We start from the raw sequence: 115,343 nt of genomic DNA, 5'->3' as shown, positions 1-115,343 counted from the left end.
TCTGATTCCAACACGTAAAAGTTTTTCAGGTTCTATGATCGGTGGGATAGCCGAAACACAGGAGATGCTTGATTTTTGTGGTAAACATAATATTATCTCCGATATAGAGCTGATTAAAATGCAGGATATCAATCATGCCTATGATAGACTATTGAAAAGCGATGTTAAATACAGGTTTGTTATTGACATGGCGAGTTTGAAAAACTAGCACAATAAAATTATTCAATGCTGAACCATCAAGGGGAATTTCGAGTACCTTTGATGGTTCAGTTTTTTTATACAGGTATTTCACCTAATTATTGAGCTAACCTTTTACCCTTTAAAATTGTTAACATGGGGTAGAGAAGTCAACTATTAGTCGTTTTTATGGAAAAAAATAAAATTATTGTGTTTTGGTTTCGTCGGGACTTACGTCTGGATGATAATGCCGGGCTTACTCGCGCACTGGCCTTGGGCTATCCCGTATTACCTATATTCATATTTGACGAAGAAATTTTGAAGCAATTGGAGGATAGGAGGGATCGACGTCTTCATTACATCCATCAGGCTTTAACCCGTATCAATACCCTACTCGGGGAAAGTGGTGCAACTTTGAATACGTTCTATGGTAAACCTATCGCTATCTACAGGGAGTTGATTGAAAAATTCGATGTGCAGGGAATCTATTGTAATCGGGATTATGAACCGAAAGCAATTCGTCGGGACAAAGAAATTTTCGAGCTTTGTACAGCTAGGGGAATTCCTTTCAAAGCTGTGAAAGATCAGGTTATTTTCGATAAAGGAGATATTTTAAAGAATGATGGAACACCCTATACGGTTTATACGCCTTATGCAAAGAAATGGCGGGAAAAATTACGTCCAGAGGACCATCTTTCCTCTACCTGCACAACGGGATCTTTCTTTCAACAAAACCATCAGCAGATTATTTCTTTGGCGAATTTAGGATTTCTGAAGACTGACCTTATTTTTGAAGAACCAGAGCTGAATGCGACGATTATTGACCATTATGATACCACCCGCGATTATCCGGCATTAATGGGCACAACTAAATTGGGGATTGCACTTCGTTTTGGAACAATCAGTGTTCGTCAATGTGTTACTTTTGCTTTAAAACACAATGCGACCTGGTTGTCTGAATTGATCTGGCGTGAATTTTTTATGCAGATACTCTACCACTATCCGCATGTTGTTACGGAGTCCTTTAGAAAGCAATACGATGCCATACAATGGCGCAACGACGAAGTAGAATTCCAGCAATGGTGCAACGGAGAGACCGGATATCCTATGGTCGATGCGGGTATGCGCCAATTGAACAGTTCGGGTTATATGCACAATCGCGTACGAATGGTTGTAGCCAGTTTTCTTTGTAAGCACCTTTTGATTGATTGGAGATGGGGGGAGGCCTACTTTGCACAAAAATTAAATGATTATGATCTGTCGGCCAACAATGGTAACTGGCAATGGGCCGCCGGCAGTGGTTGTGATGCAGCTCCATATTTTAGGGTTTTTAATCCAACGCTCCAGGCTGAGAAATTCGATAAAAATCAGGAATATATAAAACAATGGGTTCCTGAATTAGACACTTTAGACTATTGTAAGCCTATTGTTGACCATCAGTTTGCCCGTGATCGTGCGATAAAGACCTACGCAAAGGCGTTGAAATAATGGTATTGAATGTCTTCTCCTTACGAGCGGTTTTAAGGACCAACAAGTAGGAGCGGACATTCAATGTATCTAATTTTATTGATCTAAAAACTCGGCTACAAATGCGTCAAATGCCTGCGGATTTTCGGCTTGAACCCAGTGACCAGCATTAGGAATTGTTTTAAACACGGCATTTGGAAATTGTTCCCTGATCTTAATTTTATCTTCAGGTAATATATATCTTGATTTCTCTCCAGGTAGAAATAATGTGGGACCGTTGAATATTCCCGATTTTACCCCGACAGTGATGAACTCCGTATATTTATTTTTTAAAACATCCAGATTAAAGCGCCAATCTAATTTCCGATCTTCTCTGATATATACATTTTTTAATAAAAATTGGATAACTCCCGGATCACTCAAATAGTGTTCAATCTTTACTTGTACATCTTTCCTGTTATCCAGTGTTGTGATATCCACAGCAGATAGCGCATCGAAGATATCCTCGTGATGTGGCGGATAAGCTTTTGGGGCTATATCAGCGATGATCAGTTTTTCAATTTTTCCGGGATGATCAATAGCAAATTGCATCGCTACTTTTCCGCCCAAAGAATGGCCCAATAGGAGTACTTTATCTGCTCCAATGGATGTTATATAGGCCAGCAGATCTTCTACCATAACTTCCACCGACATATCTTCACTATGGAAACTTCGTCCGTGATTACGAAGATCGAGTAAATGTACCTGTCTTTTCTCTCCGAAACTACGACCAAAGGATCCCCAGTTGTCTGCCATACCAAAAAGCCCATGCAGAACAATTAATGGAGTGCCACCGTTATCTGCGCCATATATTTTGCTGTGTTGTAATTCTTTCAATGCCATGCTATCTATTATTGCAATTATCACCTCTCTGTGATCTGTATATGCAGCGAAGTTAGCTTTTGTTGGTGATTTTTTGATCGAAATTATGTAAAACATTTACATCACTTCCTAGTTGATCCCATCTTGTCGCTCTTATCAAAATGGTAGTATTTGGTGATTTATTGGTAGTTCATCGCTGCTATATCCACCTTAATTTTGTGTAAACTTAATTCATAAAATAGATGAGCAATAGCGCGTTAATAGTCATTGATATTCAAAATGAGTATTTTGAAGATGGCGGAATGGAACTTGTCGATCCGTTGAAGGCAGGTAAAAATGCAAGAAGAGTGATCGACCAATTTAGGCGAAGAAAATTGCCTGTGGTTCATATTCAACATATTTCTTCAGATCCCGAAGCAATGCCATTCTTTATTGATGGCACAAGAGCTGCCGAAATTCATGAAAGCGTAAGTCCAATGCCAAACGAGCTTGTCATACGTAAACATTTTCCCAACAGCTTTAGAGAGACAGAATTATTGGATTACCTTCGCAGAAATAAGATCGAGGAACTTGTTGTCGTGGGCATGATGACCCATATGTGTATTGACGCCACGGTACGTGCTGCTGTCGATTTGGGCTTTCCATGTACGGTAATTGATGATGCCTGTGCGACGCGCGATCTCGAGATCAATGGCTCCGTAGTTGGTGCACTGGAGGTTCAGCATGCCTTTCTCGCTGCATTGGCATTCTTTTATGCGCAGGTTCAAGATACTGAGACGTACTTGGAACTCCATTGATTTCAATGGAAGTTGGGCCATGTGGTTGCCGATCTGCATGGCCCGATTTTCATAACGTCAATTTGTATACGTAATTCAATATTTATTTGAATTCCTGAATAAATGCACCAATGGTTTTTCCAGTTTGAGTTTTGAAAAACCGCATTAAATGATTGGGTTCTGAAAAGTTAAGGTCAAAAGCAATTTGATTAACGGAATGGTCAGAATGGATAAGAAGGTCCTGAATCTCGAATAGCAAACGCTGCCGAAGCAGGTGTGTCGCTGTGGTATTAAACTGTGCTTTAACGGCCTGATTTAACGTAATCCTACTTATTCCCATGAGTGTCGCATATTCGTTTACCCGTTGTTTCTCCCGAATGAACTGTTCCATAAGTTCTTTAAATTGATAGGCGAAATTATTTTCCGCTTTTTGGTTCGGCAGCTTATTCAGGCGGGCATATTTTCGGTTTAAAGTCTGCAATAGGTAATAAAGTAAAGAACGAATAATATGGGCGCTATCTGCTTGGCTTTCGATAAGTTCAAGTTTAATTTCGGCGAGAAGACCACAGAATTTTGACATATGTGTGTCATCTGCTATAATTTGGGGCACATAACTAAGTTGGTAGAAATATAATAGTTTGTATGTGAATAGTTTATCTGAAAAAAAATCATGCAAAAAGTCTTCCTGAAAAATCAATGTTGTAAATTCAAGGTGTTCTGGATCCAGTTCCCAGGTATGTTTTTGAAAAGCCGAAATAAAGATGATTGAATTGTCGGACAAGGAGAGAATCTCTTGCCCCATTATCAATCTGCCTTTGGCTTTTTTGAAAAATAGAATTTCAAAAAAATCTTTATGGTAAGTATCTTGATGTGTATAATCCGTTTCTTTTTCATTGAGGACATTCAACAAAAACTCAACACCGCATTCACCCTTATGGAATTTTATTGTTCTCAATCTAGATTACTTTAATGAACCAAAAATACTAAACTTTATACGTTACACCAGCCTAAATACAAATATTATCGTACCGCTTTAGCCCTTATGTTTATTGCCGCAACTAAGCAAGGAGTAAGGATTGGAGGCGAAGTGTTTGGATGGTAAAAAGGCTTTCTATTATTTGGTGGTTTTCAAAATAGTTATCAAAACAGTAGTCAAAACAGTTAACGGAGAATAGATGAGTTGGAGAGCACGTTAAGAAGGAAGCTGAATTTTGAAAATGGGAATAAAATTTTTGGTAAAAGTGATTTTCATCACTTTTTTGTTGGGAAGAATACGCTACATTTACTGGTGTAGCCATTTATCCAGTAAGATTAGTATTTGGTATTGACAAAAATTATTTAGCCATAAAAATATATTATTTGGGGGTTTTCTCGTTATGAGAGGCCCCTTAATTTTTTAAGCAACCTCTAGTTCTGAGATGAAGAAATTATGCACGCCACCGCAAGCTTGAGGTCTTGTTTTAAAGAAAATAGGTCTTTTCGATAGCTTTCAATAACTTGTTCGAAAAGACCTATAGGTGTCTTCTTATTACTGCTTAGTAAATTGCATTCTGTGCCGTTAATATAACAGGAGCGCCATCGGTAATGAGAATTGTATGTTCATGTTGCGCCATGAATCCACCTTTGTCCCCAACCATTGTCCAGCCGTCGTTGAGTTCGGTCGCGTATGTGGAGGTTGTTGAAATAAAGGTTTCAATAGCAACAACAGTATTTTTTCGAAATCTTCGTTGGTCAAAGCGATTTTTATAGTTAAGCAATTCATCGGGTTCCTCATGCAGACTTTTTCCTACACCATGTCCGCCAAGATTCTTGATGACTTTATAGCCTCTTTTTTTCGCTTCAGTTTCTATTAGATGCCCAATATCGGCTATTTTCACGCCACCACGAATATTATTTATTGCTTTTTGAAGAATTTCTTTTGATGCTTTTACTAACTTTTCGTGTTGAAATATGTCCTTTCCTATAACAAAGGAACAACCATTATCAGCCCAATAGCCATCCAGTTCGGCAGATACATCGATATTGATCAAATCACCTTCTTGCAATAGTCTTTCCGCAGTAGGTATTCCGTGGCAAAACTCGTTGTTTATACTGATACAGGTGTAGCCTGGGAAACCATAGGTAAGAGCGGGAGCAGAATTCGCACCCATGCTTTTTAATATTTCGGCTCCATATTCGTCAAGCTCTTTCGTGGACATACCCACTTGAGCATGTGTTATCATAGCTTTTAAGGTGATGGCAACGGCATCGCTCGCTTTTTGTATGCCTGTTAGCTCTGTTTCATTCGTTATAGACATCGCTGATGTTTTTATTGTGAGCAGGTGAGCTCTGTTTTTTATTTTGTTATTTATAACTACCGGGAACAAATGATTAAAGGTCATTTTGTTTTAATCGGATATAAACCAGTACAAAGGTCTTAATAAAATTGAATAAAATAGACATTTGCTTGCGATTACAAGTAAATATACTGTGTTTGGGCGTTAAAAGTCTAGTAACAAATGCTGAAAAGCAATGTGTTTTTGTCCTAGTTTTTATTGTTTTAGTCCTTTGTTTTAATGTTTAGACATTTATTTTTTTATGTATCTTTACATAACTTTATGATGTTGCTATTGATCATTTAAATTAGAATAAAATGGCTTTATTAGATACCCTAGAATGGCGTTATGCCACAAAAAAATACGACCCTACAAAAAAGGTCGCTCAGGAAGATTTGGATAAGATTTTGGAGGCAGCACGTATGGCTCCGAGCTCGTCTGGACTTCAACAGTTCCGTGTGATTGTGATTACGAATCAGGAATTAAAAGAAAAAATTGTACCTGTGGCTTGGGGGCAACAAATTGTTGCTGATAGCTCACATTTATTGGTCTTCGCAGGATGGGATAGCTATACGGACGAACGTATTGATAATACCTTCGACAAGATGAATGCGTTGAGAGGTTTACCTTTAGACACCACTGACGAGTATAAAAATAGATTGAAAGCACAGTTATCGAGCCTATCCGGTGAGCAACAAGCAGCCCATGCGGCTAAACAAGCCTATATTGCTTTTGGTCTGGCAATTGCTCAGGCTGCAGAATTAGGCGTTGATGCAACTCCTATGGAGGGTTTTTCAAATGCCGAATTGGATGAACTTCTTGGTTTAGATAAACTGGGATTGAAGAGTGCAGTTATGCTTCCTTTAGGCTATCGGATGGAAGAACAAGATTGGTTGCTGAAGCTGAAAAAATTTAGACTTCCGAAAGAGGAATTTTTGATTGAACTCGCATAAATTGCAGAACAGTATTAAAAAAAGCGTTTCAACACTTGGTTGAAACGCTTTTTTTATAGTTACCTCCAACTTACACAGGGACCGCCTTTATAGACTACATAAGTTTACTGTTTGCCCCTTTTTTAGTTTCACATATTGTATGGTGTTATCTTTCTGTAAGGTCTTTTTCGTACTGACATGCATGAGCGTCTTGGGTTCAAAAATTCGAAAGGTACCATCTTCGGTCGCAGTTATTTTCAGCATAACGATTTTATCTCCTCTTTTTTCAGCGTTTACGATAAATCCGCCCATCGTTCTTAAATTTTTGAAAGATGCTGTTGCCCATTCAGCAGGTAAGGCTGGAAAGATTTCTACATAGTTATTCTTGCTCTGAATGAGCAATTCGTGTATTCCTTGCGCAAATGCAAAGTTACCTTCTAACGTAAATGGTCGATACGTAAAGTCTGAATATTGCCCCCCTTTCTGGTCACCATTCAGATGAAAGGAATTGGTGGAACAAAAGTTCTGTGCAAATTTTTGAAGATTGATTACGGCTTCCTTTCCTTGTTTAGCTCGCGCGTGTAAACAAGCCATCCATGCAAAGGAATAACCGACCCACGCACGGGTACCCAGTTTTTCAATATGATCTAGGGAACTTTCGATGAGCTCTTTTTCCTGCGGATTATTGATGTCTAATAAATCCAATGGATAAATTGCCATATAGGGAGACATATGCCGATGGGAATGTTTCATTGGAAGATTTACAGCAACTTGTAGTCCGGTTTCATCCGTTGCATAATGAGGTAGTTGGGCCTTACATTTTAACCAATTCTTCGCTTCTTGCGGTTTTCCCATTGCTGTGCTCACCTCACTTGCAGCCTGGAAAAGAAAATGCGCTAAACTAAGATCGAAATTGGTCCAATTGTCAAACCATGCTGATACACTGTTGTCATTGTATTCGGGACTGCTGCTCAAAGGCAGGTAACGGAGTCCATTTTTTAATGTGGTTATATTTTTAAGGTAAGTCGCAGACTCAACGATATAGGGATAGGCTTGTTCTCTTAGAAAGGTTTTATCCATGCTATATTTCCATTGCCAATAAAAATGTTGGGCCGCCCATGCACCAATAGTTGGAGAAAGAGAATACTGAATCCATCCACCCATAGGATCTCCATTTAAAGTAAGGACACCGGGTACATTCAGCCCATCGACACCAAAATATTGCTTGGTAAAATCACTATTTTTTTTGCGGATCTTCCAGAGCCAATCTGTATAGCTTTTGGCTTCGGCCAATCTATTCCCCGAATAGGCTGGCCAATAGCTCAATTGGGTGTTAAGGTCATTGTGAAAGTCTCCTTTCCAAGGGGGGAGACCACCATTATCTGCCGTCCAGACGGCCTGAAGCGTAATTGCTGGAGCACCTTCTCTTGCGACAGCACCGAGCTTGTACATATCAAGATAATATTGCTTTTCAAGATTTTTTTCTGGAATAGTTATACTTGATTTGGACCAATAGTTTGACCACCAATGCAAATGGCTTGCTTTTTCTTCGGTGTATTTTTTGAGGGAAAGTTCAGAAGGGGCTACCTTTTGATCGTTGACGATTGTCCAATAACCAATCAGTTTTTTAGCTGATATCTTTTCCCATCTCAATACAACTTCAAAAAAATGATTGTCATAAGTTTTTTGGTGCAGCACTTCGTAATTGCTGGTTCGGGTTATATTCCCTTGCTTATATCCTAATCTTGCTAAATTTTGACCTTCAACAACGCTTTTGTTTTCATCTTTGTTTGCGCTATTTTCATATTGATGGGGAATTAATTGAGGTACAAGGTCACTCACATTGTTTCCTGTAATTTCAAAATAGCCAAAGGGTTTATAGGCGTGTATGAATGTTCTTAATATCCGACCATCTTTGAATTTAAGAATATTGGTGGCCTGTTCCAGGTCAAGTACGTTCGAAACGACAGTGCCAAATTTCGCTAAGTCAAAGAACAGCGACGCTGCTGGAAGCTTGGTGGGATAGGGGGATCTATCGTAAGGAGCGTCTCCCCACTCTTGTACAATACCATAGCTGTTGTTTTTTATTTGTTGTTGGACCCAATTGAATTTGTGGTTTTCTATTGCAAAGGCCTTTCTTTCATCCCATAGATCTGCGCGATCAAGTGAAAATCGAATCATATTATCTTTTTTCCAAATCAGTGCACCCAATTGACCATTTCCCAACGGAATGGCTTCATCCCACCGCGAAGCCAACTGATCGAAATGGAGGTTGTTGTCCGATGTCGGTTGACCGAAAGAGAACACTGTGAACGAACAGAATAGTATTAAATAAAGATATTTCATAATTGAAAGGGTTAGCTTGTAAATTTAAAACTCTGGAAGGGGAGATACTGACACTATTGTTACTTTTTTGCATACTATTTTATCTATGTGAGGGCCTTGAACCTGTTAAAACCACTTTAACAGCAGATTTAGCGGTGATTGTATGCAGTACAGAAAACTAAATAAGTTAATTCGTATCGAAATTGTTATACTTTTTGATACGTAGGAATATGTCGCAAAAGTGTTGTTTTATTGTCTGCAGTTTAACCAAAGAAAGTACGTTATGCTGTTTTAAATCAATCTTTTGAGCAGGTGGGACTATAGTATCCAGAAAAACTTGCAAGGGTAAGGGGTAATATTGTTTATGTTTCTGTTAATCTAGTTTTAGTATAATCCAGTGTTGTTCTCTAATTTTATCCTACTCGAAACTAGCACATTTATGGAATAGTTTCGGCTCCACTTAACGAAGAAAACAATCATTATTCATTTCGTTTAGTGCATAAACCTAAAATAATACAGAATAGATATATCCCAATGCTATGAGAAAAAAGATTTTGGTGCTAATATTATTGGCGCTTGTGCTTATTGGTACAAGCATTTTGACTTTTGGAAAAAAAGAGCCAGTTGATTTTAGCGCTGATGTTAAACCGATATTGAATAAACATTGTATCACATGCCATGGTGGGGTTAAAAAAAATGGTGGCTTAAGCTTTCTTTTTGAAAATGAGGCCTTCGCCAAAGCCGAGTCAGGCAAATCGGCAATTATTCGTGGCGATGGCGAACACAGTGAACTTATAAAGAGACTGATTTCTGATGACCCTGAATTGCGTATGCCTTACAATGCCCCTAAACTGAATGACGATGAAATTGATATACTCAAAAGATGGATCGATGAAGGAGCTAAGTGGGGAGAGCATTGGGCCTATACAACACCTAAGGAAACGGAGGTCCCTAAACCTTTTTCGTTGCTCAGTATATTTGGTGTTAAGCCCAAAGGGGTGAACAATACGATTGATTTTTTTGTTTTGGATAAGATGAAGGAGAAGAAATTGTCCTTTGCAGATGAAGCCGATAAAGCATCGTTGCTCCGAAGAGTTTATTTGGATCTAATTGGTATCCCACCCTCGTTGGCAGAGATTCAAGCCTTTGAAGCAGACCATCGTGATGATGCTTATACCCGGCGGGTAGACAGTCTACTGGCTTCTCAGAAATATGGCGAAAAGTGGGCGAGTTGGTGGTTGGATATGGCGCGATATGCCGATACGAAGGGCTACGAGAAGGATGGTTCGCGCACGATATGGACTTATCGGGATTGGGTCATCAAGGCCTTAAACAAGGATATGCCTTATGATGAATTTACGATTGAACAGCTCGCTGGGGATTTGCTTCCGGAACCAACCAAGGATCAACTTATCGCAACAGCATTCCATCGCAATACCATGAATAATGATGAAGGCGGGACCGATAGCGAGGAATTTCGGATGGCTGCGGTTTTGGATCGTTTAAATACAACTTATCAAGTATGGTTGAGTACGACCTTTGAATGCGTGCAATGCCATAGTCATACTTATGATCCGTTTAAATTTGAAGAGTATTATAAATCGTTAGCTTTTTTTAACAACACCAGAGATGAAGATACCCAAGGTGATCATCCTAAACTGCGTTTTTACACCGCACAGGATGAAAAGCGAATTGACAGTATAAAGAGGTGGTTGTCGACGACAGGAAATGCCAGCTTGGTAAAATCAACAGATCTATTCCTTCACACCCTTGAGCCCAAAGTCCATGCGCATTACAGCGACCAAATAGTAGATGGTGCGCTTTATGATACGAAATGGTTGGGGGTTAGAACTGGAGGATCGGCTCGATTAAGGGCAATAAACCTGGATAATAAACAGCAATTCTTCATGAATTTCTGGACAGGTGCGGTAGGTGGAAAATTGGAAATTCATTTGGATAAACCTAGCGGACCAATACTTGCCGTCATTGATTTGCCGAGTACGAATGGAAGACAGGTTATTCAGTCTCCCATAAGTGCGACTCGTGGTGTACATGACTTATATCTGGTTTTCAAGAATCCATCTGTCGCTCATGGACAGCCGATCTGCATGATTGAATGGTTTGCATTTCGCGAGAACTTTCCACATGAAAAGTCACTGGATAATATGAATTTTCAAAAGACTTTTCTCCAGTTGGTCAACATGCAACCTGAGGGGGTACCAATCATGATTGAAAATCCCAAGGACATGCATCGTAAAACCAATGTATTTATACGCGGTAACCGCCTGTCGCTAGGTGCGGAAGTGCAGCCTACAGTTCCGGCATCACTGAATAGTTTCCCTAAGGGGGCTCAACGCAATCGTTTGGGTTTTGCGCAGTGGATTGTCAGTAAGGAAAACCCGTTGACAGCGCGAACTTTAGTTAATCGCGTATGGGCTCAACTATTTGGTCGGGGGCTTGTTGAACCATTGGGAGATATGGGCACACAGAGTATTCCGCCGATTCACCGAGAATTATTAGATTATCTTGCCCTAGATCTGATGAATACCAAAAAGTGGAGCGTTAAAAAATTGATCCGCGAGATGGTATTATCCGGAACTTATAAGCAATCCTCTAGCTTGAACAATTCCAATTTTGAAAAGGATCCACAGAATTATTATTTGGCAAGGGGACCTCGCTTTAGATTATCTGCCGAACAGATTCGCGATCAGGCTTTAGCCGTAAGTGGATTGCTCAGCAATAAAATGTATGGACCAAGTGTAATGCCATACCAACCGGATGGGGTATGGATGACTGTATACAGCGGTGAGTCCTGGGTGAAAAGTGCTGGAGAAGATCAATACCGAAGAGGCATCTATACGTTTTTAAAGCGTACGAGTCCTTATCCTTCTTTTGTTTCTTTTGATGCTTCGAGTAGGGAGGTTTGTTTGGTCGACCGTATCCGTACCAATACACCGCTGCAAGCGCTTGCCACATTAAACGATCCTGTTTATCTCGAAGCGGCTAAACATCTGGGTGCTATTATGGAAAAGGAGGGAAATGGAAACCTCAGAGATGGTATCCGTGTCGGTTATAGACATGCAATGTTGAAGGATGCCGATGAAAAGAAACTCAAAGAGCTGGAACAGCTTTATCAAAAAGCGTTGATTGATTTCAGCAAAAAGCCTGATTCGGCAGCCAAATTTTTGAATGAAGATTTAGCGAAAAGCAATGTAAAGGTCCTGCCTTCAAAAGCTGCCTACATGCTTGTTGCCAATGCAGTGTTGAATTTGGACGAGTTTTTAACGAAATCATAAATAATGAAATGATAAATATGGAATGATACTTCTGAATAAGGGCTTTCGTGTGAAAACGAAGTCTTTTGTTAAGAAGGGTAAGGCCTATGAAATAATAAGAATATAAACCGAAATGAGCTAAAGCTGCGGACTAAAAATTTAGCGACACAGCCCGTTCATACGTAATGATAGTCAGATGAAAGATCTAAATAAGCTAATAGAAGAAGCGCAACAATTTGAATTGCAGGCTGTCACAAGAAGACATTTTCTAAAGGATTGTGTGGCAGGTATCGGAGGTATTGCTTTGGGGAGTTTGTTGACGAGTTGTAATGGATGGGGACAGTCAAAATCAGCAGAAAAGTTGGATCTGAATGCACTCAATCCACTGGTACCCAAGCCTCCTCATTTCCCAGGTAAGGCTAAAAGTGTAATTTATCTGCATATGGCCGGCGCTCCGTCGCAATTGGAGTTATTTGATTACAAGCCTGCATTACAGAAATTACATAATCAACCTTGCCCAGAGTCCTTACTCGCGGGAAAGAAATTTGCCTTTATTCGTGGGATTCCAAAAATGTTGGGGCCACAAGCTACTTTTAAACAGTATGGAGCAAGTGGGGCTTGGGTATCAGATCATTTGCCTCACTTTAGTAAAGTTGTTGATGAAGTGAGTTTTCTGAAGGCCGTGCATACCGATCAGTTCAATCACGGTCCAGCGCAATTGTTTATGCATACGGGAAGTGCCCGTCTCGGCCGGCCAAGCATTGGTTCATGGGTAACTTATGGTCTGGGATCTGAAAATAGCAATTTACCCGGATTTGTTGTGTTAACATCGGGAGGTAAAACACCGGATGCAGGAAAAAGTGTCTGGGGAAGTGGATTTTTACCATCGGTATACCAAGGCGTTCAATGTCGTTCAAAGGGTGACCCCGTATTGTATATTGCCGATCCTGAAGGAATGGGAAGGGATATGAAGCGTGATTTGATTGATGCCATAAATAACGTCAACAAAACAGAATACGATACCTTTAAAGACCCAGAAACCTTGTCGCGGATTGCACAATATGAGATGGCTTATAAAATGCAGGTTGCAGTTCCTGAAGTGATGGACATCAATAATGAACCTGCTTATATTCACGAATTGTATGGAACTGAGCCGGGTAAAGAATCGTTTGCCAATAATTGCCTCTTGGCTCGGAAACTCGTAGAACAGGGGGTACGATTCGTTCAGTTATTTGATTGGGGTTGGGATAGTCACGGTACAAATCCCGCAGATTCGATTGATCTTGGCTTTAAAAATAAATGCCGGGAGATTGATCGACCAATGACCGCATTGATTATGGATCTAAAACAACGTGGTTTGCTGGAAGAAACACTAGTCGTGTGGGGAGGGGAATTTGGACGTACACCGATGCAAGAAAATAGGGACAACAGCGATATGCCATTCCTGGGACGCGATCATCATACAGACGCCTATACCATCTGGATGGCAGGTGGGGGAGTTCGTAATGGTATAAGTTACGGTCAAACCGATGATATTGGGTTCGCTGGGGTAGAAGGGCGTAGTTCTGTACACGATGTCCATGCGACCATGCTCCACTTTTTGGGTTTTGATCATGAGAAATTTACGTACGATTTTCAAGGAAGGCCATTCCGATTGACAGATGTGGAGGGTGAACTTATTCAAGCTATAATTTAAAAATATGAAACAACTTCTAGTATTAATTTTATTTATGAGCAGTTTTCTATCTATGACTGCCCAGCAGTTACACATCAAATATTATTGCACCAATTGGGGAAATAGCGATTCCTGGGATACGTTCTGTCTCCGGGTGAAAAATGCTGGTTACGATGGTGTTGAATCCTGGTTACCTGGTAGTCCAAATGAGCGCAAGGAGATGATCGATGCATTACATAAATATGGATTGAGTTTAGGATTGCTTTCAGGCGGATCGGGCGGAACTTATGAGGAATATAAACAAAATTTTAAGCGTAATTTGGATGAAGCAGCACAGCTGAAACCCGATTATATCAATTGCCATACAGGTAAAGATTATTACTCGTTTGAGCAGAATAAAACATTAATTGAGCTTGCAGATGCGGCTAAAAATAAGTACCACATCCCCGTTTATCATGAGACCCATCGCGGAAGATTTAGTTTTGCAGCTCATGTGACAATAGAATATTTAGAGAAGATTCCGACCTTACAACTTGCGTTGGATATCTCGCATTGGTGCAATGTACACGAATCAATGCTTTCTGATCAGACCGAGGCTGTAACAAAGGCACTTTCCAGAACGGAGCACATTCACGCACGAATTGGGCATCCTGAAGGACCACAAGTCAATGACCCTGCGGCTCCTGAATGGAAGAGTATTGTTGCGCAACATTTGACCTGGTGGGATAAAGTTGTTGCTAAACACAAGGAAAATGGGATGAAGTTATTAACCATAACGACCGAGTTTGGTCCAGCAGGTTATTTACCCACATTACCGTTTACACAACAACCGGTGGCCGATCAATGGTCAATCAATGTTTATATGTTGCATTTACTCAAAGACAGATATAAAGAATGATAGTTTTCTTTGATGAATTATTGGGCTTTTTGGGACGATTTCACCCGCTTTTGGTCCATCTACCGATCGGCATATTATTGTTGGCTTTTGTTATGGCAATTAGGATTCAGTTTAAAGGCGGGGATATGTATTTGCCTGCTATTAAGCTCTCCTTATTCCTAGGGACAATCGCTGCTATAGTAGCTGCTTTGTCGGGTTATCTGCTTTCACGAAATGGAGGTTATGAGGAGGATGTACTGAGCTATCACAAGTGGCTGGGAATTGCCGTGGCTATCAGTAGTTTGTTGCTTTGGTTTCTTTATCGTAAAGAATCTCCTGGTGCATTTCGCTTTTGGCTTTTTTTCATCCTGGTGCTCTTGATTGGGGTGACCGGACACTACGGTGGAACACTGACACATGGAAAGGGTTACTTTGTGGAAGCTATGCCAGTAGCACTTAAAAAGCTGTTTAAAGCGGAAGAAGATAAAGAGGAGGTTCTTATCGTTCAAAATGCGCAGGAAGCAGAAGCCTATATGGGAATTATTCAACCTATTCTAAAACAGCGTTGTCAAAGCTGCCACGGGCAAAGAAAGCAGGAAGGGGGGCTGGCATTGGATACAAAAGAGAATTTGTTAAAAGGAGGAGAGAACGGCACAGTACTAAATGCAAATGATTCGAAAAAGAGTGAATTATATGCCCGGTTGGTGTTGCCCGAGGGACATAAGAAACGTATGCCACCTAAAGGTCGTACACCGATAACCGCTGATCAGATAAAACTGATTGCCTGGTGGATTGATCAAGGAGCCAATTTTGATAAAAAAGTGCATGAAATACCACAAACGGAGGAAATAGCTCATTTGTTGAAAAAATTGGAAAGAGGGGAAAAAGAGGTGTCTGCTGTATTGTATGCTGATCTACCAGCAGCACCAGCTTTGCCAAAAGATAAAGTTGATGCTTGGCAGGCTAAGGGTATTAAGATCATCCAAGTTGCAAGAGATAATAACTTCGTGTTGGTTAATGCGATTAATTATCCTCAATTTAATGATAAGGACCTACAGGAATTGTTAGCCATTAAGGATAATATTGTACAGCTGAAATTAGGAAATACGGCTGTTACGGATCTTGCTTTTTCAACATTTTCGGCAATGCCAATTCTTTCCCGTCTATATCTGGAAAATACAAAAATTTCCGATGCTGGATTGAGCCAGCTGAAAGGCCTGTCAAAATTAACGTATTTGAATCTGACAGGAACAAAAGTTACATCAAAAGGGTTATCAAAACTGAACGAGCTTCCAAACTTAAAGAACGTATATCTGTATAAGATCGTAAATCGGGAAGTCGCTGCGATAAAGCAGTTGAATGCTAAGATTAAGGTAGATACTGGTAATTATAGTTTGCCTTTTATTGAAACCGATACAATCAGGTTTTAAGCTGTTATTGGACCTGTTGACTACACGATGAAAATCCGCGATCCAAATAATACTCTTGTCCAATTTAACAACTTGGCGACATAGGCAAGTAATTTAAGGGAAATAAACAGGATATTTTGGCGGATAGGAAGCGAGTATACAAAGGAGAATGCGGAAAAGGCTTTAGCGTAATATAAAATAGGAATGCTAAGGTGAGGATTTCAAATAAAACCTTCATGACTTCGTAGACACCAACAGCAATGAAAGCAAACTGAAGGTTCTTTTTGGCCAATAAGATTAGACACTTTCAGAAAAAATGCCCCCAGAAAGTGTCTAACTTTTTGGGGGCACTGCAAATTTCCTGCTGCTCTTTTTACATCGCGATAAGCTGTTTTTATTTAGTTCCAGCATGTTCTAGTAATTCGATCGCATCGTAAAGCACACCTGCTTCACCTCTAAAAGTTCCTGAACCCTCTGGTTTGTTATCTTTTGTGTACCATTCATAAAAACCTTTATTTTTGATAACACGGGCAAGCATCGGCTGTATTTGCTCATAAGCTTCCTGTTGAAAACCATTTTTAACGAGCTGCTGAATCATACGCCCACCGAACCAGGTCCAGTCCCCACCATTTTGATAACCATACGGATACATGCCTTTGTTTTTAAATGAACCTGCAGGATAAGTTGGGTACACGGTAAGTCCAATTGTTGCCGCACCAGCGTCTTTTACATTTTTAATCATTTTATCCAATGAAACTTTTATTTGCTCTTTGCTGAGTAAATTCGCCTCAATAGCGATAGCTGTTCCACCATGATAATAGATTTGATTTTCATCAAAATCAGCCGAAAATGGAGAGCCTTTGATATAAATATGGGGAATAAACTTTTGGTTCTTTTCATCCCAAAGGTGTTTCATGGTATTACTTGCTATGGAAGCTCTGATTTTTCCCCATTTTTCTTTTTTCTCAGGAAGTAGATCCATGTAGTTGTCAAGGGCGATCAAAAACATCGCATTGTCGTAGATGTCCAAAGCAATATGCGAATTTTCATCTAGATGGACACCCCAGTCATGCTCGGGTTGAACGTCGCCCCAATCAACCGTGGTTGCACCCCAAAGTAAACCATAAGTATCATTATAACGTTTGTCCAATAAAAATTGCAAAGCACGTTCCATGCGATCCTTTACAGTTGCATCACCAATTTTTTCATTGAGAAAAGCCTTATCTTTAGTAGCAACGAAATATTTGTGTACCGCTTGAATTAAAGAGGATTCCTGGTCTGTTTCAACGGTGTTTTTATGTGCAGCATAATCAGGAGCCAAGGTACTGGTGATTGTGTAATAGTCCGATACGCCATTTTTTAAGCTGGACTTTTTGACAAAACCATCGGCAATATTACCATCAGGGCCTTGTAGTTTAAAGAACAAAGCCAATTGATCTTTGATCTGTTCATGGGGATGTACTTTTGTTGCTAAGGTGATAAATGTATTGTAGTCTCTAATCCATACCTCACTGTATCCATCCCCCGCATTGAATCCGCTTTTGATGATGTTCGTAGCCATATCTTTGACAATATGGAAGCTGCTATCTTTTTGGATGCTGTCTTGTAAATTGTTCGTAGATGCTTTACTGCCCGGGTTTTGGCAGGACAGTAATAGGAGCGATGAAGATAATGCAAAAAATATAGTTCTCATTGTGCTGTTTGTTTATAATAAATGGTTTGATTAACATTTGGATTCTTTGACAAAAGATTGGATAACCTTTGCCTTACCGTTTCCTAAATTACGCAATGTATAGGACCCAGCAGCAGCAGGAACGGCAAAAGTCTCGGCATAATGGAAGACCCTCTTCATGCCATTTGCTGTCGTCAGCTCAATTGCCTCACCCTCGACAAGCATCATGATATGGCATTGTCCCTGCGTTTCAATCGAAACATCCTGATCGAATTCGTATCTAAAAACATCGTAGAAATGATCTTCATGCGTTGGCAAATGTATTCTTGTTGTTTGCGCATCAAGGACTTTTTCACTGGGCTGAGCTAGCAGTGTGTTTTTTACGACATCACCTTTCCGGCTAAAATTGAGGTTAGCGAATGCTCTATCAATATTTAATGGACGTGGTTTCCCATCTAAATCGGGACGCACCCAGTCGTACATTTTAAAGGTATAATTATAAGGTGTTGCACTGATTTCGAGCACGAGATTGTTCACGCCGGAAGAATGTACGGTACCATGTGGAATCAAATATAACTGGTGTTTCTTGGATTCGAATTTTTGAACGTATTGCTCGATATCCATAGCTATTCCGCTGTGGAAGCTCTCTTCTAAAGCGGAGCGAAATTTGTCTGCATCAATTGTTTGCTGAAAGCCCAGATACACTTGCGCGTCCTCTTTTCTATCAACGATATAATATGATTCGTCCTGTGTGAAGTTTTCTCCAAATTCTGCTTTTGCATAAGCTGGACTGGGGTGACATTGAATGGATAGGTTGCCACCATCAAAGGTGTCCAGAAAATTGAAGCGTATTGGGAATTCGACATCGAAACGTTGCTGTGCATGACCGAGTACATTGGCACTTTCTTGAAACATCAATTGATCGAATGAAATTTCGAGTATATGTCCATCTGCTTCGAGCAAAATACCATTTTCGGGGACAATCATTTCGAAGGACCACGCATAGTTTTTGACATCCTGATCGATGCCTGTAAGGTGCTCTTTCATCCACTGTCCACCCCATACTCCGGGTTCAAAAGTTGGTCGTACGCGGAAGTAATTTTGGGACATGGTTTGCAATGTATCGCGTAGATCCTTCCCCGTAATCCATGGTAAGCTGTGGGACGATTGTTGATCCGCAAGAATTTCGACACGGGACAAGATGGATCTTTTATGTCGGTTCAATATTTCCCAGTCGACAAAATAGTAACGCTTATAGGTTTCCTTTTGATTGGTTTGTGTTGAACAGCCTAAATTTAAAGCTTTGCCCGCACGCATGCGTTGAATAAGCACATTTTTGGGCAAATCAATATACATCAGCTGACTAGACGTATCGACTAATGATGCTCCAGGACCGTAAAAGATGGTATACTTACCTTGTTTTGAATCGGAGTTCGCTAGTATTGATTGAAAATCCGCTAGTTTTTCGGTATCAAAGTATTCAATGAGCTGAATCCCGGCCTTTTTTCCGAACAATGGGTCATTGCCGCCTAGGTAGGGAGAGACAATATCCTGGATGGCTGATTCCGATTTTAAAGCAGAATCCATCGCAATAAATCGTGCGGCTACGCCCTGTCTTTCAAATTCTTGCTTCAGGTTGGGGATGATTGTGCCCCAGTTAACACCTACAAAACCATCAATGCTATGTATATTATGTGTAATGAGATGTGCGACAAGATTCGGGTAGGAATTTGATAATGTTCCTTGAACTGGAAACGTCGGAGCGATTTCGTACTGAAAAGGTTTTGTTTGAGTATTAGAATACATATTGATGTAATTTATTGCAAATGAATGATGTTGGAGTAAATAGCTTTTGCTTACTTGTTTGTTGATTTTTTGTTGTGTTTTTCAATCCAGAATTTTTCGATCTCCTCCAAAGGTTTGCCCTTCGTTTCTGGCAGGAATCCAAGTACAACAAGGAATGCGATGGCACAGAAAAATGCAAACAACCAGAACGTATAGCGGGCGCCCCAGGAAGCGAGAAGAATGGGAGTTAGCTGTCCCACGATAGCATCGGAAATCCACATCACCATAATACTGATACCCATGGCGCGAGCCCGGATGGCATTTGGGAAGATTTCGGCTGCGACGACAAATTTTAGTGGGCCAATGGAAAAAGCAAAGAAAAATAAGAAGGAAAGTATAGCGATAATCAATGCGATATTATTGACTTGACCTTGATTAAAAAGATAACCAGTAACCAGCAAACTCAGGGTAGCACCTACAGTTCCCAAAAGATATAAGGGACGTCTACCCCAATTATCAACCTTCCAGATTGCGAAGAAAGTAAATAGCACATTGGCAGCTCCAAAGAATAACTGGGCATGATAGGAGTTGTTTAATGAAATACCTGATTCAAGCAATATGCTCGGACCATAATAAACAATTGCGTTGATTCCACTGAGTTGTGAAAATAAAGGGAGGAAGAGGCCCAATAGAAAGGCCTTGCGATAAATAGGAGAGAACAGATCACGTAGATTTCCTTTCGAGGAAACATTGCTAACCTCTTGTATATCCGATAGTCCTAAGGTGGCACTGATCGCTGCAACTTCAGTGTTTCGTCCATTTTTAGAAAGCCAACGCGGACTTTCAGGAATAAAGTAAACTCCAATGCATAACAATAAAGCCGGTATTGCGCCAACTAAAAACATAGTTCGCCACAGTTCATTTTGCTGGGTGGAGGTATATTCAAGAATCAAGTAATTGCTGATATAGGCAAATAGGATACCGAATGTAATAGCGAGTTGATAACAGGTGACTGATCTTCCTCTAAATTTGCTTGGCGATATTTCCGCAAGATATAAGGGCACAACAATTGAGGCTATTCCAACACCAAGGCCCCCAATGCTTCTACTTGCAATCAATATGCTGTAAGAAGGACTGAATCCACAGCCAATTGCTGAGAATAAAAAAAGTAGGGCCGCAGTAATAAAGGCGGGTTTTCGGCCGTATTTATCTGTTAATGGTCCTGTGAAAAATACACCAACAATACAGCCTAGCAAGGCTGAACTGACGAAAACGCCCTCTTGAGCAGGAGATAGTCCGAAAAATTGCTTCACCAATGGCAAAGCACCTGCAATTACAGCCATATCGAAACCGAAAAGGAGTCCTCCAATTGAAACGATACATAAAATGATGATAAATTTCTTTGACATCTGCGGTTTATATTAATATGTATATACATACAAACATATATCTATTTTTTTAATTATGCAAAAAATCTTATTTTAGCACAAGCAATCCAAATGATGAATTTAAAAATAGATCATAAAAGTCCTGTTCCGCTGCATATACAAGCTGAGAATTTGTTACGCGAATTAATTAAGCAGCCTGAATATATAGAGGGTAAGTTATTACCCAATGAAATTGAATTAGCAAAAAGATTGGCAATTTCCCGTTCTACTTTGCGTTTAGCGATCAATAAACTTGTATATGAGGAGCTGCTAATTAGAAAGAAGGGGATAGGAACGAAGGTGACTAGTTCTAAATTCAGTTCAAAATCCAAAAATTGGTTGAGTTTCTCACAAGAGATGAAAAATCGTGGGATTGAGGTGAAGAATTTTGAGCTTCACGTCAGCTGGGTTGTTCCGGATAAAGCTGTTTCGAAGTTTTTTAATGTAGATGAGGACCAGAAGCTATTAAAACTAGAACGTTTGAGAGGAAAGAAAGATGACCCATTTGTTTACTTTATCTCTTATTTCCATCCGCGTATAGGTTTAAACGGCGATGAAGATTTTAAGAGACCTTTATATGAGATCTTAGAATCAGATTATCATGTCGTTGCAGATCTTTCTCAGGAAGAGTTGGATGCAATGGCTGCAAATAAATTTATAGCGGATAAATTGGAGATTAATATCGGTGATCCTATTTTGTCCCGCAAGCGCTTTGTATTTGACCAATCTGGAAAGCCAATTGAATATAATTTAGGGTTCTACCGTGCGGAAAGTTTTACCTATACAGTTGAAAGTAGAAGAGATTATTAAGTAAATTCACTCATCCTTTTTGAACTGATCAAGTGGATGAGTGAATAGCTAATTTATTTATTCTTTTAATGATTCTTTTCTACGGTAGTTTCTGCCCAGCTTTCTAGGAGCGCTATTGCTTTACTAAGTACTCCTGCAGAACCTTTGAATTTCCCTGATCCGCTAGGGACGTTATTTTGACCATACCATTCGTAAAATCCTTTGTTTTTCACAACCCGATCGATCATCGGTTGAAGTTCTGCATAGGCTTCTTGATAAAAGCCGTTTAAAACGAGTTGCTGGATCATCCGTCCGCCAAACCAGGTCCAATCACCACCATTTTGGTATTGGTAAGGCTGAGCCATTCCTCCGATGAAAAATCCAACTGGATAGGTTGGGTATAAGGTCAATCCAATACTCGGCATGCCCGATAACCGGACGTTTTCCAGCATTTGCGTATTGACTGTTTTTATTTCTGAAGCGGAAAGTAACCCGGCTTCTATAGCGATGGCGGTGCCCCCATGATAATGGATCGTATTTTCATCAAATCCTTTTGGGATAGGAGATGTCTTAGGGTAGATATGAGGGATGAATTTTTGTTTTTTCTTATCCCATAAATGACGTCTACTGTTTGTTTCGAGACTCTTTTTTAATCCCTTCCATTCTGTCACCTTCGGAGAGTTGGGCTGGATATCAATCAATGTCTGCAATGCAATAATAAACATCGCGTTGTCATAAATATCGATCGCCTCATTGGAGAGCTCATTCCAGTCACAACCAAAGCTATCGTTGGGTTGTACATCTCCCCAATCTGCTGTCATCGCACCCCAAAGCAATTGATACTTGTGGTTGAACCGTTCTCTTTTCAAATAATCCAACATGAGTTGGATACGATCTTTTACAGAAATTCCACCGATAGACTCCTCCAGGATACTGTAATCCTTTGTTTTCCGGATATATTTACCAAGCAGTTGGATGAGTGACGTTTCCTGGTCTGTTTCTACTGTATTTTTAAATCCAACATGGCCTGGCGCATTTTCTGAATAATAAGGTGTATCATCGTGCCAGGTAAAATCCTTCTTAAGGACATAGCCGTCTACCATTTCACCATTAGGCTGTTGCATCTGAAAGAATACTAAAATGGCTCCTCTAATGTCCGCTTGGGACCGCTCTTCCAATGCGGTTTCAATAAATGTATTGAGATCCCTAGCCCAAATTTGTGAGTAGCCACTTCCCGCATTGAAACCTTCTTTGATGACCTCTCGGGAAAGGCTGTCCACATATTTTAGGTTTTGATCCGCTAGAATGCTTTTTGCCAACTTAAGTTGAGCGATACGGTCAGGTTTTGTTTGTTGTGCTGATAGTTGGGTTCCGAGTAACAGAAGTATTAGACTAAAAAATGTGCTGTTTTTTTTCATTGTGGTTTTATTGTAATTTTCATCTACTTCAGGGCTTTTGATCGAAGATCAGCCGTCTGATGCGTATTTTTTTTGAATTTATTTACTGGTTATATTTTAGTATGTATGTACAATCAAAGTTATGGAAAAATGTCAGTATTTAAGCTTTAATAACGTTTTATTTGGTTAGTATTTAAAATTTTACAAATTTGCGCATTATGGTGAGGCCTTTTCCGTAGTTAAATTGAGTAAGAAAACAGAACTCATGTTTATACATACTCTATTTTTTTGTAAGTTTGCTGTAGAACCTAATTGAGAACAATGGTAAAGCGTATCATTTATTATTTTTGTAGTTTATTTGTTAGTACGGCAGCTGTTTTTGCACAGCAGAAAACAGATTTGACCGTTTTTGTAAAACCTAATATTGGATCCGTTCATAGCCGGTATTTCTTTTATACACCAGCAGCAGTTCCTTTTGGAATGGCTAAGCTCGCTCCGAGCACAAATGGAAGCTATGGGAACAAGTCAGGCTGGGAAGCTGTGGGGTACGATGATAGGCATGGGTCAATAGAAGGATTCGCTAATTTTCACGAATTCCAGGTAGGCGGAGTGGTATTTGCACCGTCCGTTGGAAAATTGAAGACAACTCCTGGTCACCTTGATCGTCCACAAAGCGGCTATCGTTCTGCTTTCGATAAGAAAGATGAGTTTGCTACTTCTGGCTATTACCGCGTCAAGTTAAAAGATTATAATATACTTGCGGAGCTCACTGCAACCAAGCGCGTCGGTTTTCATCGGTATACTTTTCCAAAAACTGAAGAAGCCAACCTTATTTTCGATATTGGTCATGTTATGGGGGAAAGTGGCCCAGTCGTTGATGCTGAAGTGAATTATGACAAACAGCACGTCTGGGGATATGTGGTTACCAATCCTGTATACGTACAAAAATATCAGCAGGGTGCTCATGTTAAGATGTTTTTCTTCGCGGAGATAAACAAACAGCCTAAATCTTTTGGAACATTTAGAGATTCCACGACTTTCGATCAACATAGCCGTATAAAAGGAAAGGGGGCAGGCTTGTTCCTGAAATTTGATACCCAAGTAGGGGAATCTATCGAAGTCAAGACCGGTTTGTCTTATACATCTGTGGAAAATGCACAACTGAATTTGCTTAAAGAAGCAAAGGATATGTCGTTTGATACTGCAAAGAGAAATGCCTTGAAAACCTGGAATAGTGAACTGGGAAGAATTTTGGTAGAAGGGGGCAAAGTGGACGACCGCATTAAATTTTACACTGGATTGTATCATGCTTTACTTGGTCGTGGGCTTGCAAGCGACGTCAATGGTGCTTACCCCAAAAATGATGGCTCGGTAGGGCAGATTGCCTTAAATAAACAAGGGCAACCTATTCATCATCATTATAATACCGATGCGATCTGGGGTGCATTTTGGAATTTGACACAGTTGTGGTCCATTGCTTATCCGGACTATTACAACGACTGGATTCAGAGTCAATTGTTGGTCTATCGCGATGCAGGTTGGTTAGGAGACGGTATTGCCAACAGTAAATACGTATCGGGTGTAGGGACTAATTTTACAGGTTTGGCAATTGCAGCGGCGTATAATGTGGGTATTCGTGACTATGATGTGAATCTTGCCTATGCTGCGGTGCGTAAAAATGAATTGGAAGCGAAGGACCGCCTGCCTGGAGCAGGAAAGTTAGATGTAGGAGTTTTCGTTCGCAAGGGCTATTCACCCTATATAAAAGATGATAATGGTAGTCCCGAATTAATGACCAATGGATCTCCTTTTGGTGCTTCGCATACCTTGGAATATGCTTTTTCTGCCGGCGCAGCCGCACAATTTGCAAAATCATTGGGGCACCAAAAAGACTACATTAAATTTCAGGGATTATCCGATGGATGGCGCAATCTGTACGATACCACGACGAAGTTTATGCGACCAAAGGATAGTACTGGGCGATTTATTTCAAACTTTAACCCTTATGAACCATGGCGTGGATTTCAGGAGGGAAATGCTTGGCAGTATACCTTCTATGTGCCGCATGTCCCACAACAATTGGTTAAACTGGTTGGAAAGGATCTATTTAATCAGCGGTTGGATAGTATTTTTACGGTGTCGCAGAAGAATGTGTTTGGAGGTGGTACACAAATTGACGCTTTCGCAGGGATTGAAAGTCTTTATAATCATGGTAATCAACCAAACCTGCATATCTCTTGGCTATTCTATTTTTCTGGTAGACCTGATTTAAGTCAGAAATGGGTACGGGCAATTTGCAATGAATTTTATGGTAATGATGCAATACATGGCTATGGCTACGGACAAGACGAAGACCAAGGACAGCTTGGAGCGTGGTATGTCTTGTCGAGTATCGGTCTATTCGATGTCCGAAGTCTCACCACCGAGAAACCCGCACTTCAGATTGGCGCGCCACTTTTCGATCGGGTAACGATACAATTACCGGAGAAATTAAGAAAAAATAAATTTATCATTCAGGTGAAGAAAGAGCAGCCCAATAGTTATATTGTTGATCAGGTTCGGTTGAATAACCGCCTGTGGAAAGGTTGGCAGCTTCCTTTTGAACGCCTGGTAGAAGGTGGGATTTTAGACCTCAAGTTGAAAGGCAACTAAATTTAAGCAATAAAAAAATAGCCCCATTCGGGGCTATTTTCAAGGTAGGTTGGTTTGTTGATTGCCTACGCGATTTCAGCAATAAAATTGCCCTCTTGATCCAAATCAGCTTTGTGAGCTGCGATTTGTTGAAGATTAATATGTCCTATGACATATTTGAAATCTGGTGCGTAATATCGTTCTGTGATTTCACTGAAATTTAACTTTTCAATCAGTGTATCATCTGTGTATCTCAAATAAACCTTAATTAAATAATCTTGGCTATAATTTAATGTGCTGGATTCTAAATGTTTTTTATATTCATAACGGTATCCATAGCGAAGGGCAGCGATATCCGATAGCACAGCAGAGCCCGTCGGGTGTCCACCTGCTCCTTTACCATAGAAAAATTGCTCGTCTGCAAAGGCAGCTTTTACCAATACACCATTGTTCTCATTTTCTACATTATAGAGCATGCTCTCTTTGCCTACTAGGCGTGGTAATACATAAAGTACAACTTTGTTGCCATCGATCTCTTTTGCTGTTGGTATCAATTTGATCTTGAGGTTCTTTTCTTTAGCAAAACGAATATCTTGCTGTCCCAATTTGTCAATACCAATATTAAAGACATCGTCTGGTTTGACATAGATTCCGTACGCATGGGAAGCAACAATACATACTTTAAATTTTGGGTCAAATCCACCTACATCCAGGGTTGGATCTGTTTCTGCAAAACCAAGTTCTTGCGCTTTCTTTAAAGCGTCTGTATATTGCTGGTTTTCATTGAAAACTTTAGATAAAATATAGTTGGAAGATCCATTAAAAATACCGCTGACAGAATGAAGTAATTCATTGTCATAGTACTCTTCTAAATTCCGTATAATGGGAATACTTCCGCAAACGGCACCTTCATACAATAAACTGGTGCCATATTCATGTTGGATATCAACCAGTTCTTCCAGGTGGCTGGCAATCATTTTTTTATTGGCAGATACCACATTTTTTCCCGATTTCAAGGCACGAACAGTTAGTTGATAGGCTGCTTCGGCATCATCTATTAGTTCGACAACAGTATTAATTTCTGGGTCACCTAAAATTGTTTCGGCATCGGTAGAAAATAAATCTGCTGGTAGCGAGCGCTTTTTATCTCCGTTTTTAATGACAAATTTCTTGATCTCCAGATTAAGATTTTTGGTTTTGATGATATCGTAAAGACCTTGGCCTACTACACCAAACCCAAACATCCCTATTGTTAATTTATTACTCATATCTCTTCTTAAATTCTCTTATATATATTATTTATTCTCTTATACTAATTCGTTTAGGTATTCTTTTTGTTTCCGCAGAAAGTTGCTGATGATTTTAGTGAGTTTTTTTGTTTCGATCAAAAATCCATCGTGGCCATAGGTAGATTCAATCTCCTGATAGTGGGCATTCGGAACATGTTGAGCGATGAATTGTTGCTCTTGTGGAGGAAACAACAAATCTGTATTGACGCTCAGTACTAAAGTTGGACAGTCAATGCTCGCTAAAGCGGATTCGATAGATCGTCTTCCCCGACCTAAATTATGGCTGTCCATTGCTTTGGTTAGGAAGTAATAGCTGTACGCATTATAGCGTTTCACCAATTTTTCACCCTGATAGTTTTGATAGGAGGATGCTTTATAATGATCGAGTTTTTCGTTATCATCCTCCTTTTGTGTGTTGGCATACGTTGTATAGTTGCGGTAAGACAACAGTGCCATAGCGCGTGCAACTTTTAAACCCTTAGCTCCGCCATCGGGATGATTGGCGTAAAAGGTTCGATCAGTTGTAATGGCAAGACGTTGACTTTCATTGAATGCAATACCCCATGGTGAATGGACGGCATTTGTTCCAACGACGATTAGATGGTTGATGGCTATACTGTGCGATACGGCCCATTCCAATGCTTGTTGACCGCCCAATGAGCCGCCAATAAGGATCTCTATTTGTTTGATATCCAGGTGGTCTGCAAGAAATTGATGTGCATTGACCAAATCCCTTACTGTAAATTCAGGAAAAGATAGGTAGTAAGGCTGTCCAGTAGCTGGGTTTACAGATAGCGGATTACTGCTATTATATGCTGATCCTATGACATTGGCGCAGATAATATAATAATCGTTTGAATCAAATAATTCACCTGTTCCAAAAAGACCGGACCACCAATCCAGTACATCTGCATTAGCCGTAAGTGCATGGCAAACCCAGATCACATTACTGCGATCTGCGTTGGGTTTGCCAAATGTTTCATAACTGATTTGTAAATCAGTAAGCTCTCTTCCATTTTCAAATACAAAAGGCTCCGGGTGCAGATAAATATGCTTACTCATTTTACGTTTAAGTTTAAGCCGAAAAAATCTGATTATTTAATTTTATCAAAAGCTTGTTGTAAATCAGCTTTGATGTCATCAATATGTTCTATTCCTACAGAAAGGCGTAATAAACCTTTGAACACTCCAGCATTGGCTTGATCTTCATCACTCAATTGTTGGTGAGTAGTCGCTGCTGGATGGATAATCAATGACTTCGTATCACCGACATTGGCCAAGTGACTGATCAATTCTAAGCTGTCGATAAAGCTATTGGCCTTCTGTGCTGCGTCACCCTTGAGCTGGAAAGAAAGCACCGCACCATAGCCATTTTTAAGGTATTTTTGTGCGTTAGCGAAGCTCGGAGAGCTTTTTAAGCCCGGATAGTTTACTTTTTCTACCTGTGGATGCGCCTCAAGCCATTTAGCTACCTCTAAAGTGTTATCTACATGGCGTTGCACCCGTAAAGACAGCGTTTCAAGCCCTTGTAATAATAAGAATGAATTGAAAGGGGAGAGTGCTGGCCCGAAATCCCGAAGCCCTTCCACACGTGCCCGAATGGCAAATTGAATATTTCCAAACGGTCCGCCTTCACCGAAAACTTCGGAAAAAACTAAGCCATGATAGCCTTCAGATGGTTCGGAAAATTGAGGGTATTTTCCATTGCCCCAATTGTAGTTTCCGCCGTCGACGATGACACCGCCAATGCTTGTGCCATGTCCACCGATCCATTTAGTAGCCGATTCAACAACCACATTCGCACCGTACTCCAAAGGTTTAAATAAATAACCCCCAGCTCCAAAAGTATTATCGACGATTAATGGTAAGTCATATTTTTTTGCTACGGCAGCAATTTTCTCAAAGTCTGGAATATTGAAACTTGGGTTTCCAATTGTTTCAACATAGATGGCCTTTGTTTTATCATCAATGAGGGCTTCAATTTTATCTGCCTCGGCGTCCGTTGCAAATCGAGCTTCGATGCCCAGGCGTTTAAAAGAAACTTTAAACTGGTTAAATGTACCGCCGTATAAGTTGGATCCGGCAACAAAATTGTCACCACTTTCCAAGATATTATTTAAAGCTATAAACTGTGCTGCCTGGCCAGATGCAACAGCAACAGCTGCGACTCCACCTTCCAGTGCCGCAATACGTTGTTCGAAAACATCCGTAGTAGGATTCATAATCCGTGTATAGATATTGCCGAACTGCTTTAATGCAAATAAGTTTGCGCCGTGTTCGGCATTTTCAAATACAAAAGATGTTGTTTGATATATAGGAACTGCTCTAGATCCCGTAGTAGGATCAGCGACTTGGCCAGCGTGAACCTGAAGAGTTTCGAATTTTAAATTTTTGTTTGAAGACATAATATATCAGATTTTAAGGGTTCAAAAAGAAATTGCTAAGTAAAAAGAGAAGCATACACACCTCGTTGAAGGGTCTGTTAAATCTTTATCCAAGAAAAAGGAAATGATTTTTAACAAGCATGGAAGTGCATATGCATACGCATTCGCATCAATACAGTTGTACGATGACTTACACTTTCGCTTATCGTGTGGTTCACTTGTGTTGAACCTGAATTTTTAATGGACTTCAGTAGTTTAATAATCATTGTCTTATGTCATTTATATGCTCCAAAACGATATTGTTTTGGACAGGAATTGGCACCTTTTCAAACAAATTGAAGGTTGCCAGTGGGTCATTGAGCCAGTCTCTCGCCACTTCTTTATAAATCAAGACCTACTGATTAAGGGAGGTGTTGATTAGAAATCTTCTTTCGAAGACGACACAAATATAAACTCTTTTTTTATTAAAGCAAAAGAAAAGCTATTTTTTAGTTAAAGGAATTTTGAATAACATACCGATCGGGATCGCATATCGTCGGATGAAACCGGATAAATAACTGTCAATCGGGTATTATGATTTCTTTAAGTTGATCCGTTCCGCAATTTGATTTAAATCTGTTAAAAGAGGTTTAAGTGCATCAATTCTACTATGGATATCATACGCTAGGTGGCGATTCGTCTTTTTGCTTAACGATAACGAAAGCCCCACCAAATGGGAGTTGACCTGATAAGAGAGTGCCTGAAAATGGTGGATATGCGACCAATCTATCCATTTATGCTCGGGTTCTTTTTTCATTTGATTGATAGCGTCTGAAAACAGGGCCATGGCAGTCTGCGCTTTTTTGCGAGCCAGTCGTATATCAAAAGAACTTTGTTTCTCGTCCGACAGACGGTTATTGATGGTTTGGAAATAATGCTCGTTGTAAAGGGATACCTCTTTTGCCAGCTGAACCATGCCTGTGCTTTGGCGTACAGGTATCAAGAAATAACCTGCTATAGCCAAGAATGCTCCAATGAGTGTGAAAAGTATTCGGCTGCCTAAAATGAGATTGATATTGCCTTCGAACAAATTGAGCGCAATCACAATTCCCAAGGTAATAAAGATGACACTGACCATATAATTAGATCGGTTGAACAAAAAGAATCCGAAAAGACCTAATGCAGCTATGGTAAGGAGAGCTGGGAGAAAATGAATAGAAATTAAGCAGAATATACCAACTATTATACCCGAGAATGTGCCTACAATACGCTCTATATTACGCTTTTTTGTCATTGAAAATGCTGGTCTGGCAACAATAGCGATCGTCAGTAAGATCCAATAGGTATATTTAAAATCCAAAAATAAAATACCGATCAATGCGCCTGTTCCAAAAAGAAGAGCCATCCGAACGGCAAATCGAAAAAGCGGGTTATTCAGATGGAGTTTACTTTTTAGATCAGCAAGATTGCGCAAAGGTCGATTGATAAATTGCTGGTACTCACTGCTGTCAATCTTATCCTGAATTTCCTGATTTTGATAAAAAGCTACCTGAATTCGGTTGAGTACTTCAATAATTGCTTCGATGTTGCTTATGATCGAACATAATATACTTTTTGCTTGACCGGTCTGCTGTTCTTGAATTTCTTTTAAATCCTGTAAGAGGGCATTAATTTTAAAGTTATTGTGATATAATTGATGCGCATACCGAAACCTCTTGTTAGGTTGTGAAAAGCTATCAATTTCTAAAGCTAATAATTTGATTGTGTGACGAATTAAAGGGAGGCTGCCCGTGTCTGCAAGATTTTTGCGAATCGCATCATAGTCGTGATCAAGTGCAATAATTAACTCATGAAGGTCAATTAACCCATAAACCTGACTGAGCCAATAATTGCTTTTATGCCACTGTTGACTTATGATTTTTTTTTCTCGAAAAAGAAGAGACCTGATTTGTTCCTGTTGTTCGCTGATCAGGCCATGAATTTTGCCTACGCGACTGTACGTTATATTCAAAGGAATATTGGGATCGTAAGACTGTGATCGTATCAATAGAAATTGGGACAATCCATGAAAACCATTGGCCATCGCATGTTTTAGCGAGCGATAAGGTTGTATATAGGCTTGTAAAAGGCTAAAAAAGTAGTATATAATGGAACCTGTTGTAATCTGTAAACTAACCGCAAAAGGGTGTTGCGGGGCCATTCCGATCACAAAACTCATGAGAATCAATGTCATGTTTCCAATTGCAGCATAGCGAGCCCCAAAAATACCGTATAACGTACATATAAAACCGGCCGCTGCTAGCAATATAACCAAGGGCCAATGATAGGGAAATACAATCGCTGTAAACAATGATGCAACAAAGAAGGTGGGAATACATACGAGAGCAGAAGAAAGTTTATCTTTTCTGTTTCCAGGAGGATCTGTGAGTGTTGTTAACAACGATCCGACACCGATTCCAATAGCCGTGCTCGCTTGCGCTCCCAATAAATAGATCGCCAAACTTGGCAAGATGCTGATGGAAACATTACGTAATGCGTCTCCAGAATGCTCGCCATGCATAAATCGTATCATAAGGATATAAATACGGTAGAATCTTTTCTTCAATGATACAGTGCTCATTAATCAGTTTACTAATTTTCTGTGCAAAAATACAAATATTATGCTTAATATTTTTTGTATACAATTTATTTGTTTTGATTTTAGTTTATTTTTTGAATTTTTATTTTGATTCGATGTGCTTTTCTTGCGCTGTGCTTTTTGGAGATTCAAGATTAGCTGGGATGATTTTACCGGCTTTAGCATCGATCAGTGAAGGATATGGTTTACCGATGTTATTTGGTTGTCTACCGAGTGAATCGGACGATCTATCTATTTCTACTGGTCAACGTGTAATGAATACACGAGGTTTGTTGTCATTATTATGAAGTTGACTATCTAATCGATAGCCTAAAGAAATTACATTATGAAACCACAAAAAATTAAATTGCTCTTATTTTCTCTTATTTTATTCCTGTTTTCTATTGCCGGACCCGTTTCAGCACAGTCTGACGGAGGGGAATTACGTACAGTCGTTGTTGGACAAGACAATCAGCCTATTGTAGCTGCAAATATTTCACTGTTTCGTAAGCCCAATGATATCTTGTTAAAAGGAACTTTATCCAACGAAAATGGAGAAATTGTGTTGTCTGCGATCCCCGAGGGCAAGTATAGCTTACAGGTGTCCACGGTAGGGTATGCTGTTTATCGTTCTGCTGAAATGGTCCTAAGTGTGGGAGATCTCAAGGTGCTGGATACGATTCGTTTACAGGTGGAAAGTAAAGTGCTGAGTGAGGCACAGGTGATCGGTAAGAAACCATTGATTGAAAGTCATCTTGATAAAGTTGTCCTCAATGTTGAAAACAGTATTTTGGCAACAGGGAATAACGCATTGGAACTCCTGCAAAAGGTTCCAGGGGTAACTTTAGACAATAAAAAGATCAATCTACGTGGAAAAAGTAATGTGATTATCATGATTGATGGTAAGCCTACTTATCTTTCTGCAGATGAAGTATCGCGATTATTGGAAAATACAGCTTCCAATGCAATAGCTTCGATCGAGGTGCTCACCAATCCACCCGCAAAATACGATGCAGCAGGGAATGCAGGAATTATTAATATTAAGACAAAGAAAAATACGCAATTTGGAAGTAATGTTAGTTTAAACCTCAATTTAGGGCAGGGTAAATATACAAAGGCGGATGGTGGCTTTCTAGTAAACCATCGTAACAGTTGGGTGAACTTATTTTCTTCTTATAACTACGCAAATGCCTTAGGCTTTAATGATTTAAATATCGATAGGGCTGTAGATACCAAAACCGGGACGACTTTTTTCAATTCGGATTCTTATTCGAAATTCCGCTATCGAGGCCATAATTTCAAATTTGCGGCAGATTTTAACCTAGGGAAACAGGAGGTCATTGGATTTGTGGTTAACGGTAACGTAAGTAATGGCCATTCAACACGCGAGGGAAGCAATCTGATCGCCTCTCAAAAAGGAAAGCTTGATTCGATTGTAGTAGGAAGCAATTTGTCAGATTTTAAATACCATTACCTCACTTATAATCTTAACTACAAAAAAACATTTGATACCTTAGGGACTGAATTGGCCGTTAATGGGGATTATTCATATTCGAAAAATAATGACAATAGCACTGTTGGAAACCGTTTTTTTGACGCAAATTGGGAAGAATTTAAATCACCGAATATTTTCCGGAATGATATGCTTTCTAAGACCAAAATTTTGATTTTTAAAACCGATTTTGTGCATCCTTTTAATAAAACGACAAAATTTGAGGCGGGCTTAAAATATAGCCGTGTAAAAACAGATAATAATTTGTTATACGAAGATCAGGATCAGCAAGGCGAGTTTGTGCAAAATAATGGTCAAAGTAATCAGTTTTTGTATAATGAAAATATAGCTGCAGCTTATTTCAGCCTAAATAAATCATTCGGAAAGTTTTCGGTACAAACTGGACTGCGTGTTGAAAATACAAGCTCCCTAGGAAACTCGGTGACGCTTGGGCAACAAACAAAACGTACCTATACCGATTTTTTCCCATCAATATTTGTACAGCAACAGATTAATGATGATCACAAGCTTGGTGCGAGTTATAGCAGACGTATTGACCGTCCTGATTATGGGTCATTGAATCCCTTTGTGTATTATTTGGATCAATACACGTATCAGTATGGCAACCCTTATTTAAATCCACAATATACCAATTCGTATGAAGTAAATTATACCTTTAAAGATCGCTATTTATTGAGTTTGGGCTACAAGAGGACCAATGATGCCATCACTCAGGTCATAGAAAGCAATTCGGAGACCAAAGCTATTGCACAGACAGATAGAAATCTGGCTTACTTTGATTATTACAACATGAATGTCAATATACCAGTTAAGCTTTTTAAATGGTGGAGTATTTCTAACAATGCCAGCGCTTTTTATAATAAGTTTAGTTTTGATGAGCATTCCGGAGCGCAACGCCAATTGGAAAAGTTATCGTTCCAGGTAAGTTCCAATCATGATATCCGAATTGGGGAAACAACAAATCTGGAGCTGACAGCCAATTATTTTTCGCCAGCAGTGTATGGGGTATTTAGTTTTCAGTCTTACTATGGTATCGATCTAGGTGCTGGAAAAACATTTCTTGACAAAAAATTGAATGTAAAGTTGGCTGTAAATGATATGTTGAATACAAGAGGTCAGCGCAGATTGTCGAGTTATCAGGAAAATGGATACTATCGTATACGAAATGGATATGATAGTCGGGTTATCCGATTGTCTGTTTCTTATCGTTTTGGTAATATGAATATTAAGTCAGTCAATAAGAAGGCTGGTAATAATGATGAAGATAATCGGTTAAAAAAATAGGAGCTACTGTTGTAAGGGGAAATATGGAGCGAGAGATGACGAACGTTTCCCTGAAACAAAAAGAGCCTGCGATATCGCAGGCTCTTTTTGTTTCAGGGAAGTTATCTTAACTTAAAAATAAGATCTCTCTCAATTTTGGAAGAGGCCATTTTTTGTCATCAACAATTTTCTCCAATTTGTTGACATGATAACGGATCACATCGAAATATGGTTTAACCGATTCATCGTAAGCGATTGATCTTTCACGTACGTCATCAATTTGGTTTGCTTTTTTACGTTCCTGACGCATTGCTTCAGCTTGCTCCAAGATGGTATTTACGTGTGTTGAAATACGTTCTACAAAGTTCAATTGAGAGCTGAATGCTGCCTGCGCTAGACCAAGGTCTTTTAATCCTTTGACATTTTCAATCAATTCGTTTTGATAAATGAAACATGCAGGAGCAATTTGGTTGTTAACCATCTCTTCGATGACACGTGCCTCAATTTGTAATTTTTTATAGAAGTTTTCAAGCAAGATTTCGTGGCGAGCTTCTGATTCACGTTTGGTATAAATACCTAGTGATTCAAACAGGGCTAAAGATTCTTCTTTTACATAAACATCTAATGCTTTAGGCGTAGATTTGATGTTAGAAAGACCACGTGCCTCAGCTTCTTTTTCCCACTCTTCGCTATATCCATTGCCTTCAAAACGGATTGCTTTTGAATCTTTGATGTATTTGCGAACAACATTTAAGATCGCAAGATCCTTTTTAATGCCTTTTTTGATTTGTTTATCTACTTCCGTTTTGAACTCGATCAATTGTGCTGCAACGATTGCATTCAATACGGTCATCGGTAAAGCCGAGTTTGCAGAAGAACCAACAGCGCGGAATTCAAACTTGTTACCAGTAAAAGCAAATGGTGAGGTACGGTTCCGATCTGTATTGTCCAATTTTAATTCAGGAACTTTAGGGATACCATGCCATAAGTTTGCCTCTGCTTTTACTTTTTTAGCAACACGAGCAGATTCAACTTCTTCCAAAAGCTCATCCAATTGAGAGCCTAAGAAAATTGAAATAATTGCTGGTGGAGCCTCATTTGCACCTAGACGGTGATCGTTGCTTGCACTAGCGATAGAAGCGCGCATCAAATCAGCATATTCATAAACAGCTTTAATGGTATTGACAAAGAAAGTCAAGAACATCAAATTGTTTTTAGGCGTTTTTCCAGGAGATAATAAATTTACACCGGTATTTGTGATTAAGGACCAGTTGTTGTGTTTACCAGATCCGTTGACACCAGAATATGGTTTTTCATGCAACAATACTTTGAAGTTGTGTCTTAAAGCAACTTGTTCCATGACATTCATCAACAATTGGTTGTGATCGATAGCCAAGTTGATTTCTTCGTACATTGGAGCACATTCAAATTGAGAAGGTGCAACTTCGTTGTGACGAGTCTTTAAAGGAATACCTAATTTTAAAGCTTCATTTTCCAAATCCACCATGTAAGCTAATACACGCTCTGGAATCGCACCAAAATAGTGGTCTTCCAATTGTTGGCCTTTTGCCGACATATGGCCAAATAACGTACGGCCAGTTAACTGAAGATCTGGACGAGCATTATATAAGGAAAGGTCAACCAAGAAATACTCTTGTTCAATACCAAGAGAAGCGTTTACTTTAGTGACCGATTTATCAAAATATTGAGCAACATCTGTTGCAGCTTTATCTACTGCGTTGATCGCTTTCAATAAAGGAGCTTTATAGTCTAATGATTCACCCGTATAGGAAACAAAAACTGTTGGAATACATAATGTTTTACCAGCGCCTGTTTCGTAAATGAAGGCAGGAGAAGATGGATCCCAAGCTGTATAACCTCTAGCTTCGAACGTATTACGGATACCACCGTTTGGGAAAGAAGATGCATCGGGCTCTTGTTGAACTAATGCGTCAGCTGTAAATTTTTCAATTGCTTCACCGTTTTCGTCTGGCTCAAAAAAAGCATCATGTTTTTCAGCAGTCGAACCTGTCAGCGGTTGAAACCAGTGTGTGTAGTGAGAAACGCCGTGGTTAAGTGCCCAAGTTTTCATGGCCTGTGAAATGTGTTCAGCCAAATCTCTTGAAATAATCTGTCCCTCTTCAATGGATGCAACTAACTCCTTGTATGAATTTTTAGGAAGGTAGTCTTTCATTTTGTTTACGGAAAAAACATTCTTTCCGTAGATGTCAGTTGCTTTTTTAGTTTCAACTTTTTCAAATGAAGCAATTTGGCGTGAGCCTGCTGCTTCTACTGCTTTGAATCTTAGGTTCGACATTTGTATTTTGTAGTTAAATTACAGTTTTGTTGATTTTGTTTTTCAAAAATATTGTGTTTTTATTGAAAACTGAAATTTTTTTTGATGTTTTTTGTGAAATAATTCAAAAATTATAGTTTTTGGCTAATAAAAAAGGTGTGATTTGTATAAATCACACCTTTTTTATTGTTTTGTGTTATAATTCGAATCCCCAGTCTATTCCTTTTTCGGTGGCAGGTACTCCTTTCTTCATCCAAGCAGGAGCGGGGGCACCTTTTAGGAAATGATCGAAGAATTGCTGTTCCCGAATTTGTATATCCTTGCGGTTTTGTCGGAGTATGAGGTTATGTTCATCACCATTATAATTCAGCATCCATACAGGTTTGTTTAATCGGCGCAATGCAGTAAACATTTCAATGCCTTGATACCATGGTACGGCCCCATCATTGTCATTGGCCATAATGACAACGGGAGTTTTAACTTTATCCAAATGGAATAAAGGTGAGTTTTCGATGTACAGTTCCGGAGCTTCCCATAGGGTTTTTCCGATGCGGCTTTGTGTATGTTCGTATTGAAATTGGCGCGACATACCGGTTTGCCAGCGTATTCCGCCATAGGCAGATGTCATGTTGACAACAGGAGCACCAGTCCAAGCCGCAGCATACATATTGGTCCGCGTAATGAGGTGAGCAACTTGATAGCCGCCCCAACTTTGCCCCTGTATTCCCATCTTCGTACTATCAACCCATGCATTCTGAGCGAGGTATCTCATACCCGAATTGATGTATTCTTCAGCTGATTGACCAGGGTGACCTGTTTTGTAGCTTATATTTGGTGCAAATACAAGGTATTCGTTACTTACAAAATAGGGGATGTTCAAACGTGATGGTGTAGGAGCAGGAGGTTGATACGTATATAATCCATCTGAAAGCTTTTCATAGAAGTAAGCTATAATGGGATATTTTTTTGCAGGATCAAAATTTTCTGGTTTATAAAGAATTCCCTCCGCCTGATTTCCTTCAGGCGTTGTCCAATGAACAAGTTCTGCTGTACCCCAATTGTAATTAGCCTGTTGGGGGTTAATATTGGATAGCTGTAATTCGTCTTTGAACTTAATTGTATTGGTATATATATTAGGTGAATTCATATAATCCTCTTTACTGTACAGTATCGTTTGTTGATCTGCCGAAGAGCTGATATTCTTAAACGTTTTTGCCTCTACCAAAAGACTTTTAGGATCGCTATGCTGTCCCTTGAACTGGTAGAAACCAGATTCTTTGGTTTTATTGTCAAAAGACGTTAGAAAACCACCCTTTTTATAGTCTAGTGTTGTGGCTTGTTCGCGATCTTCTTCTCTTTTTAAAGGCAAGTAGCGGAAAGTTGTCTGCGAAGCAGCCCCATAGCCGTTTGTCAAGATGGATTTGTTGGATCCGTCCAAGTTAAAATACCAGATATCATATCTCGAATTGACGTAAATCCCTTTAAAGTCTGGGCTCCACGCTGCCATGCCGTATCCTTGTGCTGAGGTAGGCATATCATTTTCCTCGTCGGCAAAGGACGCAGGTATACCGTCATTTAGAACTGTCTTTTTCTTTGAACTAACTTGATAGGAATTCCAGGTTCCTTTATCTTGGTCGAAATATACGATGTATTTTGCGTCAGGACTTAAGATTGCATTTCCCGAAAAGTCTGAAAGGATTAACTCTTTATTTCCTGTTTTTGTCGAAACCAAATAGATGTCATCTCTTGTACTACCTTCCCATTGACTTGCGATGCGCTTGCCAAAATCAGTACGCGCTAAGACATACTCTTCATTTCCTTCCGGTGTAAGTGCCGTGGAGTTGAATGTTTGGTCCGTAAGGGGGATAATGTTACGATTGTATTTGGGGTAAGTGACCGCTAAGAAGTTTCTTGCAAGGTCTTTCTTTAAATTTACCAACTGCATGGGTTGTAAATAATCGTCTTGCCAGTTCCAAACGTCTACTTTAGCATGTTCAAAATCAACCAAGGTGGTGTCTTTGACACGCGGTATTGGTGCTATGCCGAAAAATAACTTCTCTCCATTTTTGCTGAAACGGATATCCCCATCCCCACTAACGGCCCAGTTTTTAGGTATACCATTGCTGGTTTTTGTTGCGAGATATTGGGCTGTATCTATACCATTTGAATAGTAATATAAATTATAATTTTTCAGCAATGCCTTTTCATTGGAGAGATCCCCTAGGTAAGCGAGCTGGTTGCCTGATTCATCAAATTTGAAATTTTTATAATTGCCTTTTCCATTTGATATCTTTTTGAGCTTTTTAGTTGCTATTTCATAGAGATAGACTCCAGATTCTTTTGACAGGCTATCTTTCGAATCTGTTTTTTTTGAAAAAACAATTTTTGATCCGTTTTTATTCCATTCGTATTGGTCTACGGATGAAAATTGTACCGAATCACCGGAATTTAAATCATATAAAGCAAGCGTTGCAACTGTTTTTTTCTTTTTATCGCTGCTTTTCTTTGCCGATGTGGCATCATTAGCCGTTTTTGTTTCAGATTTTTCATTTATTTCCTTGTCGAAAAGAAAAGAGACGAAATTGTTGTTTTGATCGGCAATTTTGTAAGATTTTACCTGCGCAAATTTGACAAGGGATGAAGTCGTTAAATTGTAGATCGCCAATGAATCTTTTGGGAGTTCTTCGACTTTCTTCTTTTTGATTTTGGCTTCGCGGGTTACGGCAAATGGTGCTTTGACCAAACTTAGCAGATGGTTTTCGGTATCTGTCAGTTTTCCATTATATCCACGGGGAATTTGAATGAGTTCTTTGTTTTCTTTGGTTTTGAGAAAAAGCTGATTATCGCCTTCTTGTGGAACAACCTGAAACAGGACAAATTTTCCCGATTTACTGATATAGGGCGATGATACGCTTTGCCAACTATCATATACCGTATGATCCAATGGTTTCTTTTGTGCATGGGCAGCGAATGCTGCCAGAAAACAAAATGGAATACAGATACTTTTCTTATTCATATTTTAAACCTTTTTGTCGCAATTTATTCATAAAAAATAAATAAACATCGATTTTTTGGTATATTCATTGTTACGTAAACATAAAAAACTGGTTATGAAATCATCATCCGCTGTTATTATTTCGATTATAATGGGCGCTGTGCTCTTGCTTGGCACCTGGATATTGGGTACAGCTTATCGCTATAAGTTTAAATCGACGCAGACAATCACTGTTAATGGTAATGCCAAAAAAGATTTCGAATCTGATCTAGTCAAATGGAGTGCTACTTTTAGCCGAAAGAATTATGAATTGAGTGCTGCTTCAGCACAACTGGCCACAGATCGTGATTTGGTGCGGGATTTTTTAGTGCAACAGGGGGTTAAAGCCGACGAGATCCGTTTCGAGGCCGTTAATATTGCGAAAGATTTCGAATATCATACAGATGGAAAGGGGAATGGTTATAATACTTTTTCCGGTTATACATTATCGCAGGCCGTAAGTGTCGAATCAAAAGACTTAAATAAAGTGGACAATGCCTCACGAGAAATATCGACATTAATTTCCAAAGGGATAGAACTTAGCTCCAGCACCCCCAATTATTATTACTCCAAGCTAGAGGATCTGAAATTGGAACTTATTTCACAGGCTTCAAAAAATGCACATCAACGTGCAGACAATATTGCAAAGGAATCGAATGCTGGATTAGGTAATCTGGTAAAGGCTGATCTCGGAATTTTTCAGATAACAGGACAAAACGACAACGAAGAGTACTCTTCTGGCGGTGCATTTAATACAACATCGAGAAAAAAAACAGCTAATATCACGGTTAAAGCAAGTTTTTTGAGTAACTAATGAAAAATTATTCGACTGAATTTCAGTTCTATATTGGTTTTCATTGAAAATTTGTTCAAAAAGTTTTCTCCTTTTCAATAAAAAACCTACTTTTGCATCATCCCAAACGGATATGCCCGGATGGCGGAATTGGTAGACGCGCTGGTCTCAAACACCAGTGGGAAACCGTGCCGGTTCGACTCCGGCTCCGGGTACTAAAAGCCTCTTTACTTACTGTAAAGAGGTTTTTTTTGTGCGCCTATGCTGCATCTGACCTGAAGATTGCCTCAAGTTCCGGATTATAGCTAATCAAGGTAGGTACTAAAACAGATACATCCTAATATCAACTTATATCTAATAACAATTTTCAATCAATCTTTAGACAGTGATCAGTCAGTGCTTATTCAATTTGTACTGAATGATCACTGAACAATCACTGAACGAGCACTGAGCAAGCACTGAATAAGCACTGTCTTAAGATCTAATTTGGTCACTATTTGATTCTAAGTTGCTGCAGCTATTGCTTGTTCTTTGGTGTTTCTTCGCTTATTGTAGCTACTTTCATTAGACCTTCCTCGGTATTCGTTTGCCGTTTCTTTGGTATTTTAACGATAAAACAGCAATAAAACAGCAATAAAATAGCACAGAAACGGTAACGAAGGTGTAATCTTGACCCAGACTTGTAGATAAGAAAGATAAATTGACTACCGTCGAATTGGCAATAAGATGGGCTTTTTTTTATAAACGTTCTTTAATCTGAATTTTCTTGTTTAAATTGGAAATACCAAATATAAACTTGGATGAAAACAGTTTTTTTATCGCTGGCACTGCTGTGTTTTTTCATTACTAGGGGGCAAGTGGGGTTTGTCTTAAACGGGAAAAAGAATGTTAAAATTCCTTTTCTTTTCGTACATAACCTGGTGATTATCCCTGTACAGGTAAATGGATATATGATGAACTTCCTGTTGGATACGGGGGTTAAAGAAACCATGATATTTGGCGAAACATTAAAGTCAATTGATAGCGCTGTTTTTGTTAATAAATTTCAGGGATTGGGTAGGGAAGAGGGGTTGGATGGCTATTTATCCATACATAATCAGGTGAATATTGCTGGGGTATATGAAGATTTAGACCAACCGATCTATATTCTTCAAAATGCGCATATTGATATCTCTACTCGGATAGGAGTGGAAGTTAATGGAATTATGGGAAGTCGCTTTTTTGAAAACCAAATGATAGAAATGGATTTTCAAAAACATCGTATTACCTTATATGCCAAGGCGAACCGGCCCAAGGGACTTGACAAGATGCAGCGTTTGCCGCTGGATATTTTAAATAGTCGTCCCTATACTTCGGTTGCTTTTAAACAGGGCGATGTTTCTATTGATGGTCGTGTATTGATCGACATGGGAAATAGCGATGCCTTAATGCTAATTCCATCAAAGCTAAACAATTTTGATATTAAGCCCCCATTTATTGATGACTACATAGGGCAGGGGTTTAACGGTGAGATTTACGGAAAAAGAAATCGAATACGATCGCTCGAACTTGGGCCGTTTACAATGAACTACCCCTTGGTAGCCTATCCCGAATTGAGTTCGTTACAGCATGCAACATTTGTGAGCGAAAGAATAGGTTCCATTGGAAACGAGTTGTTACGCCGATTTAAGGTCGTATTCGATTATCCCAACAAGTCGATATATCTTCATAAGAATAAAGATTTTGATCGCTTTTATTATTTGAATATGAGTGGCTTGGAGATTATACATGATGGCATTAAATACGAAAAAGAGGAAATACCTGTCGTTCTGCAAAAAGATGGCGGTACAGAGGTAAGAATGGGCAACAGCGTACAGTATCGCTTTGTACTTCGAAATATGTACAAAATTGCGACCGTTCGTGATGGTTCGCCTGCGGCAATCGCAGGACTAATACCCGGAGATAAGGTTGTACGGATCAATGGTCGATCTGCATCGTCATTTTCCCTGGAGTCAATTCACAATCTTTTTAAATCAGAAGAGGGAAAGGAAATGTATTTTCGAGTGACCAGGGGCGAGAAGACACTCGATTTTAAATTTGTGTTAAAGGATCCGCTTCCATTTAACTCGGATTAAATTTTCGCGAATTTTTCTATTTTAAACTGAACTTACTTATATTTGCGCTTGATAATACTATTTTAATAATTTAAACACGAGAAGATATGTTGGTCGCTAGAATAATAACACATCAAGCTTTTAAGGCAAATGGATTTGCCGAAAGCAATCTTCGTGCTTTTCGTCCTATTTAAGATACTCTTCGAAATAGGAGCGCATCGTGTTTGTTCAATCCGCTGGAGTGAGTAATCAGGTCGCTTTACTTCTTTTGAAAAACCAATTTATACAGATGAAAAAGCCGAAGTTCATTCGGGTTTTTTAATTTTCCGGATTTTCGTTTCTATTTAGATAGTCAAAGCTCTTCAGGGCTGCAGCGTTTTTAAAAAACAGGTGCGTTCGACTCTATAGGAGTAATTGACTGTGCATTAAGAAAAAATGCTTAATAGAATCGTAATCTCTAAAAGAATATTCCCGAAATTTTTTCAAAAAGGCTGCCGATTTCCAAGAGGAAATTGATGGCTAATTATTTATATTTTTTATAAAAATGGGAAGTAAATTATCTGGAAAAGATCTAGTAAAAATAGGTTTTCCACAAAATAATATAGTTAATACAGCTTTAGGGCTGATCACAAGGTATCGAAAGAGGGAAAATAAAGAAACCATTCTTCTTGAACTTGCTGAGTTGATAGAAGCTCCGGAGCGATTTATGGAGCATAAAATATGGGGAAAGGTCTCTGAAGGACTTGTTAAACCTGTTGAAGCGCGCATGCAGGAGCTTCATTCACATCGTGCTCCATTTAGCATATTTGGTGAAAATGAAATTGATGAGCAGGCAAAAAGACAGTTGTATGATGCACTGAGATTGCCTATTTCAAGACAAGGTGCACTGATGCCGGATGCACATACAGGTTATGGCCTTCCCATCGGTGGGGTACTGGCCGCAGAAAATGCCGTTATACCCTATGGTGTAGGAGTAGATATTGGTTGTCGGATGAGCCTGTCGATATTCGACTTACCAGGCAGTTATTTCAAAGGGAGGGAATTCCAACTGAAAAATTTATTGAAGGAAAATACCAAATTTGGTTTAAATGACACACATCGTGATAAGCATGACCATGTTATTTTCAGTAGAACTGAATTTCAGGAAATCCCACTATTAAAATCCCTGTTGGGTAAAGCTTACAGACAATTTGGGACTTCTGGTAGTGGAAATCACTTTGTCGAATTGGGCATTGTTGAGCTTCAAACCGTGCGGGAGGAATGGGGGATAAATCCAGGACAGTACTTGGGGATTTTATCCCATAGTGGCTCTCGGGGTCTGGGGGCGAATATCGCTAAGCATTACACAAGCCTTGCGGCGCAACAATGTCCATTACCGCGTCATGTCCAACATTTGGCCTGGTTAGATTTAGCAAGCCAAGAAGGACAAGAATACTGGATGGCAATGAATTTGGCTGGGGAGTATGCCCAAGCCTGTCATGCAGACATCCACCGACGTTTGGCTAAAGCACTTGGCGGTAATCCCGTGGTAACGATCGAAAATCATCATAATTTCGCATGGAAGGAATTAGTGAATGGGGAGGAATACATTGTTCATCGGAAGGGAGCAACGCCTGCAGGCAAGGGCGTGCTGGGGGTGATTCCCGGCTCGATGACAGCACCAGGGTTCATTGTTGAGGGAACGGGAAACCCCTTAAGTTTACAGTCTGCATCCCATGGAGCGGGGCGTGTCATGTCGAGATCCGCCTGCAAAAATAATTTGACAAAAAGCGCTATGCTGAAAGATCTGGAAGCACATGGTGTAGAATTGATTGGCGGTGCGTTGGATGAATCACCACGTGCGTATAAAGATATTCATCGGGTGATGCAATTACAGCAGGAGTTGGTAACTGTTCTCGGAATGTTTAGTCCGAAGATTGTACGTATGGACAAATAAGGTTATGAAAGAAAGGTATTTACAAATTTCTTCGGGACGAGGTCCTAAGGAATGTAATATGGCCGTTAGGTTGGTAGTCGACAGAATCTCTTTTGAAGGTAGTAAAGTTGGAGTTGAAGTCACGGAAATAGAAACAGAAGAAGTTGATGGACTTCCTTGTTCGTTAATCGTCAGATTTAGAGGAAAAGATATGGATCAATTGATTGATCATTGGATTGGTACAGTCTGTTGGGTGTGTAAAAGCCCTTTTCGTCCTTTACACAAACGGAAGAATTGGTTTGTCGAAATTAAAACGTATCATCCGGGTGAAAAGGAAAAGGTGTTGGATTTAAAGCATGTATATTTCCAAACGATGCGAAGTAGCGGTGCAGGTGGACAGCATGTTAATAAAGTAAGTTCTGGCGTTAGAGCGACGCATGCTCCGACAGGGATAAGTGTTCAGGTGATGGACACGAGATCGCAATTGCAGAATAAAGAGATCGCAATGCAGCGCTTGGCTGCACGTCTGCGGGATTTGGAAAGCGTTGAGTTAAATACGGCCAAAGAGCAAAAATGGAAAAACCAAATCGAGGTGACACGGGGACAGTCGAAACGGGTCTTTTATGGTCAGAAATTTATTGAGAATTAATAATTTGTATTGTTTTTACTGAAGCGAAAACCCTTGCTAATATATTGGCAAGGGTTTGTTTTTTTTAGTGGTATTCTATTGTTTAATAAGGGGTTGTGGTTTGTTTGTTCAGGCTTGGTGATATGGCTTTAGCTGTGTGAGACTTGTAATATTTTAACATTTGATGTTAAAATATGGGTAATATTGGTCAATATCATAGCGTGCTCTGTTTCAACATTTGCATAAATTAGATTTTATAAAAGCATTTTAAACTAACTAACAGAGACTAGCTTATGAACAAAAGAAGTATTGCAATACTAGCATCCAATATACTAGTATGTTCTGCGCTTTATGCCCAAACAGCACTTAAAGGCAAAGTGTTGGATCAAGATGGCAAACCAATACCGGGGGTATCGGTGACCATTCGAGGCGGTGCCGGCACGCAGACAGGAATTGATGGTGGATTTTCATTAACATATACAGGTGGAGGAGTTTTAAATGTCACTGCAGTTGGTTACAAATCTAAGCAGATTCAACTTAGTAATCAAACGAATTTAAACGTTACATTAGAATCTTCAGCGGAGAATTTAGATGAAGTGGTGGTTACCGCATTAGGTATCACAAGGGAGAAAAAATCGTTGGGTTATGCTATGCAGGAGGTTAAAGCAAAAGAACTGACAGATGCAGGACAATATAGCCTAACAGGCGCATTGGCGGGAAAGGTTGCGGGGGTACAGGTGAACCAATTTGGTGGAGCTATAGGTTCTTCTGCCCGTATTTCTATCCGTGGAAATACGTCATTACAGGCAAATCAGCAACCGCTTATCGTAGTGGATGGTATTCCTATTACAAATGATTCTCAACGTAGTGGTGATAATACGTATAGCGGGGTGGATTACGGGTCGGGTTTAAATGACATTAATCCAGATGATATAGAAAGCATCAACGTACTGAAAGGTGGGGCAGCGGCACTATACGGTATGCGTGCTGGTACAGGCGTTATTATGATTACGACAAAATCTGGAAAACGCGCCGAAAACGGAGTGCAGATTTCGTACGATGGTAATTTTTCCATCGACAGGGCGGCCAATTTACCGAAGTACCAAAATTTATATGGTCAGGGATCACGGGGGGATGAATACAGTTTTAAGAAATTTGGTGGAAATCTATCCTATCAGGATTATGTAACCCAAAATTCATTCAGTTATGTTGATGGTACAGGAAACATTGGTGTTAATGATAATATCGATGAATCTTGGGGTCCTCGCATGGACATTGGCTTGTTGATACCACAGTTTAATAGCCCGGTTGTGAATGGTGTACGCCAGGCAACAGCATGGAATTCGCATAAAAATAATGTTAGAGAGTTCTTCCAAACTGGTTTTTCCCAAAATCATAACATTTCATTGCTTTCCAAATCAGATCGATCGTCTACACGTGCTTCAATCTCTTACCGAAATCAAACCGGAACGGTGCCTAATACGGATCAGAAAAAATATACAGCGCAATTAAATAATGAATATAAGGTTAGTGATAAAGTGTCTTATGACATTATGAGTAATTTTACGCGCACAGAAAGTAACAACTTGGTCACTCAGGGATATGATGCTGCCAATCCAATGAATGGCCTGATCTGGTTTGGCCGTCAGGTGGATATGCAGGACTTGAAAAAGAACTGGGATCAAAAAGATGCACAAGGGAAATATACCTATTACAATTGGAATTCCGCTTACCATATGAATCCTTTTTATACGATGCATGAGTCTCTTAATGCTATGAAAATGAACCGTGTTTTTGGTAAGACCTCATTGTATTATCAACCCTTTGATTTTTTGAAATTTGAGGGACGTGTAGGCTTGGATTACTATAATACACATATGTTTGAAACGACATATTTTAACTTTGATAATAAGAATGGAAAGTTCGATGAAATAAAAAATAGTAATTCCGATTTTAATGCAGATTTTATTGCAAATTTTAATAAACAGTTTGGCGATCTGAGTTTAACCGGTATTTTGGGGGCAAATTATCGGGACTATCAATATGAAACAAATACACTAGGAGCAAAAGGATTAAATGTGTTGGGGGTCTATACCATTTCGAATAAAATCGGAGATGCTTACACCTTTATGGACCATTCTAAAGGCCGTTCCAATTCGGTATATGGACAGGCTAATTTGGGCTGGAAAGATCAATTGTATTTAGATTTAACAGCGCGGAACGATTGGTCTTCAACGTTAAAAAAATCCTTTTTTTATCCTTCGGCAAGTTTAAGCTGGATTCCAACAGCTTCATTTGAAGGTCTGAAAAGTGATTATTTGAATTTTTGGAAAATGCGATTTAATTTGGTTAAAGTAGGTAACGCTACACGACCTTATCAAAATGGAAACTATTATTATGCGCAAACAGACGCCTATAATAACCTGGCGCAAATGTACAAAAGCATGGTTTATGCCATTGAAGGCTTGGAACCTGAAGCCATTACGTCTTATGAAATTGGTACTGAACTTGGTTTATTCAAAGACCGGCTCCATTTAGATGTTACCTATTATCAAAAGGTAAATAAAAAACAATTGCTCCCAGTAACGACCTCCAATGTGGTTGGGTTTAGCAGTATCTTCCTAAATGCGGGAGAAATTCGAAGTAAAGGTATTGAAGTTCAGTTACGCGGCGATATCCTGAAGCGCGAAGATGGGTTGAACTGGACAACGACTGTCAACTTTTCAAAAGATAGAAACAAGGTTGTTGAACTTTATCCCGAATTGGGTTTGAAAGACTATAGACAGGGTTGGACTTGGGGTATTTCCAATATGGCGTCTGTAGGACGCCCATGGGGCAGCTTGGTAGGACCTGGTTATGATCGTGTAGAAGATGGGCCTATGAAAGGTGCTATTAAAGTGGGGTCCAACGGTCTGGTTTCTACACCTATTGATGGTCAAGTGATTGGTAATGCTGTGCCAGACTTCTTGGCTTCGATGCGTAATGACTTCACCTTTAAAGATTTTAGATTTGGCTTTATGCTCGATTTCCGTAAGGGAGGAGATATTTGGTCACAAACAATGTCCCATGGTTATGCGACGGGTATAGCTGAAATTACTGCTGCGGATGGCATTCGTGAAAGGGCTATTCTTGCCGGTCGTGACGTGATGAAAAACGAACGATTTGCAATGTCAGACGGAAAAGGAGGCTGGGTCGCAAATACCATAGAGACTACTGCGCAGGACTGGTATGAAAATGGAGGCATTGCCGAAATGTATGTTTTTGATGGTTCTTTTCTGAAATTAAGAGAAGCCTATATTTCGTATAATTTACCTAAACATCTGTATAGTAAAATAAAAGGGATTAAGCGTGCTAATATTTCTGTCACAGGTACCAATTTAGCATTGCTTTGGGTACATAAATCGAATACGATGCGGTTGGATCCGGAAGGCGGAGGTGTATCTAGTGATTCTAGAGGTGTAGGATTTGAGCAAGCCAGTGTTCCAAACTCAAGAAGTATAGGTCTTAAACTTGGTTTTACATTTTAATTAACACATAAAGTTTAAGATTTAGAACCCCAAAAAAATTATGATTATGAATACTTTCATTAAAAAACTAAAATATACGCCTTTTTTAGCAGTTCTTCTGGTTACAGGGTGTACCAAGAATTTTGAGAAAATAAATACCGATCCGGATGCTTTAAATGATGTTCCGCCACAAAACATGCTGGTTAATGTGATGCGGAATGCAGGTGACCAATTTGGTGGCGATGTTGATGGGTATGGTACATTTGCTGGGTATATTGTTAAAATTCAATATCCTGATAATTTAAGTGGATTGATCCCAACAAATAATACTTATGGCAATCGCTGGGCCGCTTGTTACTATAATATCACCCAAATGAAGGATCTGCTAAAAAGGACTGATGCCACTGCAGAGGGGTATAAAAATACAAGGGCTATAGCAAGAATTTGGAATAACTATATGTGGTCCTATTTATTGGATGGCTGGGGAGATATTCCGTATTCAGAGGCATTTAAAGGACGGCCAGATGATGGTTCCGTATTAAAAGCCAAATACGATAAGCAAGAAGATATTTTTCCAGCGGTGTTAGCCGATCTCAAATCAATTGCGGATGAACTAGCCGCTGGGATTGGTGCCGATGAAACATTGGAATACGATATCGTGTATGGGCCTAAAAATTCTGGGCCAGATAATCTAAAGCAGCAAATGCTGAAATGGCAGAAATTCTGTAATTCTTTGCGTTTGCGGATGGCGATGCGGATATCATCCGTTGCTCCTGCTTTAGCTAAATCTACGATTGAAGAAATTGCAGGTAATAAGACAAAATATCCAATCATCGAAACCAACGCGGAAAATTGTCAAATGGTTTATCCGGGAACGCTGCCTTATATGGAACCATGGTACAAATCAGGTATCAATGGTAATCGGATCAACAACTGGGGTATGTTTGATATTTTTATCGATCATTTGAATGAAACAAAAGATCCTAGAATTGCTTCGATTGCACAGAAAAATAATGCCGGTAAGTATGTAGGATTTGTCAACGGTTCGCTTACCAACCCTTCTCCATCGACATCAATTTCATGGATTGGTTTGCATTACATCAACAATCCTGCTGGAGCAGTACCTTTTTATCGTGCATGTGAAAGTTATTATACATTAGCAGAAGCTGCTTTATCGGGATATAATGTTGGAATTTCCGCTAAAGATGCCTATGAAAAAGCTGTGACATTATCAATGGAAGATAATGACGTTGCAGCATCCGATGTTACGACTTATCTTGCCGGAGCTGGTAAATTTGATGGAACGAAAAATCGCATCTATTGGGATATGTGGGTCGCTCTGTTTAAAGAAAATTTTGAAGCCTGGAGTTTGTACAGAAGGACTGGAATTCCTAGCACCAACTATCCTTCAAAAATTCAAAATTCTGCAATCGCACATACAGATCAGCCTTGGCGTTTGCCTTACCCGAATAATGAGTATTTATATAATACAGAAAACGTGACAGCAGCAGCAGCTGGAACTGTAAATTATAATTGGGGAAAACGATTGTGGTGGGCAAAAGACAATGGAAAAAACTAGTTTAAAATGTTTTATTGAGCGGGTATCGAAAGATCCCGCTTTTTTTTGCTCGTTTGGATAACAATTTACTCCCACAGTGGACTAAGATGTCTTGTTGACATTTTGGATAAAGCCTCAATTTCAAAAAGTTGAGGCTTTTTAATTGGTAATACATCCCTTTAAAAAAGGAGTGTACAGTTGTCAAAGGTATTTAGCAGACTGAGGGAAGGCTTTAGCCGCTGAAATAATTTACAATAATTAATTGGGGTAATACCGTATTTTCTTCTGTGATTTACCTTTAATGTAGAAAATAATTTGCTTTATTGCGTTGATAATTAGTATCTTTAAGAGGAAGGCTCTAAAAAGGAGTTCTTCAGACTAAGTAAACTTAAGTAATCGCTGTAGCCTGCATCTAGAGAAGGCTATAGGGTTTGGAATTTCAAATTCGATATTATGATAAAATCCTCGGGCTTCCTTTTTAAGGAAGCGATCAAGAATGAAAAACCATTACAAATTGTTGGAGCGATTAATGCTAATCATGCCCTTTTGGCTGAACAGGCTGGTTTTAAAGCTATTTATCTTTCAGGAGGAGGTGTCGCAGCCGGTTCACTGGGAATTCCAGATCTTGGGATAACAACACTTCAGGATGTTTTGATTGATGTGGATCGCATTACAAATGTGTGTAAACTTCCTTTGCTAGTGGATATTGATACTGGCTTCGGGCCTTCGGCATTCAATGTTGCACGTACAATAAAGTCTTTAATTAAAGTGGGCGCGGCCGCAGTTCACATGGAGGATCAGGTGGGGGCTAAACGTTGTGGGCACCGGCCTGGGAAAGAGCTCGTCTCTCGGGCTGAAATGGTTGATCGCCTGAAAGCGGCGGTGGACGCACGAACGGATGAGCATTTTGCCATTGGTGCACGTACAGATGCACTTGCTTCTGAAGGCCTTGAACTTGCTTTGGAAAGAGCGGTGGCTTATAAAGAAGCTGGAGCGGACTTTATTTTTGCTGAAGCAGTACATCATTTGGAGCAATACATTCAATTTAGTGCGGCAACAGGTCTTCCTATTTTGGCGAATATTACCGAATTTGGACAAACACCGTTGTTTAGCCTGAATGAACTACGTCAAGCGGATGTTTCTATTGTCCTTTATCCACTATCTGCTTTCCGCGCCGCTAATAAGGCGGCTACAACTGTTTATTGTCACATTCGGGAGGACGGTGGGCAGGTTAATGTGATCAACGACATGCAGACGAGAGAAGAGTTATACAGAAGTATCGATTATTATGCCTATGAAAATCGATTGGATCAATTGTTTAACAAATAATTATATTCAGATGGAAGAGACAAACAGCACAGGTTTTAAGCCCAAAAAAAGTGTAGCACTCTCTGGTGTAGCAGCTGGTAATACGGCTTTGAGTACTGTCGGAAAAAGTGGTAATGATCTGCATTATAGGGGGTATGATATTTTAGATCTGGCGCATCAGGCAAGTTTTGAAGAGGTCGCTTATTTACTTATTTATGGAAGTCTACCAACACAGGCCCAGCTCGTCACTTATCAAAGTCAGCTGATCAGTCAACGTGGTCTGCCTATTACCGTTCAACAGGTCCTCAAGCAGTTGCCATCGACGGCACATGCCATGGATGTTTTACGGACTTATGTTTCTTTTTTCGGCAGTGTTTCGCCCGAGAAAGACAGTCATCCCATTGCCGCGGCCCGTGACATTGCAACTCGCCTGATGGCTTCGATGGCCTCAGCACTGTTGTACTGGTATCATTTTAGTCAGCATGGACGTGAGGTGCAGGTAGAGACATCAGATGCAACGTTGGGCGGGCATTTTTTGCATTTGCTACACGGAAAATCGCCATCGTCTTCTTGGGTAAGAGCGATGCAGATTTCACTAAATTTATATGCCGAACATGAGTTTAATGCATCTACATTCACAGCTCGGGTAATCGCCGGTACAGGGTCAGATATGTATTCCTGCATCGCTGGTGCGATAGGTGCGCTACGTGGACCTAAACATGGCGGAGCCAATGAGGTCGCTTTCGAAATTCAGAGTCGTTATGCAAATGCTGATGAGGCAGAAGCGGATATCCGGAAGCGATTGGCAAACAAAGAAGTCATTATTGGTTTTGGCCATCCTGTATACACAATCTCGGATCCAAGAAATCAAGTGATAAAACAAGTGGCCAAAGAGCTGTCGGAAGAAGCGGGCGACATGACGCTCTACCTGATCGCTGAACGGTTGGAAAAAGTCATGTGGGAAGAAAAGAAAATGTTTCCGAACCTGGACTGGTATTCTGCGGTGTCTTATCATATTATGGGTATTCCAACGGAGATGTTTACGCCGTTATTTGTCCTCTCACGTATTACAGGCTGGTCAGCGCATGTTTTCGAGCAGCGTCAGGATGGAAAAATTATCCGACCAAGTGCAAATTATATTGGTCCTGAGGACAGACCTTTTGTACCTCTTTCCGAACGGTAAATTTGGATCGGGAAAAGGCATTAAAAAGTACTTTTTAAACGTTGGGCTTTGAGGAATAGCTTAGCTCAAAAAAAAACGAATTATATTAATAAATAGAACGAGAGTCTTATACGAAAATACACGAATGAGTTCAGCAATATTAAATGAAAGACCACAACCGGATCAGGTTTTAGTGGACATTGTGGACTATGTCCTAAATTATAAAATTGAGGAAAAAGTCGCTTGGAATACGGCCTTTTACTGTTTTCTCGATACCATTGGCTGCGGTTTGGAAGCATTAACCTATCCTGCCTGCACCAAATTGTTGGGGCCAGTTGTGGCAGGGACCATTGTGCCGAACGGTGCTCGGGTACCGGGTACAAATTTTCAATTGGATCCCGTTCAGGCAGCATTCAATATCGGCACGATTGTTCGATGGTTGGATTTTAATGATACCTGGCTGGCAGCAGAATGGGGGCATCCATCCGATAATCTAGGGGGAATCTTAGCTGTGGCAGATTGGTTGAGCCGAACAAATATTGCAAACGGGCAAAAACCGCTGAAAGCTAGGACGGTGCTTGAGGCAATGATTATGGCCCATGAGATACAAGGTGTCTTAGCACTTGAAAACTCGTTTAATAAAGTGGGGCTAGACCATGTTATTTTGGTGAAGGTAGCTTCAACAGCGGTCGTAGGGAGGCTCATTGGCCTCACAAGAGAAGAGCTGCTCAACGCGGTTTCTTTGGCTTTTGTGGATGGACAAGCCCTACGCACTTATCGGCATGCGCCAAATACAGGTAGCCGAAAATCTTGGGCAGCCGGAGATGCAACTTCACGTGCTGTCCGATTGGCCCTGATCGCAAAAACTGGAGAAATGGGCTATCCTTCTGTTTTGACAGCACCAATATGGGGATTTTATAATGTGTCTTTTAACGGAAATCCATTTAAGTTTCAGCGGGGATATGGATCATATGTGATGGAAAATATTCTTTTTAAGATTTCTTTTCCAGCTGAGTTCCATGCACAGACAGCAGCAGAAGCTGCTATGCAACTTCATCAACAACTGAAAGAATTTGGAAAAAGCAGCTCAGATATCGCCCGTGTAACCATTCGTACACATGAAGCGGCTATCCGGATCATTGATAAAAAGGGGGCTTTACATAACCCTGCCGACCGTGATCATTGTATCCAATACATGGTGGCTGTTCCGTTGATCTTCGGCCGTTTGACGGCTGATGACTATGAAAACCATATCGCTTCGGATCCAAGAATTGATGCGCTTCGCGATAAGATCTCCTGCGTGGAAGATGCTCAATTCACTGCTGACTATCACGACCCACAGAAACGTGCGATATCAAATGCTTTAACAATTGAACTGATTGACGGTACAATATTGCCTGAATTGGTCGTTGAATACCCGATAGGTCATCCAAGAAGGAGGGCAGAGGGAATCCCTAAATTAATCGAAAAATACAAAACAAATCTTGCTCGGGTATTTTCTGAAAAACAGCAAAAGGAAATACTTACAGCTACCTTGGATTACGATACTTTTCTCGAACAGGATGTCTCGCAGCTGATGGATTTGTTTGTGCGCTAATGATATATAGAGCATGGGGTGATCGAACTATTTGTTTTGTCACCCCTGCTTTCGTTTCTATTACATCGTTAACTACAACGAATATTCTTTTAAGGTTGCAACCTTTTGTTTTTATGATTACCTGATACTTTAGTGCACTTAAACAGCTTATGTACGCTTCTTTAGAAGAAAGAAGATAGATTGGCTAATCTATCGCCAATTTGAGCCAAAACCACTATAAAATCTGAAATTCTTTTTTGCCAGCTCTCTTAAAGATTCTGGTATATCCCATTGCTCACCTTTGGGCAGAAAGTCTTCGCATTCAGCAATGAAAATAGGAAGCGTTGTGCGGTCGATATGTCCAAATACTCCACCTGTATAGGATGCATACCCTACACCTAAAATAGAACCAATATCGCCATCGATGGGTTGGTTGAGTACGCCTTCTGCGAGACATCGATAGCTATCCAATGCCATGACATGCAACAAACGTTTCCGGATAATTGAAGGTGTTACATTTTCTTTTGTAGATGCAATTACAGGGTTTTTCCAAATTGTTTTCTTTTTGGTTTCATAGTCATAATCGTAGAATCCGGCGCTTGATTTTTTTCCTTTTCTCCCTTGATCAACCATATCTTTGAGGTAGCTGTATGCGCGTTTTTGGCTGGCATGTAGACCGGGTAGTTGATCATAAACGTGTAGCATCAATTCCAATGAGATTTCGTCTAATACCGCTAAGGGGCCCACGGCAAATCCTGCAGCCATCGCTTCCTCTTCGACCAGTGTCGGTGAGATGCCTTCCAGTACCATTGTAATACCTTCGAGTAAATAATTGAAGAAAATACGCGAGGTGAAAAAGCCCGGACCATCCTGCACGACTATCGGAATTTTATTGAGGCGTAAAGCTGTGGTAAGTGCTTTCTCCAAAGTTTTTTGCTCGGTTTGTTTACCGCAGATGATTTCGACAAGTGGCATGCGGTCTACAGGGGAAAAGAAATGCATCCCTATAAAATTTTTAGGATCATTGGTTGCTTTAGCAAGCTCAGTAATAGGCAATGAAGTAGTATTTGTAGCGAAAAAGCCATTTTCGTTTAAAGTGGGTAGGCTTTCTTTTGTCACCTCAGCCTTTAGGCGGAAATCTTCAAATACAGCTTCTATAATGCAGTCAGATCCATTAAGGTCATCGACTTGGTCAGTTGGTTTTATGCGCGCAAGCAATTGCTCTCGTTGTGATGGGCTCATGGCCCCTAAAGCCAGTGATTTTTCACAAACCTGGCTAGAATAGGCTTTACCTCGTTCGGCTTGGGGAAGTGTAACGTCTTTTAAAGCAACTTCTATTCCTGCTCGGGCGGCCTCATAAGCAATCCCCGAGCCCATCATTCCGGCGCCCAGTATGCCTATTTTTTTTAGGCTATAGTCCCCAAGATGTTTTATACTGTTGGGTGATTTTGCCAATTGGACAGCATAATGAAGTGTACGGACCATGCTGAGTGGTTCGGGGCTATTTAACACTTCTAGGTATAAATTTGCTTCTCTCTCACTAGCTTCAACAGCTCTAGATGACGGTTTTTTTCTTAATAATTCAATAACTGCGTTTGTGCCGGGGTATAAACCGCGTGTTTTTTTTTGGATAGTAAGAATTGCTTCAGGCGTCAGTTCGTCAATTTGTTCTGTGTGATGGCCAGCATTGGTGCTGGGTGGATTAAGTATCCAGTTTATTGCTAATGATAGGCTGTCGCTGGGCTTCTGCGTCAATTCATTGATCAACCCAAGTTTATGTGCTTCTTCACTGCTCAGAAGTTTGCTTTGTGTCAGCAGATTTAGGGCATTTTCAGTACCTATCAATGCTGGTAAATAGATCGTTGTGCCAAAAGCTGTAAACAAACCATACTTACTCTCCGGAAAGCCAAACTGAAGTTTTTCTGAGGCGATACGACAATTAGACCATAGCATAGTCGCTAGGGCAATAGCTGTACAATTGTGTGAAATAAGAGATACAATGGGTTTTTTAAACGTTTCCCAATGCAATACTTTTGATGTAAGCTTGTATAAGTCCGAAGGGCTTGAGCGGCTTGAAGAAAACTGCTCAAATAATTGCGTATATTCGATTTTTTTGTCCTGAATCGGGCAGCTGTATATGACACCTATGGTATCTTCCCGTTCGAGAATGAACGTAACCAAATCAACAAATTGCGTGAGATAGTCTATAATATCCAACTGCTCGGGAGCCGCTGTCGATATAGGATGGATTGTAATGATGTGATGATTATCCTGTTCTACACGAAAGAGCGTGTGGGTCATATAAGATTTATTTTCATCCATTGTACTTGGTCATGATTTTTAAAAAGCTTTCTATTGTTTGGACTTTCCTGATTGATAAGTCACATGATCTATTGTCATTTTCGCGATAATTTCAAGCATGATTTCTGATGTTCCCCCGATAATGGTGCCGACACGGACATCGCGATATAAACGTGCGATTTTATAATCTTCTGTAAACCCATAACCACCAAATAATTGGAGACATTGGTTCACGACATTGACGGCGAGCTCACTTGCTTGTAGCTTCGCAATGGAACATTCTTGGACTGCATATTCGTTTTGGTCTTGGAGATCACAGCAATGGTAGACAAAGGCTTTCGTGGTAGCAATATCTGCTGCCATTTGTGCGATTCGGTGCCGTATTGTTTGAAATTCCTGGATTTTTTTTCCAAAGGCTTCACGTTGTGCGATATAATCAAGCGTATACTGAAATGCGGATTCTGCGGTAGCGAGACTATGAATAGCTGCGGTAAGCCTTTCCAATTGAAGTCCATCCATTAAATAGCGAAATCCTTCTCCCTCAATGCCAACAAGATGAGAAATAGGGACTCGTACGTTATTAAACCCTAGCTCGGCAGTGTCAGAGGCGTGCCAGCCTAATTTATTGATTTTGCTTGACGAGACTCCGGTTGCATTTCTGTCAATAAGTAATAAGCTTATACCCTTTGTTCCCTGGTCAGAAGCAGTTTTGACTGCTGTAATGAAGAAATCACCATAATAACCATTGGTAATAAATGTTTTAGATCCATTGACAATATAAAAATCGCCATCCCGAACAGCTGTTGTTTTGATCTGTTTTACGTCAGAACCAGCCCCGGGTTCAGTAATAGCAACAGCACTGACCATATCACCAGCAATAACCGGTTTAAGGTAGCGTACTTTCAGATTTTCTGATCCATATTTCAGTAGGTATGGAGCCGACATAAACTGAATGACAAGCGCGGAAATGGTAAATCCTCCAGAAAAACAATACGATAATTCTTCGCAGAGTATCAAGGAATAATAAAAATCAAGTTCTAGTCCACCATACACTTCTGGATAATTGAGTCCCATCAATCCCATATCACCCATTTTCTTCCACACATTTCGGTCGATCTCGCCCCGTTTTTCCCAATCATCGACGTAAGGTGTAATTTCTTTTCGAATAAATGCGCGAAGTGTATCGCGAAAAATCTGATGTTCAGCTGTAAACTTGATTGTCTGCATAATCGTTTATCTTGCTTTTGGTTATCTTATTGTAAGGTGGCCTTTTGAATGGCCGTCTAGTAGGATGTTATCTAAACGAATTTAGCGAAAAGCCTTGGCTTTTTGCAAATTTTTATTCTTTATTTTTCGTTCAATTGGTTAAGTAGGGAAGTTTTTGCGTTATTTTTTTTCTATTTATTCTGTTTTGATGAAAAAAATAAAACCGACTTGTTGTGGGTTATCTGTTATATTTTTTATCTTTAAGATTAGGAAGGGTTGTTGGGGATATGCTAGCGATAGGCCTTCAAAATTTTAGCAGAACAATTATAAACTTTTTATATCATGTCAAAGAGTGTATTTATCGTTGCAGCGAAACGCACACCAATTGGAAGTTTTGGTGGTGCCTTGTCATCTATTTCGGCGCCAAGTCTCGCGGCCCAGGTTGTTGGGGCTGTAGTTGATGAGGCGGGTATTTCCCGCGATATAGTGGATGAGATTATTATTGGTGCTGTTTTGCAAGCTGATTTGGGACAAGCGCCTGCCCGACAGGTAGCGCGGTTAGCAGGTTTGTCGGATCATACCGCTGCAACTACTCTTAATAAAGTATGTGCTAGTGGAATGAAAGCAATAGCTGTTGCTGCGCAAAGTATTCTATTGGGAGATGCTGATGTAGTGATTGCTGGTGGGATGGAGAGCATGAGTAGGGTGCCATATTATACGAATAGTATGCGTTGGGGAGCCAAATTTGGAGCCCAGAGTCTGGTTGATGGTTTACAACGTGATGGTTTGAGCGACGCTTATTCGAATGATGCAATGGGAATCTTTGCAGAGTTGTGTGCCGAGAAATATCATATTGGTCGTGAAGAACAGGATGTTTATGCGATAAGTTCCTATAAAAGAAGCCTAGAGGCTTGGCAAAAAAATAAGTTTTTAAACGAGGTTCAACCTATAACGATACAAAGTCGTAAAGGAGACGTCGTCGTTTCGCGGGATGAAGAGTTTTCGCAGGTCAATTTTGATAAGATACCTGAGCTTAAGCCTGCCTTTAAAAAAGAGGGGACTGTAACTGCCGCAAACGCATCTACAATAAGTGATGGGGCTGCTGCGGTATTGCTCGTGTCTGGCGAGAAATTGGAAGAACTTGGACTTGTGCCCTTAGCAGAGATTATTGCTTATGCTGATGCTGAGCAAGCTCCAGAATGGTTTACGACAACGCCAAGTATTGCCACAAATAAAGTATTAAAAAAAGCGGGTCTGACAATTGCGGACATTGATTATTTTGAATTTAATGAAGCCTTTTCTGTTGTCGCTTTGGCAAATGCACAGATTTTAGGCTTACCCATGAACAAAGTGAATGTTTATGGAGGAGCGGTATCTTTGGGGCATCCATTAGGATGTTCGGGAGCTAGAATTGTTGTAACACTAAGCAGCATCTTAAGACAGGAGGGAGGATCAGTAGGGCTGGCAGCGATATGTAATGGTGGCGGTGGTGCCTCGGCAATGATTATTAAAAAGATTTGATGCTTCTTCCAGATAAGATTGCTTTAATTTTATCTGGAAGAAGCTCACGCTTATTGAATTCGGTTGTTTTTAACCACATAGCTTCCAGGAAACTTATTTTATTTGCTATACAAGGTCGTACCTCTACTCTTCATACAGACGGCTTGCCTCGACTCCATGGAGCGCTAGCTCTGATTCGATTTCCGTTGGGTTGAGTCGAATACCTTCTATGGTTAACAGATTATAAATAGAATCCAAGTCGATCTTCCATTCGTGGATGCCATTCAGTTTTTCAACAGCTTGTTTGATTTTGTCTACAAGACTGGGATGTTGTGCATTAGTTTCGAAAATGAGCTTTTCCATAGTGTTTCATATTAGGCCTGATTAAAAATCAGGCGGGTTTAACCAAAATAGCGTAGACAATCATTTGATCGGCTAATTACAATAGTCTCAATATAAGGATAATAATCTGAAATTAATGTGTCAAAGTGACTAAATTGTAATGAAACTATTAAATTTTGTAATAAATACATGAGAATTTCACAGTGGTGTATTTGATCTAAAAGCGCTCAAATTTCATTTTATCGTAAATGAATAGAGGGTTTGGTCATCTGGGTTTTCTCAAGCTGGTTTTTCGTTCATAATGAAATTTTAACTAAGTTTGGATGAACATGACGACTGAGATCTCGAATATAATCATTCTGTTATTGCTGACTATTGTTGCTGTAATATTGGGTTTGTACCTCTTTTTAAGACAAAAATACCGGAAACTTGAGGTAGAAAATAGACAACAAAAAGAGCTTTTTAATCGTATGGATAATCAAAAGATAGAACATTTCCATCGGGCTCAATTAAATCCGCATTTGCTTAAAAATTCGTTGAACGGAATACTTTCCCATGCTTATCAAACCTATTATACGATGGACAAATTAGCCATGGTATTGGACTACGTTTTATACGAAAGTGAAGATGAACTCGTTTCACCGAAGGCCGAAATTGAATTTGCCCGAAATCTCATTGAGATAAACAAGGTAAAATTGAGCCCCTTATTTGATATCCGCGTTAAATTTGATATTGATGAACTAAATGACTCCATGTTGAACACACCGTCATTAGTCCCGCTTATGTCGGTTGATTTAATTGAAAATGCGTTTAAGCATGCGGATTTCCACGGTCCGGATTCTTTTATCGCTATTATGCTGACCTTTAAGAATGGTTTATTCGAATTAGTTGTAAGCAATCGAATATCAAAACGTTCACCATTACAAAAGTCTAAAAGTGGAATAGGCAGCAAAACTTTGGAAGAGCGTCTCATGTTGTATTATCCAGGTAGACATCAACTGCGGCGATTTGTAGAAAATGATGTCTATACTGCCAACCTTCAAATTAGATTGTATGCCGATTGAAAGAAATTTGAAATGTATTCTTTTGGATGATGAAATACCAAGCTTGAGATTTTTGAAAATGCTCTGTGAACAGATTTCTGGTTTAGAGGTGGTTAAAGCTTTTAATGATCCAGCTCCATTATTGAAGGAATACCGCAAGTTAAGTTTTGATTTTTGCATTCTGGATATTGAAATGCCGGAATTTAACGGATTTGACCTAGCCAAAGAGCTAAAAGACTTTCCGATTGTATTTTCTACTGCATATAAACAATATGCGAGCGATGCTTTTGACATCAATGCAGTAGATTATATGCGTAAACCATTGTCCCTGCAACGTCTTCAACAAGCCATTATGAAGGTTGAGCAACTAATTAGCAAGCGATCTGAAACTGTCTCTTTTGCGCAATTTAATACGAATAAAGGAAAAACAGTGTTGTATTTCGAACAGATTAACTATGTTCAAATAGCTGAAGTAGACAGCCGGGATAAAACAGTTTATTTGGCGGATGGTTCGTTTATTTTATTGAAAAATATAAGCTTTGATAAGCTGATGGAGATCTTGCCTGAACAGGATTTTATACGTATCAATAAAAAAGAGATCATTGCAACCAAGATCGTCAAATTTTTCTCCGCTGATGAAATTACAAGCAATTTGTCGGACGACCAAGATCTACCCCTTCTTTTTAATTTGGGCGAATCGTACAAGAAAATGTTTTTCGAGAAATTCAGTTGATTACAAAATTCTTTTGGTTCATTACATATTTTCTTAGACCTACCTGCTGAAAGGCATTAAAACTGCTACAGAATTATATTTTTGTTGAGACTGTATTTTATCCCCCCTTGTTTAAAGAATATTGGTCGGGACTTAGTATGCTATTGTCATTATATTTATTTTAATTGCTATTGAAGATGAGGAAATATAGGAATACAATTTTCTATGTAGTTTTAGTTGGTACATTACTTGGTGTGATGTATTGGATGATTCATTTGGGGGCACAGCTGGAGGCTCCAGAACTACTACGTGGAGAGAAAACAAGTCAAGGCGCCTGGAAGGATTTTACATCAACTTTATTCCATAGTCTGCAGCATCCGCTAGCGATATTACTGGCGCAAATCGTGACAATCATTATCGCTGCACGTATCATGGGATGGATTTGCATAAAGATTAAGCAGCCCGTCGTAATTGGAGAGATGCTCGCAGGTATCATATTGGGACCATCATTGCTGGGGCTCTATTTTCCGGAATTTTCGCATACACTTTTTCCTGTAGAATCGCTCAGTAATTTGCAGTTTTTGAGTCAAATTGGGTTAATCTTATTTATGTTTATCATTGGAATGGAGCTGGATTTGAATGTGCTGCGAAATAAAGCGCATGATGCTGTTGTCATTTCTCATGCGAGCATTGTGATCCCATTTACGTTGGGAATTTCATTGGCTTATTTTTTATACCTATTCCATCCACCTACAAATGTAGAGTTTCTATCTTATAGCTTGTTTATTGGTATTTCCATGAGCATAACAGCGTTTCCTGTTCTTGCTAGAATTATACAGGAAAGAGGATTGCAGAAAAGTAAGCTAGGTGCAATGGCGATTACCTGCGCTGCTGCAGACGATATTACAGCTTGGTGTATTCTAGCAGTCGTAATTGCAATTGTCAAAGCCGGTGATTTTGCTAGTGCATTGTATACAATCGGGCTGGCTGTTGCTTATGTGCTCATTATGATTAAGATCGTTCGTCCATTTTTGATGCGCGTTGGAGAGGTAAAAGGGAGTAAAGAAGCCCTAAGTAAGCCTGTTGTTGCTATTTTCTTTATTGTCCTGCTGTTATCTGCTTATGCAACCGAAGTAATCGGTATTCATGCACTTTTTGGTGCATTTATGGCGGGAGCAATCATGCCCGAAGGAAGTCGATTCAGAACAGCATTCATTGAAAAAATCGAAGATGTCTCTACTTTGTTGTTGTTGCCTTTATTTTTTGTCTATACTGGACTGCGTACGCAGATCGGTCTACTTAATGATCCTCAGTTATGGATGATTACCATTGGTATTATTTTGGTCGCGGTTATTGGTAAATTTGCAGGTAGCACGTTGGCGGCGCGTTTTGTCGGTCAAAGCTGGAAAGATAGTCTGAGTATCGGCGCGTTGATGAATACGCGCGGGTTAATGGAACTTATCGTCCTCAATATTGGATACGATCTTGGCGTTTTAAGTGCTGAATTATTTTCGATGATGGTTGTTATGGCATTGGTCACCACTTTTATGACAGGGCCATCTTTGGATCTGATCAATTTCCTTTATCGACCAAAGAAGAGTTTATTACAGGAAGATCTCCTGGATAAATCAAAATTTAAGATTCTATTGTCTTTTGCGAAAAGTAATACCGGGATTTCACTGTTGTATCTGGCTGATGCGTTAACCTTAAAATCAAAAAAGAACGCTGAAATTACGGCTTTACATATTGAACCTGCCAACGAGTTACATCATTATGAAGTGGAAACCCAGGAGCTGGATAGTTTCCGTGAAATCAAGCAGGTAGCGCAGCAGCTCGAGCAACCTATTCAGACAATCTTTAAAATCTCCAGTGATATCGACAGCGAGATTGTACAAACCTCCAATGAGCGAAATCAGGACTTATTATTGTTGGGTGTCAGTGAATCAATTTATGAAGGAAGCTTACTGGGACGTTTTTTAGATTTTACTACGCGTATTGTGAATCCTGAAAAGTTATTCCATACGGTTACAAATGCCGAATCTCCTTTTATGACATTTGATAGAAATCAACAGATCAATGCCAAAGTTAATGCGATGGTAGGCATTTTGATTGATAAAGAGTTTGTGAAGGCGAAGCGAGTGATTGTTCCTGTCGTTTTAAAAAATGATGAATTTCTATGTGAAATGATAAAACGTCTGATTCAGCATTCAGATGCTCAGATCATAGTTTGGGATCTCAACCAAGTGCTGAAGACCAATGAAAGCTTCAAGGAGAAATTGAGGCAATTGGAACAGCTTGTTCCCAACCATCTCACAATAACTGAAAGAGAATTAAATAGTGAGACCTGGCAGGACCAGGACTTAATGTTGATCAGCCTGCCCAGCTGGAACAAAGTTGTCAATAAAAAAGTAAATTGGCTTCCTTTCACGCCATCGACCCTGTTGATGGCAGATCGCAAACCATAAATAAAAAGTAAAAGCCCCTAAATTCAATAATCTAGGGGCTTTTACTTAAGGTATTATAAAGATCTATTTATTGATCTTTTCTATCTTGATTTTTAGTCCGATCAATTTTTCAATATCAGCTAAATACGGTCTTTCTTCTACATCGCAAAAAGAAATGGCTTTTCCTTCCTGACCAGCTCTTCCTGTTCTTCCAATTCGATGAACATAGGTTTCCGGTACATTGGGAAGATCATAGTTAATCACAAGCGGTAGTTGTTCGATATCAATTCCTCTTGCAGCAATATCGGTAGCGATCAAAATTTTAAGATGACTGTCCTTAAATTCACCTAAAGCTTTTTGTCTTGCATTTTGAGATTTATTTCCGTGAATGGCTGCTGCTCTCAAGCCATTTTTCGCAAGCAGCTTAACGATCTTATCGGCACCATGTTTTGTGCGGGAGAAGACAATAGTGCGCTCATGCTTCAGCTTTTTTAATATGCTTGTCAATAATCTGATCTTCTCCTTCTTTTCTACAAAAAATACAGATTGATTTACTTTCTCAGCCGTTGAGCTTACCGGTGTGACGTCAACCTCGACAGGTTTATGTAGTATCCCATGTGCGAATTTACGGATATTAGGAGGCATTGTCGCCGAGAAAAACAATGTCTGTCTCTTTGAAGGAACTTTGGTCAGGATCTTTTTGATATCATGAATAAAGCCCATGTCCAGCATATTGTCCGCCTCGTCCAATATCAAGATCTCGATTTTATCCAGAGAAACTATTTTTTGATTCATCAAATCCAGTAACCGGCCTGGGGTAGCAACAAGAATATCAACACCCTTTTTGATTTCTTTAACTTGCTTTTCTTGGCTTACTCCACCGAAAATAGTGCAATAGTTTAGTTTTAGATATTTCCGGTATAAGTTTATATTGTCTCCAATTTGAATGGCTAGTTCACGAGTTGGCGTAAGGATCAAAGCCCTAATCGGAACGAGCTTACCTAATGTCTTAGTTTCTTCAAGACGTTGTAAAAGCGGAAGTGCAAAAGCGGCTGTTTTGCCGGTTCCCGTTTGTGCACAACCAATAAGATCGTTGCCTTGCAATACAATTGGAATAGCTTTTTGTTGAATTGCAGTGGGGTGTGTGTAGCCTGTTTCGGTTATTGCTTTTAAAAGCGGAGCGATTAAACTGAGTTGTTTAAATTCCATAAATAGTATGTTCGAATTTGTCTTAAATAAAACCTTTGAGAATCCTTTTTATGCTTTTTATTTGAAAACTAAAAGTCTTCAACGGAAAAGTAAAAGATTGCTGAAAAATTGTAAAGGAAGAATAGGAAAAAGAAATGGGATAAGTCATTAAGAATTACCCCATTAACAAGAAAGTGTATTTTTTGGATTACGCCAATTTTACATTTGTAGCGCTGATCCCCTTTGGAGTTCTTTCTACATCATAAGTAACAACGTCGCCTTCAGATACTTGATTTTTAAGCGCAGAAACGTGTACGAAAACATCTGCACTACCATCCTCTGGTGTAATAAAACCAAAACCTTTAGTTTCATTGAAAAATTTAATTTTACCTGTATTCATTATTTTTAATTAAGTGCGGCAAGGTAGTCATAATAAATGATTAATCTTTTATTTTTTTTAATGAAATATAAAATATGTTGTGTAACTGAGCCTTTTTTTGAACAAGATGTTGATTGGAACAGCGTTAGAGGAAGGAATTTATCGAACATAAATGTATAATAAAACACAATCTCGCCAATCAATGTAACATGGTCAACTCATGATGTTGTTGTTAATGTTCTTATTAATTGTTTAGATAAATATTTGTTCTAAATATTTGTTCTTAGTGAAATTAGTATTAACTTCAACCGCCCCTCCCAAGGGCATGTTTTTCATAGGTAGATGTATGGTCGAGTGATTCTAACTCGACCATTTTTTCGTTTTTTTCATAGGGTTACGCTAGGTTTGTCTATATATATTTTACAATGCTTTTTGCGAGCACCTAGATTCATTTTTGTATTTTCATCGAAGCAATTTGTTTTTAATAATAAAGAAAGCACTTCTTATTCATGGCATTCATCTAAGCATATGTATTCTGCTCGTATTGAGAATTTAGATGATATCCAGTAAAAACAAAACTTAAACCAATATCCAATGAATAGAAAAGATTTTATCAAAACGTCTACTGTTTTAGCTGCATCATCATTTTTTTTTAATGCTAAAGGTTCATATTTTTTAGATCAATCCATCCGGGTTGGATTAATTGGTGTAAATGGTATGGGCTGGTCTGATTTGAATGCATTGTTAAAGAATGATGGCTTGGTGTGTACTGCTCTTTGTGATGTGGATGAAAATATTCTTAAAAAGAGGGCAGAAGAACTTCAAAAAAGAAATATACATGTCGAAACGTTTGTAGATTATAAGAAGCTACTCAATAGCTCGATTGTGGATGCGGTCATTATTGCAACACCGGATCATTGGCATTGCCTGCAAATGGTAGATGCCGTAAATGCTGGAAAGCATGTATATGTCGAAAAGCCTATTGGTAACTCCATTCTTGAATGTGAATTAATGGTTCAGGCAGCAAAAAAGAATAAGGCTATTGTACAAGTCGGGCAATGGCAAAGAAGTCAGCAACATTTCAAGGACGCCATTGATTTTGTTCATTCTGGTAAATTAGGCAAAATAAGATTGGTAAAAGCTTGGTCTTATCAAGGGTGGAAAAGTGCTATTCCCATAGTGCCCGATGAACCGGTTCCCGCAGGTGTACATTATACGGAATGGCTAGGTCCGGCACAAAAAAGACCATTTAATTCGAATCGATTCCATTTTAATTTTCGATGGTTTTGGGACTATGCAGGAGGTTTGATGACAGATTGGGGCGTGCATATGTTGGATTATGCTTTACTTGGGATGAAGGTTTCCGATCCAAAATCTATTATGGCCTCAGGAGGTAAGTTTGCGTTCCCGGACGATGCAGGCCAAACGCCTGATACGATGACTGCTGTGTATGAGTTTGATGGCTTCAATATCCAATGGGAACATGCCAAAGGAATTGATCTCGGGCCTTATAACCGCAATCACGGTGTCGCATTTATTGGTAACAATGGTACGCTGGTCTTGAATAGATCGGGCTGGGAGGTTATTCCAGAAAAAGGAAGGATGGAAGCGGTCACTATCCAACCTTCTTTAGATAATGGACTGGACAAACATATGGAAAATTTTGTAGCAGCAATTCGCCAACGTAATCCAGAAGTACTTCATGCACCAATTGAAGTGGGGGCGCATATTGCCATCTTTTCCCAGCTGGGAAATATTGCATTCAGGACAGGACAAAAACTCTACTGGGATAAAGATAAACAGCATTTTACCGATCAGAAAGCAAATAAATACTTAGCTTCTGTTTATCATAACGGTTATAAATACCCAAAAGTATAATGCATTAAAATTGGTTGTTGATTAATCATTATAATCAACAACCAATGGATCATTCCTTACTAATGATTCACGCCTTTATTTCTTAAAGAACAAATTCATTTGCAAGATCGATCTCCTCGCGATTGATGGAGTGCCCCGCGTTTTGATATACCATGAGCTTTACATTGGCATTCATTTGTGCTAAGATGGATACTGTAGCTTCAACGCGTTCAAGAGGAACATGGAAATCAGGATTGCTAGTGCCAATAAAAATAGGCGTTTGTGCGAAGTCACCCTTGTAATTATCCCTGTTAATTTCTTCACCTATTACTCCGCCAATAATTGCTATAGCGCCACCAAAGCGCTGTCCATGCCGTGCAAGGTATTCTAGTGTTAAACAGGCACCCTGAGAAAAACCAAAAAAATAGATATTTTCGGAGAGGATCCCATTGTCTAAAGCTAGTTTAACTGTATGATCAATCAGATCGATTGCGGAACTCAACCAAGGTTCGTTCTCTTGTACGGGAGCAATAAAAGAATAGGGGTACCAAGTTTGATTTTCTGCCTGCGGTGCAAGTAGTGCAAAATTATCGACATGAAGATAGGATGACATGCCAAGGATGTCTTCTGCACTCCCCCCACGACCATGGATCATGACAATGGCTTTTTTTGCCTGTTCTAAATTTTGACCAGCTGTTTTAATATTTATTGAATGACTCATTTTATCCTTTCATGTTTGGTAATTTATACCGTTTTTTTAAACCAAACGTCTTGATATAGTTCTGGATGACGATGAAACTGCGCATTTACATAAGGACATAATGGAACAATTTTCATGTTGTTTTCGCGCGCATGAGATACCAATTTCTCGAGCAGTATTTTTGCAAATCCTCTTCCCTCATAGGCTTCGTCCACCTCTGTATGATAAACAACAAGATTACCGTCAATGATAGCGATGCTCATTAAACCTGCTTTGCGTTCATCGGAGAATAATTGGAGCTCTCCACGTTGATTTTTGTCTAATACAATTTCAGTTCTTTCCATAACTTCCTCGTTTGTATAATGATGTTTATATAATGTTAATTAATCGATTTTTGGCAATGTCTGTTCAATCTGCGAACGGTAGCTTTCATATTGCTTTGGTAATTTCAGTGCCGATCCTAAGCTGGATAGCGGTTCGTCTACTGTAAATCCGGGATTGTCCGTAGCGAGTTCAAATAAGACACCACCAGGTTCACGAAAATAGAGTGAGAAAAAGTAATCTCTATCTATTTTTGGTGTGATATCTAATCCTGCTGAAAGCACCTTTTCACGATACTCCATCAAAACATTGTCGTCCTTTACCCGAAATGCGACATGATGGTTTGTGCCAGCTGCATTTTTGCCGTATGGCAGATTTTTATCCGCTATTATGTCAACGCTATTAGCGGTATCAATGCTATCAGTTGTTAACCTATAACGATTATCATCCTGCTGCTGGAGCGAATAACCCAAAATATCGGTCAATACTTTTAGTGTCGGATCTGCTTCTTTTAAAGAAAGTGTGATATTATGGAAGCCTTTTAGTGCGTGTTCGGCATTGATGTCAGTCGTTGTCCATGCCTTTCTATCATCTTTCGTTTCAATAAATTGAAGCTGTAATCCATCGGGATCATTAAATGAAATTAGCTTCTCTCCAAAAATTTCATTTTCCTGTAAACTAATCTGATGTTCCCCTAAACGATTTTTCCAAAAATCCAAACTCCCTTGAGGTACCGCATAGCCAATATGAGTTGCCATTCCCGCTCCCGGGGTACCCTTTCCGATACCTTCCCAAGGGAAAAACGTAAGGATCGTTCCCGGTTCGCCCTGTTCATTACCGAAATAGAAGTGGTAGGTCCCAGGGTCGTCGAAATTAACTGTTTTTTTGACAAGGCGTACGCCCAGTACTTTCGTATAAAAATCAAGATTTCGCTTTGCATTATCGGCTATCGCGGTAATGTGGTGTAGTCCTAATATTCTATTTTCCATATCTGATATTTTTATTTTATTAACTGATGTAAAGTTACATCGAGCAATAAGGAATTTTATTGAACTAGATTAATAAAAGCTATAATTGGCATTTTTGTTTTTATAACAATATTGATTTTCGAAAATATATAAAAAAACACCTGAAGTTGGGGACTTCAGGTGTTTAACCTAACCAATTATTAACCTAAATTTATGAAATGTATATTTCTGAATATTATACTATAGCGATAAATCCAATTATCATGCCAATATTTTATAGTGTAAATGACCTCAGATAAAAGCCTTATATATTGTATAATTTAGGTAAATTGGATTGTGTTAATGTGGGGTGTGAATCGATGAATTCAATTAAAAATAGATTTAAAGATGAAAAATGGAACAATAGTTAAGGTCATGACTTTCTCTGTTTTATTGCTAACGCTGGGTTGTCAGCAGCCGCAGACAAATGAATCAAAGGAGACTGCGCAAAAACAACTTGACGAAAACAAAGAGAATAAAAGAATCGTTTTAGATTTTTATCAGCAAATGTTTGGTGATAAGGATGTTTCTGCAGTTGATAAGTACATTTCCCCTCAGTATATCCAACATAATCCCTCTGTTGCGGATGGAGCAGCGGCATTTAAGCTCGCTGCGGCGAAATGGTTTGAAGGGCAGCCCAAAACGAAGATTGATGTACAACACATTGCGTCGGATGGAGATTTGGTTTTCATTCACCTAAAAAATAAGAATCCAGATGGTAGTCTCAAATCGACTATTGATATCTTCAGGCTGGAAAAAGGTAAAATTGTGGAGCATTGGGATGCACAGCAAGATGTTCCTAAAAATGCAGCAAACGCACATCCTATGTTTTAAGGATATCAAAAAATCGCATTTCTTCTTTCCTTTACGTTTTAGTCCCTCTTAATTGTTAGTGGAGATGTCAGGTATGGTAAATTATGTCTAAATTTAGGCCTAAATCATTTTTCTGAGCAAACCACTAATTTTAATCATGAAAAGAGTCCTAGGCCTAAGTTTTTTTTATCTGTTGTTTTCTGCATGTAGTGTTCATTATAGTCCCAAAGATCATCCCTATGTATATGTGCAAAAGAAAGATCGCGAGGTTAAGGAATGGAAGCTGGTATGGGAAGAGCACTTTAATTCCCCTAAGCTAGACAGTAGTAAATGGTCCCGGATTCCAGCAGGCGGAGCCGACTGGAATCGCCACATGAGTACAGATGACGCCTGTTTTGGATGGGAAAATGGAGAGTTGATTCTTAAAGGAATTAAAAATACAGACAAAAATAGAGATTCAAGACAATTTTTGACAGGCGGGATATGGAGTAAGGGAAAGTTTGCTTTTCAGTACGGACGTATAGAAATCCGAGCTAAACTTGGAAGTGCAAAAGGGGCATGGCCCGCCATGTGGATGTTGGCAGAGTTGGACAAGTATGGAAAGTATCCGAGAAATGGTGAAATTGATATTATGGAACATCTTAATTTTGATAATATCATTTACCAGACAACACATTCATACTATACCTTAGATCTGGGGCAAAAGGAGAATCCCAAACATTTTGGTACCGCTTCGATCAAATCAGAGGAGTACAATACATATGGTATAAGCTGGTATCCCGATCGTATTGTATTTCAGGTGAATGGAGTTGATACCTTTACTTATCCACAGGTTAATGGAGTAGACCCCACTCAGTGGCCTTATGATCAACCCTTTTATCTATTGATTGATCAACAGTTGGGCGGGAGCTGGGTTGGTGAGGTAAATCAAGACCAGCTGCCTGTTGAGATGCGTATTGACTGGGTTAAAGTTTACCAATAGTGTTCAACAAGTCTCAGAAGGATAAAAGATGAAAAAGATCGCCGACTATTGAACCGCAGTTTTCTGATAACAGTGAAATATCCTAATTTTAGAGGTGACCTATGATTAGGTGATAAAAACTTAATATACACGACATAGGAAAAATGTTTACTTTTGGCCAAATTATGGAAGATAATACGATATTCAAGATTAGCAATAAGATTAAGGAAATTCGAAAAGAAAAAGGAATTACCATACAGGAAGTTGCTGATAGAGCTGGGGTAAGCAAGGGACTTATTTCGCAGATTGAAAATAACAGAACAATACCCTCCTTACTGGTATTGATTAATATCATCAATGCACTGAATATTGATCTTAATGAGTTTTTTAAAGATTTTAATTCTGAATTGGATTCAGGCCCCGTGGTCGTTCGGAAAAAAGATACTTATAGTCCGTTTGAAAAAGAGTCGGCGATAGGTTTCCATTATAAAAGGATTTTTACATCTGCGATGGATAGTTCAACAATGGATATTGTTCTTTTGGAATTGCTTCCAGATGCACAGCGACCAATGGTTGAGACCGAAGCTTATGAATATAAATATATCATTAGCGGACAGGTTGAGTATATCTTCAATGATCAAAAAATTAGCTTAGAAGAGGGCGATTCGATCTTTTTTAATGGTCGATTGTCACATACACCGCGCAATGTTGGAAGTGAAAAGGCCGTCATGCTAATTGTATACTTTTTTGAAAACAAGAAATAGAAGATAACATGTTAACTGTCAGAGCATCATTGAATCATTCAATGATGCTTTTTTCATTTTATACTTTTCGTATCGCAAAGGGATGCTTATATTTGTTTATAAATACTTAACAAAAGTTTAGTCTTGTGTTAATTTCCAAAATTTACTTTTGATTGCGGACAATGAGGTCTGTTAACAAGTTTAAATGATGGAGTTAAACCAACGAATAAAAAGACGCATAAATAGACTGGATGAGAAATCTGTGGCTATTGTTCTGGCTGTTACAGCATTTTTATGTTACACGAGTATGTATTCATTTAGAAAGTCATTTACGGCATCTGCTTTTGCAAATGATACTATTTTTGGTGTCGATTATAAAGTCTGTATGGTGGTCATTCAAATGCTGGGGTATTTGTTGTCCAAGTTTTATGGCATTAAATTTATCTCTGAAAGTAAACAACGTAATAGAGGGCGGTATTTAATCGGTTTGATTTGTATTTCATGGATAGGGCTTTTGGCATTTGCAGTTTGTCCGAGACCTTGGAATGTTGTCTTTCTTTTTATCAATGGTTTTCCATTGGGAATGGTTTGGGGGTTGGTATTTAGCTATTTAGAAGGAAGGCGGTTTACAGAGATTATGGGGGCAGTGATGTCCGTAAGTCTGATTTTCGCTTCAGGACTGATAAAAACGGTTGGGCGGTGGTTGATGTCTTCTTTTCATGTTAACGAGTTTTGGATGCCATTTTTGACGGGTTTACTTTTTTTTCTGCCCTTTGTTTTGTGTGTATGGATATTGGAAAATGCTCCAGGGCCAACAGAAGAGAATAAGAAGCTACGGACGGAGCGCATTGCGATGGATAGTAAAATGCGAAAACACTTTTTTAAAACCTTTATGCCGGGTATCGTTTTGACTATTATCGTTTACACCATGCTTACTATTTTACGTGATGTACGCGATAATTTTGAGGTTGAAATCTGGCAGATGTTACATGTGAAGGGGGCGGGCATTTTTGCAAAAGTTGATGGGACTATCTCCTTGATTGTACTGCTGCTGGTAAGTTGTCTAATCATGGTTAAAAATAATCTTAAAGCATTTAAGTTGATCCATTATATGATCATTATAGGTTTTCTGACTGCAGGTATTTCTACCTATTTGTTTACGAAACAATGGATTGACGGTTTAAGTTGGATGTTGCTCGTCGGTTTGGGCTTGTATATGGCATACATCCCTTACAATGCCATATTTTTTGAGCGAATGATCGCTACATATCGTATGAAAAGTAACATCGGCTTTGTTATGTATATGGCTGACTCAATCGGTTATTTGGGTAGTTTTCTGATATTGGTAAACAAAGAGTTTATGCCAAATTCTGTTACTTGGGGAAATTACTTTATTCAATTGGTCTTTTTAGCGTCTATTATCGGAGCGATTTTGGGTATATTTTCTCTTCTCTATTTTATTCGAAAAAAAGAACAGATGAAAGGAAGCGACGATGAATTATTGGCCCCTTGGCATACCACAAAAGGAGAAGTGCAAATTAGTTAACTATACTTTTTTATGATATTCTATTTATAAAGATGAAAACAAATACATATGATTTAATTATTGTTGGGGGTGGAATTTTAGGGACCTTTCATGCTTATCATGCGTTAAAAATGGGATTACGCGTGCTCCAACTCGAAAAAGATAATTTCCCCGTGGGATCTACCGTTCGTAATTTCGGACAAGTAGTGCCATCGGGGATGGCCGGTGAATGGTTTGATTATGGTGTAAGGGGACTTGAAATATATCAGTCTATTCAGAAAGAGATGGATATATCCGTTAGAAATAACGGCAGCATCTATATTGCTTCGGATAGTGATGAAGTTCAGGTGCTTCACGAGCTATCTAAGCACTATCAGGGAAAAGGATATGATCATGAACTTTGGTCAAAGGAACAGGTTTTATTGAAATATCCCGTAATGAATGCTGATTATGTTAAAGAAGCTATCTTTTTTCCGCAGGAACTCAGTGTAGAGCCCGAGTCAATGATTAGACAGCTGCATATTTATATGCAAAATAAGTTTGTGGACTATACGTTGAAATACGATACGACAATTGTGGCCTGCGAAGATAAAAATGATGCTGTTGTTGTCACGAGCAGTACGCTAGAAAACTTTGACGGGAAGAAATTGCTTATCTGCAATGGATACGAGTTTAAAATTTTATATCGGTCCTTATTTGATAATAGCGGGCTTGAAATTAGCAAGTTGCAAATGATGCGTACAAAGCCTTTGGCTCATATTCATCTTCCTGGGAATATCTTAACTGGGTTGACCATTCGTCGATACGAGAGTTTTGAAGAATATTGCCCTTCGTTTCAAACAATTCCAATGCCTGATTACTATCAGGAGCTGCACAATTATGGAATTCATATCCTATTTAAACAGGCCACGGATGGTAGTATTATTATCGGTGATTCGCATGAATATGCAGCGGGAAACAGATTGGATGAACTGGGCTTCTCAGTAAATTCCTATATCAATGAATTGATGATTGTAGAAGCCAACCGTATCATGCCAATGGAGCGTACCTGGATTTCATCTTCTTGGGCAGGTTATTATTCGCAACACAAAGATCATATTCTTGAAATCGACGTTAGCCCAAGAATACATGTTAGAACCGGTATTGGAGGGAAGGGAATGACAGCAAGTGCTGGCTATGCCGAACAGAGTATTGAAAAACTTTTTTAATTTAAACATATTGAAGAGCCCCGCTATCACATCTAGCGGGGCTCTTTCGTTTTTAAGCTATTTTTTTTATCAGTTTGTACAGACTTCCTAAACGTACAGTTTGTCTTTCTTAATAAGGTCAAGCTTTATAAAATTCAATTAGTAAATAACTAAATTATGAAGAAGACGTATGGTAAATCTTTTTATTTCATCAACTAATTTAGCTGTTGTTTGTTCTTTATAAAACATTATCTGACCAATATTTCCTTATTGTTTAGGGGTTAAACAATGTTTTTATTAACTTCACGGTCACAATAAACCAGATCTAAATATTAGAAGTGAATGGCAAATAATGTTTTTCCTGAAAATGAGTTAAGAAGGATAGAAAAATTAAAGTCCTATGAGTTAATGGGACTCGGGAAAGACCCTGAATTAGACGTTTTTGCGCAAGCGGCCTGTTTGATTACAGACTGTCCTGCCTCCTTAATTGCAATGATGGAGCAAGAAACGCAACGCATTCAGAGTTGTGTGGGTATGGAATTAGATACTGTTGAAAGGAAGAACACAGTCTGTCAATACACCATAATGAGTAAAGAGGTCCTCGTTATAGAGGATACTTTTGAAGATCCGCGTTCCTCTTCCAATCCATTGATTCGCGAAGGAAATATCCGTTTTTATGCTGGAGTTCCTCTTTTGGATGATGATGGTGATGCTCTTGGAACAATCTGTGTGATTGATTTCCATCCGAAAAAGCTTTCGGATAAACAAAAAGACTCGTTGGAAGAGCTTGGCAAGGCAGTGACCAAAATATTATTGGGAAAAAAACGAAAAGTACAGGCAGGTTATTTCTCCGAAATTTTTCACTTGACAAACAATATTATTTGCGTGTTGGATGAGGCGCGCAAGGTAAAAGAAATTAACCCCGCATTTAGTAAAGTCTTGGGATTGTCCAGATCGAATAGTTTAGGCAAATCTATTTTTACATTATTGGGAGACGCTGAAAGGGAGTTAGTATCGGACTTAGGTCGAGTTGAGGAAACAAAGTACGGAATTCAATCTACGAGTAGGACTAAAATAGAAAATGGCCAAGTTGTCGAAATTGAATGGCATTTCAAATATGATCCGATAAATCATGATATCCTGGCCTTTGGCAGAAACGTAACAAAAGAGCGCGAAGAAAAACTCAAGTTGGAGAATTCCGAACGTAGATTTCGTAGCTTTTTTGAAAATGCGATCGGCCTCATGAGCATGCATGATTTGGATGGTAATATTCTATCTGTCAATGAAAAAGGAAGAGAGATATTGCGGTATGCCAAAGAAGAGGTAAAAGGACTTAACCTCAAGAAATTGGTTCCGTCTCATCATGTCGGTCTGGTTGAAGAATATCTCAAACGTATTGCCAGCAATAAAGAGGATTCTGGAATGATGGTTCTCCAAACAAAAGATGGTGAAAACATTTCTTGGCTATACCACAATATGTTGGAAACGGATGAAAATGGACGGTCTTATGTTGTCAGTACGGCCTTGAATATGACGGATCGATTGCGGCTTGAAAATGATCTTTTGCATACCAAACAAATCCTGGAGCAGACCAATGCTGTCGCTCAGGTTGGCGGATGGGAGGTCAATTTAGTTGAAAACAAGGTTTATTGGTCCGACTCCACTAAGCTAATTCATGGTGTGGCTCCTGATTTTACACCTGATTTTGAACATGCAATCGGATTTTATGAGCCGGAAAGTCAGGTTGTTTTGCGTAGGGTTTTCGAAGACGCCATTACATCAAGAACACCTTACGATACCGAATTGCGTCTATTAAAGCAAGATGGAGAATCAATTTGGGTACGGGTAAAAGGTATTCCCGAATTTGAAAACGATGTGTGTAAGCGCGTTTTTGGAATTATTCAGGATATCGATCAAAGTAAATCGCTCTTCTTGGAACTGGAACGCAAAGAATCTATGTTACGTGCGTTTGTGGATTATGTTCCTGCTTCGGTTGCTATGTTTGACCGAGACTTTAACTATATTTCAGTCAGTAATCAATGGTTGGAAGATTTTCACGAAGGGGTAAGTTTGCCGCCAAATAGTAACTTTTTCAAACTGTTTCCAAATATCCCAGAAAATAGAAAAAAAATCTACCTTGATGCGCTGGAGGGAACACCTTATAAGAATATGGATGAGGTCATACAGGCTGGTGGACTTGCTGAAGCGCAACATTTCAATTGGGAAGTAAGACCTTGGCATCTTGCTGATGGAAGTATAGGTGGAATCATTATCTTTACACAAAATACGACCGAATCGGTAAAAATAAATGATGAATTAAAGTTAGCGAAGGAACTGGCCGATCTGGCGAGTAAAGCAAAGTCCGAATTCCTCGCCAATATGAGTCATGAAATTCGTACTCCCTTAAATGGTGTGATCGGATTCTCCGATTTGTTGTTAAAAACACCATTAAATGATACACAGCTACAATACCTCGGCTATATCAATGAATCGGGAAATAGCTTACTCAATATTATTAATGACATTTTAGACTTTTCAAAAATAGAATCGGGTAAACTCGAATTATTTGTCGATAAGTATAACGTTTATGATGTAGCCAATCAGGTTATTAATGTTGTTCTCTATCAAGCACAACGAAAAGAAGTCGAACTGCTTTTGAATATTGAGCAGGGACTGCCGGCTTTTGTTTGGATTGACGAGGCACGTATTAAGCAAGTGTTGGTGAATTTATTAGGTAACGCAGTTAAGTTTACGGAAAAAGGCGAAATCGAATTTAAGATCAGTAAACTTCGCAATGATGAGAATAAATTAACATTACGCTTTGAGGTCAGAGATACCGGTATAGGAATTCCACCCGAGAAACAACAACGCATCTTTGATGCTTTTACGCAAGAAGATAGCTCCGTAAGTAAACGATACGGCGGCACGGGACTCGGTTTGACAATTTCCAACAACCTTTTGAAATACATGGGAAGTAAATTGAATCTGACAAGCGAATTGGGTGTCGGATCGACGTTCTATTTTGATATCGAGGTCCGATGTGAAGAAATGGAGGATGAAGATACAGCTTTGCCTTTAAATCGTGTCCTCGTTGTCGATGACAACGCGAATAACCGGATTATCCTGCAACATATGTTGGCCTATAAAAACGTCGAATCTGTCCTCGCAGAAAACGGCATGGAAGCCTTACAGTTGCTGATGAAAGGGGAACGATTCGATGTTATTTTAATGGACTATCATATGCCGATCTTATCGGGCCTCGAAACGATAGAAAAAATCAAAGAACTCTTTAGAAAACAGGAAGAAGGTATTCCTTTGATCGTGTTGCACACTTCATCAGAAGAGCATGAGGTGATTTCAGCATTTAGACAAGAGGAGCGGTCATTCTGTCTACTTAAGCCGATTAAATCTGAGGAACTGTATTCGACTTTAAGAAGGGCGATACAACAAAATAGGGAAGATGCAGTGCAATTAAAGGCGAATGCAAACTTATCGTTATCATCGGATTTGTACGGTCAGGACGTTCAAGTGCTCTTGGCAGACGACAATGCCGTTAACATGGCACTTAATTTACGCATGATGGCAAGCATAATGCCAGGAGCGCTCTTAACTGAAGTTTCTGACGGAGCACAAGCCATTCATGCTTGCAAAGAAAAACAATTTGATTTTATTTTGATGGATGTTCAGATGCCCAAGGTCGATGGGATTGAAGCAACCAAACAGATCCGGCAAATGGCAGCTTATGCTGAAACACCTATTATCGGTGTTACTGCCGGTAATATTTCAGGCGAAAAGGAACGCTGTCTCGAAGCGGGGATGTCAGACTTTCTAGCTAAACCTATTCGACAACAGGATTTATTCAAGGCCCTGGAAAAAGCTATGTTATCGGTAAAACCTAGTGCTGCAGAAGCTTCGGATCTAGAGGATTTGGATGAGCATTTGGATATGCAGCGCCTGGAAGAACAAGCCGGTGATGATCCCGCATTTTTAACCTTTTTTCTGGATTTGGTCGTCCGGGAAATAACGGGGTCTAGAAAGCAGTTAAAGGAGGCAATTGATACAAACGATATTGTACGCATCAAAGAACTCCTTCATAAGTTGCGGGGAACTTCATCGACTGCTGGACTTATCAGGTTGGCCCAAATGACTAAAGACCTTGAGACCAGCCCAACGATCGAAACTGACCTTGCGATCGCTTTTGTGGCAATCGAACAAGAAATGGATATAGGACTGGAATTAATTACAAAAATCTTAAATAAATAATGATATGTTGATTTTAATAGCGGAAGATGATGAATTGATATTGCGTACTGTTGAACACAAATTAGTAAAAGAAGGACACGAAGTGGTGCTGACCAGAAATGGCCGTGAAGCCATCGAGAAAATTAATGAGCTGGATTTGGATTTAGTTGTAACGGATATTATGATGCCCTTTGCTTCTGGTATTGAAATTCTTTCGGCAATAAAAAGTATTGGAAAGAAGATCCCAGTTATTGTATTATCAAGTATGGGCCAAGAGGAGGTCGTGGTTGATGCATTTGATTTAGGTGCATCGGATTTTATGGTTAAGCCATTTAGTCCAAATGAACTGATTCTTAGGATAAAACGCCTAATAAATAAATAAAATTATGCATCACCATATCGAGCTACATGAGCTTATTCTGGCGATTGTTATCGTATTGATTTTAGTACTATTGTTGATTATCACGGTACTGGGATACAGCTTTTATAGCTATAGAATCCTTCATAATAGGCAATCCTGGAGACAGATCATCGAGTACAAGATTATGGAAACTATTGTTGGTGGCGATGAGAATAGCGATCGAGATCTGGAGTTTGCGACATACTTGAAAGAACCTTCTTTTCGAGCTCTTTTTTTGGATGTATTAGTTGACTCTGATAGAAAATTTTCTGGTGGAGCTAAACAATCGATCAATAGGTTGTTTCATGATTTTAAATTGGAGGATGAGGCCTGGCGGAAGCTTCGGCATAGAAAAGCTTATTTGGTTGCCGGTGGGGTTCAGGAGCTTGCTGCAATGAATGTCGAACCAGCAATCCCAGAGATAACAGCCAAGCTTAATGATTCCCGCACTGCGGTATATCAAGAAGCACAATATGCAATCGTAACTTTTAAAGGGTATGAGGGGCTTGGTTTTTTAGATCAATTCGATCGTCCCTTATCAGACTGGCAACAATTACGTTTATTGTTTTCCATCCATGAAATACCCGAGCTTTCGGAGTTACACGTTGATACCTGGCTTAAGAGTTCAAATGATTCTGTTGTCATATTTACGTTGCGCTTGATCCGAAAATTTAGATTGATGACTTTTTATACGGAAGTTTTTAACCTATTGGATCATCCATCTACGAAAGTTCGTATACAAGCCATACGAACATTGCAGGCCATTGAGAACAGTGGGACAATTCAGCAATTTATACAAAATTTTGATCTGCAACCAATCGAAGTTCAGATTGAAATCCTTAAAGCTATGAAAATTGCCAAAAGTAGAGAAAGTGAGCATTTTCTGAAGGATCAACTTTGGAATCATAGTCAAGTGTCAATTAAAATTTCTGCCGCAGAAGTACTCGTTGTGCTTGGAGAAGAACATTATCTCCGCGAAATTTCACAACGTGAAGATACATACGACGAACTTACACAAATTATTAAACACGCATTGCAAGAGAAAAAATGTTAGAGTTTTCCCATATCGTATACGAAATTATAGTTTGGTTATTTTTGCTTTATTCGGCAGCGGTATTTATTATCTATACTTGGATAGGGCTATACGCTTATGGAGCTGTGTTTCGTTACAAACACAATAATACGTTTACGGATTATAGTATTATTGCGACCAACCCCAACGCGCCTACATTCAGTCTGATTGCTCCAGCCTACAACGAGGGGATGACCATCGTTGAAAATGTACGTTCTTTATTGTCGCTGTATTATCATAATCTGGAAATTATCATCGTCAATGATGGTAGTAAAGACGATTCAATTTTGAAATTGATCGCCTCTTATGAACTTGAACCAACGTCTTTTTTTGTTCAGGGAAATATTGAGACCAAGGATATAAGGGGAATCTATAAGAGCAAAAATCCAGCATTTAAGAAGCTGATTGTTGTTGACAAGGAAAATGGCGGTAAGGCTGATGCGCTCAACGTCGGCGTTAATATTTCTTCTGGAGATTATATCGTCTGTATTGATGTAGATTGTATTTTGGAACAGGATGCTATTCTAAAATTAGCAAAGCCATTTTTGGAACAGACCGACAAACGCGTTATAGCCTGCGGCGGAGTTATACGTTTGGCCAATAACTGTAATGTCGTGAATGGTTCTGTCGTGGACGTTAATCTTCCAAAATCATGGTTGGGGCGTACGCAGGCCTTAGAGTACATCCGTGCTTTTATTTTAGGTCGAATGGCTTGGTCAAGGGCTTCGGGTTTAATTCTTATTTCCGGGGCATTTGGCGCTTTTGACCGGGAGATCGTATTGGCTTGTGGGGGCTATGACCGAAATACGGTAGGAGAAGATATGGAGCTTGTTGTTCGTATGCGCCGTTATATGGAGGAGCAAAAGCAAGCCTACGAGGTGGTCAACATTCCTGATCCATTGTGCTGGACCGAAGTACCCGAGTCAAAAGAAGTATTACGTAAACAGCGTAATCGTTGGATGCGGGGCACGATGGAGACCTTATGGAAACATCGGAAACTCATGTTCAATCCGAAATATGGCCGTTTTGGTATGGTCAGTATGCCTTATTGGTTTTTCTTCGAATTCCTGGGCCCTATTGTCGAATTTACAGGCTATATTGTTTTTATAATCTTTTTTATTCTGGGAATCATCAACTGGCCATTTTTCTTTGCGCTATTTGCATTGGTGATTGCTTCCGGAATTTTGTATTCGATCTATGCAATCTTGGTTGATCTTGTTAGCCATCAGGTTTATTCTAAGAAGCGAGATCTTTCCACTCTAATAACTACGGCGATACTAGAACCGTTATACTTTCACCCCATTGTTGTTAAAGCTGGAGTACAGGGCGTTGTTGATTACTTTCGGAAGCAGCATGGCTGGGGAGAAATGACACGACAAGGCTTCCAACAAAAAGATGCGAATGAGTCGGTTTGGAAATACCTCGGTCAGCGATTAAATCTGTCGTTACAGAGCTTAGGACCTGTTATGTTGGTCGTCTTTGCCTTGTATATGTTGTCCGTTGGTGTAGAATGGTGGTGGTACGGTCGTCGATTTGTTCAGCTTTCGGAGTCACATGCCGGGAAGGATCTATTTTTGGATAACATCCTGTTCATTTTTCAAGCCTTGGCCTGTTTGGGAATCGGCTATTTATTGCTTCAGTTCATAAGCAGTTTTTGGGCGAGACTTCTTATGGTCATATCGTTCTCGTTTATTGTCGTTATGCAATTCATCTTGTTTCTGTATTTTGGCGAATCCAGAAATTTGCTTGGAGCTGATATGTTCTATTACAGTTCGGAAGAGATGAAGCAAATTTTGGAGGCTAGCGGTATGTTGAGTTTTACCAATATTGCTTTACTTTTATTATTGATCGTAATTTCTTGGGTTCCCCTTTGGATTGCCAATAAACAGACATTCAAAAAACCCTATGCTAGTATTGCACTGTTATCTTTGGGGATCATATCGTTTTTCATCTCCTCGGCTTCGTTTTTTCGGGGTAGCGCTGAAAAAGATGAATTCGTAGCCAATGCAAGCCGGAGCAAATGGCGTTATTTTTTTGATTCTAATTTGTCCAATTACGTGGATGATCACCCGGGGATGTTCGCTATGTTCAATAAAGACGATGATGATGCAAAAGTGTTGGATACTAAATTTCCTTTTTTGAAAAAAGAGGATACGAAAGATTTCCTGGGGACATACATGCAAAAATCAGCGAAAGTACCCAATTTGGTCATTCTTGTTATCGAGGGTTTAGGACATGCCTATAGTGCTGAAAATGGTTATATTGGCAACTTTACACCTTTTATAGGTACATTGAAGCAACAGTCTTTGTATTGGGATAATAATATGAGTTCCTCAGGTCGGACATTTTCCGTTTTACCGACCATAACAGGTTCGTTGCCTTTTGCGACACATGGATTCCTGGAACAAGACACCTTGCCAGACAACTTCAATCTCTTTAATATTCTGAAGAGCAATGGATTCAATACTGGATTTTTCTATGGTGGTCATTCTAATTTTGATTTCATGAAAAAGTTCATGGATTATAATAAAATAGATATGCTTATGGACCAAGCGGCATTCGGACCTCCTTATAAAAAATTGCCCGAAAAGGGTGGGGAGAGCTGGGGATATGAAGATCAAGCTGTCTTTAGCAAACTTCTTGAAGTGCAGAAAGTACAGGAACACCCTTATTTCCATGTGCTTTTAACGCTATCAACCCATAATCCGTTTTTGATCAATAATGCGGCTCATTATGAGCAATTGTTTGATCAACGTATAGCAACATTGAACCTTACACCGGAACAAAAAAAGTGGGCTTTGGAAAACCGTACCCAACTTGTTTCGGTACTGAATTTGGATGACGCGATGGAGCAGTTCTTTAAAGAATATAAAAAGAGGCCAGATTTTGCAAATACTATTTTTGTCATAACTGGAGACCACGCGATGCCTGAGATACCATTGCAAAGCAAAATCGATCGTTATCATGTTCCCTTGTTGATTTATTCACCACTTTTGAAAGGGCCAAAGACTTTTCATAATTTTGTTAGCCATTTTGATGTCGCGCCTTCTATATTAGCCTACTATCGTGAGAATTTTGGGCTTAAAACTCCTAACCAAGTTACATGGATCGGTGAGGGGCTCGATAAGGGCGCTTCGGCACAGGGTGATGGTATAGCCATGATGCAGAGTAAAAATCAATTGATTGATTTTGTGAAAGGCAGTTATCATCTTTCCGATGGACAACTGTATAAACTGGATGGTGTGCTCAATGAAGATGCCGCCGCGGATAATGCGAAAGAAGAATTGTCCAAGCGCTTTGAATTATTTAAGCGCAAGAACAAACTTTTTTATACGCAAAAGCGACTTCTTCCAGATAGTGTTTATACAAATTACTTTAATCGAACAAAGAAGAACTAGAATTTTCGAATATAACCAAGGATGATGTCCAATTGATTCCCTCGCTCTTTTGGCCTGAATTCTTGGTTATAATAGGTGCCCGAAATTGAAAATAGGTTACTTTGCTTAACTGAGAAATTATACTCGGCACCTACTTTGAATGTTTTTAATTTATAGGAAGCGTTGTCCAATAGATTATTTCGGTTTTCCTCGGGGCTCAGACCCGTTCCGGCACTAAATCCGAAGTAATCGTTTGCTCCTTTTGTATAATAGCGGACTGTTCCGGTATAGGATTGGGAAATATTCTTTTCGCCCGGTGTAAGATAAGTCCTCAGATTGAACCAAAAGTTTTGGTAATATTTTCCCACTGAAGCCGTATACATCCAGATGTTGTCACTAAAATAAAGCTGACGATATCCGATCTCCCCCTCAAAGCTGTTCGGAAGATTGGCATAGAGAGACACACCAGTTCTATATTTCGCAAAAATGCCTACATTATTGGAGTATCCAGCACCGACATATAGGTAAAATATCTTTGAAAGACGCGGGTAAGCCTCCATTTCAAATTGGACACCATTTTCTGCAAATTTATTCGCATAGTTAGTTCTGAAAATAACGGATCCTATTGGTGTTGCCCGTTTATAACTTAATCCAACAATGTGCCAATTATGATCAAACTGTTTGTCAAAGTAGACAAAATTGTACGTCAGACCGATCGCATTTTTTGCTGTGTATTCTTCAATGTTTTTTGCCAGTGCTCTGGCCTCTGTATTTTTTGGATTAATTGCCAATAAACTATTAATTGCCTTTTCGGCAACCTCATAATGATCATTGCCATAACTTATTTTACCTTTTAACAGCAGTAGATCCTGAGACTGCGGATGTATGCTAAGCCCTTTGTCTGTAATTGCAATAGCTTTGTCAGTCTGATCATTCCAATATTCCAATGAGGCGTAGGCTAAAAAGAAATCTTCATCACTTGTATTCTTTTTATCCAGTTCTGTAAAGATGGTTCTTGCCGAATCAATTTTATCCGACCAGGTATAAAGACGTCCGAGAAAAATGCTAATATCCGTGTAATCCGGTGCTTGAAGTAGGGCCTGTTTAGATAATTGAATGGCTTGCGGATAATCTTTTGAATCAAAAGCTACCTTTCGCGCTTTTACAAAGAGATCATCAGCAGTGAGTTTCGTCTCTTGCGCGATAGAAAATAAGGGTAATAAAGAGAGGGAGAGTAATGGATAAATTACTTTTTTCATTCTAGATCGTAAATTTGACATTTAAGCTTGCTAATATATAAACTAAAATTAGGAAATTTTGTTTGTCGCTAGTTGTTTTAGAATAAATTTTTGAGCTCTTTTAAAGCGTTCTATCTCATTTTGTAGAACGCCTTCCGAAATGATCCTTAGAATAGGAGTTTCGAAAAACGCCAATGAAATGTGTCAACAACCGTTAACTGGTTGCTATCTACGGGTAATCCGGTTACTATTTTAAGTACCTGCATGGCCATCATACTGCCGATAATACCGGGCAAGGGGCCTAGCACCCCATTTTTATCGCAATTTGGAACCTGCTCCGGATCGGGGGGAGTTGGAAAGATATCTAATAGGTTTTTACTACCCTGATAGTTAAAGACAGCCAGCTGGCCTTCGAAACCATAGATGCTACCGTATACCAAAGGTTTATCGAGTTGTAGGCAGGTCTGATTAAGCAGGTAGCGCGTTGTAAAGTTATCACAGCAATCGACAATGATATGATAGGGAGCGAGCATTGCTAGCGCGTTGTCAGCATCTATTTTTACCTGAAAGGGTTCAAAATCAATTGTGCTATTGTGCTGTCGTACATAGGCTGTGGCACTTTCTGTTTTTGCTTGGTGTATATTATTTTCGGAATGAATGATCTGTCTATTAAGATTGTGGATTTCAACCCGGTCAAAATCAACCAGCCCAAGTTTGCCTATACCGGCCGCGGCTAAATATTGAACGACAGGACTCCCGAGTCCGCCTGCACCGACGACCAATACCTTGGCATCCATAATCTTCCGTTGTCCGGCAACGCCAATCTCTTCGATAAAAATCTGTCTGCTATAGCGATCAAAAATGTTATCTTTTTTCATGTATTTAACGTACAATACCCGCGTAATTGCTTTCCCAGTCTTTCATCACTGGAGAATAGCCCATTTTTCGGATTTGATTTTTTATTGTTTCCATATCTCTTTCATCACTTACTTCAAATTGTTCCAAAGCTTGGGGATCGACAACATAGCCTCCAGGATTGGTTTTTGAAGCTGCACTCATCGTGGTTACGCCAATGGGTATGATATGATCCCTGAAGGTTTGGTTTTCTCTGGTTGAAATGGAGATTTCCAAATTTTCATTCCACAGGCGATATGCGCAGATCAACTGCAGCAGATCACGATCGGCCAAATGAAAATTTGGCTCAACAGAACCCGCGGCTGGTCGTAAGCGCGGAAATGAAATTGAATAACGTGTCTGCCAATATTGTTTTTGCAAATAGGCAATGTGTGCCGCGGTGAAAAAGCTGTCCACCCGCCAGTCCTCTAGCCCAAGTAATACCCCCAGTCCGATTTTATGGATTCCGGCCCGGCCTATACGGTCAGGCGTATCCAAACGATAGTCAAAATTGGACTTCTTTCCTTTCGGATGATATTGTTTGTAAACTTCTCGATGGTAGGTTTCCTGATAGACCAAAATGGCATATACCCCTGCGGTCTGTAGTAGTCGGTACTCGGATTCTTCCAGTGGCTGTACCTCAATGGATATCTGTGAAAAATGAGGTTTTAAAAGGCGAATAGCGTTTAGGAAATAATTGATCTCGACCGTTTTGTTGGCTTCTCCGCTGACTAGTAAAATGTGGTTGATTCCCATGGATTTAAGTGCCATTGCCTCCAGTAATAGTTCGGTGTTGCTGAGGGTTTTGCGTTTAATTTTATTGTCCATGCTAAAACCGCAATATGTACAGATGTTTTGGCACTCATTGCTCAGGTAAAGAGGGGCATAGAGTTGTACGGTTTTACCGAAGCGACGTTGCGTGATTTGTTGTGTTTTTTGTGCCATTTGTTCCAGATACGGTGCTGCAGCCGGTGAGATGAGCGCGCTAAAGTCAGCGAGCGTTAAATGGTCTTTTTCTAACGCGTGTTGTACATCCTGATTGGTAGCGTCATAAATCTGCGTGTGGACGTCATTCCAGGAGTATTCATCGAGTATCGTTTTGAAATCTGTCATAAGTGAATCATCAATCAAATAAAAATGAAGTTAAGGGACTCGAACCGATTGCTTGTGATCCGATCTTTCCTAAACCGGCTTCATAAGCCTTTCGTCCAGCGATAACAGCCTCTTTGAATGCTTCGGCCATACGTATCGGATTATTTGAGACCGCAATTGCCGTATTGACCAAGACTGCATCCGCTCCGATTTCCATGGCTTTGGCGGCATCGGATGGAGCTCCGATCCCAGCATCTACAACCACAGGGACATTACTCTCCTCAATAATAATTTCGAGAAAGTCCAGTGTGCGAAGCCCTTTATTACTACCAATAGGAGCACCTAAAGGCATAACAACTGCTGTACCTGCATTTTCCAATCTTTTACAAAGTACTGGATCTGCGTGAATATAAGGCATGACAACGAAACCCCGTTTGGCCAGCGATTCAGTTGCACGCAGGGTTTCAATAGGATCGGGCAGTAAATAACGAGGGTCGGGATGAATTTCCAGCTTTACCCAGTTGGTTTCCAATGCCTCCCGTGCAAGTTGGGCTGCGAGCACAGCTTCTTCAGCAGTTCGTGCTCCCGAAGTATTGGGAAGCAAATGGATTGCCGCCAGATCGAGCGCACTGATGAGACTGTCGTCTGCGCTGGTCTGGTCGATTCGTTTGAGGGCAACGGTGACCAATTGGGAGGCCGAAGCCACAATGGCATCGCTCATTTCTGTGAGATTACCGAATTTGCCCGTACCCAGAAATAATCTGGATTCAAATACGCGATCGGCTATATGTAGGTTGCTCATAATAAAATTTTATTGATGGATGAAACAATGTTTGGAGTCTTGGTTACGATTCCGGAGAGTGCTACACCGTAAACTCCAATTTCTAATAGCTGTTGGATATCTTCAAGTTGGCTTATACCGCCAATTGCGAATATTGGAATAGGGGGCAAGCCCGCTAGGCGGACTTGTTGGATGATGTTTTCATATCCTGCAATCCCCAGTAGGGGACTTAGTTTTTGTTTTGTTGTGGTATAGTTGAATGGTCCGAGTCCGACATAGTCACAATCTTCACTTATTCTTTGTTTTACATCCGCAAAGCTATTGGCAGTACCGCCGATTATTTTTCCTGCACCCAATATGTCCCGGGCAGCTGTGACGCTGCAGTCATCCAGTCCCAAGTGCACGCCATCTGCGTCTACAGCCGCTGCAAGCGAAGGATGGTCATTGATGATACAGCTGGCACCAAATTCGGAACAGGTTTGCTTGATCTGTTCTGCAAGCATGTAGCGGCTCTTTTCATCGGCGTCCTTCCATCTGATCTGTATCCATTTGGCCCCCGCATCCAGCGCTTTCAGTATGTTATTTTTTTGTTCAGTTAATGTTTGTCCCTGCGATATATATTGGAGTTTTTCCATAGTTTTTGTTTGCATGCTATAAAATTTTGAACTGGCTCAGGGTGCTTCCATAAAGTACCATATAAGGCAATTCCATCTGCACCTTGCTGCATCGGGATAAGACAGTTATCTTGGTTTATCCCTCCAAGACCGATGAGACCAACAGTAAAGTTGGAGCGTGACGGGAGCTGATCCAACCTTGCATTATGCACTCCATACCCCACTTTAGAGATGCTCGGAAATAATGGACTTAGAAAAGCATAGGCCCAACATTCATCAAGGCTATTGAATTGATCGATATCATGAACAGATGTTGAACAGATTGTTGTAGGCAGCATTTGATTTGTTGATCTATCCTTTCTATTCTTTTCGTTCATATGAATACGTGCGATTCCGAGCTCAGCCGATAGGTGAGGGTGGGAATGTAGGACCAATCTGTCCAAATATGTGGAATCTATAGATTCCACATATTTGGACATTTGTAGGTCTGTAAAATGATACTTGCGCAAGTGCAGGATATCGAGTCCTTCTTTGAACAAAGCGTCTATAATCCCTTTTTCGGAAGGGATCGTTTCTGCTGCTGTCAAAGCGATGATCATGAATAAATCTCTTTTCCTTGCGCGATGAATTCCTGCGATTTTTCCAGCATCCCTTGTGCGGCACTATCTCTGATTTCCTGCGTAATTTTCATCGAGCAAAATTTGGGACCGCACATGGAGCAGAAGTGAGCCACTTTGGCCGCATCTGCCGGCAATGTTTCGTCATGATATTCCCGTGCTGTATCTGGATCCAGGGAAAGGTTGAATTGATCTTCCCATCTAAATTCAAATCTCGCTTTACTCAAGGCATTATCACGGTATTGTGCACCTGGATGTCCTTTGGCCAAATCGGCCGCATGGGCAGCTAGTTTATAGGTGATTACACCGTCTTTAACGTCTTTTTTATTTGGTAAGCCCAGATGTTCTTTGGGCGTCACATAGCAAAGCATCGCACATCCATACCAACCGATCATCGCAGCTCCAATGGCTGATGTGATATGGTCATAACCTGGAGCAATATCAGTTGTTAAGGGACCCAAGGTATAAAATGGAGCTTCGTCACAACAGGCCAATTGCTTGTCCATATTCTCTTTGATCAATTGCATAGGAACATGGCCCGGACCTTCGATCATCACCTGAACATCGTGTTTCCAGGCGACCTTGGTGAGTTCGCCCAGTGTTTCGAGCTCAGCAAATTGAGCCGCATCGTTGGCGTCCGCAATGGCACCTGGACGGAGACCATCGCCAAGTGAAAAAGCAACATCATATCGCTTCATGATCTCACAGATCTCCTCAAAATGAGTATAAAGAAAGTTCTCTTTGTGGTGGAAAAGACACCATTTGGCCATGATAGACCCTCCTCTGGAAACAATTCCCGTTACTCGAGATGCTGTGAGATGGATATAACGAAGCAGTACGCCGGCGTGTATGGTAAAGTACGAAACACCCTGTTCGGCCTGTTCAATCAGGGTATCTTTGAATATTTCCCAGGTAAGGTCCTCGGCCACTCCCTTCACTTTTTCGAGCGCCTGATAGATTGGTACTGTACCGATTGGAACGGGCGAGTTACGGATAATCCATTCGCGGGTTTCGTGAATATTTTTGCCAGTGGATAGGTCCATGATTGTATCGGCTCCCCACCGACAGGCCCATACCGCTTTCTCAACTTCTTCCTCTATACTTGAACTTACAGCGCTATTGCCAATATTGGCATTAATTTTAACAAGAAAGTTGCGCCCGATAATCATGGGTTCACTTTCAGGGTGATTGATATTATTAGGGATGATCGCTCTTCCGGCAGCGATTTCCTCACGGACAAATTCTGGTGTAATAGCTTTATCATGTGTTCTAGCACCAAAGTTTTGCCCTTTATGCTGATGATCCATTCCGGGGGTACTGGCCGTGAGCTGCTCCATACGTTGGTTTTCACGGATAGCAACGTACTCCATTTCTGGGGTAATAATGCCTTGCTTTGCATAATGTAATTGGGTGACATTCCTGCCGGCAGAGGCTACTTTTGGTTTATGACCATAGGCAAATCGGAGTTCATCCAACGTTGGATCAGAAAGGCGTTTTTGTCCATATTCAGAGCTGATGCCAGGCAGCTGTATGACATCCTGACGATCCAATATCCACTGATCGCGAAGGCGAGGGAGGCCTTTCCGGATATCGATATGGACGGTGTCATCCGTATAAGGTCCAGAAGTATCATAGATTGTTACCGGCGGATTAATTTCTACCTCTCCATTCGTTAATTTGGTTGGACTCAAGGAGATTTGACGCATAGCGACTTGAATAGGAAATAGTTTTCCGGATACAAAAATTTTCTTTGCATTTGGAAAGGGGGATTGCGTAATTGTTTCAGCTGTCATTTTTTTCTGTATTGGGTGAATTACTCGGTTGATTTTTTGGGAATGGCTATCCGCCCTGAGATGCGGTAATTAAGATAATCTGATCGTAAGGTTTAAGTGTTGTCGTAGCCCAGTCCTTTTTGGGGATGACTTTGTTGTTGATGGCTACAGCCACACCCTGAGTTTTGCCAGATAATTCCAAAAGCAACAAGCCTTCAAGTGAAGTAAGTGGGGGGTCGAAAAATCGAATCTGATGGTTTATTGTAAGTTCCATTCCTTAATTTTTTTGGTAAAACTTTAGGAATGGCTACACAAAGGCACAGCAATGCACCTTGTAGACAGCTCACTTTTCCCTACGCCAGTATGATCCGGATCAGGTTCTAAGGGTAAAATCTCAGCCTGCACGAGCAGACACCCCTAAAGTTGCGACTAAGATAAGGTTATTTTTATGAAAGTTGCAAGAAATTTATTTTGCAGACTTAGACATATTGTGCAGGAAAGTACAGGTCAGTATGTGGGAAATATTTGATATATTAGTTTTTTGAATCAGCTAAAACAATTTAACAACCACCAAGAATAGTATCTTTTAATGCGTAGGATTTTATTGACAACACTGTTGTGTATCGCTAGCAACACTTATGCCCAACCTAAAAACAACTGCAGCGCCGTGCAGTTGACATGCGAACATTTGGTCAATCCATTGGGTATTGATGCAATTCACCCGAGACTTAGCTGGCGACTTGAGGACCAACGTAAAGGTGCGGTACAACAAGCTTATCAGATCCTTTTAGGGCAAGATTCGCTGGCACTGCTGAAAGAGACAAAAGATAGCTGGGATAGTGGCAAACAGCTCAGTTCTTCCATGTTAGTGCCCTATACCGGCACACAGTTAAAGCCACAGACTAAGTACTTCTGGAGGGTTAAAGTATGGGATAAGGATGGTGTATCAACACGTTCTGAAATAGCATCTTTCGAAACAGGAATGATGGGAATGGACCTTTGGAAAGGAAAATGGATCAGCGACAATAAGGATATTCATGCGCGGGAAACGCCTTATTTTAGAACAGAATTTAAGGCAAATAAGCAGGTAAAATCTGCCCGCGCGTATATTGCCGCAGCAGGATTATATGAACTTTCCATTAATGGCCAGCGCGTTGGCGACCATCGTCTGGATCCAATGTATACTCGATTTGACCGACGCACATTGTATGTCGTGACGGACGTAACCCAGCAGCTTCAAAAAGGAGAGAACGCCATTGGCGTTGTTTTGGGGAATGGCTGGTATAATCATCAACCACTGGCCGTTTGGAACTTTGATAAAGCACCATGGCGGGCCCGGCCAACATTCTGTTTAGAACTGAAAATCGTTTATATCGATGGAACGACGGAAACCATTGTTTCGGATAAGCAGTGGAAGACAGCTTCGGGACCAATCACTTATAATAATATTTACACTGGTGAGCATTACGATGCAAGACTGGAAATACCTAACTGGGATAAACCAAAATACGATGATTCGGCCTGGCAGGCTGTTCAGTATAGAAATGCGCCATCTGCATATATCGTTTCCCAACAGATGGTACCGATTCGGCTCGTGAAGTCCTATAAGCCAAAATCAGTGACAAAGATAGACCAACGTACCTATGTGTTCGATATGGGGCAGAATATGGCCGGGATTACAAAAGTTAAAGTGAAAGGAGCTGCGGGTACTATGCTGCGTATCAAGCATGGTGAGCGGTTGTTGGCGGATGGGCATCTTGATCAGTCCAATATTGATGTTTATTATCGGGGCGATAAGGAAAAGGAGCCCTTTCAAACTGATATATTGACCTTAAGTGGTCGGGATGATGAGTTTATGGCAAAGTTTGGTTACAAAGGGTTTCGTTATGTCGAGGTTAGCAGCAGTGCCGCAATTGCATTGGATAGTTCGGCTGTGACCGCCTATTTTATGCATAGTGATGTGTCTGCTATTGGACAGCTCAAGACATCGTCAGCGTTGGTCAATAAACTATGGACAGCGACCAACAATGCCTACTTGTCCAATTTGATGGGCTATCCTACAGACTGTCCGCAGCGCGAAAAGAACGGTTGGACAGGGGATGGGCACCTTGCGATTGAAACAGCTTTATACAATTTTGACGGGATAACAGTTTATGAAAAATGGATGGCGGATCATCGTGATGAACAACAGGAGAATGGTGTCTTACCCGATATTATTCCAACTGGCGGATGGGGCTACGGTACCGCAAATGGTTTGGATTGGACAAGCACCATTGCCATCATTCCATGGCAGATTTATCAGTTTTATGGAGACCCACGTGCATTAGAAGAATGCTACCTAAATATCAAACGCTATGTCGATTATGTAGACGGAATCAGCCCGTCTGGGTTGACAACGTTTGGGCGTGGAGACTGGGTGCCAGTGAAGTCACAGTCCAATCTGGAGTTGACCTCGTCTGTTTATTTTTATGTGGATGCGACCATCTTGGCTGCTGCGGCCAAATTGTTTGGATACACAGCAGATCAACAAAAATATGAACTGCTAAGCGAAAAAATTAAGACGGCTATCAACGCTAAATTTTTAGATGCTTCCAAGGGTGTTTATAGCAATGGAACACAGACCGAACTGAGTGTACCTCTCTATTGGGGTGTTGTACCCAATGAAATGAAAGCCCGTGTTGCCGCCAACCTGAATAAGAAAGTGGAAGAGACCAACTTTCATTTGGATGTAGGCGTATTGGGTGCTAAAGCATTATTGAATGCGTTAAAAGATAACGGTTATGCAACGACAGCCTATAAGGTCGCGGTACAAGATACCTACCCGTCTTGGGGATGGTGGATTGTAAATGGAGCGACAACATTGTTGGAGAACTGGGATTTAAAAGCAACACGGGATATTTCAGACAACCACATGATGTTTGGCGAAATCGGTGGTTGGTTTTTTAAATCTATCGGCGGGATTCTTCCAGATCCTAAACAACCAGGATTTAAACATGTGCTCTTAAAACCCATCTTCCCCCAGGAACTGAAAGAATCTTCTATTTCTTACGATTCACCCTACGGTAAAATTGTTTCCGAATGGAAGTTAACGGATAAAATGATCGTATATAATATCCAAATACCTGCTAATGCGACGGCAACATTTTATCCACCGGATAATGTTAGAAGCAGCGATATCGTCCAATTGGAGGCTGGTAAACACAGGCTGGAGCTGAAACTCAAGTAAGCATAGGCTCCGACTTGTTGTTTCGTTGTCTTGACTGTTGGTTTTATTCTTTTATGTAATAATCTATTGGAGGGCTTTTGCGAGTTTACCAAGCTGTTTTAATTTTAAGGCGAGTTCATTGCTCCAGGGTAAGCCAATACAGAGACGCATGCAATGGTGAAATTGATCCTGCAAGGTGAAGATCCTTCCCGGTGAAATGCTAATCTGTAGTTTAAGCGCATAGTTGTATAGTATGCCTGTATCGATGTGTTTTGGAAATTCAACCCATAGGGCGAGTCCGCCCTGTGGGCGGCTTATTTTAGTACCTTCTGGAAAATGGTCCGAGATGATAGCGGCATACTGCTGGTAGTTTTCTGTTAATGATCTACGGAGTTTACGTAGGTGGTTTTCATACTTTCCTGTTAATAGAAAATTTCCCACCGCCTCGTTGATGATCGCTGTAGATGACAGGGAATGGATCAGTTTTAATTTGATAATCTGCTCCTTGTATTTTCCAGGAGCGACCCATCCGACACGGAAGCCCGGAGCCAATGTCTTTGAAACTGACCCACACCAGAGTACATTGCCATCGAGGTCAAAAGATTTGCAACATTTGGGGCGTTGGGTGCCAAAATGGAGGTCGCCGTAGGTGTCATCTTCGATCAGCGGGATATGATGTTTTGCTAGCAGTGATACAATTTCCCGCTTGTTCTCATCCGGCATACAATAGCCCAAAGGGGTGTTAAAATTGGGGACCAGTAAACAAACTTTGATTTCGGGCAATAGCTTTTTGAGGGCTTCAATGTCTATTCCCGTAATGGGGTCAGTGGCTATTTCCAGCACCTTAAGTCCCAGGCTAACGGCAAGTTGGAGGATACCCGGATAGCAGGGGCTTTCAAGAGCCAGTGTATCTCCAGGTTTGGTTAAGGCCATCAGACATAAAACCAAAGCATTCATACAGCCGTTGGTGGTAACGACCTCATCTTCGTTTAGATTTCCACCCCAGGCCAATGAACGTACTGCTACCATACGACGTAATTTTATATTGCCCTGCAAGGGCTCATATGCTGTGCCACCATCACTGAGCTCCTGTGTAGCGAGAACGATTTCTTTTTTCAACTTTGCGGTAGGCAGGAGACTTCCCGAAGGAACACCGATCGAAAATAAGGTTAAATCCCGGCGCCCCATGGTTGAATACACTTTATTCATTAATTGATCTGGTTCTCGGTTATTGGCGATTGGAATAGGTTGACTGGCTGTGGCCAAAGGAAGCTGCAAATAGTTTGGAGGACTAACGAAGTAGCCGGACTGAGGTTTGGACCGTATAAGTGAACGTCCTTCCAGCGCTAGAAATATCCTTTTTGCTGTATTTATACTGATACCGTGTTCAGCACTTAGATTTCTCACTGAAGGTAGTTTCTCGCCAGCTTTTAAGACACCTGAATTAATCTTATTGGCAATATTGTCTGCTATTTCATTATACAAATAATCTTTTTTCATAAAATAAGGACTAATGTCTGTCTTCAAAGGTAACTGTGTCCATTGAATTATCAAAAACTGTGACTGTGCTTAGTTCTTGTAATGGACGAACTTTGTGTAAAAGATGGAAACATGGCAGAATTAAGTATAAGTAAATTACAAGAAAATACCGCAAGCGGTTGGTTAAACGGTTTTATTGGTGTGGTATTGTTTAGTGGTTCGTTGCCAGCAACACGAATGGCGGTTTTAGCATTTGACCCCGTATTTGTGACGCTAGCCAGGGCTTCGATTGCAGGTATATTGGCACTGGTAACATTGATGGTTTTTAAGGAAAAACGCCCGAAAAGAAAACAATTGGGTTCGCTATGCATCGTTGCAATAGGATGTGTCGTTGGATTTCCCTTAATGAGCGCTTTGGCCCTGCAGCACATCACGTCTGCTCACTCCATCGTTTTTATCGGTATTTTGCCCGTATCGACAGCCGTATTTGGTATTATACGCGGTGGCGAGCGTCCGAAGCCAATCTTTTGGCTGTTCTCTGCTTTAGGGAGTTTACTGGTGATCGGCTATGCGCTGGCACAAGGACTAACAGCCTCACCTTTAGGTGATGTTTTAATGATTTTATCGGTCATTCTCTGTGGTTTGGGCTATGCTGAAGGCGCTAAATTGACCAAGACGCTGGGTGGTTGGCAGGTCATTTCCTGGGCTCTGGTTTTGTCGCTGCCGTTGATGTTGCCACTTACTTTTATCTATCTTCCATCGTCTTTTGATGCTGTGCCTATGGGCGCCTGGGCTAGTTTAGCCTATGTTTCCTTGTTCAGTATGTTTATTGGCTTTGTTTTTTGGTATAAAGGACTTGCCCAAGGCGGTACAGCGACCATAGGACAGTTACAGTTATTACAGCCATTCTTTGGTTTGGCCTTAGCCACCTGGCTTCTTCATGAACAAGTCAGTGTTGGCATGCTTGCCGTAACAGTTGGTGTTATCCTCTGTGTCGTAGCGACGAAGAAATTTGCACAATAAATGCATTGGAAAAAGAGAACTGGTTTATAGGTTCTCTCGGAAAACCATAAATTTATTAACTTTAACTTTTAGGGCACCGTTCGAGGCGTATTTGATCGAATGATGTTTATTATCTTGTATTGACAAAGACAACATCGTATGATTTTACCGTTTGAACCTTATAATCCGATATGGAAAGCGAATTTCGACAGCATTCAAAATGAACTTCTTACATTGTTGAAACCTATAAGGCCGAGGGTAGATCACATAGGCAGTACGGCCGTTGAGGGATTGTCTGCCAAACCAATCATTGATATATTGATCGGTCTTGAGGAAGAAAATGATCTTGATCGCATTCCGTTTCTGTTGCGTGGTAAATGCTATGTATATTATGAAAAATACAATGAGGATATGCCTTACAGACGTTTTTTTGTCGCCCTGATTGATCGGCCTGAAGTATTGGGGGTGCCAGAGCACATTGCACCCGACGATGAAATTCCAGCACGATTGCATGATCATTCGCTACGGATAGCACATATTCACAGCATACCGTTGCAATCAGAACACTGGTTGCGCCATATAGCGTTTCGCGATTATCTGCGTGTACATGAAGAAGTAAGAGGTCATTATCAGGTAATTAAAGAAAAGTTGGTCCTTCAGCAATGGAAAGATGGGAACGACTATAACGACGCGAAAGATGAATTTTTGAAAGAGCACGAAGCAAAAGCTATGGAATGGTACAAAAAAGTTTACGGAACAATAAAATAGTAGAACAATGGAACGTTACACAATAGCGTGGAGGCAAGGGATTACATTGTTAAGAAATTAGTGCAATAAGAGATAGATCTAGGTATGAGTACATTTTTGGCAGAATTTGAGGATATTATCCATGATTTTACCCAGCAAATTATGGAATTAAACGAGGACGATTTTAATATGAAATTGGGACCAAATAAGTGGAGTAAAAAAGAAATTCTAGGTCATTTAGTCGATAGCGCTTTTGTAAATTACGGACGGTTTATAAGAGCTCAATTTGAAGAAAATCCAAAAATATACTATGATCAGGTAGCCTACTGTTCATCTGCTGACTATCAACATGCTGAGACCGTTAAATTATGCAATCTATGGCGATCGGTAAACGAGCAATTGTTGTTTTTGTTTCAGCATATAATTGTGAATAAACTGACACAAAGGACTTGTAATGACCATAGCCTCGAATTTTTAATGCTTGACTATGTGATGCACTTGAAGCATCACAGAAATCAGATTTTGCCTGAATGATGAAATTTAATCCCTGATGAGTGGTGTCCTTACTTCTCAAGGACCTTTTTTGATAATATCAATTAAGAATTAAAGTATTTCTTTTATAATTAATAACTGCAAAACAATTGTCAGTTTAAACTTGTTGTCTAATAGGTGGTTCTATAGTTTTTACGCTAAGACTACCCAAAATAGATCGATGTACTGGCATATCCCACGGAAAATACGAAGAGACTCTCTGCTACACTTCAAAAGGACACTAATTTTTAAAACATATGAAATCGAAGTCATTTTTAACCGCAATTGTCTCAAGCTTCTTATTGTTGGCTTGTAGTACCTCCACAAGGATAACAGATATCTATAAAAATAGAGATCTGACTCCAAAACAATACCAAACAATATTCATTATTGCGATGACAAACCATGCTAAAGCAAAGGATGTCATTGAATCCAATTTGGCTGAAGCGGCTTCCATGCATGGCTACAAGGCTATTAAAAGTACTGATGTTTTTAAACGCACGTTCACCAAAGATGAAAGTCAAAATAAAGATTTAGTGATGAAAGCAGTACACAGTCTGAATGCGGATGCTATTTTCACTGTTACCCTGATCGACAAAACCAGCGAGACCCGATATGTACCGGGAAGTGGACCTTTTATGCCTTATCCGAGGTTTGGATGGTATGGTAATTTTTGGAGCTATTACTCCCATTGGTACCCGATTGCATACGATCCGGGATATTATACCACGGATAAAATGTACTATCTGGAAAGCAATCTATATGACGTTAGTTCCGAACAACTGGTTTGGAGTGTGCAGTCTGAAACAATCAACCCTTCCAGCTTAGCTGATTTTTCTAAAAGTTATACGAAAGCCCTTGTTAAGGCTCTAGAAAAGGATATGTCCGCTAAATAACCATCGATAAAAGTATATTTAAAGCTAGCTTCAAATTAAATAGTTGTATTGGTGTATAATTATTCTTTAAATTGACGATATAGCCTCGTGAAATGTTTTTTATAGTATATTTGTAAACTAAGTTGCGATAATGTTGTTATATTAACAAGCAATAAAGTTAGTTCAAATAAGATGAGGTACAAATTATATAGAGAACAACAATTGGCCTGCGATTTGGATACCGCTTGGTCTTTTTTTTCTTCACCCATGAATCTTTCAGAAATTACACCAAAAGATATGGGGTTTGTTGTCGTCTCGGACTTTCGTAGGCAAGAAATTGCTGAAGGAATGATTATTGATTATTTGGTATCTCCGATCCTTCGGTTTCCGCTGAAGTGGAAGACCAAAATAACGCAAGTGGAAAAGAATAAAAGTTTTACTGATTTTCAACTAAAGGGACCTTATGCCTATTGGAATCATTTTCATGAGTTTATTCCGAATGAAAAAGGAGTGCTCGTGAAAGACAGGATAGATTATGAATTGCCTTTGGGAATTCTAGGCACAATTGTGCATGGAGTTTTTGTTAAAAAAAAGTTAGAGCAAATCTTCGATTACCGTTATCAGGTTTTAGAAAAATTATTTAATCAAACTAAGAATTAATGATAACGAATCTATTGCAGTTCACGTGACCGGCGAGAAGGAGGCCAGATGAGCTTTTCAACATATTTTATGCTGTATACAATGAAGAAAATCTATCAAATAACCAATGGAGTTGCTTTGGTCATTACGGTGATTATTAATTACCTATCCAATACGGGAATTTTTAATGGGGAGACCATGGCAACGGTTTCTGCTAAATATCAAAATCTATTTACACCCGCGGGATATGCCTTTTCCATATGGGGCCTCATTTATTTAGGGTTGTTTGGATTTGTAATTTATTTTGGTCCTTTTGTCAGACAGACAAACGAAAAGGAAAAAGTAGTTTTAAAAGTCGGATGGTGGTTTTTGATTTCTTGTCTAGCAAATAGTCTATGGGTCATTACCTGGTTGTATGACTATACCTTTTTAACTGTTTTATTGATGATCTTACTTTTTGTGTCGCTATTAAAGATAATTCATCATACTCAATCTATTGCGCTTCATGCTGCACGCAGCAAGCGTATATTTCTTAAGTTCCCTTTTCAACTTTATGCAGGCTGGATTTCTGTCGCTTTGATTGCCGACATTGCAGCCTATCTCACGAAGATAGGCTGGGACGGTTTTGGATTATCAGCTACAACATGGGTTATTACCATGTTTGCAATTGCATTAATCATTCATTTATTGATGATATGGCAACGTCATATGCCCTTATTTGGACTTGTAGCTGTATGGGCTTTAATAGCAATTTCAGTTGCTAATAAATTAGTTAATAGCACTGTATATACAGCGGCTATAATAGCGGCTCTTATTGTTTTGCTAAATGTAATTGTATACTATATCCAATATCGTAAGCGACTGCCTGTCTAGTGCTTAATTAATATAGTAAATGATAGTGGTTTGGCAATCAAAGTTTAAGCTTTCCATAGTATTGTAGCCAGCTGCTATTTTATTGCTGATTCCGCAATCAATAGCTTTTGAAATTCTTTTCCGATTAATGGATTGATGACATGCTGAAATCCTTTTTGCAGCGTAAAGACAGTGATAGTCGCATCAGATCCCACGAAGGACCAATGGCATAAGAGTCCCAGTTGTACTTGCTTGCGTACTGATGGGCGGGAGGCAGGGTGTTTTCAGGATATTGTTCTAAGTTTATAAACCATGTCTTTGTTAGGTTTAATTCTTTGTATCTAAGTAAGTAATAACACTAATTTTTTCATATGTTCTTTTCTAAACATTGTGCCTCAGACTCAAAAACTTTCTGAGCATTTGCTAAGTATATTTCTTTACTACTTCACTAACAATCGCCTCTGCAGCTGCGAATGCATCGACGCCACAGTAGGAGTAACGGATTTCGTTGCCTGTTGCGCTTGTGAAAATAAAAATTAAAATAATAATCTTTATGGTTAAATATATGAAATAGTACATCGGGCTTATCTAATAAACTAAGTTTGTATTTATTGATGTTTTGTTTTTGAAGCGAAATGCCTTCGATTTGACAATAGGAGTTTGATTTTTACACATTATTTATTTTAATATCTTTGCGGTGTCAAATTATTAATTATTAATGAAAAGAAATTATTTTACACTCTTTATGACGGTGGCTTTTGCCTCGATGTCTTTTGGACAAACGAATACAGCAGTTGAAGCCAAAGTTGAGGATCACCAATTTGCCTACAATATCCTGACCAATATGTCTTACGAAATGGGAATCGGAAATAAAACAACATTGCGCTTTTCAGGACCTTTATCAGGATGTTTATTATACAGTAAAACATCGATAACAATTAACGATTATCATCATGAAGATTCTGAGTGGGGATATGCATTTCGCCCAGCGGTCGATATGCAAGTGCGGCATTATTATAATTTAAATAAAAGGCTTCAGAATGGAAAAAAAATAGCACACAATTCCGGCAATTATATTGCAGGGGTGCTTGGAGCCGCTGGTCCGTCCATATTGAAAAGTGATAATATGTATGTTGCTGATTTCACCCTAACTTTAGGCGCAATGTGGGGTATACAGCGAACTTATGGCGATCGTTTTATGATGAATGTAGGTATCGGGCCAGGTGTGAGTTTTTATGACAGCCAAAGCGCATTTGCTCCTGTTGGCGGTATAACGGTTGGATTTAGATTGGGAAAATAGATAAATAATTCCCATTTCTTTCCCAAATTGATTTATAGGTTTAGATTATTATAACATTTTAAATCTTAAATCATATGGTCAATTGGAATTTAGTAACCGGCAAGGGTGAAAAACTTTCTTCCCAGGATGTCAGAAGAAGTATTTTAACTTTTATCATAAAAAATCATCCTGGGAATCAGGTTGAGTTTATCGAAAAAAAACGCAGTTCATATCGAATAGATATCAGGGGAGGAGATGCTCTTATTTTCGATTTCAATGGACAGTTTGTGAGAACAGATCGTGACTAGCCCGCTTCGATGATCTGAAATAGACTTAATATCTTAAAAAAGGGGCAGGAGCTCAGCTTTGTGCTCCCCCCTTCAACGGTAATTATCTTTAGTGGTTTGACTTTTTTGTCTTAATTCCTTCCACCTGCAATTTTATTCGGTGACTATTATTTATTCTTTGAAACTTTAGCTTTCTTTTCTATCATTATCCCGGTTTATTTCTTGTCTTATGCAAAGCCTATTCAATGTATAAAATGTTAGATTTACGGTGTAAAAGAAGCTTATTGGAAGGACATGAGAAAAGTAATTGCAGCATTCAATATGACCCTTGACGGGTTTTGTGATCATACAGCAGGGATTCCCGACGAGGAAATACATCTTCATTATACGCATCTGTTAAATAGCGCTGATGTCATTTTATATGGTAGGATTACCTATCAGCTTATGGAATATTGGCGGCCTTTTGTGAAAAATTCCTCAGGTGAAAAATCAATGGATGACTTTGCATTGGCTATCGATAAAATTCCAAAAGTTGTTTTTTCAAATAGCCTGAAAAATATAGACTGGGAGAGTGCAAAATTAGCCGAAGGGATGCTTAAAGATGAAATATTGAAATTGAAACAGCAAGCCGGTAGGGATATTTTGGTCGGGAGTCGAAGCTTAATTGTCCAGCTGATGAATCTCAATTTGATCGACGAACTTCAATTGTGCATTTATCCCGTTGTGGTAGGACAGGGGCTGTCACTATTTGAACATATAAGCGATAGAATAGTTTTTAAACTATTAAAAACAAGGTGTTTCTCTGGTGGTTCAGTCCTCCTGTACTATCAGTACAATCCAACATCTACTTCCTCATAAATTATTCCCTCGGGAAATATCGGCAACACAGCGGGAAATTCAGATACCTACAGCTCCTCCCATGAAATTTACATTTGTAATGTAATTTAAAAAGAATTCATTATGAAACATAAACATTCAATTTTGTGGGCTATGGCAGCAATGCCTTTGCTAATTATCGCTTGCAATAAAAATGATGCTATGCCATCAACGTCGGCGACGACTATCACGATAGAAAATGTATTGGATTCAAAACCATTGGTAGAGTACGGTAGTTTTAAAAACACTGGTGCTTCGCCAGTGGTTATGCCTGGCGAAGCAATTTCCATTAAGTTTTCTGCAGCCAAAGGACAAGCGCTGAGCTTTGCAACGATGTATGGTTGGTCGAATGACTTGTTTTTTGCTCCCGCAAATCCTGGCATAAAGCTGTATCAGGACAATGGAACTCCGGTTGAGGGCGATGTTTCGGCACAGATCAAATTATGGGATAATGGTACTCGTATCAATCAGATACCAGGTGCAGCTGTAATTCACCCGGGAACAACAGAAACTACTCCAAGAGCTATTACCGAAGTAAACGGAACCGATGCACAGGGCAATACTTATGCTCCAGCTTCTACTTTAATGAAAGCAACACTTCATTATGAAGGTAATTCCAATTTTACACTTATAATCACTAATGTCTCTGGCGTTACGACCAATCCGACCCCCTTCAGTCCCGGAGTTTGGGCGATTTCATATAGCGTGGGAGGCAACCTGTTAAATCCTAATCCATTATTTGAAGTTGGAAAACCAAGTGTAAATGGCTTGACAAATATTGCGGAGATGGGAGACAATAGCGTGTTGGGTAATTACATTAATACGCAAACAGGTATTTTTACACCATTATCTCCAGTTTTGGTGGTGCTATATAAAGGCATCGAAAACCCAATATATAAAATCGGTGAAAATGACCGTGGTAAAGGACTGAAAGATTTAGCGCAAAAAGGTGATGCATCGGGCCTGGCGGCTTATCTTAAAACACTCTCCGGTGTAAAAGCGGTTTATATCCTTCCGGCGGCTAGCTCAACAGTATTACTTCCTAAAATCGGAGCGCAGGCAGGAAGTAGCGTTTCACAGCAGTTAAGTATAGCAAGTGGAGATCGAATTGCCATTGCAAGCATGTATGGACTTTCCAACGATTGGTTCTTTGCAACAAAAGATAATGGAATTGATGCAACAGTAAAAGGAGATGTATCCTATTCAATCGGATTGTTTGACAATGGGACAGCGATTAATCAGTTTCCCGGAGCCGGCAATGAGCAAGCAGGATTAGGCGGCACTCCTGTGACCGAACGTAAACCAATTGCAGAAGTGCCTAATCCAAATGGGTTCACCACACTGCCATCAATTTCTAGCATTATTAAAGTAACAATCAACTAATTTTTGAGGCCGGTTATACGAACGAAAATCTCATGGCTATTATTGTCCTTATTGGAGACAGGACAATCAGCAACCTATTTCATGCAGTGGCTAAAGTATCGATTGAGTTTCCACGGGCAAAAAGTATCGATTCAGTATTTATTAAGTAATAAACGTGTTATAAAATGAAAAATCCTATAAAAACAAAATTAGCTGCGTTTGTTGCGCTGCTGTTGTTCACGACCTGCATCGCAAGCATAGCCAATGCGCAGGAGCGGTCCAGCATGCGGAGAGCTGACAGCAGGATAGATAAAATGGATATGAAGCAAATCCCTTATCGAATTCCGCAAAATCCAGAAGACATCAGTCCGTTATTGTGTGGAGAAAAAATACCGATGGCAGTATTGGTAGACGTTTCAGGTAAAAGGTTTGATCTCAATAGAGCGATTTCCCAAAAGCCGACCATTTTGGTTTTCTACCGCGGTGGCTGGTGTCCTTATTGTACCAGACAACTTTCGGGCTTACAAGAGGCCTTTCCCGGCTTGGAAGAAATGGGGTATCAGTTGATTGCCATAAGTACAGACGAATCCGAGGGATTAATGAAAGCTGCAGCTAAAGAAAAATTAAGCTACACACTTTTATCGGATGCAGATCTTTCACTGTCGAAACAAATGGGGATTGCGTATAAAGCTCCGAAGGACTACTGGGAGATACTACCGAAAACAACTAGAGGTAAAGACACCGACTTGCTGCTTCCGGTTCCATCAGTATTTATACTTGATCAAAAGGGAACAATTCATTTTGAATTTATCAATCCCGATTTTAAACAAAGATTATCCTCCAATCTGCTGCTTGCTGCTGCAAGCAGTATTAAAGAAGACCTTTAAATTTCTAGCTTGTGGGCGTTAGGCTCTTACAAGAAAATGATTAAATTTAAGCGAATTGAAATGCTGTAAGTAAATGACAACATGATTAGGGAGTATAGCGATAACGCAACAGCAGCACTGTTTGTGATGCACAGTGACAACAACCAGTTTTCAGGCAGGGGACTTCGTAATGCGAATTCCCTGCCTATCAATACATTTATTTATAACAAGGGCGGCGAACAAAAAGTGACGATCGATGAGATCAGTTATACGATGCCATCAAGGTGTATACTTCCTTTGGTTTCCAATCAACATTTTGTATTTGAACAGCCCGATGCGCTGACTGCCTGGCAGTTTAATAGGGAGTTCTATTGTATCGTTGATCACGATGCTGAGGTCGGCTGTGTTGGTTTTCTGTTCTATGGTATTCGACATCCAATGTTCATTGTATTAAATGAAACTGCTGTGGAAGAAATGTCTCATCTGGAGAATGTGTTTTCAAATGAGATGATGGTAAAAGATAATTTTCAGGGTGAAATGCTGCGCACCCTTCTTAAGAGAGTGATTATCAATACCACAAGAATTGCAAAGCTCCAAAGTGAAAGCTATCAGTTATTCCCCGACGAAAAAATGGATATTGTGAGAAAGTTTGCATTGCTACTAGAATGTAACTTTAAAGAGGAACATGAAGTCAGGTTCTATGCGGCTGCACTCAACAAATCACCAAAAACACTAAGCAATGTATTTGCGCTGTTGAAACAGTCGGCGCCATCTATTCTAATCCGCAACAGAATAATTCTTGAGGCTAAAAGGTATCTCCATTATACCGAGAAGTCAGCGAAAGAGATCGCTTACGAACTGGGTTTTGAAAGTCCTGCTCATTTTAGCCGGTTTTTCAAGATGTATTCCGGAACAAATATTTCTGCATTTAAGAACCTTTGATCACTATTGCGTTTAAATACAGACGGCCATGTTGACCATGAATAAGAGGTGCTAACATATAATGAAAAAAAATGCATTATGTCGTTTTTATAAATGACTTCAAATATCAGTGTTCTCCAAATATGTAAGAATTTGTATAAAAGAGCAGTAGGAATCGTTCGGGAGATATTGGTGAGTTCAACCTCTGATCAAGAGTTGTCAAATTTATGAAATCGACACTCTGATAGAAGCCGAAAAGCAGGATAGTCATTCAATTTTAAGTAATTAAATCGATAGTAACAGTTCCAATAGCTTGCTATTCTACTTCGAATTGTTTTTTCGAACATTGCGTTTTCAGTAAAGAAGTTATTGACCCAAAACCGTTGCTGAGGTGTAATCTCTGCGATTATGGCGAAATGAATTTCTACAACATATTCTCCTAATAACTGCACCAGATACGGAATGCTTTCCAATGGAAAAAGTCTCATTAATTTCACGATAGCTATTTCACGTATGTACCCGTCTTGATGACGGGTCATCAAACTGAGTTCTTCAAAACTTATCAACGCTTCAAGCTTGTTTTTCGTTGTGGTTGCATAAATCCTGTATGGAAATTGTTGAGCTTGTCCAAGCCACACGACTTTGATTTGTTCCATACTTATAGTCAATATATAGTTGTTTGCCGCCTATCTTATTCCTAGATCACAGGGGCTCATTCTTCTAAATCAGCTCTGCTGATATAGCGATATAAGATTTTTTTACAGGTTATCTTTTAAGTTTACATGGAATGAGGTATTTTATTTATTGAATTTACAAAAGAGTATTTAGAAAGACAAAATATATAGCTCTGTTGCTATAATTTCTATATCTATTTTGTATCTTGATTACAACATGATTAATCTAGTTATAAGGATGTTATGGAAGAAGAGGATGCTGTGTTGCATGCGTACTAAAACAGTCATATATGGAATTTAGCAAAGAAAATTGGAAGCCTGATGAATATGAAGAATGGCTCGAATTAGACCTTGATTTGATTGGTAGTTTAATCTCTGACGACAAAATAGTAAAAGCTTTAAACGGTGGTGTTCCAGAATCATTTGCTCCGTTTTCTAGTTTTAATAGCAAAGAAGGTTTTATATGTTTTCAAACACTAAATGATTATTACGACGAGAATTTTGAAAATGGTTTAGAATATATTGTTTTTGGATCAGACGGAGCAGGGAATCCTTTTTGTATTAATAAAATAAACAATAACCAAATTGTACTTTTAGATTTTGATGACGAGAAGATTGTCTCAACTAACAAAAACATAAATGAATTTTTGGATTCAATATTTGCTTACAGAATATTTATAAACGTTATACAATCAAAATATGGTGTGGAAGCTTTATTTCATAACCTGTATCGCGAAGAAGATATTGAAATACTCAAGCAAGAATTCTCAAAAATAAACGCTGATTTGCTAGCAAATTCGGAATTTTGGAAGCAGGAAATTGAAGAATTGATTATGAATAAAAATGCAAATTCGACAAGTTGAATTTTAGAACATGAGAATCTGCTACCGACAAAACTAGTTCATAGATACTTATGCTCATCGGAAAGGGGGAGGGTGAAACATTGGCTGTTTTGGATCAATATAAATCGTTTTTAACCGCTGTAAAAGATGACAATTGGTATGTTTATGATTTCCTTGTAACAAGCAATCTCTAAACAGAAGCTTAAGGTAGAGGATTTGGAACTGTAAAGAATTATAAAAGGTTACGACTATTTGGTTTTCATCCCCAATATTACCAAAACACCCATAAGAGGTAAACAGGATCATTAAATCCATTTCAAAAGCCGGCTTTTTATAACACAGCCGGCTTATTTGTTTGATTCATATAGATCCTTCCAAGTTTGTCTATGAATTGACATGCTTGTTAAGTATACATTTTCTAACCGATATTGAATGCCCACTTTCGGTTATTCAGGGCGAAAAGGATGAATATTTTGCTCAACTGCAAAAGACTGTAGATCAGGGTTCGGGATATGCAGAAGAATTAATTTATTTTAGAGCCCAAACATTGCTATCGAGAAAAGAGATCTTTAAAATTCTTCAGAAAAAAGTAACAGTGCGAAGAATTACTGAAATAGATCATCTTTTTTCATAGAACAACAACACCTAATCTGATAAAGATTGGGCGTTGTTGTTCTATTTGGGTACCTACTGTATCTTGATCTTAGTAGATATTATGATACCGTTGATCATTCAGATTCGAACAGCCATAATTACTAAACACTAATATATTTTTTGAGTACTTCAAGAAGGTCTGCCCGGCGTATTGGTTTGGGAAGAAAGTCATTCATTCCGGATTCAAGGCATTTTTCTTTTTCCCCCAGCACATTTCCAGCTGTAACGCCTATGATAGGTATATGTTGATATGCTGGCAGCATTCTAATATGTTGTGTTGCCTCAATACCACTCATGATCGGCATTTGTACATCCATAATAATAAGGGAAAACTGCTTTTTCTTGCATTCTTCCAAAGCCTGTAAACCATTAGCTGCTTCCGTTAGAAGTATATTGGGAGCAAGAGACTTCATTATTTTATTGTTCAGGACCATATTCACTGGGTTATCATCAACCAAAAGCACGTCTAATTCTCGCACAAATGCATGCGAATCTTTCTCAGCCTGATCCTGAATAATTTCTATTACTGTACTTCGGTCTACCTTTTTAAGGGTTTTGTATAGATCATGTGATTTTATAGGCTTCAATAGCAAATGTGTATTTTCTATTTTCCTAACCGATGTAAGTATATCCAGTTCTTCCGAAGAAGACGAAAGTACTATAAATGGAGCAACTTCTTTTCGCTGATTTAACAAGCCTTTTATTTTTTCTATTGTTTCCAATCCGGACATGATAGGCATATGATAATCCATCAGAATGACATCGAACCGCTCACCTTTCAACATGATATCCAAGGCTTCCATTCCATTAGAAGCTAACGTGGATTTGATATTTTTATAGGTAAGCATGTGTTCAAGAATAATCCTGTTGCTTTCATTATCATCCACCACTAAGGCCGTTTTAATTGTCGTTTCATCCTCTTCTTTCCATTCAGACATTTCGTAAGGAACCTCAAGATCGAAGAAAAATACAGAACCGCTGTCCATTTCGCTGGTCAGCGACAAATGACTTCCCATATATCCCAAGATATTGTTCGAGATGGTTAGTCCCAGTCCTGTGCCGCCAAATCGTTTACTGATTGAACTGTTTTCCTGGGTAAAGGCATCAAAGATATATTTCTGTTTCTCTATAGGAATGCCGATTCCAGTATCTCTTACCGAGAAGCGCAAGGCAATCGTATGATCATCCATGTGCAATTTTTCTACTTTTAGTTCGATCTCGCCCTTTTCTGTGAATTTTACAGCATTTCCTAACAGATTGATCAAGATCTGTTTTAACCTGACTTCATCAATGAAAAGTATTTTTGGGAGGCCAGGCTCAACGTTGAGAAGAAGTTCGATGTTTTTTTTCTGGGATTGATAAAGAATAACATTGATGACTTGGCTTAACATATCATACACATCACTTTTTTCAATCAAAAGGTCCATTTTTCCGGATTCTATTTTAGAAAAATCCAGTATATCATTGATGATGCTAAGTAGGTTTTCCCCTGATTCATTGATGTAATGCAGATATTGCGTCTGTGCTTCATTCAGTGGTGTCCGGAGTAGGAGGTCTGAAAAACCAATAACTCCGTTCAAAGGGGTACGGATCTCATGACTCATATTGGCCAAAAATTCGGATTTTGCTCTGCTGGCTATATCTGCAGTTTCCTTCGCATTTTTCAGTTCCTCGTTTATTCTTACGGCATTTGTAATATTCTGTATGGAAATAATTATACCTCCAATCTCATCTTTTGTAAGATACCAGGGTCCGACTTTAAGATCGTAATGTTGAATTTCTTCTTTTCCTTCCACCTTTAGTGCAAAATCCTCGTCGATGTACGTTTCTCCCAAAAGCGCATTCCTGTAAATCTTTTTTCTTTCTTCGGGAATATTGGGCGATATTGTAAACAGGTTATTGCCGATAAGGTCGATATTATTCATACTAAATTCATCTCGCCATCTGCTGCTGACGGCAACGTAGTTAAGGGCTTTGTCAAGCATCGCCAAAGGAATAGGAACATCTGTAGCACAGGACTGCATCATAGCTTCCTTCTGAGCAACTTCCAGAAACATTTTTTTGAAGGCATCAATGTTCTGAATAATTCCAAAAACCCTGTGGCAAACTTCATTTTCAAATTCGGGAATTCCTTTTACTCTTACCCAGATGGTGACACCTTCATTACGCAGAAGTTGTAGCTCCTCATCAAAAGAAATCCCTTGTTGTACTGCTCTGTTGAATAGAAATTCTATTCTCTCTCTGTTTTTTCCTTCGTAAAATCCAAGGGCATTTTCAAAAGTTGGTTGGAAATTAATGTTAGTTTTATGAATTTCTCGTACACTTTGAGACCAGGTGAGCTTTCCGCTCTTCATATTGACTTCCCAGCCCCCCACTTGGGCAACCGCGCTTGTTTCCTCGAGCATTTCCTTCGTATAAAACAGATCTTTTTCCAACTTATCGCGGCGCATAATATCCGATTTTAGTTGAATATAGACGAAAATGGTGACGCCAATGGCCGCGACTGCTGAAAAGATAATGAATAAAACGGTCCGTTTGGTGGAGTTATTCAGATCTTCATTTTTTAGGGCAAGCTGAACTTCCTCGTGTTTCACAAACTCCTGAACGAGCATTCGGCATTTATCCATGGCCATCTTGTTTTGAACAAGTTCTTCTGGAGTCATTAATATTCCCTTTGTGCGATTATCAATCAGCAAGACATATTCTTTCATCAACATGTCTGAGGTATGCAGCAGTTCATGAAGGATATTAATCTGGAGTTTATCGTTAAGATTAAACCTATCTTTGTTAGCAACAAGCAGCGGATATTCATTCCTGCTTTTATTGAAAGGTTCAAGAAAATTTTCACGGCCGGTAAGCTGATATCCCCGATTGCCAGTTTCGGCATTTAACAGCGTGTTTAAAATATCTTTTATTAAACTGATAGACTCCTTCGTTTTTAAGAGGCTTTTCCTGCTCTCCATCTGGTTATGTATGCTAATATAAGATGCTATAGAACCCGCAATCAGTAGTATCAAGGAAAGCATTACACCTATCTGGAGATTTCTTATAATTTTTTTTGGCATTGGTCGGTAGTTTACCGTTAAGATACTAAAAAAGTAGAATTGTATCTCTAATCAGTCAGTAATATTTGATGGCTTTCATCATGTTTCTATGAGATAGCTTATATTGGAAATTTCAACTATTGAGATCATGCGATCCACTTTAGCTAGCCTGACACAACAGCTTTTCTGCAGATAGCGTCTATTATTTTTTGTATTTTGTTATTGCATAACCGTCAAATCTTATTAACTCTAATTCTTCCTTTCCTTTCGGTATGTTGTAATAAAAGTTATAAAATTGAACAACTTTACCGCTAGGGAAACCTTTGGTAAATTTTGAAGTTATTGCCGATTGCTTGATTATTTCTGAATTCTTTTTCACAAGAGTTGCCATTGTTCCGTTTCCATAAATTTTGACGTCGCAACTATCCTTTGGTAGCAATGTAAAAGTATTTGATAGAAGAGCTTCTCTTTCTTTTAACATCCATTCTTTTTTCATCCCCCGTAATTGTGCCACCTCAAATTCTGCGTTCTGGATAATTTCCAAAACGTTGTTGCTATTTTTATCATTTAAATCTTTCGTCAGGTTGGTAAGAGCGCTATACAGTTTGTCAAGTAGTTCTGTTGAGTTCTTTAATTGAACTGATTTATTTAAGGAAGATAGTTCGACTGGGATTTTAGCATTAAACTTTAGCGTTTTTAAGAAGTAACCACTTTTAATGTTTTCTTGAGTTATATCATCATCAGATAATTCATAATTTACTAAAATGTTTTCTTCGGGAAAATCAGATTCATTGGAAATGATTGATATTCCTTTGGCTGACCTGACTAATAGAATTTTTAAAATCGGATTTCCTTGCTTTTTATAATTGGATAAGTCAATTAGTATTTTTAACTCTTGTTCGCCATTTTTGTTGATCGCAATGTCAATAAAGTTTGGAATTGTGTTTCCAAAGAATTCAAGCCCTTTGACGACAGGATAATCATTTATTGAGATTTCAGTAGGATAATAAAACGTCGGTTGGATACCATAGTTGCTCTTGTCCGCATTATACTTTAGTTTATCCAAAATTTCTGTCTTACTTTCTTGTCCTTTGCAAGAGGCTAAAGTCAGTAAAACAATAATTGATAACATATATTTTTTCATAAGTCAATTCTGTTGGAGCGCGTTGGTTTAATATTTCGGCCAACGCTATTAGACAGCTTTCCGATATACTAGCCGTATAGCTTAAGAAGTATTGGTAATTGTCAAATGTAAAAATATCAATTTTCGCAGTGTAAACCGTTTACAATTCGCTGAGTATCGTTTAAAATTCGTTAAAAAGGATGTTATTCAATTTCATATGTTGTTGTAAAATAAAGGAGTTTTAATTTATAACCCCTTGATGTGATCTTTTAAAATTGTCTTTATTCTTGTTTAGTTGTTTTGCAATGAAGATTTAATTGTTCCATTCTTAATAAACGAATTAAATCCGGATGAAGTTACACACCCAGCCGGAACATTTGCTGCCATATTCGGACATCTACAAACTTCTAGAATTGACTTTATCTATTACAAGGGGGAAAAGTTAGAACCATTGGCTTCGAAAATAATCCGAACAGCACCAGAAATAGATGACGTTTGGCCATCAGATCATTCAGCGGTTTTTACTGTTTTCAAATTAAATTGACAATGGCCTAGAACTTATTATAACCAACTACGATCTATGCCAACCAAAAAGAGAGTTATTCACAAGGGCCGGCTATTGTTTGGATGAAAAAATCCAATTAGACCATTCATGATTACCGTCGTACAGATTATTATGAAAACAGATAAGGTTTGCGTACTACAGGGGTAATTTAGAATATCTAAACTGGTTTCTGCTTGGAGATTTCTACTTAAAATAGTTGTTGATTTAAAAATATCAGGTGACGATGCAGATGATTTTTTATTGCCTTTTCTAACAAAATTAACGTTGATGAGTGTGGATTTGAAATAGGAGACTATTTACCAAGGCTAATTATTTCATTTTCAATATCATGGTAAAGCAGGATTTTCCATTGTTCTTCTTGTGCTCTTTGCTTCCAAATGATCCGTTCTTCCATTGCTTTTTTGCCATCATAATCAGTTTTAAATGCTATTTGATAGTTTAGATATCCCATTTGAGGAAGATTGTCTGCACCATAAAAAGCGGTTTCTCCGTCTTCCTTAATCCAGAAAACCTGATGATAAGGGGTATGTCCGCCAGTAACTTCGAAATCAATTTCAGAAGTAATACTTCCTTTATCAGAATCCATCCAGACAATATTGGCATTCTCAACAATGAACTTCAAAACATCCAAATCAAAAGAAGGACTCCCTTCTTTTGAAAGCGCAAAATCATATTCACGCTTTTGCAGATAGACTTCGGCATTTGGAAAATTAAGCGTCCAATCATTTTTCTCTCTATTCACAAGTCCGTCAATGTGATCTTTGTGCAAATGAGAAAGCATAGCTAGCTTGACATCTTTTGGTTGGAAACCTGCTTTTATCATGTTGTTATGAATTTTCGGAATACCGTTTTCCACCCAGCCTAATCCTGCATCTAGTAGTATTAGATTGCCAGCTGTTTCAATAAGAAAAGGCTGCACCGCCATTTTTAAATTTTTATCGTTTTCAGTATCTTCCAGATAGGTGAAATTTTTATTCTTATCTACACTGAAATCACCGTCTTTTAAAGGATATATTTCCATTTGTAATTATTTAATCTCACTTACGCTATTGATTGAGAAAGCGGATTAAACAAAATTAAACATCCCAAAGGCAAAATCCTCATTCTATTGAATTAATTACGGTTTCCGTATAGATATCGACGAAATTTCAGGATGGAATACCCAATTCTTGATGCCACTGATATAATCCTCCGGGGTCGAAGACATTCCCTTTTAAAAAACGTTGCAAAAATTCTGTGAGGGAGGAAGTTAATGCTATTGTAGGGTGTGTTGCATTAAATATTTCATATCGGCAATCTCCTAAATACCTTAATCCCCATATATCTGAATAAATCATATATTCTGAAAAATAAAACCAATTATCGCCATAATTGTCTGCGTACTCCATTATTCCAGCAAGTGGTATAATATTGAAAATATCTTCATTACAACCGAAACCATTGCATAAGAGATAGAATCTTCTAAACTCATAGGACAAAGGGAATCCAATTTTTTGCTCAAACGTATCAATCTCCGAGAGCATGGCTCCAGGATAGATGTCAATTCCATCTTTCTCGTGCTTTTGTTTTATAGCCGTAATTAATTGTCTCATTGCACTACTACTTATAATTGAACATTTATTTATCAATAATCAACTGTCTCTTTCCCAATTTTGATTAGAAAATTTTTCAACGTTTACCCTTATATATATGCTTGTAAAAATTCCAAATTTGAAAATAAAAGCACTGTGATTGAATGTAAATATAGCCAGGAATACCCGAGTGATTTTCTAGGCTATCGCTGCATAACTGTTTATTCCATTTTGTTTGACCTGCTACCATTTATAAGGGACCTCAATTGTGAATAGACCAAAAACCATAGTCTTTGTACGCGTTGATTTAGACACCCCAATGAAAGGGTTATCACGGTACAAACTTGGATGATGTTTAAAAATTTCATGCTATGGCTTACTAGTTACTGAATTTACAAAACAGTCCTTAAATAGGCAAAATATGTAACTCGTTGGCGCTAATTACATACTCATTTTGTATCTTGATGCAACATGGTTCTTCTTAGCTATAAGAAAAGAGATAGGGGGGAAAAAAAGACTACCTAATTGGAATGGGCCTTGGCTTCCAAAAAAATAATTATTTAATATGGCGAAAGGAGATAAATTATATTTTAAAGCTCTCAAAGAAGCGAGCAAAAATACTGAGATAGGAGATTCAAATGCACTTGAGTTATTACAGAAAGCGATCGACAAGAATAACAGTAAAGCGCAATATGCTTTAGCGACATGGTACCTATGGATATTACGGTTTGATTTGTGCCAGTCATTTCGGTCGGATGGGGTTCTTCATCAATTTTGGTGAAAGTACAATAAATAATTACACTTTAGATATTAGGCCAAGTTTCTTTTCAAAGATAATTCCAACCTTGGCTAGCAAGTTATAAATTTGCGCCTTTTGATATACTAAACCATATTCTCTTTTAATCCACTGTATCAAA

85 protein-coding genes, 1 tRNA gene and 2 riboswitches (1 of these 88 running past the window's edge) are annotated in these 115,343 nt (G+C 39.4%); of the genes, 50 read left to right on the top strand and 36 right to left on the bottom strand.

Annotated elements, in window-relative coordinates; all coding sequences use genetic code 11:
* Together GVK91_RS19005 and GVK91_RS19000 are read left to right on the top strand one after the other, a co-directional pair.
* Nucleotides 1–208: the end of an NAD(P)-dependent alcohol dehydrogenase gene (locus tag GVK91_RS19005; protein WP_153846724.1), read on the top strand. The gene continues 848 nt to the left of window position 1, outside the view; 208 of the gene's 1,056 nt are visible here — the last part of the coding sequence; its start codon lies beyond the left edge, outside the window; it ends in the stop codon at nt 206–208.
* Between the two features lie 158 nt (nt 209–366).
* The gene (locus GVK91_RS19000; RefSeq protein ID WP_159730845.1) at nt 367–1,665 is read left to right on the top strand and encodes a deoxyribodipyrimidine photo-lyase; all 1,299 of its coding nucleotides are present in this window, start codon (nt 367–369) and stop codon (nt 1,663–1,665) included.
* A 75-nt stretch (nt 1,666–1,740) separates the two neighbouring features.
* On the opposite strand, the gene GVK91_RS18995 is transcribed toward GVK91_RS19000, so the two are convergent.
* Nucleotides 1,741–2,526, bottom strand: a complete 786-nt coding sequence (locus GVK91_RS18995; RefSeq protein ID WP_088162049.1) for an alpha/beta fold hydrolase — start codon at nt 2,524–2,526, stop codon at nt 1,741–1,743.
* Between the two features lie 221 nt (nt 2,527–2,747).
* Here GVK91_RS18995 and GVK91_RS18990 point away from each other — a divergent pair, with 221 nt between their 5' ends.
* Complete coding sequence (locus GVK91_RS18990; RefSeq protein ID WP_159730843.1) at nt 2,748–3,302, top strand: cysteine hydrolase family protein; 555 nt, start codon at nt 2,748–2,750, stop codon at nt 3,300–3,302.
* An 82-nt stretch (nt 3,303–3,384) separates the two neighbouring features.
* Here the strand turns inward: GVK91_RS18990 and GVK91_RS18985 are convergent, their stop codons facing one another.
* Both GVK91_RS18985 and map read right to left on the bottom strand, forming a co-directional pair.
* A complete protein-coding gene (locus tag GVK91_RS18985) occupies nt 3,385–4,236 on the bottom strand; it encodes an AraC family transcriptional regulator (RefSeq protein ID WP_200845663.1) in 852 nt (283 codons plus the stop codon).
* Nucleotides 4,237–4,816: 580 nt separating this feature from the next.
* Nucleotides 4,817–5,578 (bottom strand): type I methionyl aminopeptidase, encoded by a 762-nt coding sequence (gene map / locus GVK91_RS18980; RefSeq protein WP_159730841.1) that lies wholly within the window; start codon nt 5,576–5,578, stop codon nt 4,817–4,819.
* A gap of 335 nt (nt 5,579–5,913) precedes the next feature.
* Between map and GVK91_RS18975 the strand changes: the two genes are divergently transcribed.
* Nucleotides 5,914–6,549: an NAD(P)H-dependent oxidoreductase gene (locus tag GVK91_RS18975; RefSeq protein ID WP_159730838.1), complete on the top strand. Its 636-nt coding sequence runs from the start codon at nt 5,914–5,916 to the stop codon at nt 6,547–6,549.
* An 87-nt stretch (nt 6,550–6,636) separates the two neighbouring features.
* On the opposite strand, the gene GVK91_RS18970 is transcribed toward GVK91_RS18975, so the two are convergent.
* Nucleotides 6,637–8,874 (bottom strand): glycoside hydrolase family 95-like protein, encoded by a 2,238-nt coding sequence (locus tag GVK91_RS18970; RefSeq protein WP_159730836.1) that lies wholly within the window; start codon nt 8,872–8,874, stop codon nt 6,637–6,639.
* A 518-nt stretch (nt 8,875–9,392) separates the two neighbouring features.
* Between GVK91_RS18970 and GVK91_RS18965 the strand changes: the two genes are divergently transcribed.
* From GVK91_RS18965 to GVK91_RS18950, 4 genes are all read left to right on the top strand, one after another.
* The gene (locus GVK91_RS18965; protein ID WP_159730834.1) at nt 9,393–12,149 is read left to right on the top strand and encodes a DUF1553 domain-containing protein; all 2,757 of its coding nucleotides are present in this window, start codon (nt 9,393–9,395) and stop codon (nt 12,147–12,149) included.
* 175 nt (nt 12,150–12,324) lie between these two features.
* Nucleotides 12,325–13,824: a DUF1501 domain-containing protein gene (locus GVK91_RS18960; protein WP_153846732.1), complete on the top strand. Its 1,500-nt coding sequence runs from the start codon at nt 12,325–12,327 to the stop codon at nt 13,822–13,824.
* Nucleotides 13,825–13,828: 4 nt separating this feature from the next.
* Entirely contained in the window at nt 13,829–14,701 is an 873-nt protein-coding gene (locus GVK91_RS18955; RefSeq protein ID WP_159730832.1) for a sugar phosphate isomerase/epimerase, read from the top strand.
* Nucleotides 14,698–16,110, top strand: a complete 1,413-nt coding sequence (locus tag GVK91_RS18950; protein ID WP_235032959.1) for a c-type cytochrome domain-containing protein — start codon at nt 14,698–14,700, stop codon at nt 16,108–16,110. The genes GVK91_RS18955 and GVK91_RS18950 overlap by 4 nt, the downstream gene beginning before the upstream one ends.
* Nucleotides 16,111–16,483: 373 nt before the next feature.
* On the opposite strand, the gene GVK91_RS18945 is transcribed toward GVK91_RS18950, so the two are convergent.
* From GVK91_RS18945 to GVK91_RS18935, 3 genes are read right to left on the bottom strand one after another with little or no spacing between them, the layout of a single operon-like run.
* A complete protein-coding gene (locus GVK91_RS18945) occupies nt 16,484–17,782 on the bottom strand; it encodes an amylo-alpha-1,6-glucosidase (RefSeq protein WP_159730830.1) in 1,299 nt (432 codons plus the stop codon).
* Between the two features lie 30 nt (nt 17,783–17,812).
* Complete coding sequence (locus GVK91_RS18940) at nt 17,813–19,567, bottom strand: class I mannose-6-phosphate isomerase (protein ID WP_159730828.1); 1,755 nt, start codon at nt 19,565–19,567, stop codon at nt 17,813–17,815.
* A 50-nt stretch (nt 19,568–19,617) separates the two neighbouring features.
* On the bottom strand, nt 19,618–20,955 hold the full coding sequence (locus tag GVK91_RS18935) for a sugar porter family MFS transporter (protein WP_153846736.1): 1,338 nt from the start codon (nt 20,953–20,955) through the stop codon (nt 19,618–19,620).
* Nucleotides 20,956–21,045: 90 nt separating this feature from the next.
* Here GVK91_RS18935 and GVK91_RS18930 point away from each other — a divergent pair, with 90 nt between their 5' ends.
* Nucleotides 21,046–21,783 (top strand): GntR family transcriptional regulator, encoded by a 738-nt coding sequence (locus GVK91_RS18930; protein ID WP_227550223.1) that lies wholly within the window; start codon nt 21,046–21,048, stop codon nt 21,781–21,783.
* 65 nt (nt 21,784–21,848) lie between these two features.
* On the opposite strand, the gene GVK91_RS18925 is transcribed toward GVK91_RS18930, so the two are convergent.
* Nucleotides 21,849–23,180, bottom strand: coding sequence for a hypothetical protein (locus GVK91_RS18925; RefSeq protein ID WP_200845662.1), 1,332 nt, complete (start codon nt 23,178–23,180; stop codon nt 21,849–21,851).
* Between the two features lie 300 nt (nt 23,181–23,480).
* Between GVK91_RS18925 and GVK91_RS18920 the strand changes: the two genes are divergently transcribed.
* Nucleotides 23,481–25,811: a GH92 family glycosyl hydrolase gene (locus GVK91_RS18920; protein WP_159730826.1), complete on the top strand. Its 2,331-nt coding sequence runs from the start codon at nt 23,481–23,483 to the stop codon at nt 25,809–25,811.
* Between the two features lie 65 nt (nt 25,812–25,876).
* On the opposite strand, the gene GVK91_RS18915 is transcribed toward GVK91_RS18920, so the two are convergent.
* From GVK91_RS18915 to GVK91_RS18900, 4 genes are all read right to left on the bottom strand, one after another.
* Nucleotides 25,877–27,058 carry a homoserine dehydrogenase gene (locus tag GVK91_RS18915; RefSeq protein ID WP_153846738.1) on the bottom strand — a complete coding sequence of 394 codons (1,182 nt, stop codon included), beginning with the start codon at nt 27,056–27,058 and terminating at the stop codon, nt 25,877–25,879.
* A gap of 39 nt (nt 27,059–27,097) precedes the next feature.
* On the bottom strand, nt 27,098–28,141 hold the full coding sequence (metX, locus tag GVK91_RS18910) for a homoserine O-acetyltransferase (protein ID WP_159730824.1): 1,044 nt from the start codon (nt 28,139–28,141) through the stop codon (nt 27,098–27,100).
* Between the two features lie 32 nt (nt 28,142–28,173).
* Nucleotides 28,174–29,484: an O-acetylhomoserine aminocarboxypropyltransferase/cysteine synthase family protein gene (locus tag GVK91_RS18905; RefSeq protein ID WP_075993185.1), complete on the bottom strand. Its 1,311-nt coding sequence runs from the start codon at nt 29,482–29,484 to the stop codon at nt 28,174–28,176.
* Between the two features lie 255 nt (nt 29,485–29,739).
* Nucleotides 29,740–29,852: riboswitch (SAM riboswitch) on the bottom strand.
* A gap of 182 nt (nt 29,853–30,034) precedes the next feature.
* Nucleotides 30,035–32,062 (bottom strand): FUSC family membrane protein, encoded by a 2,028-nt coding sequence (locus GVK91_RS18900; RefSeq protein WP_159730822.1) that lies wholly within the window; start codon nt 32,060–32,062, stop codon nt 30,035–30,037.
* Nucleotides 32,063–32,405: 343 nt separating this feature from the next.
* On the opposite strand from GVK91_RS18900, the gene GVK91_RS18895 reads away from it, so the two are divergent.
* Nucleotides 32,406–34,856, top strand: coding sequence for a TonB-dependent receptor (locus tag GVK91_RS18895; protein WP_159730820.1), 2,451 nt, complete (start codon nt 32,406–32,408; stop codon nt 34,854–34,856).
* 106 nt (nt 34,857–34,962) lie between these two features.
* Here the strand turns inward: GVK91_RS18895 and GVK91_RS18890 are convergent, their stop codons facing one another.
* Nucleotides 34,963–37,152: a glutamine synthetase III gene (locus tag GVK91_RS18890; protein WP_088162032.1), complete on the bottom strand. Its 2,190-nt coding sequence runs from the start codon at nt 37,150–37,152 to the stop codon at nt 34,963–34,965.
* Between the two features lie 175 nt (nt 37,153–37,327).
* Nucleotides 37,328–40,147, bottom strand: a complete 2,820-nt coding sequence (locus GVK91_RS18885; RefSeq protein WP_159730818.1) for a prolyl oligopeptidase family serine peptidase — start codon at nt 40,145–40,147, stop codon at nt 37,328–37,330.
* Nucleotides 40,148–40,241: 94 nt separating this feature from the next.
* Between GVK91_RS18885 and GVK91_RS18880 the strand changes: the two genes are divergently transcribed.
* The 10 genes from GVK91_RS18880 to GVK91_RS18835 all read left to right on the top strand — a co-directional run bounded on the left by GVK91_RS18880 (nt 40,242) and on the right by GVK91_RS18835 (nt 54,725).
* Nucleotides 40,242–40,979 (top strand): SIMPL domain-containing protein, encoded by a 738-nt coding sequence (locus tag GVK91_RS18880; RefSeq protein ID WP_120332779.1) that lies wholly within the window; start codon nt 40,242–40,244, stop codon nt 40,977–40,979.
* Nucleotides 40,980–41,093: 114 nt separating this feature from the next.
* Nucleotides 41,094–41,173: transfer RNA gene (locus GVK91_RS18875), tRNA-Leu, on the top strand.
* Nucleotides 41,174–41,758: 585 nt separating this feature from the next.
* Entirely contained in the window at nt 41,759–43,072 is a 1,314-nt protein-coding gene (locus tag GVK91_RS18870) for a PDZ domain-containing protein (protein WP_159730816.1), read from the top strand.
* Between the two features lie 523 nt (nt 43,073–43,595).
* Complete coding sequence (locus GVK91_RS18865) at nt 43,596–44,987, top strand: RtcB family protein (RefSeq protein WP_159730814.1); 1,392 nt, start codon at nt 43,596–43,598, stop codon at nt 44,985–44,987.
* 4 nt (nt 44,988–44,991) lie between these two features.
* On the top strand, nt 44,992–45,615 hold the full coding sequence (prfH, locus tag GVK91_RS18860; protein ID WP_159730812.1) for a peptide chain release factor H: 624 nt from the start codon (nt 44,992–44,994) through the stop codon (nt 45,613–45,615).
* A gap of 272 nt (nt 45,616–45,887) precedes the next feature.
* The gene (locus GVK91_RS18855) at nt 45,888–49,121 is read left to right on the top strand and encodes a SusC/RagA family TonB-linked outer membrane protein (RefSeq protein ID WP_159730810.1); all 3,234 of its coding nucleotides are present in this window, start codon (nt 45,888–45,890) and stop codon (nt 49,119–49,121) included.
* A gap of 46 nt (nt 49,122–49,167) precedes the next feature.
* Nucleotides 49,168–50,679: a SusD/RagB family nutrient-binding outer membrane lipoprotein gene (locus GVK91_RS18850; RefSeq protein WP_159730808.1), complete on the top strand. Its 1,512-nt coding sequence runs from the start codon at nt 49,168–49,170 to the stop codon at nt 50,677–50,679.
* A gap of 432 nt (nt 50,680–51,111) precedes the next feature.
* Complete coding sequence (prpB, locus tag GVK91_RS18845; RefSeq protein ID WP_153846747.1) at nt 51,112–51,987, top strand: methylisocitrate lyase; 876 nt, start codon at nt 51,112–51,114, stop codon at nt 51,985–51,987.
* Nucleotides 51,988–51,997: 10 nt separating this feature from the next.
* Complete coding sequence (prpC, locus tag GVK91_RS18840; protein ID WP_159730806.1) at nt 51,998–53,149, top strand: 2-methylcitrate synthase; 1,152 nt, start codon at nt 51,998–52,000, stop codon at nt 53,147–53,149.
* A gap of 124 nt (nt 53,150–53,273) precedes the next feature.
* Entirely contained in the window at nt 53,274–54,725 is a 1,452-nt protein-coding gene (locus tag GVK91_RS18835; protein WP_159730804.1) for a bifunctional 2-methylcitrate dehydratase/aconitate hydratase, read from the top strand.
* A 189-nt stretch (nt 54,726–54,914) separates the two neighbouring features.
* Here GVK91_RS18835 and GVK91_RS18830 read toward each other — a convergent pair whose 3' ends face one another.
* Both GVK91_RS18830 and GVK91_RS18825 read right to left on the bottom strand, forming a co-directional pair.
* Nucleotides 54,915–57,026, bottom strand: coding sequence for a 3-hydroxyacyl-CoA dehydrogenase NAD-binding domain-containing protein (locus GVK91_RS18830; protein ID WP_159730802.1), 2,112 nt, complete (start codon nt 57,024–57,026; stop codon nt 54,915–54,917).
* Nucleotides 57,027–57,056: 30 nt separating this feature from the next.
* Entirely contained in the window at nt 57,057–58,232 is a 1,176-nt protein-coding gene (locus tag GVK91_RS18825; RefSeq protein ID WP_153846751.1) for an acyl-CoA dehydrogenase family protein, read from the bottom strand.
* Between the two features lie 321 nt (nt 58,233–58,553).
* Here GVK91_RS18825 and GVK91_RS18820 point away from each other — a divergent pair, with 321 nt between their 5' ends.
* Nucleotides 58,554–59,732, top strand: a complete 1,179-nt coding sequence (locus tag GVK91_RS18820) for a thiolase family protein (RefSeq protein ID WP_159730800.1) — start codon at nt 58,554–58,556, stop codon at nt 59,730–59,732.
* Nucleotides 59,733–59,855: 123 nt separating this feature from the next.
* Here GVK91_RS18820 and GVK91_RS18815 read toward each other — a convergent pair whose 3' ends face one another.
* Nucleotides 59,856–60,074: a hypothetical protein gene (locus GVK91_RS18815; protein WP_046672939.1), complete on the bottom strand. Its 219-nt coding sequence runs from the start codon at nt 60,072–60,074 to the stop codon at nt 59,856–59,858.
* Nucleotides 60,075–60,376: 302 nt separating this feature from the next.
* Between GVK91_RS18815 and GVK91_RS18810 the strand changes: the two genes are divergently transcribed.
* The 3 genes from GVK91_RS18810 to GVK91_RS18800 all read left to right on the top strand — a co-directional run bounded on the left by GVK91_RS18810 (nt 60,377) and on the right by GVK91_RS18800 (nt 64,273).
* Nucleotides 60,377–61,117: a histidine kinase gene (locus GVK91_RS18810; RefSeq protein WP_200845661.1), complete on the top strand. Its 741-nt coding sequence runs from the start codon at nt 60,377–60,379 to the stop codon at nt 61,115–61,117.
* Nucleotides 61,107–61,829, top strand: a complete 723-nt coding sequence (locus tag GVK91_RS18805) for a LytTR family DNA-binding domain-containing protein (RefSeq protein WP_200845660.1) — start codon at nt 61,107–61,109, stop codon at nt 61,827–61,829. Before GVK91_RS18810 ends, GVK91_RS18805 begins: the two co-directional genes overlap by 11 nt.
* A gap of 176 nt (nt 61,830–62,005) precedes the next feature.
* Nucleotides 62,006–64,273, top strand: a complete 2,268-nt coding sequence (locus GVK91_RS18800) for a cation:proton antiporter (protein WP_153846753.1) — start codon at nt 62,006–62,008, stop codon at nt 64,271–64,273.
* A 63-nt stretch (nt 64,274–64,336) separates the two neighbouring features.
* On the opposite strand, the gene GVK91_RS18795 is transcribed toward GVK91_RS18800, so the two are convergent.
* Entirely contained in the window at nt 64,337–65,461 is a 1,125-nt protein-coding gene (locus tag GVK91_RS18795; RefSeq protein ID WP_153846754.1) for a DEAD/DEAH box helicase, read from the bottom strand.
* Nucleotides 65,462–65,648: 187 nt separating this feature from the next.
* The gene (locus tag GVK91_RS18790; protein ID WP_046672944.1) at nt 65,649–65,840 is read right to left on the bottom strand and encodes a cold-shock protein; all 192 of its coding nucleotides are present in this window, start codon (nt 65,838–65,840) and stop codon (nt 65,649–65,651) included.
* Between the two features lie 573 nt (nt 65,841–66,413).
* Between GVK91_RS18790 and GVK91_RS18785 the strand changes: the two genes are divergently transcribed.
* The gene (locus tag GVK91_RS18785; RefSeq protein WP_159730798.1) at nt 66,414–67,697 is read left to right on the top strand and encodes a Gfo/Idh/MocA family protein; all 1,284 of its coding nucleotides are present in this window, start codon (nt 66,414–66,416) and stop codon (nt 67,695–67,697) included.
* Between the two features lie 82 nt (nt 67,698–67,779).
* Here GVK91_RS18785 and GVK91_RS18780 read toward each other — a convergent pair whose 3' ends face one another.
* The 3 genes from GVK91_RS18780 to GVK91_RS18770 are packed head-to-tail and all read right to left on the bottom strand — an operon-like array spanning nt 67,780 to nt 69,686.
* On the bottom strand, nt 67,780–68,397 hold the full coding sequence (locus GVK91_RS18780; RefSeq protein WP_159730796.1) for an alpha/beta hydrolase: 618 nt from the start codon (nt 68,395–68,397) through the stop codon (nt 67,780–67,782).
* 23 nt (nt 68,398–68,420) lie between these two features.
* Nucleotides 68,421–68,720, bottom strand: coding sequence for a GNAT family N-acetyltransferase (locus GVK91_RS18775; RefSeq protein ID WP_075993164.1), 300 nt, complete (start codon nt 68,718–68,720; stop codon nt 68,421–68,423).
* 39 nt (nt 68,721–68,759) lie between these two features.
* Nucleotides 68,760–69,686: a ring-cleaving dioxygenase gene (locus GVK91_RS18770; RefSeq protein WP_159730794.1), complete on the bottom strand. Its 927-nt coding sequence runs from the start codon at nt 69,684–69,686 to the stop codon at nt 68,760–68,762.
* A gap of 366 nt (nt 69,687–70,052) precedes the next feature.
* Here GVK91_RS18770 and GVK91_RS18765 point away from each other — a divergent pair, with 366 nt between their 5' ends.
* From GVK91_RS18765 to GVK91_RS18725, 9 genes are all read left to right on the top strand, one after another.
* Nucleotides 70,053–70,538 (top strand): ester cyclase, encoded by a 486-nt coding sequence (locus GVK91_RS18765; RefSeq protein WP_159730792.1) that lies wholly within the window; start codon nt 70,053–70,055, stop codon nt 70,536–70,538.
* 136 nt (nt 70,539–70,674) lie between these two features.
* Complete coding sequence (locus GVK91_RS18760; protein WP_159730790.1) at nt 70,675–71,499, top strand: glycoside hydrolase family 16 protein; 825 nt, start codon at nt 70,675–70,677, stop codon at nt 71,497–71,499.
* Nucleotides 71,500–71,663: 164 nt separating this feature from the next.
* Nucleotides 71,664–72,242, top strand: a complete 579-nt coding sequence (locus GVK91_RS18755; RefSeq protein WP_075994857.1) for a helix-turn-helix domain-containing protein — start codon at nt 71,664–71,666, stop codon at nt 72,240–72,242.
* A 184-nt stretch (nt 72,243–72,426) separates the two neighbouring features.
* Nucleotides 72,427–73,767: a DUF5690 family protein gene (locus GVK91_RS18750; RefSeq protein WP_159730788.1), complete on the top strand. Its 1,341-nt coding sequence runs from the start codon at nt 72,427–72,429 to the stop codon at nt 73,765–73,767.
* A 32-nt stretch (nt 73,768–73,799) separates the two neighbouring features.
* Nucleotides 73,800–74,954 carry a TIGR03364 family FAD-dependent oxidoreductase gene (locus tag GVK91_RS18745; protein ID WP_159730786.1) on the top strand — a complete coding sequence of 385 codons (1,155 nt, stop codon included), beginning with the start codon at nt 73,800–73,802 and terminating at the stop codon, nt 74,952–74,954.
* A 321-nt stretch (nt 74,955–75,275) separates the two neighbouring features.
* Nucleotides 75,276–79,196: a response regulator gene (locus GVK91_RS18740; protein ID WP_159730784.1), complete on the top strand. Its 3,921-nt coding sequence runs from the start codon at nt 75,276–75,278 to the stop codon at nt 79,194–79,196.
* Between the two features lie 4 nt (nt 79,197–79,200).
* Complete coding sequence (locus GVK91_RS18735) at nt 79,201–79,557, top strand: response regulator transcription factor (RefSeq protein WP_120332802.1); 357 nt, start codon at nt 79,201–79,203, stop codon at nt 79,555–79,557.
* A gap of 4 nt (nt 79,558–79,561) precedes the next feature.
* Nucleotides 79,562–80,629, top strand: a complete 1,068-nt coding sequence (locus GVK91_RS18730; RefSeq protein ID WP_159730782.1) for a hypothetical protein — start codon at nt 79,562–79,564, stop codon at nt 80,627–80,629.
* Nucleotides 80,623–84,045, top strand: coding sequence for a sulfatase-like hydrolase/transferase (locus tag GVK91_RS18725; protein WP_159730780.1), 3,423 nt, complete (start codon nt 80,623–80,625; stop codon nt 84,043–84,045). Before GVK91_RS18730 ends, GVK91_RS18725 begins: the two co-directional genes overlap by 7 nt.
* Here GVK91_RS18725 and GVK91_RS18720 read toward each other — a convergent pair.
* From GVK91_RS18720 to thiS, 8 genes are all read right to left on the bottom strand, one after another.
* The gene (locus tag GVK91_RS18720; RefSeq protein WP_153846767.1) at nt 84,042–85,283 is read right to left on the bottom strand and encodes a YaiO family outer membrane beta-barrel protein; all 1,242 of its coding nucleotides are present in this window, start codon (nt 85,281–85,283) and stop codon (nt 84,042–84,044) included. The two genes, GVK91_RS18725 and GVK91_RS18720, sit on opposite strands and share 4 nt — an antisense overlap.
* Before the next feature lie 146 nt (nt 85,284–85,429).
* Nucleotides 85,430–86,140: a HesA/MoeB/ThiF family protein gene (locus GVK91_RS18715; protein WP_159730778.1), complete on the bottom strand. Its 711-nt coding sequence runs from the start codon at nt 86,138–86,140 to the stop codon at nt 85,430–85,432.
* A 4-nt stretch (nt 86,141–86,144) separates the two neighbouring features.
* Nucleotides 86,145–87,269, bottom strand: a complete 1,125-nt coding sequence (gene thiH, locus GVK91_RS18710) for a 2-iminoacetate synthase ThiH (protein WP_159730776.1) — start codon at nt 87,267–87,269, stop codon at nt 86,145–86,147.
* Between the two features lie 10 nt (nt 87,270–87,279).
* Nucleotides 87,280–88,050 carry a thiazole synthase gene (locus GVK91_RS18705; RefSeq protein WP_159730774.1) on the bottom strand — a complete coding sequence of 257 codons (771 nt, stop codon included), beginning with the start codon at nt 88,048–88,050 and terminating at the stop codon, nt 87,280–87,282.
* The gene (locus tag GVK91_RS18700; RefSeq protein ID WP_235032958.1) at nt 88,047–88,679 is read right to left on the bottom strand and encodes a thiamine phosphate synthase; all 633 of its coding nucleotides are present in this window, start codon (nt 88,677–88,679) and stop codon (nt 88,047–88,049) included. The genes GVK91_RS18705 and GVK91_RS18700 overlap by 4 nt, the downstream gene beginning before the upstream one ends.
* On the bottom strand, nt 88,625–89,242 hold the full coding sequence (locus tag GVK91_RS18695; RefSeq protein ID WP_159730772.1) for a thiamine phosphate synthase: 618 nt from the start codon (nt 89,240–89,242) through the stop codon (nt 88,625–88,627). Before GVK91_RS18695 ends, GVK91_RS18700 begins: the two co-directional genes overlap by 55 nt.
* Nucleotides 89,239–91,053 carry a phosphomethylpyrimidine synthase ThiC gene (thiC, locus tag GVK91_RS18690; protein ID WP_159730770.1) on the bottom strand — a complete coding sequence of 605 codons (1,815 nt, stop codon included), beginning with the start codon at nt 91,051–91,053 and terminating at the stop codon, nt 89,239–89,241. The genes GVK91_RS18695 and thiC overlap by 4 nt, the downstream gene beginning before the upstream one ends.
* A 46-nt stretch (nt 91,054–91,099) precedes the next feature.
* A complete protein-coding gene (gene thiS / locus GVK91_RS18685) occupies nt 91,100–91,306 on the bottom strand; it encodes a sulfur carrier protein ThiS (RefSeq protein ID WP_153846774.1) in 207 nt (68 codons plus the stop codon).
* Nucleotides 91,307–91,365: 59 nt separating this feature from the next.
* Nucleotides 91,366–91,461: riboswitch (TPP riboswitch) on the bottom strand.
* Between the two features lie 160 nt (nt 91,462–91,621).
* Here thiS and GVK91_RS18680 point away from each other — a divergent pair.
* Complete coding sequence (locus GVK91_RS18680) at nt 91,622–94,258, top strand: alpha-L-rhamnosidase (protein ID WP_159730768.1); 2,637 nt, start codon at nt 91,622–91,624, stop codon at nt 94,256–94,258.
* A gap of 63 nt (nt 94,259–94,321) precedes the next feature.
* Here GVK91_RS18680 and GVK91_RS18675 read toward each other — a convergent pair whose 3' ends face one another.
* Nucleotides 94,322–95,737 (bottom strand): PLP-dependent aminotransferase family protein, encoded by a 1,416-nt coding sequence (locus GVK91_RS18675; RefSeq protein WP_159730766.1) that lies wholly within the window; start codon nt 95,735–95,737, stop codon nt 94,322–94,324.
* A gap of 111 nt (nt 95,738–95,848) precedes the next feature.
* Here GVK91_RS18675 and GVK91_RS18670 point away from each other — a divergent pair, with 111 nt between their 5' ends.
* The 12 genes from GVK91_RS18670 to GVK91_RS18615 all read left to right on the top strand — a co-directional run bounded on the left by GVK91_RS18670 (nt 95,849) and on the right by GVK91_RS18615 (nt 105,974).
* Entirely contained in the window at nt 95,849–96,739 is an 891-nt protein-coding gene (locus tag GVK91_RS18670) for a DMT family transporter (RefSeq protein ID WP_159730764.1), read from the top strand.
* A gap of 138 nt (nt 96,740–96,877) precedes the next feature.
* A complete protein-coding gene (locus GVK91_RS18665; protein WP_159730762.1) occupies nt 96,878–97,486 on the top strand; it encodes a GrpB family protein in 609 nt (202 codons plus the stop codon).
* A gap of 84 nt (nt 97,487–97,570) precedes the next feature.
* Entirely contained in the window at nt 97,571–97,999 is a 429-nt protein-coding gene (locus tag GVK91_RS18660; protein ID WP_159730760.1) for a DinB family protein, read from the top strand.
* Between the two features lie 254 nt (nt 98,000–98,253).
* On the top strand, nt 98,254–98,892 hold the full coding sequence (locus tag GVK91_RS18655) for a hypothetical protein (RefSeq protein ID WP_159730758.1): 639 nt from the start codon (nt 98,254–98,256) through the stop codon (nt 98,890–98,892).
* 171 nt (nt 98,893–99,063) lie between these two features.
* Nucleotides 99,064–99,531 (top strand): SRPBCC family protein, encoded by a 468-nt coding sequence (locus GVK91_RS18650; protein WP_159730756.1) that lies wholly within the window; start codon nt 99,064–99,066, stop codon nt 99,529–99,531.
* 81 nt (nt 99,532–99,612) lie between these two features.
* Nucleotides 99,613–100,383 carry a tryptophan-rich sensory protein gene (locus GVK91_RS18645; RefSeq protein WP_159730754.1) on the top strand — a complete coding sequence of 257 codons (771 nt, stop codon included), beginning with the start codon at nt 99,613–99,615 and terminating at the stop codon, nt 100,381–100,383.
* Between the two features lie 697 nt (nt 100,384–101,080).
* A complete protein-coding gene (locus GVK91_RS18640) occupies nt 101,081–101,662 on the top strand; it encodes a hypothetical protein (RefSeq protein ID WP_159730752.1) in 582 nt (193 codons plus the stop codon).
* A gap of 74 nt (nt 101,663–101,736) precedes the next feature.
* Entirely contained in the window at nt 101,737–101,949 is a 213-nt protein-coding gene (locus GVK91_RS18635; RefSeq protein WP_075993143.1) for a PepSY-like domain-containing protein, read from the top strand.
* A 273-nt stretch (nt 101,950–102,222) separates the two neighbouring features.
* A complete protein-coding gene (locus tag GVK91_RS18630) occupies nt 102,223–102,786 on the top strand; it encodes a dihydrofolate reductase family protein (protein WP_159730750.1) in 564 nt (187 codons plus the stop codon).
* Between the two features lie 102 nt (nt 102,787–102,888).
* Nucleotides 102,889–104,187: a spondin domain-containing protein gene (locus GVK91_RS18625; RefSeq protein ID WP_159730748.1), complete on the top strand. Its 1,299-nt coding sequence runs from the start codon at nt 102,889–102,891 to the stop codon at nt 104,185–104,187.
* A gap of 164 nt (nt 104,188–104,351) precedes the next feature.
* Nucleotides 104,352–105,053 (top strand): peroxiredoxin-like family protein, encoded by a 702-nt coding sequence (locus GVK91_RS18620; RefSeq protein WP_159730746.1) that lies wholly within the window; start codon nt 104,352–104,354, stop codon nt 105,051–105,053.
* Between the two features lie 81 nt (nt 105,054–105,134).
* A complete protein-coding gene (locus GVK91_RS18615; RefSeq protein WP_159730744.1) occupies nt 105,135–105,974 on the top strand; it encodes a helix-turn-helix domain-containing protein in 840 nt (279 codons plus the stop codon).
* 188 nt (nt 105,975–106,162) lie between these two features.
* Here GVK91_RS18615 and GVK91_RS18610 read toward each other — a convergent pair whose 3' ends face one another.
* Nucleotides 106,163–106,609, bottom strand: coding sequence for a hypothetical protein (locus GVK91_RS18610; protein ID WP_159730742.1), 447 nt, complete (start codon nt 106,607–106,609; stop codon nt 106,163–106,165).
* Between the two features lie 308 nt (nt 106,610–106,917).
* Between GVK91_RS18610 and GVK91_RS18605 the strand changes: the two genes are divergently transcribed.
* Nucleotides 106,918–107,490, top strand: a complete 573-nt coding sequence (locus GVK91_RS18605) for an SMI1/KNR4 family protein (RefSeq protein WP_153848740.1) — start codon at nt 106,918–106,920, stop codon at nt 107,488–107,490.
* A 734-nt stretch (nt 107,491–108,224) separates the two neighbouring features.
* Here GVK91_RS18605 and GVK91_RS18600 read toward each other — a convergent pair.
* The 4 genes from GVK91_RS18600 to GVK91_RS18585 form a co-directional block, all read right to left on the bottom strand.
* Nucleotides 108,225–111,188 (bottom strand): response regulator, encoded by a 2,964-nt coding sequence (locus GVK91_RS18600; RefSeq protein ID WP_235032957.1) that lies wholly within the window; start codon nt 111,186–111,188, stop codon nt 108,225–108,227.
* A gap of 181 nt (nt 111,189–111,369) precedes the next feature.
* Nucleotides 111,370–112,311 (bottom strand): hypothetical protein, encoded by a 942-nt coding sequence (locus GVK91_RS18595; RefSeq protein ID WP_159730740.1) that lies wholly within the window; start codon nt 112,309–112,311, stop codon nt 111,370–111,372.
* Between the two features lie 836 nt (nt 112,312–113,147).
* Nucleotides 113,148–113,876 (bottom strand): MBL fold metallo-hydrolase, encoded by a 729-nt coding sequence (locus tag GVK91_RS18590; protein ID WP_159730738.1) that lies wholly within the window; start codon nt 113,874–113,876, stop codon nt 113,148–113,150.
* Nucleotides 113,877–114,003: 127 nt separating this feature from the next.
* Nucleotides 114,004–114,447: an SMI1/KNR4 family protein gene (locus tag GVK91_RS18585; protein ID WP_159730736.1), complete on the bottom strand. Its 444-nt coding sequence runs from the start codon at nt 114,445–114,447 to the stop codon at nt 114,004–114,006.
* 544 nt (nt 114,448–114,991) lie between these two features.
* Here GVK91_RS18585 and GVK91_RS18580 point away from each other — a divergent pair.
* Entirely contained in the window at nt 114,992–115,207 is a 216-nt protein-coding gene (locus GVK91_RS18580) for a hypothetical protein (RefSeq protein WP_159730734.1), read from the top strand.
* Nucleotides 115,208–115,343: the final 136 nt, after the last annotated feature.

It is taken from the genome of Sphingobacterium sp. 18053 (assembly GCF_902706145.1).
GTDB classification, from domain to species: domain Bacteria; phylum Bacteroidota; class Bacteroidia; order Sphingobacteriales; family Sphingobacteriaceae; genus Sphingobacterium; species Sphingobacterium paramultivorum.
Note: the sequence above shows the minus strand (reverse complement) of the source record. Positions and strands in the feature narration are given on the sequence as shown.

Coding starts and splice junctions, on each gene's coding strand:
- GVK91_RS18580 (WP_159730734.1), top strand. CDS start 114,992: ATGGCGAAAGGAGATAAATTATATTTTAAAGCTCTCAAAGAAGCGAGC.
- map (WP_159730841.1), bottom strand. CDS start 5,578: ATGTCTATAACGAATGAAACAGAGCTAACAGGCATACAAAAAGCGAGC.
- GVK91_RS18590 (WP_159730738.1), bottom strand. CDS start 113,876: ATGGAAATATATCCTTTAAAAGACGGTGATTTCAGTGTAGATAAGAAT.
- GVK91_RS18655 (WP_159730758.1), top strand. CDS start 98,254: ATGAAATCGAAGTCATTTTTAACCGCAATTGTCTCAAGCTTCTTATTG.
- GVK91_RS18855 (WP_159730810.1), top strand. CDS start 45,888: ATGAACAAAAGAAGTATTGCAATACTAGCATCCAATATACTAGTATGT.
- GVK91_RS18975 (WP_159730838.1), top strand. CDS start 5,914: ATGGCTTTATTAGATACCCTAGAATGGCGTTATGCCACAAAAAAATAC.
- GVK91_RS18720 (WP_153846767.1), bottom strand. CDS start 85,283: ATGAAAAAAGTAATTTATCCATTACTCTCCCTCTCTTTATTACCCTTA.
- GVK91_RS18915 (WP_153846738.1), bottom strand. CDS start 27,058: ATGAGTAATAAATTAACAATAGGGATGTTTGGGTTTGGTGTAGTAGGC.
- GVK91_RS18970 (WP_159730836.1), bottom strand. CDS start 8,874: ATGAAATATCTTTATTTAATACTATTCTGTTCGTTCACAGTGTTCTCT.
- GVK91_RS18810 (WP_200845661.1), top strand. CDS start 60,377: ATGAACATGACGACTGAGATCTCGAATATAATCATTCTGTTATTGCTG.
- GVK91_RS18700 (WP_235032958.1), bottom strand. CDS start 88,679: ATGCAAACAAAAACTATGGAAAAACTCCAATATATATCGCAGGGACAA.
- GVK91_RS18705 (WP_159730774.1), bottom strand. CDS start 88,050: ATGAGCAACCTACATATAGCCGATCGCGTATTTGAATCCAGATTATTT.
- thiS (WP_153846774.1), bottom strand. CDS start 91,306: ATGGAACTTACAATAAACCATCAGATTCGATTTTTCGACCCCCCACTT.
- GVK91_RS18885 (WP_159730818.1), bottom strand. CDS start 40,147: ATGAATAAGAAAAGTATCTGTATTCCATTTTGTTTTCTGGCAGCATTC.
- GVK91_RS18670 (WP_159730764.1), top strand. CDS start 95,849: ATGGCAGAATTAAGTATAAGTAAATTACAAGAAAATACCGCAAGCGGT.
- GVK91_RS18780 (WP_159730796.1), bottom strand. CDS start 68,397: ATGAGTCATTCAATAAATATTAAAACAGCTGGTCAAAATTTAGAACAG.
- GVK91_RS18880 (WP_120332779.1), top strand. CDS start 40,242: ATGAAATCATCATCCGCTGTTATTATTTCGATTATAATGGGCGCTGTG.
- metX (WP_159730824.1), bottom strand. CDS start 28,141: ATGAGTAAGCATATTTATCTGCACCCGGAGCCTTTTGTATTTGAAAAT.
- thiC (WP_159730770.1), bottom strand. CDS start 91,053: ATGACAGCTGAAACAATTACGCAATCCCCCTTTCCAAATGCAAAGAAA.
- GVK91_RS18995 (WP_088162049.1), bottom strand. CDS start 2,526: ATGGCATTGAAAGAATTACAACACAGCAAAATATATGGCGCAGATAAC.
- GVK91_RS18920 (WP_159730826.1), top strand. CDS start 23,481: ATGGTAAAGCGTATCATTTATTATTTTTGTAGTTTATTTGTTAGTACG.
- GVK91_RS18965 (WP_159730834.1), top strand. CDS start 9,393: ATGAGAAAAAAGATTTTGGTGCTAATATTATTGGCGCTTGTGCTTATT.
- GVK91_RS18595 (WP_159730740.1), bottom strand. CDS start 112,311: ATGAAAAAATATATGTTATCAATTATTGTTTTACTGACTTTAGCCTCT.
- GVK91_RS18645 (WP_159730754.1), top strand. CDS start 99,613: ATGAAGAAAATCTATCAAATAACCAATGGAGTTGCTTTGGTCATTACG.
- GVK91_RS19000 (WP_159730845.1), top strand. CDS start 367: ATGGAAAAAAATAAAATTATTGTGTTTTGGTTTCGTCGGGACTTACGT.
- GVK91_RS18890 (WP_088162032.1), bottom strand. CDS start 37,152: ATGTCGAACCTAAGATTCAAAGCAGTAGAAGCAGCAGGCTCACGCCAA.
- GVK91_RS18950 (WP_235032959.1), top strand. CDS start 14,698: ATGATAGTTTTCTTTGATGAATTATTGGGCTTTTTGGGACGATTTCAC.
- prpC (WP_159730806.1), top strand. CDS start 51,998: ATGGAAGAGACAAACAGCACAGGTTTTAAGCCCAAAAAAAGTGTAGCA.
- GVK91_RS18650 (WP_159730756.1), top strand. CDS start 99,064: ATGAGGTACAAATTATATAGAGAACAACAATTGGCCTGCGATTTGGAT.
- GVK91_RS18870 (WP_159730816.1), top strand. CDS start 41,759: ATGAAAACAGTTTTTTTATCGCTGGCACTGCTGTGTTTTTTCATTACT.
- GVK91_RS18620 (WP_159730746.1), top strand. CDS start 104,352: ATGAAAAATCCTATAAAAACAAAATTAGCTGCGTTTGTTGCGCTGCTG.
- GVK91_RS18675 (WP_159730766.1), bottom strand. CDS start 95,737: ATGAAAAAAGATTATTTGTATAATGAAATAGCAGACAATATTGCCAAT.
- GVK91_RS18800 (WP_153846753.1), top strand. CDS start 62,006: ATGAGGAAATATAGGAATACAATTTTCTATGTAGTTTTAGTTGGTACA.
- GVK91_RS18610 (WP_159730742.1), bottom strand. CDS start 106,609: ATGGAACAAATCAAAGTCGTGTGGCTTGGACAAGCTCAACAATTTCCA.
- GVK91_RS18680 (WP_159730768.1), top strand. CDS start 91,622: ATGCGTAGGATTTTATTGACAACACTGTTGTGTATCGCTAGCAACACT.
- GVK91_RS18900 (WP_159730822.1), bottom strand. CDS start 32,062: ATGAGCACTGTATCATTGAAGAAAAGATTCTACCGTATTTATATCCTT.
- GVK91_RS18750 (WP_159730788.1), top strand. CDS start 72,427: ATGATGGAGTTAAACCAACGAATAAAAAGACGCATAAATAGACTGGAT.
- GVK91_RS18715 (WP_159730778.1), bottom strand. CDS start 86,140: ATGAAAAAAGATAACATTTTTGATCGCTATAGCAGACAGATTTTTATC.
- GVK91_RS18850 (WP_159730808.1), top strand. CDS start 49,168: ATGAATACTTTCATTAAAAAACTAAAATATACGCCTTTTTTAGCAGTT.
- GVK91_RS18795 (WP_153846754.1), bottom strand. CDS start 65,461: ATGGAATTTAAACAACTCAGTTTAATCGCTCCGCTTTTAAAAGCAATA.
- GVK91_RS18990 (WP_159730843.1), top strand. CDS start 2,748: ATGAGCAATAGCGCGTTAATAGTCATTGATATTCAAAATGAGTATTTT.
- GVK91_RS18815 (WP_046672939.1), bottom strand. CDS start 60,074: ATGGAAAAGCTCATTTTCGAAACTAATGCACAACATCCCAGTCTTGTA.
- GVK91_RS18895 (WP_159730820.1), top strand. CDS start 32,406: ATGAAACCACAAAAAATTAAATTGCTCTTATTTTCTCTTATTTTATTC.
- GVK91_RS18765 (WP_159730792.1), top strand. CDS start 70,053: ATGAAAAATGGAACAATAGTTAAGGTCATGACTTTCTCTGTTTTATTG.
- GVK91_RS18805 (WP_200845660.1), top strand. CDS start 61,107: ATGCCGATTGAAAGAAATTTGAAATGTATTCTTTTGGATGATGAAATA.
- GVK91_RS18600 (WP_235032957.1), bottom strand. CDS start 111,188: ATGCCAAAAAAAATTATAAGAAATCTCCAGATAGGTGTAATGCTTTCC.
- GVK91_RS18760 (WP_159730790.1), top strand. CDS start 70,675: ATGAAAAGAGTCCTAGGCCTAAGTTTTTTTTATCTGTTGTTTTCTGCA.
- GVK91_RS18905 (WP_075993185.1), bottom strand. CDS start 29,484: ATGTCTTCAAACAAAAATTTAAAATTCGAAACTCTTCAGGTTCACGCT.
- GVK91_RS18660 (WP_159730760.1), top strand. CDS start 97,571: ATGAGTACATTTTTGGCAGAATTTGAGGATATTATCCATGATTTTACC.
- thiH (WP_159730776.1), bottom strand. CDS start 87,269: ATGACAGATTTCAAAACGATACTCGATGAATACTCCTGGAATGACGTC.
- GVK91_RS18960 (WP_153846732.1), top strand. CDS start 12,325: ATGAAAGATCTAAATAAGCTAATAGAAGAAGCGCAACAATTTGAATTG.
- GVK91_RS18615 (WP_159730744.1), top strand. CDS start 105,135: ATGATTAGGGAGTATAGCGATAACGCAACAGCAGCACTGTTTGTGATG.
- GVK91_RS18935 (WP_153846736.1), bottom strand. CDS start 20,955: ATGTCAAAGAAATTTATCATCATTTTATGTATCGTTTCAATTGGAGGA.
- GVK91_RS18635 (WP_075993143.1), top strand. CDS start 101,737: ATGGTCAATTGGAATTTAGTAACCGGCAAGGGTGAAAAACTTTCTTCC.
- GVK91_RS18640 (WP_159730752.1), top strand. CDS start 101,081: ATGAAAAGAAATTATTTTACACTCTTTATGACGGTGGCTTTTGCCTCG.
- GVK91_RS18825 (WP_153846751.1), bottom strand. CDS start 58,232: ATGCAGACAATCAAGTTTACAGCTGAACATCAGATTTTTCGCGATACA.
- GVK91_RS18605 (WP_153848740.1), top strand. CDS start 106,918: ATGGAATTTAGCAAAGAAAATTGGAAGCCTGATGAATATGAAGAATGG.
- GVK91_RS18695 (WP_159730772.1), bottom strand. CDS start 89,242: ATGATCATCGCTTTGACAGCAGCAGAAACGATCCCTTCCGAAAAAGGG.
- prpB (WP_153846747.1), top strand. CDS start 51,112: ATGATAAAATCCTCGGGCTTCCTTTTTAAGGAAGCGATCAAGAATGAA.
- GVK91_RS18945 (WP_159730830.1), bottom strand. CDS start 17,782: ATGAGAACTATATTTTTTGCATTATCTTCATCGCTCCTATTACTGTCC.
- GVK91_RS18665 (WP_159730762.1), top strand. CDS start 96,878: ATGATTTTACCGTTTGAACCTTATAATCCGATATGGAAAGCGAATTTC.
- GVK91_RS18740 (WP_159730784.1), top strand. CDS start 75,276: ATGGCAAATAATGTTTTTCCTGAAAATGAGTTAAGAAGGATAGAAAAA.
- GVK91_RS18820 (WP_159730800.1), top strand. CDS start 58,554: ATGTCAAAGAGTGTATTTATCGTTGCAGCGAAACGCACACCAATTGGA.
- GVK91_RS18585 (WP_159730736.1), bottom strand. CDS start 114,447: ATGAGACAATTAATTACGGCTATAAAACAAAAGCACGAGAAAGATGGA.
- GVK91_RS18735 (WP_120332802.1), top strand. CDS start 79,201: ATGTTGATTTTAATAGCGGAAGATGATGAATTGATATTGCGTACTGTT.
- GVK91_RS18755 (WP_075994857.1), top strand. CDS start 71,664: ATGGAAGATAATACGATATTCAAGATTAGCAATAAGATTAAGGAAATT.
- GVK91_RS18835 (WP_159730804.1), top strand. CDS start 53,274: ATGAGTTCAGCAATATTAAATGAAAGACCACAACCGGATCAGGTTTTA.
- GVK91_RS18770 (WP_159730794.1), bottom strand. CDS start 69,686: ATGGAAAATAGAATATTAGGACTACACCACATTACCGCGATAGCCGAT.
- prfH (WP_159730812.1), top strand. CDS start 44,992: ATGAAAGAAAGGTATTTACAAATTTCTTCGGGACGAGGTCCTAAGGAA.
- GVK91_RS18730 (WP_159730782.1), top strand. CDS start 79,562: ATGCATCACCATATCGAGCTACATGAGCTTATTCTGGCGATTGTTATC.
- GVK91_RS18790 (WP_046672944.1), bottom strand. CDS start 65,840: ATGAATACAGGTAAAATTAAATTTTTCAATGAAACTAAAGGTTTTGGT.
- GVK91_RS18785 (WP_159730798.1), top strand. CDS start 66,414: ATGAATAGAAAAGATTTTATCAAAACGTCTACTGTTTTAGCTGCATCA.
- GVK91_RS18725 (WP_159730780.1), top strand. CDS start 80,623: ATGTTAGAGTTTTCCCATATCGTATACGAAATTATAGTTTGGTTATTT.
- GVK91_RS18775 (WP_075993164.1), bottom strand. CDS start 68,720: ATGGAAAGAACTGAAATTGTATTAGACAAAAATCAACGTGGAGAGCTC.
- GVK91_RS18865 (WP_159730814.1), top strand. CDS start 43,596: ATGGGAAGTAAATTATCTGGAAAAGATCTAGTAAAAATAGGTTTTCCA.
- GVK91_RS18630 (WP_159730750.1), top strand. CDS start 102,223: ATGAGAAAAGTAATTGCAGCATTCAATATGACCCTTGACGGGTTTTGT.
- GVK91_RS18930 (WP_227550223.1), top strand. CDS start 21,046: ATGATGAATTTAAAAATAGATCATAAAAGTCCTGTTCCGCTGCATATA.
- GVK91_RS18830 (WP_159730802.1), bottom strand. CDS start 57,026: ATGGATGAAAATAAATCTTATATGACCCACACGCTCTTTCGTGTAGAA.
- GVK91_RS18940 (WP_159730828.1), bottom strand. CDS start 19,567: ATGTATTCTAATACTCAAACAAAACCTTTTCAGTACGAAATCGCTCCG.
- GVK91_RS18925 (WP_200845662.1), bottom strand. CDS start 23,180: ATGAAAAAAAACAGCACATTTTTTAGTCTAATACTTCTGTTACTCGGA.
- GVK91_RS18955 (WP_159730832.1), top strand. CDS start 13,829: ATGAAACAACTTCTAGTATTAATTTTATTTATGAGCAGTTTTCTATCT.
- GVK91_RS18745 (WP_159730786.1), top strand. CDS start 73,800: ATGAAAACAAATACATATGATTTAATTATTGTTGGGGGTGGAATTTTA.
- GVK91_RS18625 (WP_159730748.1), top strand. CDS start 102,889: ATGAAACATAAACATTCAATTTTGTGGGCTATGGCAGCAATGCCTTTG.